The 112,002-nt window shown below is 71.3% G+C and carries 105 protein-coding genes, 1 tRNA gene and 3 pseudogenes (1 of these 109 only partly in view); 68 read left to right on the forward strand and 41 right to left on the reverse strand.

Features of this window, described 5'->3' with window-relative positions:
• The coding region (locus OKJ99_RS07915; protein WP_326015109.1) for an SDR family NAD(P)-dependent oxidoreductase at window positions 1–394 on the reverse strand (394 nt) is incomplete at its 3' end.
• Window positions 395–442: 48 nt separating this feature from the next.
• On the opposite strand from OKJ99_RS07915, the gene OKJ99_RS07920 reads away from it, so the two are divergent.
• The gene (locus OKJ99_RS07920; protein ID WP_326015110.1) at window positions 443–1,021 is read left to right on the forward strand and encodes a helix-turn-helix domain-containing protein; all 579 of its coding nucleotides are present in this window, start codon (window positions 443–445) and stop codon (window positions 1,019–1,021) included.
• Window positions 1,022–1,024: 3 nt separating this feature from the next.
• On the opposite strand, the gene OKJ99_RS07925 is transcribed toward OKJ99_RS07920, so the two are convergent.
• Window positions 1,025–2,059, reverse strand: a complete 1,035-nt coding sequence (locus tag OKJ99_RS07925) for an SMP-30/gluconolactonase/LRE family protein (RefSeq protein ID WP_326015111.1) — start codon at window positions 2,057–2,059, stop codon at window positions 1,025–1,027.
• A gap of 149 nt (window positions 2,060–2,208) precedes the next feature.
• The gene (locus OKJ99_RS07930; RefSeq protein WP_326015112.1) at window positions 2,209–3,291 is read right to left on the reverse strand and encodes an SDR family NAD(P)-dependent oxidoreductase; all 1,083 of its coding nucleotides are present in this window, start codon (window positions 3,289–3,291) and stop codon (window positions 2,209–2,211) included.
• 136 nt (window positions 3,292–3,427) lie between these two features.
• Between OKJ99_RS07930 and OKJ99_RS07935 the strand changes: the two genes are divergently transcribed.
• On the forward strand, window positions 3,428–5,230 hold the full coding sequence (locus tag OKJ99_RS07935) for a flavin-containing monooxygenase (RefSeq protein WP_326015113.1): 1,803 nt from the start codon (window positions 3,428–3,430) through the stop codon (window positions 5,228–5,230).
• A gap of 64 nt (window positions 5,231–5,294) precedes the next feature.
• Here OKJ99_RS07935 and OKJ99_RS43835 read toward each other — a convergent pair.
• Window positions 5,295–5,569, reverse strand: a pseudogene (locus OKJ99_RS43835) (hypothetical protein); the annotation flags it as partial.
• A 220-nt stretch (window positions 5,570–5,789) separates the two neighbouring features.
• Here OKJ99_RS43835 and OKJ99_RS07945 point away from each other — a divergent pair.
• Window positions 5,790–6,107: a CPCC family cysteine-rich protein gene (locus OKJ99_RS07945; protein ID WP_326015262.1), complete on the forward strand. Its 318-nt coding sequence runs from the start codon at window positions 5,790–5,792 to the stop codon at window positions 6,105–6,107.
• Between the two features lie 1,422 nt (window positions 6,108–7,529).
• On the opposite strand, the gene OKJ99_RS07950 is transcribed toward OKJ99_RS07945, so the two are convergent.
• Window positions 7,530–8,063: a DinB family protein gene (locus OKJ99_RS07950; RefSeq protein WP_326015114.1), complete on the reverse strand. Its 534-nt coding sequence runs from the start codon at window positions 8,061–8,063 to the stop codon at window positions 7,530–7,532.
• A 66-nt stretch (window positions 8,064–8,129) separates the two neighbouring features.
• Here OKJ99_RS07950 and OKJ99_RS07955 point away from each other — a divergent pair.
• Both OKJ99_RS07955 and OKJ99_RS07960 read left to right on the forward strand, forming a co-directional pair.
• Window positions 8,130–8,352, forward strand: a pseudogene (locus OKJ99_RS07955) (transposase family protein); the annotation flags it as partial.
• A 26-nt stretch (window positions 8,353–8,378) separates the two neighbouring features.
• The gene (locus OKJ99_RS07960; protein ID WP_326015274.1) at window positions 8,379–8,633 is read left to right on the forward strand and encodes a hypothetical protein; all 255 of its coding nucleotides are present in this window, start codon (window positions 8,379–8,381) and stop codon (window positions 8,631–8,633) included.
• A 75-nt stretch (window positions 8,634–8,708) separates the two neighbouring features.
• On the opposite strand, the gene OKJ99_RS07965 is transcribed toward OKJ99_RS07960, so the two are convergent.
• From OKJ99_RS07965 to OKJ99_RS07985, 5 genes are all read right to left on the reverse strand, one after another.
• Window positions 8,709–9,533, reverse strand: a complete 825-nt coding sequence (locus OKJ99_RS07965; protein WP_326015115.1) for an endonuclease/exonuclease/phosphatase family protein — start codon at window positions 9,531–9,533, stop codon at window positions 8,709–8,711.
• 59 nt (window positions 9,534–9,592) lie between these two features.
• Window positions 9,593–10,462 (reverse strand): PaaX family transcriptional regulator, encoded by an 870-nt coding sequence (locus OKJ99_RS07970; RefSeq protein ID WP_326015116.1) that lies wholly within the window; start codon window positions 10,460–10,462, stop codon window positions 9,593–9,595.
• 52 nt (window positions 10,463–10,514) lie between these two features.
• The gene (locus OKJ99_RS07975; protein WP_326015117.1) at window positions 10,515–11,906 is read right to left on the reverse strand and encodes an alpha/beta fold hydrolase; all 1,392 of its coding nucleotides are present in this window, start codon (window positions 11,904–11,906) and stop codon (window positions 10,515–10,517) included.
• Window positions 11,903–13,219, reverse strand: coding sequence for an MFS transporter (locus tag OKJ99_RS07980; protein ID WP_326015118.1), 1,317 nt, complete (start codon window positions 13,217–13,219; stop codon window positions 11,903–11,905). Before OKJ99_RS07980 ends, OKJ99_RS07975 begins: the two co-directional genes overlap by 4 nt.
• A 133-nt stretch (window positions 13,220–13,352) precedes the next feature.
• Window positions 13,353–13,805 (reverse strand): Lrp/AsnC family transcriptional regulator, encoded by a 453-nt coding sequence (locus tag OKJ99_RS07985; protein ID WP_266716607.1) that lies wholly within the window; start codon window positions 13,803–13,805, stop codon window positions 13,353–13,355.
• Between the two features lie 113 nt (window positions 13,806–13,918).
• On the opposite strand from OKJ99_RS07985, the gene OKJ99_RS07990 reads away from it, so the two are divergent.
• The 3 genes from OKJ99_RS07990 (at window position 13,919) to OKJ99_RS08000 (ending at window position 15,482) form a co-directional block, all read left to right on the forward strand.
• On the forward strand, window positions 13,919–14,533 hold the full coding sequence (locus OKJ99_RS07990) for a LysE family translocator (protein WP_326015119.1): 615 nt from the start codon (window positions 13,919–13,921) through the stop codon (window positions 14,531–14,533).
• A gap of 74 nt (window positions 14,534–14,607) precedes the next feature.
• Window positions 14,608–14,988 (forward strand): PaaI family thioesterase, encoded by a 381-nt coding sequence (locus OKJ99_RS07995; RefSeq protein ID WP_326015263.1) that lies wholly within the window; start codon window positions 14,608–14,610, stop codon window positions 14,986–14,988.
• Window positions 14,989–14,993: 5 nt separating this feature from the next.
• Complete coding sequence (locus OKJ99_RS08000; RefSeq protein ID WP_326015120.1) at window positions 14,994–15,482, forward strand: GNAT family N-acetyltransferase; 489 nt, start codon at window positions 14,994–14,996, stop codon at window positions 15,480–15,482.
• A 16-nt stretch (window positions 15,483–15,498) separates the two neighbouring features.
• Here the strand turns inward: OKJ99_RS08000 and OKJ99_RS08005 are convergent, their stop codons facing one another.
• Window positions 15,499–16,680 (reverse strand): acyl-CoA dehydrogenase family protein, encoded by a 1,182-nt coding sequence (locus OKJ99_RS08005; RefSeq protein ID WP_326015122.1) that lies wholly within the window; start codon window positions 16,678–16,680, stop codon window positions 15,499–15,501.
• Window positions 16,681–16,828: 148 nt separating this feature from the next.
• Between OKJ99_RS08005 and OKJ99_RS08010 the strand changes: the two genes are divergently transcribed.
• Window positions 16,829–18,034: a CaiB/BaiF CoA transferase family protein gene (locus OKJ99_RS08010; RefSeq protein ID WP_326015123.1), complete on the forward strand. Its 1,206-nt coding sequence runs from the start codon at window positions 16,829–16,831 to the stop codon at window positions 18,032–18,034.
• A gap of 57 nt (window positions 18,035–18,091) precedes the next feature.
• Window positions 18,092–18,763: a GntR family transcriptional regulator gene (locus tag OKJ99_RS08015; RefSeq protein ID WP_326015124.1), complete on the forward strand. Its 672-nt coding sequence runs from the start codon at window positions 18,092–18,094 to the stop codon at window positions 18,761–18,763.
• Window positions 18,764–18,872: 109 nt separating this feature from the next.
• Here OKJ99_RS08015 and OKJ99_RS08020 read toward each other — a convergent pair whose 3' ends face one another.
• The 6 genes from OKJ99_RS08020 to OKJ99_RS08045 form a co-directional block, all read right to left on the reverse strand.
• Window positions 18,873–20,153, reverse strand: coding sequence for a YeeE/YedE family protein (locus OKJ99_RS08020; protein WP_326015125.1), 1,281 nt, complete (start codon window positions 20,151–20,153; stop codon window positions 18,873–18,875).
• A gap of 316 nt (window positions 20,154–20,469) precedes the next feature.
• A complete protein-coding gene (locus tag OKJ99_RS08025; RefSeq protein WP_326015126.1) occupies window positions 20,470–21,555 on the reverse strand; it encodes an ABC transporter ATP-binding protein in 1,086 nt (361 codons plus the stop codon).
• Window positions 21,552–22,382, reverse strand: a complete 831-nt coding sequence (gene modB / locus OKJ99_RS08030; RefSeq protein ID WP_407700660.1) for a molybdate ABC transporter permease subunit — start codon at window positions 22,380–22,382, stop codon at window positions 21,552–21,554. Before modB ends, OKJ99_RS08025 begins: the two co-directional genes overlap by 4 nt.
• On the reverse strand, window positions 22,379–23,218 hold the full coding sequence (modA, locus tag OKJ99_RS08035) for a molybdate ABC transporter substrate-binding protein (protein WP_326015127.1): 840 nt from the start codon (window positions 23,216–23,218) through the stop codon (window positions 22,379–22,381). Before modA ends, modB begins: the two co-directional genes overlap by 4 nt.
• Window positions 23,219–23,390: 172 nt before the next feature.
• Window positions 23,391–23,786 (reverse strand): TOBE domain-containing protein, encoded by a 396-nt coding sequence (locus tag OKJ99_RS08040; protein ID WP_326015128.1) that lies wholly within the window; start codon window positions 23,784–23,786, stop codon window positions 23,391–23,393.
• A gap of 72 nt (window positions 23,787–23,858) precedes the next feature.
• Window positions 23,859–24,461, reverse strand: a complete 603-nt coding sequence (locus tag OKJ99_RS08045; RefSeq protein ID WP_326015266.1) for a TOPRIM nucleotidyl transferase/hydrolase domain-containing protein — start codon at window positions 24,459–24,461, stop codon at window positions 23,859–23,861.
• A gap of 232 nt (window positions 24,462–24,693) precedes the next feature.
• On the opposite strand from OKJ99_RS08045, the gene OKJ99_RS08050 reads away from it, so the two are divergent.
• On the forward strand, window positions 24,694–27,393 hold the full coding sequence (locus OKJ99_RS08050) for an ATP-binding protein (RefSeq protein WP_326015129.1): 2,700 nt from the start codon (window positions 24,694–24,696) through the stop codon (window positions 27,391–27,393).
• 111 nt (window positions 27,394–27,504) lie between these two features.
• On the opposite strand, the gene OKJ99_RS08055 is transcribed toward OKJ99_RS08050, so the two are convergent.
• Window positions 27,505–28,176, reverse strand: a complete 672-nt coding sequence (locus tag OKJ99_RS08055; RefSeq protein ID WP_326015130.1) for a GntR family transcriptional regulator — start codon at window positions 28,174–28,176, stop codon at window positions 27,505–27,507.
• 143 nt (window positions 28,177–28,319) lie between these two features.
• On the opposite strand from OKJ99_RS08055, the gene OKJ99_RS08060 reads away from it, so the two are divergent.
• The 11 genes from OKJ99_RS08060 (at window position 28,320) to OKJ99_RS08110 (ending at window position 40,651) form a co-directional block, all read left to right on the forward strand.
• Complete coding sequence (locus tag OKJ99_RS08060) at window positions 28,320–29,792, forward strand: malonyl-CoA decarboxylase domain-containing protein (protein ID WP_326015131.1); 1,473 nt, start codon at window positions 28,320–28,322, stop codon at window positions 29,790–29,792.
• Window positions 29,789–31,339: a malonate--CoA ligase gene (locus OKJ99_RS08065; protein WP_326015133.1), complete on the forward strand. Its 1,551-nt coding sequence runs from the start codon at window positions 29,789–29,791 to the stop codon at window positions 31,337–31,339. Before OKJ99_RS08060 ends, OKJ99_RS08065 begins: the two co-directional genes overlap by 4 nt.
• An 89-nt stretch (window positions 31,340–31,428) precedes the next feature.
• Complete coding sequence (gene madL, locus OKJ99_RS08070) at window positions 31,429–31,866, forward strand: malonate transporter subunit MadL (RefSeq protein WP_326015134.1); 438 nt, start codon at window positions 31,429–31,431, stop codon at window positions 31,864–31,866.
• Window position 31,867: 1 nt separating this feature from the next.
• A complete protein-coding gene (madM, locus tag OKJ99_RS08075) occupies window positions 31,868–32,632 on the forward strand; it encodes a malonate transporter subunit MadM (RefSeq protein WP_326015136.1) in 765 nt (254 codons plus the stop codon).
• Between the two features lie 106 nt (window positions 32,633–32,738).
• Window positions 32,739–34,013, forward strand: coding sequence for an SGNH/GDSL hydrolase family protein (locus OKJ99_RS08080; RefSeq protein WP_326015137.1), 1,275 nt, complete (start codon window positions 32,739–32,741; stop codon window positions 34,011–34,013).
• 94 nt (window positions 34,014–34,107) lie between these two features.
• The gene (locus tag OKJ99_RS08085; RefSeq protein ID WP_326015138.1) at window positions 34,108–34,680 is read left to right on the forward strand and encodes a TetR/AcrR family transcriptional regulator; all 573 of its coding nucleotides are present in this window, start codon (window positions 34,108–34,110) and stop codon (window positions 34,678–34,680) included.
• Window positions 34,681–34,739: 59 nt separating this feature from the next.
• Window positions 34,740–35,948, forward strand: a complete 1,209-nt coding sequence (locus OKJ99_RS08090) for a GDSL-type esterase/lipase family protein (protein ID WP_326015140.1) — start codon at window positions 34,740–34,742, stop codon at window positions 35,946–35,948.
• A 27-nt stretch (window positions 35,949–35,975) separates the two neighbouring features.
• Window positions 35,976–37,421, forward strand: a complete 1,446-nt coding sequence (locus OKJ99_RS08095) for a glyceraldehyde-3-phosphate dehydrogenase (RefSeq protein ID WP_326015141.1) — start codon at window positions 35,976–35,978, stop codon at window positions 37,419–37,421.
• Window positions 37,422–37,762: 341 nt separating this feature from the next.
• On the forward strand, window positions 37,763–38,701 hold the full coding sequence (locus OKJ99_RS08100; RefSeq protein ID WP_326015142.1) for a TauD/TfdA dioxygenase family protein: 939 nt from the start codon (window positions 37,763–37,765) through the stop codon (window positions 38,699–38,701).
• Window positions 38,702–38,831: 130 nt separating this feature from the next.
• The gene (locus OKJ99_RS08105; RefSeq protein WP_326015144.1) at window positions 38,832–40,004 is read left to right on the forward strand and encodes a sensor histidine kinase; all 1,173 of its coding nucleotides are present in this window, start codon (window positions 38,832–38,834) and stop codon (window positions 40,002–40,004) included.
• Window positions 40,001–40,651 (forward strand): response regulator transcription factor, encoded by a 651-nt coding sequence (locus OKJ99_RS08110; RefSeq protein WP_326015145.1) that lies wholly within the window; start codon window positions 40,001–40,003, stop codon window positions 40,649–40,651. Before OKJ99_RS08105 ends, OKJ99_RS08110 begins: the two co-directional genes overlap by 4 nt.
• Window positions 40,652–40,665: 14 nt before the next feature.
• Here the strand turns inward: OKJ99_RS08110 and OKJ99_RS08115 are convergent, their stop codons facing one another.
• Complete coding sequence (locus tag OKJ99_RS08115) at window positions 40,666–41,037, reverse strand: VOC family protein (RefSeq protein WP_326015146.1); 372 nt, start codon at window positions 41,035–41,037, stop codon at window positions 40,666–40,668.
• 172 nt (window positions 41,038–41,209) lie between these two features.
• Here OKJ99_RS08115 and OKJ99_RS08120 point away from each other — a divergent pair, with 172 nt between their 5' ends.
• Window positions 41,210–43,330 carry an MMPL family transporter gene (locus tag OKJ99_RS08120; protein ID WP_326015147.1) on the forward strand — a complete coding sequence of 707 codons (2,121 nt, stop codon included), beginning with the start codon at window positions 41,210–41,212 and terminating at the stop codon, window positions 43,328–43,330.
• Window positions 43,331–43,405: 75 nt separating this feature from the next.
• Here OKJ99_RS08120 and OKJ99_RS08125 read toward each other — a convergent pair whose 3' ends face one another.
• The 4 genes from OKJ99_RS08125 to OKJ99_RS08140 all read right to left on the reverse strand — a co-directional run bounded on the left by OKJ99_RS08125 (window position 43,406) and on the right by OKJ99_RS08140 (window position 46,799).
• On the reverse strand, window positions 43,406–43,894 hold the full coding sequence (locus OKJ99_RS08125) for a thioesterase family protein (protein WP_326015148.1): 489 nt from the start codon (window positions 43,892–43,894) through the stop codon (window positions 43,406–43,408).
• Window positions 43,891–44,871, reverse strand: coding sequence for a 3-hydroxyacyl-CoA dehydrogenase NAD-binding domain-containing protein (locus OKJ99_RS08130; RefSeq protein ID WP_326015150.1), 981 nt, complete (start codon window positions 44,869–44,871; stop codon window positions 43,891–43,893). Before OKJ99_RS08130 ends, OKJ99_RS08125 begins: the two co-directional genes overlap by 4 nt.
• Before the next feature lie 83 nt (window positions 44,872–44,954).
• A complete protein-coding gene (locus tag OKJ99_RS08135) occupies window positions 44,955–45,845 on the reverse strand; it encodes a BKACE family enzyme (RefSeq protein WP_326015152.1) in 891 nt (296 codons plus the stop codon).
• Window positions 45,846–45,950: 105 nt separating this feature from the next.
• Window positions 45,951–46,799, reverse strand: a complete 849-nt coding sequence (locus OKJ99_RS08140) for a TetR/AcrR family transcriptional regulator (protein WP_326015154.1) — start codon at window positions 46,797–46,799, stop codon at window positions 45,951–45,953.
• A gap of 264 nt (window positions 46,800–47,063) precedes the next feature.
• On the opposite strand from OKJ99_RS08140, the gene OKJ99_RS08145 reads away from it, so the two are divergent.
• The 8 genes from OKJ99_RS08145 (at window position 47,064) to OKJ99_RS08180 (ending at window position 55,621) form a co-directional block, all read left to right on the forward strand.
• Window positions 47,064–48,041, forward strand: coding sequence for an ABC transporter substrate-binding protein (locus OKJ99_RS08145; RefSeq protein WP_326015156.1), 978 nt, complete (start codon window positions 47,064–47,066; stop codon window positions 48,039–48,041).
• Entirely contained in the window at window positions 48,038–48,805 is a 768-nt protein-coding gene (locus OKJ99_RS08150; RefSeq protein ID WP_326015157.1) for an ABC transporter permease, read from the forward strand. Before OKJ99_RS08145 ends, OKJ99_RS08150 begins: the two co-directional genes overlap by 4 nt.
• Window positions 48,802–49,602 carry an ABC transporter permease gene (locus OKJ99_RS08155; protein ID WP_326015158.1) on the forward strand — a complete coding sequence of 267 codons (801 nt, stop codon included), beginning with the start codon at window positions 48,802–48,804 and terminating at the stop codon, window positions 49,600–49,602. Before OKJ99_RS08150 ends, OKJ99_RS08155 begins: the two co-directional genes overlap by 4 nt.
• Window positions 49,595–50,416, forward strand: a complete 822-nt coding sequence (locus OKJ99_RS08160) for an ABC transporter ATP-binding protein (protein WP_326015159.1) — start codon at window positions 49,595–49,597, stop codon at window positions 50,414–50,416. The genes OKJ99_RS08155 and OKJ99_RS08160 overlap by 8 nt, the downstream gene beginning before the upstream one ends.
• Before the next feature lie 69 nt (window positions 50,417–50,485).
• Window positions 50,486–52,240: a sensor histidine kinase gene (locus OKJ99_RS08165; protein WP_326015160.1), complete on the forward strand. Its 1,755-nt coding sequence runs from the start codon at window positions 50,486–50,488 to the stop codon at window positions 52,238–52,240.
• Entirely contained in the window at window positions 52,237–52,875 is a 639-nt protein-coding gene (locus tag OKJ99_RS08170; protein ID WP_326015267.1) for a response regulator transcription factor, read from the forward strand. Before OKJ99_RS08165 ends, OKJ99_RS08170 begins: the two co-directional genes overlap by 4 nt.
• 326 nt (window positions 52,876–53,201) lie before the next feature.
• Window positions 53,202–54,728 (forward strand): long-chain-fatty-acid--CoA ligase, encoded by a 1,527-nt coding sequence (locus OKJ99_RS08175; protein ID WP_326015161.1) that lies wholly within the window; start codon window positions 53,202–53,204, stop codon window positions 54,726–54,728.
• Window positions 54,729–54,856: 128 nt separating this feature from the next.
• Window positions 54,857–55,621 carry a sulfite exporter TauE/SafE family protein gene (locus tag OKJ99_RS08180; protein WP_326015162.1) on the forward strand — a complete coding sequence of 255 codons (765 nt, stop codon included), beginning with the start codon at window positions 54,857–54,859 and terminating at the stop codon, window positions 55,619–55,621.
• Between the two features lie 30 nt (window positions 55,622–55,651).
• On the opposite strand, the gene OKJ99_RS08185 is transcribed toward OKJ99_RS08180, so the two are convergent.
• A complete protein-coding gene (locus OKJ99_RS08185; RefSeq protein ID WP_326015163.1) occupies window positions 55,652–57,739 on the reverse strand; it encodes an MDR family MFS transporter in 2,088 nt (695 codons plus the stop codon).
• Window positions 57,740–57,989: 250 nt separating this feature from the next.
• Entirely contained in the window at window positions 57,990–58,478 is a 489-nt protein-coding gene (locus tag OKJ99_RS08190) for a DUF309 domain-containing protein (protein ID WP_326015164.1), read from the reverse strand.
• A gap of 127 nt (window positions 58,479–58,605) precedes the next feature.
• On the opposite strand from OKJ99_RS08190, the gene OKJ99_RS08195 reads away from it, so the two are divergent.
• Window positions 58,606–58,679 (forward strand) — tRNA-Pro (locus OKJ99_RS08195).
• A gap of 94 nt (window positions 58,680–58,773) precedes the next feature.
• Here OKJ99_RS08195 and OKJ99_RS08200 read toward each other — a convergent pair.
• Entirely contained in the window at window positions 58,774–59,490 is a 717-nt protein-coding gene (locus tag OKJ99_RS08200) for an alpha/beta fold hydrolase (protein ID WP_326015165.1), read from the reverse strand.
• Between the two features lie 404 nt (window positions 59,491–59,894).
• Between OKJ99_RS08200 and OKJ99_RS08205 the strand changes: the two genes are divergently transcribed.
• Entirely contained in the window at window positions 59,895–61,418 is a 1,524-nt protein-coding gene (locus tag OKJ99_RS08205; protein WP_326015166.1) for an amino acid permease, read from the forward strand.
• Between the two features lie 13 nt (window positions 61,419–61,431).
• Here OKJ99_RS08205 and OKJ99_RS08210 read toward each other — a convergent pair whose 3' ends face one another.
• Window positions 61,432–62,118 carry a TetR/AcrR family transcriptional regulator gene (locus tag OKJ99_RS08210; protein WP_326015167.1) on the reverse strand — a complete coding sequence of 229 codons (687 nt, stop codon included), beginning with the start codon at window positions 62,116–62,118 and terminating at the stop codon, window positions 61,432–61,434.
• Window positions 62,119–62,288: 170 nt separating this feature from the next.
• On the opposite strand from OKJ99_RS08210, the gene OKJ99_RS08215 reads away from it, so the two are divergent.
• From OKJ99_RS08215 to atzF, 4 genes are read left to right on the forward strand one after another with little or no spacing between them, the layout of a single operon-like run.
• A complete protein-coding gene (locus OKJ99_RS08215; protein WP_326015168.1) occupies window positions 62,289–63,143 on the forward strand; it encodes an urea amidolyase associated protein UAAP1 in 855 nt (284 codons plus the stop codon).
• The gene (locus OKJ99_RS08220; RefSeq protein ID WP_326015170.1) at window positions 63,140–63,793 is read left to right on the forward strand and encodes an urea amidolyase associated protein UAAP2; all 654 of its coding nucleotides are present in this window, start codon (window positions 63,140–63,142) and stop codon (window positions 63,791–63,793) included. The genes OKJ99_RS08215 and OKJ99_RS08220 overlap by 4 nt, the downstream gene beginning before the upstream one ends.
• Entirely contained in the window at window positions 63,790–67,380 is a 3,591-nt protein-coding gene (gene uca, locus OKJ99_RS08225; RefSeq protein ID WP_326015171.1) for an urea carboxylase, read from the forward strand. The genes OKJ99_RS08220 and uca overlap by 4 nt, the downstream gene beginning before the upstream one ends.
• Window positions 67,377–69,092: an allophanate hydrolase gene (gene atzF, locus OKJ99_RS08230; protein ID WP_326015172.1), complete on the forward strand. Its 1,716-nt coding sequence runs from the start codon at window positions 67,377–67,379 to the stop codon at window positions 69,090–69,092. The genes uca and atzF overlap by 4 nt, the downstream gene beginning before the upstream one ends.
• A gap of 19 nt (window positions 69,093–69,111) precedes the next feature.
• Here atzF and OKJ99_RS08235 read toward each other — a convergent pair whose 3' ends face one another.
• Window positions 69,112–70,056, reverse strand: coding sequence for an AraC family transcriptional regulator (locus OKJ99_RS08235; protein ID WP_326015173.1), 945 nt, complete (start codon window positions 70,054–70,056; stop codon window positions 69,112–69,114).
• Window positions 70,057–70,178: 122 nt separating this feature from the next.
• On the opposite strand from OKJ99_RS08235, the gene OKJ99_RS08240 reads away from it, so the two are divergent.
• Entirely contained in the window at window positions 70,179–71,168 is a 990-nt protein-coding gene (locus OKJ99_RS08240) for a zinc-dependent alcohol dehydrogenase family protein (protein WP_326015268.1), read from the forward strand.
• Window positions 71,169–71,184: 16 nt separating this feature from the next.
• On the opposite strand, the gene OKJ99_RS08245 is transcribed toward OKJ99_RS08240, so the two are convergent.
• Window positions 71,185–71,832 carry a TetR/AcrR family transcriptional regulator gene (locus OKJ99_RS08245; protein WP_326015174.1) on the reverse strand — a complete coding sequence of 216 codons (648 nt, stop codon included), beginning with the start codon at window positions 71,830–71,832 and terminating at the stop codon, window positions 71,185–71,187.
• 150 nt (window positions 71,833–71,982) lie between these two features.
• Between OKJ99_RS08245 and OKJ99_RS08250 the strand changes: the two genes are divergently transcribed.
• Entirely contained in the window at window positions 71,983–72,741 is a 759-nt protein-coding gene (locus OKJ99_RS08250) for an SDR family NAD(P)-dependent oxidoreductase (RefSeq protein ID WP_326015175.1), read from the forward strand.
• Between the two features lie 70 nt (window positions 72,742–72,811).
• Here the strand turns inward: OKJ99_RS08250 and OKJ99_RS08255 are convergent, their stop codons facing one another.
• The 3 genes from OKJ99_RS08255 to OKJ99_RS08265 all read right to left on the reverse strand — a co-directional run bounded on the left by OKJ99_RS08255 (window position 72,812) and on the right by OKJ99_RS08265 (window position 74,905).
• Window positions 72,812–73,333 (reverse strand): SRPBCC domain-containing protein, encoded by a 522-nt coding sequence (locus tag OKJ99_RS08255; RefSeq protein WP_326015176.1) that lies wholly within the window; start codon window positions 73,331–73,333, stop codon window positions 72,812–72,814.
• A gap of 69 nt (window positions 73,334–73,402) precedes the next feature.
• On the reverse strand, window positions 73,403–73,897 hold the full coding sequence (locus tag OKJ99_RS08260) for an SRPBCC domain-containing protein (protein WP_326015177.1): 495 nt from the start codon (window positions 73,895–73,897) through the stop codon (window positions 73,403–73,405).
• Between the two features lie 42 nt (window positions 73,898–73,939).
• The gene (locus OKJ99_RS08265; RefSeq protein ID WP_326015178.1) at window positions 73,940–74,905 is read right to left on the reverse strand and encodes an NAD-dependent epimerase/dehydratase family protein; all 966 of its coding nucleotides are present in this window, start codon (window positions 74,903–74,905) and stop codon (window positions 73,940–73,942) included.
• A 137-nt stretch (window positions 74,906–75,042) separates the two neighbouring features.
• Between OKJ99_RS08265 and OKJ99_RS08270 the strand changes: the two genes are divergently transcribed.
• A complete protein-coding gene (locus tag OKJ99_RS08270) occupies window positions 75,043–75,984 on the forward strand; it encodes a LysR family transcriptional regulator (protein ID WP_326015179.1) in 942 nt (313 codons plus the stop codon).
• A gap of 93 nt (window positions 75,985–76,077) precedes the next feature.
• Here OKJ99_RS08270 and OKJ99_RS08275 read toward each other — a convergent pair.
• Window positions 76,078–77,087, reverse strand: a pseudogene (locus tag OKJ99_RS08275) (NADP-dependent oxidoreductase).
• Window positions 77,088–77,198: 111 nt separating this feature from the next.
• Here OKJ99_RS08275 and OKJ99_RS08280 point away from each other — a divergent pair.
• Window positions 77,199–77,792 (forward strand): TetR/AcrR family transcriptional regulator, encoded by a 594-nt coding sequence (locus OKJ99_RS08280; protein ID WP_326015180.1) that lies wholly within the window; start codon window positions 77,199–77,201, stop codon window positions 77,790–77,792.
• 50 nt (window positions 77,793–77,842) lie between these two features.
• Here the strand turns inward: OKJ99_RS08280 and OKJ99_RS08285 are convergent, their stop codons facing one another.
• Window positions 77,843–78,232, reverse strand: coding sequence for an amidase family protein (locus OKJ99_RS08285; RefSeq protein WP_326015181.1), 390 nt, complete (start codon window positions 78,230–78,232; stop codon window positions 77,843–77,845).
• On the opposite strand from OKJ99_RS08285, the gene OKJ99_RS08290 reads away from it, so the two are divergent.
• The 6 genes from OKJ99_RS08290 to OKJ99_RS08315 all read left to right on the forward strand — a co-directional run bounded on the left by OKJ99_RS08290 (window position 78,225) and on the right by OKJ99_RS08315 (window position 82,919).
• Window positions 78,225–78,443, forward strand: a complete 219-nt coding sequence (locus OKJ99_RS08290; RefSeq protein WP_326015182.1) for a GNAT family N-acetyltransferase — start codon at window positions 78,225–78,227, stop codon at window positions 78,441–78,443. The genes OKJ99_RS08285 and OKJ99_RS08290 overlap by 8 nt on opposite strands.
• Before the next feature lie 184 nt (window positions 78,444–78,627).
• A complete protein-coding gene (locus tag OKJ99_RS08295) occupies window positions 78,628–79,209 on the forward strand; it encodes an NADPH-dependent F420 reductase (protein WP_326015183.1) in 582 nt (193 codons plus the stop codon).
• 109 nt (window positions 79,210–79,318) lie between these two features.
• Entirely contained in the window at window positions 79,319–79,507 is a 189-nt protein-coding gene (locus OKJ99_RS08300; protein ID WP_326015185.1) for a hypothetical protein, read from the forward strand.
• A gap of 252 nt (window positions 79,508–79,759) precedes the next feature.
• Window positions 79,760–80,629 carry a 4'-phosphopantetheinyl transferase family protein gene (locus OKJ99_RS08305; protein ID WP_326015186.1) on the forward strand — a complete coding sequence of 290 codons (870 nt, stop codon included), beginning with the start codon at window positions 79,760–79,762 and terminating at the stop codon, window positions 80,627–80,629.
• A 29-nt stretch (window positions 80,630–80,658) separates the two neighbouring features.
• Complete coding sequence (locus OKJ99_RS08310; protein WP_326015269.1) at window positions 80,659–81,567, forward strand: alpha/beta hydrolase family protein; 909 nt, start codon at window positions 80,659–80,661, stop codon at window positions 81,565–81,567.
• Window positions 81,567–82,919: an MFS transporter gene (locus OKJ99_RS08315; RefSeq protein WP_326015187.1), complete on the forward strand. Its 1,353-nt coding sequence runs from the start codon at window positions 81,567–81,569 to the stop codon at window positions 82,917–82,919. Before OKJ99_RS08310 ends, OKJ99_RS08315 begins: the two co-directional genes overlap by 1 nt.
• Here OKJ99_RS08315 and OKJ99_RS08320 read toward each other — a convergent pair.
• Genes OKJ99_RS08320 through OKJ99_RS08340 form a run of 5 tightly spaced genes read right to left on the reverse strand, consistent with a single transcriptional unit; the run spans window position 82,812 to window position 89,446 of the window.
• Window positions 82,812–84,239, reverse strand: a complete 1,428-nt coding sequence (locus tag OKJ99_RS08320) for a response regulator transcription factor (protein ID WP_326015188.1) — start codon at window positions 84,237–84,239, stop codon at window positions 82,812–82,814. The two genes, OKJ99_RS08315 and OKJ99_RS08320, sit on opposite strands and share 108 nt — an antisense overlap.
• 12 nt (window positions 84,240–84,251) lie before the next feature.
• Window positions 84,252–85,907: an ABC transporter ATP-binding protein gene (locus tag OKJ99_RS08325; RefSeq protein WP_326015189.1), complete on the reverse strand. Its 1,656-nt coding sequence runs from the start codon at window positions 85,905–85,907 to the stop codon at window positions 84,252–84,254.
• Window positions 85,904–86,818 (reverse strand): ABC transporter permease, encoded by a 915-nt coding sequence (locus OKJ99_RS08330; protein WP_456115182.1) that lies wholly within the window; start codon window positions 86,816–86,818, stop codon window positions 85,904–85,906. Before OKJ99_RS08330 ends, OKJ99_RS08325 begins: the two co-directional genes overlap by 4 nt.
• On the reverse strand, window positions 86,815–87,768 hold the full coding sequence (locus OKJ99_RS08335) for an ABC transporter permease (RefSeq protein WP_326015190.1): 954 nt from the start codon (window positions 87,766–87,768) through the stop codon (window positions 86,815–86,817). Before OKJ99_RS08335 ends, OKJ99_RS08330 begins: the two co-directional genes overlap by 4 nt.
• A 49-nt stretch (window positions 87,769–87,817) precedes the next feature.
• Window positions 87,818–89,446, reverse strand: a complete 1,629-nt coding sequence (locus OKJ99_RS08340) for an ABC transporter substrate-binding protein (RefSeq protein WP_326015191.1) — start codon at window positions 89,444–89,446, stop codon at window positions 87,818–87,820.
• 432 nt (window positions 89,447–89,878) lie between these two features.
• Between OKJ99_RS08340 and OKJ99_RS08345 the strand changes: the two genes are divergently transcribed.
• From OKJ99_RS08345 to OKJ99_RS08445, 21 genes are all read left to right on the forward strand, one after another.
• Window positions 89,879–90,364, forward strand: coding sequence for a nuclear transport factor 2 family protein (locus tag OKJ99_RS08345; protein ID WP_326015192.1), 486 nt, complete (start codon window positions 89,879–89,881; stop codon window positions 90,362–90,364).
• Between the two features lie 563 nt (window positions 90,365–90,927).
• On the forward strand, window positions 90,928–92,430 hold the full coding sequence (locus tag OKJ99_RS08350) for a LuxR C-terminal-related transcriptional regulator (RefSeq protein WP_326015193.1): 1,503 nt from the start codon (window positions 90,928–90,930) through the stop codon (window positions 92,428–92,430).
• A 234-nt stretch (window positions 92,431–92,664) separates the two neighbouring features.
• Window positions 92,665–93,201 carry a nuclear transport factor 2 family protein gene (locus tag OKJ99_RS08355; RefSeq protein WP_326015194.1) on the forward strand — a complete coding sequence of 179 codons (537 nt, stop codon included), beginning with the start codon at window positions 92,665–92,667 and terminating at the stop codon, window positions 93,199–93,201.
• 35 nt (window positions 93,202–93,236) lie between these two features.
• Window positions 93,237–93,662 (forward strand): hypothetical protein, encoded by a 426-nt coding sequence (locus OKJ99_RS08360; RefSeq protein WP_326015196.1) that lies wholly within the window; start codon window positions 93,237–93,239, stop codon window positions 93,660–93,662.
• 49 nt (window positions 93,663–93,711) lie between these two features.
• Window positions 93,712–94,893: an acyl-CoA dehydrogenase family protein gene (locus OKJ99_RS08365; protein WP_326015197.1), complete on the forward strand. Its 1,182-nt coding sequence runs from the start codon at window positions 93,712–93,714 to the stop codon at window positions 94,891–94,893.
• Between the two features lie 9 nt (window positions 94,894–94,902).
• The gene (locus OKJ99_RS08370; protein ID WP_326015198.1) at window positions 94,903–96,414 is read left to right on the forward strand and encodes an FAD-dependent monooxygenase; all 1,512 of its coding nucleotides are present in this window, start codon (window positions 94,903–94,905) and stop codon (window positions 96,412–96,414) included.
• A 46-nt stretch (window positions 96,415–96,460) separates the two neighbouring features.
• The gene (locus tag OKJ99_RS08375; protein ID WP_326015199.1) at window positions 96,461–96,784 is read left to right on the forward strand and encodes a TcmI family type II polyketide cyclase; all 324 of its coding nucleotides are present in this window, start codon (window positions 96,461–96,463) and stop codon (window positions 96,782–96,784) included.
• On the forward strand, window positions 96,784–98,076 hold the full coding sequence (locus tag OKJ99_RS08380; protein WP_326015200.1) for a beta-ketoacyl-[acyl-carrier-protein] synthase family protein: 1,293 nt from the start codon (window positions 96,784–96,786) through the stop codon (window positions 98,074–98,076). The genes OKJ99_RS08375 and OKJ99_RS08380 overlap by 1 nt, the downstream gene beginning before the upstream one ends.
• Window positions 98,073–99,314, forward strand: coding sequence for a ketosynthase chain-length factor (locus tag OKJ99_RS08385; RefSeq protein ID WP_326015201.1), 1,242 nt, complete (start codon window positions 98,073–98,075; stop codon window positions 99,312–99,314). The genes OKJ99_RS08380 and OKJ99_RS08385 overlap by 4 nt, the downstream gene beginning before the upstream one ends.
• 1 nt (window position 99,315) lies before the next feature.
• Window positions 99,316–99,582 carry an acyl carrier protein gene (locus tag OKJ99_RS08390; protein ID WP_326015202.1) on the forward strand — a complete coding sequence of 89 codons (267 nt, stop codon included), beginning with the start codon at window positions 99,316–99,318 and terminating at the stop codon, window positions 99,580–99,582.
• A 15-nt stretch (window positions 99,583–99,597) separates the two neighbouring features.
• Window positions 99,598–100,392: a 3-oxoacyl-ACP reductase FabG gene (gene fabG / locus OKJ99_RS08395; RefSeq protein ID WP_326015203.1), complete on the forward strand. Its 795-nt coding sequence runs from the start codon at window positions 99,598–99,600 to the stop codon at window positions 100,390–100,392.
• Window positions 100,393–100,433: 41 nt separating this feature from the next.
• A complete protein-coding gene (locus tag OKJ99_RS08400) occupies window positions 100,434–101,372 on the forward strand; it encodes an aromatase/cyclase (RefSeq protein WP_326015204.1) in 939 nt (312 codons plus the stop codon).
• Between the two features lie 3 nt (window positions 101,373–101,375).
• Complete coding sequence (locus tag OKJ99_RS08405; protein WP_326015205.1) at window positions 101,376–103,337, forward strand: SDR family oxidoreductase; 1,962 nt, start codon at window positions 101,376–101,378, stop codon at window positions 103,335–103,337.
• 42 nt (window positions 103,338–103,379) lie between these two features.
• Window positions 103,380–103,550, forward strand: coding sequence for a hypothetical protein (locus tag OKJ99_RS08410; RefSeq protein ID WP_326015206.1), 171 nt, complete (start codon window positions 103,380–103,382; stop codon window positions 103,548–103,550).
• 2 nt (window positions 103,551–103,552) lie between these two features.
• Window positions 103,553–104,563 carry an LLM class flavin-dependent oxidoreductase gene (locus tag OKJ99_RS08415; RefSeq protein WP_326015207.1) on the forward strand — a complete coding sequence of 337 codons (1,011 nt, stop codon included), beginning with the start codon at window positions 103,553–103,555 and terminating at the stop codon, window positions 104,561–104,563.
• Entirely contained in the window at window positions 104,556–105,764 is a 1,209-nt protein-coding gene (locus tag OKJ99_RS08420) for an MFS transporter (RefSeq protein WP_326015208.1), read from the forward strand. Before OKJ99_RS08415 ends, OKJ99_RS08420 begins: the two co-directional genes overlap by 8 nt.
• Window positions 105,761–106,378, forward strand: a complete 618-nt coding sequence (locus tag OKJ99_RS08425) for an NADPH-dependent FMN reductase (RefSeq protein WP_326015209.1) — start codon at window positions 105,761–105,763, stop codon at window positions 106,376–106,378. The genes OKJ99_RS08420 and OKJ99_RS08425 overlap by 4 nt, the downstream gene beginning before the upstream one ends.
• 39 nt (window positions 106,379–106,417) lie before the next feature.
• Complete coding sequence (locus OKJ99_RS08430) at window positions 106,418–107,314, forward strand: TIGR03621 family F420-dependent LLM class oxidoreductase (RefSeq protein WP_326015210.1); 897 nt, start codon at window positions 106,418–106,420, stop codon at window positions 107,312–107,314.
• 23 nt (window positions 107,315–107,337) lie between these two features.
• Entirely contained in the window at window positions 107,338–107,538 is a 201-nt protein-coding gene (locus OKJ99_RS08435; RefSeq protein WP_326015271.1) for a ferredoxin, read from the forward strand.
• Complete coding sequence (locus OKJ99_RS08440; protein ID WP_326015211.1) at window positions 107,535–108,785, forward strand: NAD(P)/FAD-dependent oxidoreductase; 1,251 nt, start codon at window positions 107,535–107,537, stop codon at window positions 108,783–108,785. The genes OKJ99_RS08435 and OKJ99_RS08440 overlap by 4 nt, the downstream gene beginning before the upstream one ends.
• Before the next feature lie 42 nt (window positions 108,786–108,827).
• A complete protein-coding gene (locus OKJ99_RS08445) occupies window positions 108,828–110,021 on the forward strand; it encodes a cytochrome P450 (protein WP_326015212.1) in 1,194 nt (397 codons plus the stop codon).
• Window positions 110,022–110,094: 73 nt separating this feature from the next.
• Here the strand turns inward: OKJ99_RS08445 and OKJ99_RS08450 are convergent, their stop codons facing one another.
• Both OKJ99_RS08450 and OKJ99_RS08455 read right to left on the reverse strand, forming a co-directional pair.
• Window positions 110,095–110,496, reverse strand: coding sequence for a helix-turn-helix domain-containing protein (locus tag OKJ99_RS08450; protein ID WP_326015213.1), 402 nt, complete (start codon window positions 110,494–110,496; stop codon window positions 110,095–110,097).
• Window positions 110,497–110,539: 43 nt separating this feature from the next.
• Window positions 110,540–112,002, reverse strand: partial view of an MDR family MFS transporter gene (locus tag OKJ99_RS08455; RefSeq protein ID WP_326015214.1) — the 3' portion only. It continues 13 nt past the right edge of the window; only the last 1,463 of its 1,476 coding nucleotides appear in the window; its start codon lies off the right edge, out of view; the stop codon is at window positions 110,540–110,542.

A 112,002-nucleotide genomic window follows, 5' to 3' on the forward strand; every position in this document is an offset into this window, starting at 1 on the left:
CGCCTTGCGATCGCACGCCCCAGACGCCGCGGCGCCGCCCTTCGGGCGACGACGGGAGTTTGACGACAGGCCCTAGCGCCACCCCCAGCAGGTCCACGGCGAGCACCGCCGCCGTCGGCGCCTGCACCGGGGACAGGCCCGCGGTGTGCGCGACCTGCGTGACCGGGCCGAGCGCCGCGGACCGCGCGGCGAGCGCCGCGACCGACGCCCGGTCCGAGACATCGACCCGCACCGGGGTGACCTCGTATCCGTCGGCCGTCAGCTCGTCGGCCGCCGCGGCCAGCAGCTCCCCGTCGAAATCCGCCACGACGAGCCGGGCCCCGGAGCCCTGACGTCGGGCGATCTCCCTTCCCATGCCGCCGACACCGATGACGACCACCACAGGCTTGGCCACGAACTTCCTCCTCGTAGATCGGGTATTGCACTGCATTACGCTGCCAACGTGACGAACCCCTCCGAGCCCGACCGGCCCCGCCCGGCCAACCAGGGCCGCCGTGTCGCCGCCCGCAACCGGGCGGCCCTGATCGGCGCCGCCCGTGAGGTCTTCGCCGAGCAGGGGCTGAACGCGCCGCTGTCCACGGTCGCGCGCCGGGCCGGCGTCGGGCAGGGGAGCCTGTACCGGCACTTCGCCGACCGGGTGGCCCTGGCCTCGGCGGTGCTCGACGAGAACGTACGGCAGATCGAGACGGCCGCCGCCGAGCCGGACGCCACCCTCACGTCCGTGCTCGGCGTCGTCACGTGGCACATCACCCGCTCCACCGCCTTCGTCGACCTGCTGCGCGTACGCGGCGGCGACGAGCAGGGCCGGGAGCTGTCGGCGCGGGTGCGCGGCGTGCTCGCCGGGTGCACGCCCGTCGGGCGCGGGCTCTCCGCCGACGAGCTGATGCTGGCCATCGCGATGGTCTCCGGCGCCGTCGCGGGCCCCACCCTCGCCGATCGCGAGCGGCTGGCGTTCGCGGCCTGGGGGCTGCTCGGCGTCGAGGTGGGCCCGCTGCGGTCCGTCGACCTCGCGGAGGACTGAGCGTCAGCCGCCGTTGGACAGGCGGATGCCCTTGGCCAGCGCGTCGAACTCGTAGACGTACCCGCCCTTCGGCCCGCTGACCGTCATGTACGCGGCCCGGCCGCCCGGCGTGATCGCGACATTGGTCGCCGACTGGAGGCCGTCGGCCTCCTTCGCGGGGACCTCCACCGTGCCGAGGCGTTCGCCGTACTTGCTGAAGACCGCCATGGCGGGACGGCCGTGCAGCGCCTGGTAGAGATTGCCCGCGGCGTCCACGGCGATCGAGTCCGTCTGCGCGACGCCCGCGTCGACGTGGATGGCCTCGTGCCGCGTGGTCACCGTGGTCTTCTCGGCGTCGAGCAGCAGGTACGAGACGGTGTCCTTGGCCAACTCGCTGATCCACAGGCCCTTCTGCCCGGGGTCGAACATCACGCCGTTGGGGTGCGCGAGCTTGTCGGCGAGGACGGTGGTCTTCTCGCCGTCGCGGTCGATGCGCACGATGCGGCCCTCGGCCTCGCCCGTCTTCATGCCGTGCAGATCGCTGACGTAGAGATTGCCGTCGTCGTCGAAGGCGATGTCGTCGGGGTTCATCGGGGAGCCGTCGATCTTGCCGGAGAAGAACGTCCGCCGGTCCGAGCCGTCCTGCGCGATGCTGATGATGTCGCCGGACTGATACTCCGTCAGATACACGCGGCCGTCGTGCGGGCTGATCTGCGCGGAGGTGTACGCGCCCGTCTTGTCGCTGTAGACACCCTTGTGGTCACCGGTCTTCACGTCGACGGAGATCACCTTGGGCTCGCCGGGCGGGGCGGTGACGTCCACGACGTACAGGTCACCGCCCTTGGTGAGCACCGGGCCCTCCAGCAGTGTCATGCCGGTGGCCTTGTGCGGGTCGGTGACGTGGGAGAGCTGGGTGGCGCGGATGGTGTGTCCCGCGCCGGAGGCGGGAGCGGCGGCGGGGCGCGCGTCCGAGGTGCCGGCCTTCTCGGTACCGCAGGCGGTGAGGGTGAGGAGGGCGAGGGCGGTGAGGGCGGTGAGGGTGTGGGTTCTGGTGGGCATGTGGGGTGCACCTTCCGTACGGAGATGGGGGCAGGTCCGGTTGCCTGGAGCCCCCGCGGCGATTGAGCGGGTCTTTCAAGCCCCTGCGGCGATTGAGCAGCGGGGTCCGGGGCAGAGCCCCGAGACCTCAGCCACGGTGGGGCGAGCGATCACGCCACCGACCAACCCCCGTCCGACGGCAGAACGACCCCGTTGAGGTTCACCGCATCCGCGCTGAGCAGGAACGTGACGGACGCCGCCAGCTCCTCCGCCATCGCGAGACCGGGTATCGCCACCCGCATCTTCGCGGTGCGCGCCGATCCGTAGGGCGCACCGGCCGGGACCTGAATCCCCGTGGCGACGGCGCCCGGCGCCACCGCGTTGACCTGAACTCCCGTGCCCGCGTACTGGTACGCCGAGGACTTCGTCAGCCCGACGAGGGCGTGCTTCGACGTCGTGTACGCGGCGCCGGCCGCCGAGCCGCGCAGCGCCGCCTCGGACACGATGTTCACGATCCGGCCGCCGCCCGCGGCGAGCATGCCCGGCACGACGGCGCGCATCAGGTACATGGGTCCGTCGACGTTGATGCGCATGACGCGCTGCCAGATCTTGTCGTCGACCTCGTGCACGGCGGCGTCGTCGTCCATCACGCCCGCGACGTTGGCCAGCGCGTGCACGCGCCCGCCCGCGGCGGCGAGCACGGTGTCGGCGGCCGTGGGCTCGGTGATGTCCGCGGTGACGGGCACGAGCGCGCCGCCCAACTCGGCCGCCACGTCGGCCAGTTTGTCGCCCGACACGTCCACGGCGACGACCCGGCCGCCCTCGCGCACGACCCGCGAGGCGACGGCCTTGCCGATGCCGGAGGCGGCGCCGGTGACCACGACGGTCTGTCCGGCGAAGCGGCCGGAGGTGATCCGCTCGGTCCACGGCTCGGGGGTGCCGATCTCGATGCCGGGCTCCGGGGCGGTGGCGGCGGGCGCGGCCGGGGGAGCGGTGGGCAGACCCTCGGGTATCTCACCGGTCTCGGCGGCGGTGACCAGTACGTCCACCAGCTCCGCGGGGAACTTGCCGCCGGACATCTTCACGAGCTGCTCCAGCGGCAGGCCGAGCGCGGGGGACAGTGCCTCCTCGCTCTGCCCCTGCGAGGCCAGCATGCCGCGCAGGATCTGCCCGGCGGCCGGGTCGGCGAGCCAATTGCGCAGCGGGGAGGCGGGGTTGAGGTTCGACATCGCGGGCCTTTCGCGTCGGGTCACGTCGGGATCGGGCCGCACCGGACCCCTACCGGACAGTGTTGTCCGGTTGTTGGGTTACGGTACCCGTGACGGTGCGGATGTCCCAGTGAGGGGCGCTCCCTCCGCCGCATGTCCCCCCACGAGAGGAAGCCGCCGCATGACCCTGCCGAAGTGCGCCACGCCCCCCACCCCGCAGGAGACGGCGGAGCTGCGTGAGCGCTACCGTGCCGAACGCGAGCGCCGCGTCCGCCCCGAAGGCGCGGCCCAATACCGGTCCACCACCGCCGATTTCGGCTACTTCGCCGCCGACCCGTACGCGGGCGAGGTCCCCGCGCGCGAGCCGCTGTGCGACGAGGTGGACGTCGCGATCGTCGGCGGCGGGTTCGGCGGGATCCTGGCGGGCGCGCGGATGCGGCAGCAGGGCCTGGAGAAGGTGCGGGTGATCGAGCAGGGCGGCGACTTCGGCGGCACCTGGTACTGGAACCGCTACCCCGGCATCCACTGCGACATCGAGTCGCACGTCTATCTGCCGATGCTGGACGAGACCGGTTACGTACCCGAGTGGAAGTACGCACCGGGCGACGAGATCCGGCGCCACGCGGTACGCATCGCCGAACGCTTCGACCTCTACGAAGACGCCCTCTTCTCGACCGCCGTCACCGCCCTGACCTGGGACGGCGACGCCCACCAGTGGCTGGTCACGACCGACCGCGGCGACGAGTTCCGCGCCACGTACGTCGTCACCGCCACCGGCACCCTCTCCGAGCCCAAACTGCCCGGCATCCCCGGCATCGAGGACTTCAAGGGCCACACCTTCCACACCTCGCGCTGGGACTACGGCTACACCGGCGGAGGCCCCGACGGCGGCATGACGGGCCTCGCCGACAAGCGCGTCGGCGTCGTGGGCACGGGCGCCACGGGCGTGCAGGCCATCCCGAAACTGGCCGAGGACGCCCGGCAGTTGTACGTCTTCCAGCGCACGCCTTCCGCCGTCGACGTGCGCGGGCAGCGACGCATGACCCCCCAGGACATCGGCGCGGACCGACCCGGCTGGGCGGGCGAACGCCGCGAGAACTTCCTTCGGATCGTGTCGGGCGAAGACGCGGACCGCGACCTGGTGGCCGACCGCTGGACGGAGTCAGCGGCCCTCCTCGAGAAGCTGCTTCCGAGCTTCCGCCGCGACGGCGAACCGGACTTCGAGGCCGCGTACGAGGCCGCCGACCACGCCACGATGAACCAGATCCGCGACCGCGTCGCCGCCGAGGTCACCGACCCGGCCACCGCCGAGGCCCTCAAGCCCTGGTACCGCTACGCCTGCAAGCGCCCGACGTTCTCCGACCTGTACCTGCCCGCCTTCAACCGCGAGAACGTCACGTTGGTGGACACCGCGGACACCCATGGCATCGAGCGCATGACGGAACGCGGTGTCGTCGTCGGTGGGGTCGAGTACGAGATCGACTGCCTGATCTTCGCGACCGGCTTCTCGGTCGGCGTCTCGGGCGTCACCTCCGGGAAGCTCCCGGTAACAGGCCGCAACGGCCTCCAACTCCTCTCCTCCCTCGCCGAGTTCGGCCCCCGAACCCTCCACGGCTTCACATCCACCGGCTTCCCCAACCTGATCCAGCTGGGCCCGATGCAGAACGCCTCCAGCGTCAACTTCAGCCACATCCTGGACGAGCAGGCCGCCCATGCGGCGGCCCTCGTGGCGGCCGCGGAGCGCGACGACGCGCTCCTGGAACCGACCCCAGAGGCGGTCGACGCCTGGCGCGCAACCTGCGCGGAAGACGCCCCCGACCACGAGTGGTTCCACGCCGAATGCACCCCCGGCTACTACAACCGCGAGGGCCGCGGCCGCCCCAACGGCCCACACGCCTACCCACACGGCGCGGTCGCCTTCCACGAACTGCTGCGGCGGTGGCGGGAGGAGAGGGTGGGGGAGGTGCTGCGGAAGAAGGGGTGACGGTGGTGGGCCCGGCCCTATGGCTCCAGGGTGTCCAGGTCCGCTCGGAAAATGAGGGGCCGTGTCAGGTGGCGTGGGCCGTCTCCGGGCCGTCGCGGGCGTGACCGGCGGCCCGGTACATGGCGCGGATGGCTTTCCGGGGCCGGATCTTGCTGGAGGGCATGAGGTGCGTGTAGACGCGGAGCGTGACCCCGGATCGCTGTGCCCGAGGCGCAAGCTCAGCGCCCTAATGTTCTCCACAGCGTCCAGGAGGACCGAGGCGTAGACGTGCCGTGGGGCGTGCAAAGCCCTCGCGGCCTTCCATACACGGGCGTTGAAGTCGTTGCTCCCCAGCGCCCCGTGTTTCGGGCGCCGCGCCGACGCACGCCCACAAGTGGGTTAGACCGGGATCATGAGTCGAGCACCCGACGCACCCCGGCCGCGGTCAAAGACGATGCTTCCTGCGGGGGATCGGCCGGCGCCGGGGAATGGGAGCTGGGGTTGAGTGGTGGGTTGGTCTTTGGGGGAGGCTGCCTGCTGCCGAGTCGCCGGTCAGAATGCACACATGCAGGAACCGTTCATGAACATCTATGGAGCTCGGGAGTCCGGGCCGTATCAGTGCCCTTGCTGCGGATACCTCACCTTGGGCGAGCGTGGAGGCTTCGAGATCTGCGACGTCTGCTTTTGGGAGGACGACGGGCAGGACCAACATGACGTCGATACAGTCCGGGGTGGACCGAATGGTTCGCTGAGCTTGAGGCAGGCGCAGGAGAACTACCGAACATTCGGAGCCTGCGACAGGCGAAGCCTAGGGAGCATCCGGGGTCCACGCCCTAATGAACACCCCGCAAGTGGCCAGTCATACGGCAAGGGGGCCCTCAAGGGCGCGTGGGACTAAAGACCCTTGGGCGGACAACTCAACTTGGTCGATAGGGCGCCTAGATCGACCTGATAAGGATGAGGCCAGGCCTCAAAATCAAACTCACCAACCGACCAGCGGGAACAGTCCCCGCACGATGAACACCCAACCGGTGAGCCGGACCGACTCGAACAAGAGCGGGTACAAGCCCAACACGACGAAGACCCAGCCAGTCAGCCGAACAGGTCCGCCGTAGCGTCGCTCCGCTGCTTCAGAAGGTGGCCCTAGCCCTGACTGGTAGAAGCAGCTTCGGAATCCCCGGTAGTCCCTGACAAGGGCCACCCCCAGCCCCACACACGGGATGGCGAAGGCAAGGGAGATAAGCCAGTCCACGCCCGCACGATAAGCGCTAGTCGATCGATAGATCCAGAGGAGCGTGCCCCCTCCGTGCCCCACAGGCGCAATCATGCCCGCTGAGCATCACGCCGAGCCCGGCGTATTTCCCTGACCGTGAGTGCCCCGGCCGCGACTGTCCCAAGGAGAGGAAGGACCGGAATCAGCACCCAAGTACCCCACGCAACGAAGCCTGTTTCCACAGGCTCATAGCTGCCCCACGGCTTCCGAACAGCTCGAACGACCTCCCCCTGATGACCTTCGTACTGGAGTTTCACTATGTGCGTCTTGGTGCCCACCTGAGGACCACTGCATACCGAGTGGCTCCCTGCACGCCCACCGCCTTCTTGATGGCACTCTGCGATCCGAACCTGAACAGCGTCGCCCAGCAAATCCAGCCGGGCGAGACCTGTGATCACAGTCCACGTCATCACCGCGGCGCCGATCAGGGTGAGCATGCTGTAGCCACCGATCGCGCGCCGCCGCCCCTTTGCCATAGGCACAGGATGCCGGGGGGCTTGATCCGCGCGGTAGCCATGTGCGCCACCCGGCAACAGGGCAAGGAAGGAACGCCTCCGGACCGTCCTGATCGCAAGTAACCTCAACCAGAGGTACGGTGACACTCATCGATCCGTGGGTCCGTTGAGCTTCTGGACCCTGATTGCGCCTGGCATGCTCGGTAACGAGCTGAGTCCCCACCAGGGTGGGGCCACGCCTGTAAACCGGTGGTGGAGACGAGATCCGAGCGAACGCTACTGGCTGGAGATCACTAACCGCGTCGATATCGGCGCAGATCTGCTCGCGCCGCAGGTCAACGATCGAGGCGGGGAGTACTGGTCATACGCGCTCGTACGTGAGGTGCGGCCAGGGGATCTCATCCTGCACTGGGGCATGAACCACGGACCCGGTGTCGTCGGCTACTCCCATGTACGGGGCGACCGTTCCCATCCATGATCACGTGGCGGAGTCGGGGCACGTACGGTAGGCAGGGGAATGCGTCGGGGCCTGAGCCTGCCTGGAAGGCGCAGCTAAGAGCTGTCCCGTAGTGCATCAACTGTCACAGACGGCTCACTCGCCGGTCTGGCCGTCGATGAGTTCGCGCGCGATGTCGAGGTGCCCGACGTGCCGGGCGTACTCCTGGAGCAGGTGAAAGAGGATCCGTCCGAGCGAGGGGGCTTGGGCGGGCGTCTTGAAGCGGCCCCCGAGGCGTGCCTTGTCGGTCAACGTGGCAGGCGCCGCCAGGGAGTTCGCCACGGTTACCTCCGCTTGGTAGGCGGCGATGAGCCGGGCGGTGGACGTGCCGGGTGCGACCGTCCACTCCTCGGCGTCTCCGCCGGGTGGATAGGCGATGACGTCCTGGGCTGCGAACCCCCAGCACATCCACCGGCGTTCGACCCAGCCAAGATGCTGTACCAGGCCGAGCGGCGACCAGCCGAGCGGTTCGACGGGCGTACGGAGCTGGTCGTCGGACAGTCCGTCGAGCTTTCGCATCAGTGCCTCGCGATACCACTCCAGGTAGCCGAGGAGCAGTTCACGGGCATCGGAGACGTCGACGGCCGGGCCATCGAGGAGCGCGGGGATCTGTTCCGGAGGCTGCTTCATCCCGCGAACGTAGCCGAACGTAGCGCGGGCGCGGAGCCGGCCGCACGGCACTGACATGATCTTGGTGTGGCTGGTGTGATCACGGCGGTCGATGCCCTCCGGGATAACCCCGTTCACCGGGCTGAGCCCCCGCAGCTTCGGCAAGCTGGTGACCGTGGCGCGCCGCAAGATCGCGGGAGAATCGCGGCGCGGACGGCAGTGGGGTCTGCCGTTGGAGGACCGCATTCTCCTGGTCGCGGCCTACTGGCGCACGAACTTGACGATGCGCCGGCTCGCCCCGCCGTTTGGCGCCGGCAGCCGGCTGCGGCCCTGGCGATGGCGATGGTGTTCAAGCTCGCCGAGTCGGCCCAGGCTCGCTGGCGCGCGATCACCGCACCTCACCTCGTCGACCTCGTCCGGTGGAACGGTCGGATCGACGACCTGATCGCAGCAGCCCACAGGAGCCCGGAGGGAGAGTTTCCCGCGGTGGTGCTGCACCGCGCGAGTGCCCAGGCCGCACTGCGCAAGGTGCTCGCCGGGGAAGCCCCGCCCTCGGCGACCTCACCGCGTGGGCCGAGGAGCTGCACATGAACGCCGGCCGGGCCGCCCCTGGGCCACCCGAAGCGGCTCAGCGACAACCAACGGCGACAAGCAGCAACAGATCAACTACCGCCCCTGCACCGGCTCCAGGTCCGCTCGGAACGAGTGGTGGTCCGAATACTCGCTGGGATGCACGCCATGGTCACGCGGGGCGAATCCGCGCAGGAAGATGTAGTCGAACTTGCTGTGCCAGTCGGTGGTCGTCTCGCAGGCGGCGCCGGGCGCCGGGTGGCACTCGGGGGACGCGTCCTTGGCCAGGGACCACATCGGGGCGAGTTCGGGCGCGTCCGGGACGGCGTTGAAGTCGCCCAGCACGATGGTGTGTTCGTGGCGGGCGACCGCCTTGGCGAAGACGGCGACCTGCCGCTCGCGGAACGACTCCTGCTGGCGTTGCGCGAGGTGGGTGTTGAAGACGCGCACCGGGCGGTCGCCCACTGTGGTCGTCACCGCCAGGTAGCCGCGGTCCTCGGAACCGCCGTCCGGATACTCGACGGTGACGGGGTCGGCCAGCGGCGCCGCCGAGAGGATCGCCTGGCCGTAGCCGCCCGCCCGCCACGGAAGTCCCCCGCAGCGGCCCCAGTTGCGCAGCACCGATCCGTACTCGACGTGGTAGGTCAGGCCGTAGAAGGTCTTCAGGTAGGCGCGGATTTCCTCGACGTCGCGGACGCATGCCTCTTGCAGGCCGATGACCTGTGGCGCGTACGTCGCGATGTCCGCCGCCCTGCCGAGGTTCTGGGCGCTGCCGCAGGGATTGCAGATGTTCCACGTCATGACGCGGTTCGGCACGATGTCCTGCGCGGCGCCGACCGGCAGCGGGAGGGGTTCTGAGACGAGTGCGCCGCTGGGCGTGCTCGGGCCGGTGAGGGCCAAGCAGACTGCGGCTACGGCCACTGCCGACCACCGTTTACCCCGTCCGGACACCGGCACCGCACCCCCTCAGCCTGATCCTGTCATCGCACCGTCGTCGTCTGGAGCAGTTCGCGGGCCATTTCCCGCGCGGGCGCCTCGGTTTGTTCCGCGATGCGGTGGAACGTCTCCTGGGCGGGGCGGGCCGGCCAGTCGTGCGGGAGGTGGCCGGCCGGCAGCCGGGGGTCGGCGCGGATGGTGTCCAGCCATTCGCTGACGAGTCGCAGTCGGGCGCCGAGCGGGTCGTCCGCGCCGACTCCGGGCCGTTCGCGCGGGCCCTCGCTCCACCGCTCGTCGAAGGCCCGGTAGCGGGCCGCGATGCTCTCCAGGTCCCAGGTGTCGCGGATCATCCCCTCGATGTCCGTGGCCACCCCCGCCGCCCCGTGGAAGACCTTCACGTACTCCGCCAGCCCGAGCTCCCCGACCACCTCCGACACGTCCACGTGACCCGGCGCGATCCACAACCCGCTGTAGAGCGTGCCGAATCCGGACCACACGAGCCGGGAGCGCAGCTCGTGGCGCCGGCGCTTCCAGGAGTCGGGCAGCGAGAAGGCGAGCAGCGTCCAGGTGCCGTCCCACTCGTCGTTGACCGCGCCCTGCTTCCAGATGCGGACCCGGCCGTCGTCCAGCACGTGCTTGGCCTGCTCGGTGAGCCCGAAGTGCATGCGGCGGCCCTCGCGCCGGCGGTGCAGCAGGCCCCGGTTGACCATCCGCGACAGCGTGGAGCGCACGGCCTGTTCACCCACGCCGACCCGGCCGAGCACCTCGATGATGCTGCCCGAGTACACGCACAGGTCCCCGTCCTCCGCCAGCACGTGGTTGCCGAAGAAGGCGAGCAGGAGCGACTGCGGGCGGGGTTGCGAGATGTCCGCCGCGTCACTGGTCGGGTCGTCGTCGATGCCGGTGTCCTTCACGGCGCCAAGACTACGGGCGCCCACCGACAACGCGGCGGGCGCCCGTTCCCGATCACCGGCCATCGGCGGGATGCGCGCGGTCGTACGGCCGGAGGTACTCGGTGGGGTGGTAGGTGGCGTAGCGCGCGGGGTCGGCGGGGTTCGCCTTCGCGGCGCGCGAGTTGAGGGAGGCCGCGTCCGCGCCGTGCCACGCCCCGGTCGCGATGCGGTCCTCCAGCGTGTGCAGGGCGGCGAGTTGTTCCGCCGCGCTGAACGTGCAGTGCCCGGCGTTGTCGGTGTAGGCCTGGCGCAGCCGGGAGGAGGAGCCCGCGGCGCTGACGGCGCGGCGCAGCGCGCTCTCGGTCTGCACGGGGACGAGTGGGTCGCCGGTGGTGTGCACGTCGAACTGCGGCTTGTCGAGCCTGCCGGTGAACGTGCTGGTGCGGCGCAGCGACGCCACCGCGTCCGGGTCCGCGGCGATGCGCGGCGCGCGGTCGAGGGCGGCGAGGTCGCCGCGCAGGGAGAGCCCGGCCTTGCGGTACAGCTCGCCGACCTCCTTGCTCACGGAGGACCGGGCGAGCAGCCGCGCGTAGTCGACGCCGGTGTTCCAGGAGGTGTTGCCGCCGGACCGCGCCTCGGAGTCCTGGCGCCGGTTGAAGGCCGCCACCTTCAGCAGGCCCTTGACGGCCGTGTACTGGTTGGCCTGTTGGGCGTCCCAGTCGTCCGGCGCGGGGCGGGCCTGCGACTCCTGGTTCCAGCCCGGGATGTTGTGCAGGGCGGCGGCGAGCGCGATCCGTGCGCGCCCTTCGGGGGAGGCCTGCGCCTTGTCGACCGCGGCGACCATGGTGTCCGCCGCGCGCGTGGCGGTCTCCTGGTCCGGCAGGTCGACCAGGGGGACGTCGGAATCCGGCGTGAGGAGCGCCTTGAGGGCGAAGACGGGGTCCAGCGTGTTGTTCCAGTTGGCGACGCCGCCGTGGACCAGGCCGCACAGGGAGAGCGAGCCGTCGATGCGCCCGGGGTGCCGCTCGGCGATCGCGGTGGTGACCATCCCGCCGTAACTGCGGCCCCAGGCGACGGTGCGCCGGGCGGCGCCGAACCGGTCCGTGAAGGCCGACAGGGTGGCGAGCTGGTCGTCGACCGCGCCCGGCATCGCCCAGCCCGTGGTGGCGTACGAGGAGCCGATCAGGGCGTAACCCTGCTTCAGTAGAAGGGACTTGGTGGCGTCGTCCGGTGCGACCTCGGCCGGGTTGGGCGCGCCGACGTCGTTGTATCCGTGACTGAACAGCAGGACCGTTCCGTTCCACGAACCGGGTACGTCCATCGCGTACGTGGCGCCGGAGGGCAGGCTGCCCTCGACGTGTCGGGGGTCCGGGGAGGCGGCGAGGGCCGGAGCAGGCAGCGCGGTGGCGACCAGCACGGCAGCGGCGGCGCAGGCGATACGTGTCCGGGAACCGGGTGTTCTCATGCGGAGGCCTCCTTGGTGAGGGCGGCGGGGGCTTCGGTGGTGTGCGTGAGCGCGCCCTTGCCGGTCTCGCGGACGAACCACAGGGAGAGCGCGGTGATCAGCGAACCGCCGCACAGCAGCAGGGCGATGGGCGTGCTGTCGCCGCTCCCCGCCACCAGGGCCCCGGCGATCATCGGGGAGAAGCCGGCGCCGATCAGGGTGGCGCCCTGGTAGCCGAGCGAGGCGCCGGTGTAGCGCACGCGCGTGCCGAACATTTCGCTGAACAGGGCGCCCAAGGGGCCGTACATCATGGACTGGGCGAAGCCGTGCCCCAGCACCACGGCGAGGATCAGCAGGCCGGGCGAGCGGGAGTCGACGAGCGCGAGGACGGGGAAGGCGAGCGTCGCCGAGACGAGGGCGCCGGCGAGGACGACCGGGCGGCGGCCGATCCGGTCGGAGAGCACCGAGGCGCACGGCAGCACGACCAGCGCGACCGACGAGGACACCGTCAGCGCGGTGAGTGCCTGCGAGCGCGCGTAGCCGATGTCGGTGGCGTAGGAGATGAGGTAGCTGGTCAGCAGGGACTGTGTGGTGAAGGCCCCGATGCCGACGCAGCACGCCAGCAGGACGGGGCGCGGGCGGCGCAGCACGTCGATGATCGGCAGCCGCGCCATGCCGCGGTCCTGCTTCACCTCGGCGAACAGCGGGCTCTCGACGACCTTCAGCCGTACGAAGAGTCCGACGCCGAGCAGCACCACGCTCAGCAGGAACGGCACCCGCCAGCCCCACGACATGAACTCTTCCTTGGGAAGTGTGACGACGAGGGCGACCACGGCGGCGGAGAGCAAGGAGCCGAGTGGCGCTCCCAGTTGCGTGAAACTGGACCACAGTCCGCGCCGCCGCGCTCCCGCGTGTTCGACCACCATGAGCGTGGCGCCGCCCCACTCGCCGCCGATGGCGAGGCCCTGCACGACGCGCAGCGTGATCAGCAGCAGCGGCGCCCAGACTCCTACGGTGTCGTACGTCGGCAGCAGCCCGATGAGGAAGCTGGCGCCGCCCATCAGGCCCATCGTGAGCAGCAGCATCGACTTGCGGCCGAGCCGGTCGCCGAAGTGCCCGAAGACGATGCCGCCGAGCGGGCGGGCGACGTATCCGGCGGCGAAGGTGCCGAACGCGGCGATGGTGCCGACGGCCGGGTCGGCGCCGGGGAAGAACAGCTCACCGAAGGCGACGGCGGCCACGGTCCCGTAGACGAGGAAGTCGTAGAACTCGACGGTGGTGCCGAGCAGCCCTGAGAGGGCAACTCGCCTTAGTTGCTTGGTGCGTTGGGGCATCGCGGACTCCCTTGGGCGGGGGAAGGGTGCCCGTGAATGTATGCGTGTTGGTTGCCGCGGTCAATAAAGTGCACAACATCAGGAGTGAGTGAGTCGGCGAGCCGGTGAGTCGCCGGCTCGGCGGGTCGGTGAGTCAGTCCGGCAGCGGCCGGTTCGCGACGACGTTCTTCATCACGAGCGTGGAGTTGAGGCGCTGCACCCCCGGAAGGCGCGCGAGCTGCTGGTCGTACAGCTGCTGAAAGGCGGTCAGGTCGGCGGCGGCCACCCGCAGCAGATAGTCCGGATCGCCGAACAGGCGCTGCGCCTGCAGCACATGGGGCACCGCCGCCACCGCCTCCTCGAACGACGCGACGGTGTCCCGGTCCTCCCAGCCCAGGGTGACGAAGACCAGCGCCTCGAAGTCCAGGCCGAGGGCCGACGGGTCGACGACGGCGCGGTAGCCGCGGATGGCCCCCGAGCGTTCGAGATCGCGCAGCCGGCGGTGGCAGGGCGAGACGCTCAGCTTCACGCGGGCGGCCAGCTCGGTGATGGTGAGGCGGCCGTCCATCTGCAGCTCGGTAAGAATTTTCCGGTCCATGGCATCCATGAAGAAGATTCTCCCTCAGGCGTGCCGGTATCGGGGTAAAGAAGGGAACACTTACGGGCAAATCCGGCCTAGCCTTCCTCGCGTACCACTGCACGTGAGAGGGATCGACACACATGGACACGACCACGCTGGCGGCATTTCTGGCCGTGGACCTTCTACTGGTGTTCACGCCGGGCGCGGACTGGGCCTACGCGATCGCGGCCGGACTGCGGGACCGCTCGGTCGTCCCGGCGGTCGCCGGGCTGATAACCGGCTACGTGGGATACACGCTGCTCGCCGTCGCGGGCCTGGCCGTGCTGGTGGCGAGTTCGGCGACCCTGCTCACGGTGCTGACCGTCGCAGGGGCCGGATACCTGGTCTGGCTCGGCTGCAACGTGCTGCGGCAGCCCGCCGTGCTGACCGCCGACGAGCAGCCCGTCGGCGCCTCCCGCCGCCAGGTCATGCTCAAGGGCATCGGCATCAGCGGCCTGAACCCCAAGGCACTGCTGCTGTACCTCTCCCTCTTCCCGCAGTTCATCCACCCGGCGACGGGCTGGCCGGTGGCCGTGCAGACCGGCGTCCTCGGCACCCTCCACATGACCGCCTGCGCCGTCGTCTACCTCGGTGTCGGCGTGCTCGCGCGCACCGTGCTGAAGACACGGCCTTCGGCGGCCCGGGCGGTGACACGGGTATCCGGGGTCATGATGATCGCGATCGGTGGTTTCCTGTTGGCGGAGCAGTTGTCGTAGACGAAGCCCGGGGAGAGTGTGTGAACGACGAGACGGTGGCCCGCGTCCGCAAGAGCTTCGAGCGCCAGGGGCTGATGGCCCACCTGGGCGCCGAGCTCACCGAGGTCGCCGAGGGCCGGGTGCGCATCGTGCTGCCGAGCAGGCCCGAACTCACCCAGCAGCACGGCTACTTCCACGCGGGCGCCACCAGCTCGATCGCCGACAGCGCAGGCGGCTACGCGGCGTACACGCTGTTCCCCGAGGACACCGAGGTGCTCACCGTCGAGTACAAGATCAACCTGCTCGCCCCGGCCGTCGGCGACCACCTGGAAGCCGTCGGCACCGTCCTGAAGCCGGGGCGCACCCTGACGGTGTGTCAACTGGAGGTGTTCGGCGTGCAGGGGGAGCGGCGCAAGCTGGTGGCGAACGGGCAGCAGACCCTGATCCGCGTGGACCGGCCGGCGACGGGCGCGTGAACGGGATGGCCACCATCACCACTGGCCGGCTGGCCATGCTGCCGCTGCGCGTCGAGCACGCCGAGGAGATGGCCGGTGTGCTCGACGACCCGGCCCTGCACACCTTCATCGGCGGCGCACCGGACACGGTCGAGGAACTGCGGGCGCGCTACCGGCGGATGCTCGCGGGCTCGCCCGACCCGGCCGTCACCTGGCTCAACTGGGTGGTCCAACTCCGGGGCGAGGAGTGCCTGGTGGGCACGGTGCAGGCGACCGTCCACGGGGGCCGCGTCGCGGAGATCGCGTGGGTCGTGGGTACGTCGGCGCAGGGGCGCGGGATCGCCACCGAGGCCGCGCGGGCGCTCGTCGCATGGCTCGGGGAGCAGGGCGTCGGGACGTTCGTCGCGCACATCCACCCCGAGCACCACGCCTCCGCCGCCGTCGCCACCGCCTGCGGGCTGACGCCCACGGACGAGTGGCACGACGGCGAAGTGACGTGGCGACTCACCGGCTGACGGAACGCGACGGAACTCAGCGGAAGGCCGCGAGCCCGGTCAGTGCCTTGCCGATGACCAGCGAGTGGACCTCGCTCGTACCCTCGTAGGTCAGCACCGACTCCAGGTTGTTGGCGTGCCGCATCACCGGGTATTCGAGGGTGATGCCGTTGGCGCCGAGGATGGTGCGGCACTCGCGGGCGATCTGGATGGCCTCGCGCACGTTGTTGAGCTTGCCGACGCTGATCTGCTCCGGCGTGCCGCGGCCCTCGTCCTTGAGCCGGCCGAGGCGCAGCGCGAGCAGCATGCCCTTGTCGAGTTCGAGGGCCATGTCGGCGAGCTTCTGCTGGGTGAGCTGGTACGAGGCCAGGGGGCGCTCGAAGACCGTACGGTCACCGGCGTAGGAGATCGCCGCCTCCAGGCAGTCGCGGGCCGCGCCGAGCGCGCCGAACACGATGCCGAAACGGGCCTCGTTGAGGCAGCCGAGCGGGCCGGAGAGGCCGCGCGCGTCCGGCAGCATGGCGTCGGCGGGCAGGCGTACGTCCTCCAGGACCAGCTCGCTGGTGACGCTGGCGCGCAGGGACAGCTTGCGCTTGATCTCCGGCGCGGAGAAGCCGGGGGTGTCGGTCGGCACGACGAACCCGCGCACGCCGTCCTCGGCGCGCGCCCAGACCACGGCGACGTCCGCCACCGAACCGTTCGTGATCCACATCTTGGCGCCGTTGAGGATCCAGTCCGAGCCGTCGCGCTTGGCGTTCGTGCGCATCGAGCCGGGGTCGGAGCCCGCGTCGGGCTCGGTGAGGCCGAAGCAGCCGATCTTCTCGCCCGCCGCCATGCCCGGCAGCCACTGCTGCTTCTGCTCCTCGGAGCCGTACTTCCAGATCGCGTACATCGCGAGCGAACCCTGCACGGAGACGAGGCTGCGCAGACCCGAGTCCACCGCCTCGAGCTCCATACAGGCGAGCCCGTACGAGACGGCGCTGGTGCCCGCGCAGCCGTAGCCCTCCAGGTGCATGCCGAGGACGCCGAGGCCGCCCAGCTCGCGGGCGAGCTCGCGCGCCGGGATGGCGCCGTTCTCGAACCACTCGGCCACCTTCGGGCGCAGCTCGCGCTCGCCCATGGTGCGCACGGTGTCGCGGATGGCGCGTTCCTCGTCGCTCAACATGCCGTCGATGTCGACAAGGTCAAAGGGGTGGAGGGGAGTTGAGGACGACGGCATCGCGGGCTCCTTGGCTGCTGACAGATGCGCGGGGTGGCGCTAGGGTGCGGACACGGATACGGATATCGGATTTTGGATCCAACTTCTTCAAGTCCTCGGATCGTAGCCGCACGCCCACCGCTTGCCAAGGTTCCACAAGGAGAGCCGTATGCCGGCCACAAGGCCCGCCGCCCAGGGAGCCCTTTCGGGGCTCGTCGTCGCCGACTTCGGCCGGGTCCTCGCGGCCCCGTACCTGACGATGCTCCTCGCCGACCTCGGCGCCGAGGTCATCAAGGTCGAGCGCCCGGTAGTCGGCGACGAGACCCGCTCCTGGGGCCCGCCCTTCGCCGATGGCGAGGCCACCTACTTCCTCGGCGTCAACCGCAACAAGCGCTCCGTCGCCCTCGACCTGACCGAGGAGCCCGGGCGCGAGGCCGCCCGTGCCATCGCCGCGCGCGCCGACGTCCTCGTCGAGAACTTCCGGCCCGGCACCATGGACAAACTAGGCCTCGGCTACGAGGAGTTGAGCGCGCTCAACCCCGGACTCGTGTACTGCTCGGTCACCGGATTCGGCACCGCGGAGGGCGCCGCGCTGCCCGGCTACGACCTGCTGGTGCAGGCCATGGGCGGACTCATGAGCGTCACCGGGGAGCCGGGCGGGCAGGGCACCAAGGCCGGTGTCGCGCTCGTCGACGTCATCACGGGAATGCACGCGGGGCTCGGTGTCATGGCGGCGCTGCGGCACCGCGAACGCACCGGCGAGGGGCAGAAGGTCGAGGTCTCCCTGCTCACCTCGCTGCTCTCCGCGCTCACCAACCAGGCCTCCGCCCATGTCGCTGGGGGAGTGGTGCCCCGCGCGATGGGCAACAAGCACCCGAGCATCGCCCCGTACGAGGTCCTCGACGCCAAGGACCGGCCGCTGGCGCTCGCCGTCGGCAACGACCGGCAATTCGGCGCGCTGTGCGCCGAGTTGGGCGTGCCCGCGCTCGCCGATGACCCGCGCTTCGCGAACAACACCGCGCGCGTGGCCCACCGGGAGGAACTCCTGGCCGAGCTCACCGAACGCCTTCGGGAGCGCGGGGCCGACGAGTGGTTCGAGACACTGACCGCCGTCGGTGTGCCCTGCGGCCCGATCAACGACCTCGGGGAGGCCTTCGCCTTCGCGGAACGGCTCGGCCTCGACCCCCGCGTACACATCGACGACCCGGACCGCGAGACACCTGCCGCGCAGGTCGCCAACCCCATCCGGCTGAGCGCCGCCCCCGCCGCGTACGTCACCGCTCCGCCGCGGCTCGGGGAGCACACCGAGCAGATCCTCGCCGAGCTGGGGCTTTCCGCCACGGACGGGACGGGCGATGTCGGTGGCGCTCCGTAGGATGGGCGCCGTTCACCACGTGCTGCCGACGCCCGGCAGAGAGGAAGAGGAGCCGCCATGACCACGCCCGCACCGAGGCGGCGGCCCCCCACGGCGCAGCAGTTCGTCCTGGAGGAGCTGCGCCGGGCCATCACCAGTGGGGAGATCAAGCCGGGCATGCCGATCCGGCAGGACGCCCTCGCCGAACAGCTCGGCGTGAGCCGGGTGCCGCTGCGCGAGGCGCTCAAGACGCTGGAGGGGGAGTCCCTCGTCGTCCACCACGCGCACCGCGGCTACTTCGTGGCCGAGCTGTCCCTGGCCGAGCTGCGCGAGGTGTACCGCATCCGGGAGATCCTGGAGGCCGAGGCCGTACGCGAGGCGATGCGCGGCGGCGGCGCCGTCCTGGGCGCCCTGGAGGAGGCCCAGGAAGAGGTGGAGGCGCAGGCCGCCGCGGCGGACGTCGCGGCGATGGCGGCCGCCAACCGCCGATTCCACTTCGTCCTCTTCGAGGCGTCCGGCATGCACCGCCTGGTGCGCCTCATCGCGACCCTGTGGGACGCCACCGACGCCTACCGCTCCCTCTACTACGCGGACTCGATCAGCCGCGAGCACGTCCTCGTAGAACACCGGGCGGTGCTCGACGCGCTGCGCGAGGGCCGCACGGAGGACGCCGTACGACTGCTCGACGGACACCGCGAGCATGCGGTGGCGGCGTTGGAGGGGCTGCTCGGCGAGGGGGCGGGCGCGTAGATCGTTACGGGCCGGATGAACGGCGACGGATGAACGGCGACGGATGAACGACAAGGGCCCGGGCGGTGCGCCGCCCGGGCCCTCGCCCCTGTTCACACCCTTACGCCAGTCAGCAGACGCTGTCCGACGGCTTCGGGTTGCCGAGGCCGAACACCGGGCGCAGGCGCAGGCCCGCCCACGTGCCGAGGATGGCGACGGCGCCCCAGATCCAGCCGTGCAGCGAACCGGAGACGATGCCCGCGAGGTACGCGCCGATGTTGCAGCCGCCCGCGAGGCGCGCGCCGATCCCCATCAGGATGCCGCCGAGGACCGCGGCGATCGCCGTACGGGCGGGGATGCCGCGGTGCAGCTTCCACACGCCGCCCGCCGCGGCGGCGACGGCCGCGCCGACCATGATGCCGATATCGGTGAGGCTGTTCTTGTCGGCGAGTACCGGGCCGGCCAACTGGGCGGAGTTGCCGGGCTGCTGCCAGAACGCCCACGTCTCGGGGGAGCCACCGAGCGCGCCCACCACCTTCGAGCCCCACAGCGAGAACGCGCTCGTCACGCCCCACGCGCCACCGGACACCAGCAGCACACCCGCGCCGAGCACCGCGAGCACCACGGCGCCCGCCGCCAGCGGCCAGGAGCCACGGACGGTACGGAGCAGCGCGCCCTTCGCCGACGGCGGGGCGCCGACCGGCGGGGGATTGCGGCGGGCCTGCACGGCGCGCGCGACGAACCAGATCGCGGCGAGCGCCACGATCGTGATCGCCCAGGAGCCGACCCAGCCGACGTGGTCGGACAGCAGGTACGGGTCGAGCGCAGGCAGATCGCCCCAGAGCCCGAACCGCCAGGCGGCGAGGGTGGAACCGACGATGAACCCGAAGAGCGTGAGCACGATCGAGCTCTGCCCCGAGCCGACGGCGAACAGGGTGCCGGAGGCGCAGGCGCCACCGAGCTGCATGCCGATCGCGAACAGGAACGAGCCCACGATGAGGCCGATGCCGATCGGCCCCGCGCTGGGCGCGGGCACCGAGCCGAACAGCCCGGTGCCGGTGCCGATGATCAGCGCGAAGAGCGTCGCCGTGGTGCCGAGCAGCAGGGTGTGCGCCCGAAGCCCGGTGCCGTTGCCGACGGCCACGAGTTGCCGCCACGCGGAGGTGAACCCGAACCGCGAGTGGAACAGGGCGAACCCGAGCCCGATCCCGAGCAGCAGCAGGACGCCCGGCTTCGCGCCGTGCTCCACGAACACATAGGCGTCGAGGACCGCGCCGATGACCCCGGCACCGACAAGCGGCCCCCACCGGGTGGGCGGCGCGGCCTCGGCGACCGGGGCGGGTGACGAGGTGGGGGACGGGGTGAGCAGGGCGGCGCGCGGCGGCGCCCCGACGGGTGGAGCGGTGGTCACGGCAGATCTCCGGCAGGTGGAGTGGGAACGCTCGGACAGGAGGAGCTGGCGTCAACGACGACAGAGCGCGTCGTCGACACTCCACGTCGTGGCCGCGAAGAGCGCGAGAGCCAGGTGACGAGCGGGTCCGAACATGTGCGCCACTTTAGGCTCCGCCGGGGGATCGGTGGAAGGTGTCTCATATTTCGGGCGCGCGGTCTCGCGTGGTGGCTCGTGGCCTGTAGCCCGTAGCCCGTGGCTCGGGTTGCGGGGCTCTGCCCCGGACCCCGCGCCTCAATCGCCGGCGGGGCTGGAGTGGCTGGAGCGGCTGAAGTGGCTACGCCGGATACGCATGCGTCTGCGTCGCCTTCACCGTCGCCCACACCGCGACGCCGGGGTGCAGCCCCAGTTCCGCCGCCGCCACCGTCGTGAGGTCCGCGGCCAGCGGAAGCTCGCCGGAGAGGGCCGCGCGGATCTGGTCCCCGTGCGTCTCCATGCCGCTCACCTCGCAGCGCCACAGGTTGCGCGCGCTGGACCCGGTGGGCCGCTCGCGGTGCAGCGTCACCGCGCTGGGCGGGAACGCCACGAAGACCGGCCCGGTCAGGTCCTCCGTGGTCGTGATCGCGGGACCGTCGTCCGCGATGTGGACGGTGTGTCCATCGGCGTTGCCCCGGTACAGGTTCAGCCCCACGAGCTGCGCGATGTAGTCCGTGCGCGGGCGGCGCGCGACGTCCGAAGGGGCGCCCTCCTGGACGACGTGGCCGTGCTCGATGACGACGAGCCGGTCGGCCAGCACCATCGCGTCCAGCGGATCGTGCGTGACCAGCACCGCCACGGCCTCGAACTCGGCCAAGTGGCGGCGGAGTTGGGCCCGCACGTCCAGGCGGGTGCGGGCGTCGAGCGCGGCGAGCGGTTCGTCGAGGAGCAGCAGCCGCGGCCGGGTGGCGAGCGCGCGGGCGAGCGCGACGCGCTGGGCCTGGCCACCGGAGAGTCGGCGCGGCTTCGCCCCGGCGTGCTCCGTGAGCCCCATCCGGTCGAGCCAGGCCTGCGCCTGCGTACGGGCCTCGGCCTTCGTGGCGCCCTGGCAGCGCGGACCGAACGCCACATTGTCCAGGGCGCTCAGATGCGGGAACAGCAGGTAGTCCTGGAACACCACACCCACAGGACGTGACTCCGGCGGCGTGCCGTCGAGGCCCGCGCCGTCGAGCCGGAGATGCCCGCCGTCGAGCGGCGTCAGTCCTGCCAGCGCGCGCAGCGCGGTGGTCTTCCCGGCCCCGTTCGGGCCGAGCAGCGCGACGACGTCGCCGGGGTTCGCGGCCAGGGCGACATCGAGCCGGAAGGTGCCGCGGTCCACGACGAGCCGCGCGTCGAGTCCGGCCCCCGCCACATCCTCGGGCGCCACCGTCTTCTGGAGGTCGGTCATGACGCGGTCATCCAGCGGTCGCGGAGGCCTGCCAGGACCGTGATCGACACGGCGAGCAGCACCAGGCTGAGGGAGATCGCCGCGGCCGGGTCGCTCTGCATGGCGAGGTACACGGCGAGCGGCATGGTCTGGGTGCGGCCGGGGAAGTTGCCCGCGAAGGTGATCGTCGCGCCGAACTCGCCGAGCGCGCGCGCCCACGCGAGCACCGCGCCGGCCGCGATACCGGGCGCGATCAGCGGCAGCGTCACCCGCCGGAACGCGGTGAACCGGGAGGCGCCGAGCGTCGTGGCGGCCTCCTCGTAGCGCGGGTCGGCCGCGCGCAGCGTGCCCTCGACGCTGATCACGAGGAACGGCATCGCCACGAACGCCTCGGCGATCACGACACCCGTCGTGGTGAACGGCAGCGTGATCCCGAACCAGGAGTCCAGATACTGCCCGACGACACCGTTCCTGCCGAGCGCCGTGAGCAGCGCGACGCCGCCCACCACGGGCGGCAGCACCAGCGGCAGTGTCACCAGGGCCCGTACGAGACCGCGCCCCGGGAACTCGGTGCGCGCGAGCAGCCACGCCAGCGGCACCCCGAGCATCAGGCTCACCAGCGTCGCCAACGTGGCGCACACCAGCGACAGTTGGAGCGCCTGCCACACCTCGGGACTGGTCAGCTGCTCGGGCAGCTGCGCCCACGGGGCCCGTACGAGCAGTGCCACCAGCGGCACCACCAGGAACGCCAGGCCCACGAGCGCGGGCACGAGCAGCGGCAGCGGAGGGACGCGGCCACGGCGGCGCCGAGCCCCGCCCTCCACGGTGTCCTCGGCCGCTACGGTCACGGCTTCAGGAACCCGGCGTCGGTCAGCGCCTTCTGTCCGTCGGCGGACGTGACCAGCTCGATGAACGCCTTGGCCGCCTCGGCGTTGGGCGCCTTCTTCAGCGGGGCGATCGGGTAGTCGTTGATGGCGTCCTTGGACTCGGGGAACTCCACGCCCTCCACCTTGTCACCCGCCGCGTGCACGTCGGTCTTGTACACGACCGCCGCGTCCGCCTCCTTCAGCTCCACCTTCGTCAGGGCGCTCTTGACGTCCTGCTCGTACGAGACCGGGGTGAGCTTCAGCTTGCTCGCGGTGAGTGCCGTCTGCGCGGCGGCGCCGCACGGCACCTCCTTTGCGCACAGCACGACCTTCTGGCCGGGCTTCGTGAGGTCCTTCAGGGACGACACCTTGTGCGGGTTGCCGGGGAGGGTGGCGATCTCCAGCTGGTTGCGGACGAAGGTGCTCGGCTTGCCCTCGGCGTCACCTGCGTCGGTCACCGTCTTCATCGTCTTGGGGCTCGCGGCCGCGAACACATCGGCCGGGGCGCCCCCGGTGATGCCCGCGGCGAGGCTGTCGCTGCCGCCGAAGTTGAAGGTGACCTTGGTGCCGGGGTGCTCCTTCTCGAACTGCTTGCCCAGCTTCTCGAAGCTCTCCTTGAGGGAGGCGGCGGCGAACACGTTCACGGTCCCGGACAGCTTCTTGCCGTTGGACGAGGAACCGGAGGAGTCCGCGTCGGACGCACCGGAACCGGAGTCGGACGACCCGCAGGCGCTCAAGGTCAGCAGCGCCGCGGCCCCCACGCCGGTCGCCTGCAGCATGCGGCGGGTCGTGGTCCTGCGCGCGGAACGGGTTGTCACGGTTCAGCTCCCCTGCTGTGTCCTGGAACGCTTACGGCGACCATACTGCCGCATCTGCCAGGGGTAAGTCGCCTGTGGGTTCGCATGATCCCGGTAGGTGGACGGTGCAGGCATGCATGTGCGTTCCTACGTGAGTTCCTATGTGCGTTCCTATGTGCACCCGATGGTGCGCTCACGCACGGTCGATATGGACATTCGTCGACTTCACGCGGGCCGTGGCCTCCATGCCGACCTCCAGGCCCAGCTCCTCCACCGCCTCCCGCGTAAGCAGCGAGACGAGCCGGTGCGGCCCCGCCTGGATCTCCACCTGGGCGGCGACGTCGCCGAGCTTCACGGCGGTGACGATGCCGGGGAAGGCGTTGCGCACGGAGGTGTACGAGGGGTGGTCGTCGGCGTCGTCCCCCGCGGCCAGTTCCACGGAGAACGCGGCGAGATCCTCGCCCTGGACGACCCGGTGCCCGCTCGCGTCGCGGTGTGTGACGATCCGCCCGGCGTCCGCCCACCGCCGCGCGGTGTCGGGGCTGACGCCGAGCAGCCGTGCGGCCTGGCCGATTGTGTAGGACTGCATGCGGACAAGCTACCTCCGGCCACCGCGCGAAGATCGTCCGGCGCACCTGCCGAGAACGTCGCGGTGCGCCGCCTACAGCCGCGCGAACAGCTCCTCAAGAGGCGCGGGCACGCACCCGGCGTCACAGGCCGCCTCGGTCAGCAGCCGCCCGTAACGGATCTTGCGGCCCGCCTTGGTACCGAGGAACCGCCACAGGAGACGGTGCGTGGTCCTGTCCTGCTGGGCGGGCTGGCGGGCGAAGGTCTGCCAGGGATGCCACTCGCCGGCTTCCCGGATCAGCTCCTCGACCCGTACGACGCCGAGCGCGCGGATGAACTCGTCCTCCAGGTCCGCGACACACACGAAGACGCTGTCCTCGCCCTGCCCCAGCGCCCGGTCGTAGAACCGCCGCTCGCGCTCGTCGCACAGTCCGGTGAGCCGCAGCCCGAGCCCCGCCGCCCCGAGCAGCCGTGCGTAGCGCCCGACATTCATCGCGCCGCCCATGGACACGACGCACACGCCCTCGGCCGCGAGGTCACGCCCGCGCCGCCCGGCGAGCGCGTCAACCGCCGCGACATCGCTGAGCCCTTCCAGGAGGACGGCGCTGCGGACGCGAAGGCGCCCGGCCAACTCGCGCGCCGGTTCACCGGGTCCACCCGCGGCCCACTCGGTGACCGCGTCGTGAAACGCCCGCATGCCTGCCGTGTCCGTCGTCTCCGTCACGTGCTCAATCCTCTGATGGAAGGGCCGGGAGCCCAACCGAGTATCACGGCGAGGAGGAAACTCGGTCGAACCGCTCCCGCGCGGCACCGCGCCAGTACTAGCCTCGAAGTCCCTTCAAAACGCCCACGCGTGCCGTGGGCACATTCCGCGGGTCGTTTCTACGGGCACGTACCGCGGCCCCTGTACGGCAACCCCAGGGACCGGCATGGACGCCACACCTCCAGGACCCCGTCTCCTCGAGCGTGACCTCGAAACGGCCGCGGCGACACGGGCGTTGGACGCGCTGTGCGGTTCGCGGCGCACCGGTGGTGTCGTCGTCTACCGGGGTGAGGCGGGCGTCGGGAAGACCGCGCTGCTCACCCGGATCGCGGACGCCGCCCGCACGCGCTGCACCGTGCACGTGGCGCGGTCCGGCGAGTCCACCACGCATCAGCCCTTCCACCTGGTGCGGCATCTGCTCGGCCCCGCGCTCGGCTCCGCCACTCCGCGGGCCGCGTACGGTCCTGCCCTCGACGTCGCGGGGCCCGCCCTGGGGCTGACCGCGCCCGGCGCCCGCCCCGCCGACCCGCAGGGTGTCCGCGACGCGCTCGACACGCTCCTCGCCGAACTGGCCCGCGAGCGGATCGCCGCCCAGGACGGCCCCGGGCCCCTCGTGCTGCTCGCCGATGACGCCCACTGGGCCGACGGCGAGAGCCTCACCTGGCTCGCCTCGCTCGCGCCGCGCCTCGCCGCACTGCCGGTGCTGCTCGTCGTCGCGCACCGCCCCGAAGAACTCGCTGACGCCTCGCGCGAGGCCGCCGGAAATCTCGCCGCGCTCGCCCGCTCCGCCCGCCTGCACGTCACCCTCCAGTCCCTCACCCAGGAGGCCACCGGCGACCTGGTGCGGGGCGTGCTCGGCGACCGGGCCGACGACGTGTTCTGCCGCGAGGTGTGGGCGGTGACCACCGGGAACCCGTACGAAGCCGTCGAGTTGCTCGCCAAGTGCAGCGCACGCGGCCTCGCCCCGACGCAGGACGCCGCGCCGGTGCTGCGCGCCTTCGGCACCACGGCGCGCGGCGGCGGCATCGTGGCCCGGCTCGGCGAACTCGACCCGGACTGCAACCGGTTGGCGTGGGCCGCGGCCGTCCTCGGCACCGACATCACGTTCGCCTCGGCGGCCCGACTCGCGGGCCTGCCGCCGGAGCGGGCCACCCGGTGCGTGGAACTGCTGCGCGAGGCCCGCATCCTGGCACCCGACGGAGGGCCGGGCGGCCCCCGACCGGCCGCCTTCGGAGAGGTACTCGACCCGTCCGAGCCGCTCGACTTCCAGCACCCCCTCGTCGGCACCGCCGTCTACCGCAGCGTCCCGCCCGCCACCCGCACCGCCCTGCACGGGCAGGCCGCCTGGTCGCTGACCCGGCGCGGCCACGGACCCGCCGCGATCTCCCGGCACCTCCTGGAGGTGCACCCCGACGACGACCACGAGGCGGTCCGCCTGCTGCGCGCTGCCGCCGCCGAGCACCTCGCCGTCGGCGCGCCCGAAGCGGCCCGCCGCTGCCTGGAGCGCGCCCTGCGCGAACCGCCGTCCGTCGTCGACCGCGCCCAGGTCCTCTACGAACTCGGCTGTGCCTGCCTGCTCTCCTCGCCCGCCACCACCGTCGAGCACCTGCGCGCCGCCCTCCAACTGCCCGGCCTCACCGAGCAGTTGCGCATCGACGCGACCCTGCGCCTCGCCCAGGCCCTCGCCCACGGCAACCAGATGCGGGACGCCGCGCGCTGCGTCGCGGACACCGCCGCCGTCACCCCGGCCGGCACCCAGCAACTACGGCTGCTGGCCGCCCGTTTCATGTACGAGTCGTTCCTCGCCGAGGAGGACGACGGGCTCACGCGGTCCGAGCAGCTCGTCCTGCTCGCCGACGCGCTGCCCGGCGCCGACAACGCCGAGCGCGCCCTGCTGACCCTGCGCGCCTTCGACGCGATGCTGCGCGGCGAGCCCGCCGACCACGTGGCGGACCTGTGCGACCGGGTCCTCGTCGACGGACGGCTCGCTCCCGGACTCGGCTGGACCGACACCGAATGGGGCTTCGAGATCCCCGCCCTGCTCGGCATCACGCTCGCCTACATCGACCGACTGCACGACGCGGAGGGCCTGTTCACCGACGCGCTGCGCACCTTCGAGCTCGGCGGCTGGAGCGGCGCCCACCTGGCGTTCGCGCACATCCTGTGCGGAGCCGTCGAGCGCAGGCGCGGCCGCCTCGTGGAGGCCGAGGCGTATCTGCGCGAAGGGCTGCGGCTCGCCGAACGCGTCGGCGGCCGGGTCACCGTCCAGTGGGACGCGCTCTGCCTGCTGATCGACACACTGCTCGCCCGCGGCCACGTCGACGAGGCCCACCGGCTCGCCGACGACCACGGGTTCTGCGCGCCCTACCCGGACGCGCTGATCCTTCCCGACGCCCGCTCGGTACGCGGCCGCCTGCTCCTCGCGCTCGGCCGCGCCAAGGAGGCCAGGGCCGAACTGGAGAGCACGGCCGCCTCCACGACGATCCGCGGCCGCTACAACGTGCAGTGGGCGCCCTGGGCCTACGACCTCGCGGACCTGATCGCCGAGGAGGACCCGGTGCGCGCCGCCACGCTGCTCGCCGACGCGCGCCACTGGGCCGGCGTGATCGGCACCCGCAGCGCCGTCGGTGAGTCCCTGCGCCGCGCGGCCGCTTCGGCACCACCGCAGCGGGCGCGTGCCCTGCTCACGGAGGCGGTGCGCAAGCTCGCCGACTCCCCGGCGGCGTACGAGGAGGCGGCCGCCCGCCTCGACCTCGCCGAGGCAACGACCGACCCCGACCAGGCCCGCCGCGCCCTCACCCTCGCGGAGACCTGCGGAGCGGACGGCTTGGCGGAGAGGGCGCGGACGCTGCTGGGGGCCGTTTAGGCCCTTGCGGCGTGGGATCGGTGCCGGTCAATCAAGCCCCTGCGGCGATTGAGCAGCGGGGTCCGGGGCAGAGCCCCGTGACGTAGGCGGCATCCACCCGCACCCGACCGGTCACCCCGCCGCCGACTCCGTCAGATGCCGCCACGTCCGCACCAGCTGACTGAACTCCTTCACCTGCACAAGGACATGCTCACGCGCCGCGTCCTCCGCCCGGTCCGCCGCCCCCGCGGCAATCGCGTCGGCGATCGCCCGATGCTCCGCGAGGGAGCGCCGCATCCGGTCCGGCACCCTCAACTGCAGCCGCCGGTACGGCTGGAGGGCGCGCTTGAGCGCGTGGGCCTGCTGGCGCAGATACTCGTTGCCGCACGAGTCGTAGACGATCGCGTGGAAGCGGGCGTTGGCGTAGTAGTAGGGGTCGGCGTCGCCCGCGTGCGCGTGCTGCTCGCACTCCCGCAGCGCGTCCTCCAGCTCGGCGAGCGCCTCGCGCTCGATGCGCCGCGCCGAGAGCCGGGCCGCCATCCCCTCCAGCTCCGCCATGACCTCGAAGCGCTCGGCCAGCTCGGACACGCTCAGCTCGGTGACGTACGTGCCCTGCTTGGGGCGGATCTGTACGAGGCCGGACCGCTCAAGGGCCTGCAGCGCCTCGCGCACCGGCGTGCGCGAGCAGCCGAACTCGCGCTCCAGCTCCGCCGGGTCAAGGCGTTCGCCCGGCCGGTACCGGCCGTCCACCACCGCGTTCTCCAGGGCGTCGCGCACGCGCCTGGCCTCAGGGACTCGAGCCATCTCCACCTCCTCCGACTGCCCAGATTATCCGCCTGCTCAGGGGGTGGCGTCGGCCACTCCTGTGATCTACGGTGCGGTTGTTATATACATCATGGCCCACGATGCATATCAAGGCTCGGGGCGAGACGTGGGGAGGAGCGCGGATGGGCCGGCGTGACGAGCGGCACGACGAACGGCATGGCGAACAGCACGACGAAGACCCCCGGGAACGCCACGACGGCTGGCTGCTGACCGACCTGTACCAGGCCCTCGGAAGGCTCGGCGAGCGAGCAGGGGGCGGCGCCGGCCGCCCGGCGGCCGACGCCCCGCTCGACCAGCTGCTCGCGGCCTGCGAAGTCCTGATGAGCGACGTCGGCGAGGCCTCCATGCGCGCCGTCGCGGCCCGCGCCCTCGACGCGTACGACGCGCTCGACGACGCCGGCAGGCTCACCTTCTTCGCCCACATCACCAAGACCTACGACGCCGACGCCGACCAGGTCCGCGCCGCCTACCGCCGCTGGGAGGAGGCCCGCGCCGCCGGCTCCCAGGGAGAGGCGGAGCTCGTCGGGCTCTTCGACGTCGTCGAACCCGCCCGCCAGCAGCTCCTGCGCCGCATGAACCACGCGCCCGACGCCACCCTCGCCCTGGTCCACATGCGCGCCGACCTGCGCCGCCTGCTGCCCGCCCACCCCGAACTGCGGCCCCTGGACCACGACTTCCACCACTTGCTCACGTCCTGGTTCAACCGCGGTTTCCTGCGCATGCAGGAGGTCACCGTGGACTCGCCGCCCGCGCTGCACCGGCATCTGCTGCGCGGCGAGCAGGTGCACCCGATGGCGTCCGAGGCCGAACTGCGGCGCCGCATCGAGCCCGAGGACCGCCGCGTCTACGCCTTCTTCCACCCGGCCACCGGCGACGTACCCCTGATCTTCGTAGAGGTCGCCCTCGTCCGCGGGCTGCCCGACAGCATCGCCCCGCTGCTCGACCCCGGCCCCGCGCTCAGCCCCGCGCACGCGGACACCGCGGCGCTCTACTCCATCAACAACGCGCTCGACGGCCTCGCCGGAGTCTCCTTCGGCAGCTTCCTCATCAAGCAGGTCATCGAGCAGGTCGGCGAAGAGCTCCCGCACCTGACGCGGTTCGCGACGCTGTCGCCCATTCCCGGCTTCCGTGCGTGGCTGGAGGGGCGGGCCGAGCGTGAGCCCGAACTCCGGGAACTGGCAGCGGAGTTGGGTGACCCGGTGGTCGCGGCCGGTGACGCCGCGCGCATCCGCCCCCGCCTCCTCCCGGTCCTCGCCCGCTACATCACCGGCGAACGGCGCCCCGACGGCCGCCCCCTCGACCCCGTCGCCCGCTTCCACCTCGGCAACGGCGCCGCCGCCTGGCAGCTCGACTGGCCCGCCAATGCCTCGCCCGACGCCTGGCGCCAGTCCTACGGCGCGATGATCAACTACCGCTACGAACCGGACCAGTTGGAGCGCCGCCACGAGGACTTCGTGCGCCGCGGGTCCGTCGCGGTCGGCGGACCCCTCAAGGAAGACTTCCCGCCGAACGACTTCCCGCCGAACGACCTCTCGCAGCACGAGGCCCCGTACGCCCAGACCTCGGTAGGAAAGAAGAAAGGAACCACCCGATGAGCACTCAGCCGAGCCCCTCGACGGCCTCGACGGCACCCTTCCGGACCATTCACCGGTCCTTCGTCGAGCAGACGGAACTCCGCCCGGACAAGGCGCTCTTCGAGCTGCCCGACGGGCGGTCCGTGACCTACCGAGAGACCGCTGACCTCGTGCGGCGCATCGCGGCGCGCCTCGTGGCCGACGGCGTCACCCCCGGCGACCGCGTCGCCATGCAGGTCGACAAGTCGGTCGAGGCCATCGCCCTCTACCTGGCGACGCTGCGGATCGGCGGCGTGTTCCTGCCGCTCAACACCGCCTACACCGGCGCCGAGATCGACTACTTCATCGGCGACGCCGAGCCGCGCGTCCTCGTCTGCCCGCCGCAGCGCCGCGCCGACCACGCCCACCGCGAGGGCCCGGACCTCGTCGTCGAGACCCTCGGTACCGCGGGCGACGGCAGCCTCCTCGAAGGCGAGACCCACCACGACGACGTGTACGAGGCCGCGGCGGGCGACCCGGCGGCCATCCTCTACACCTCCGGCACCACCGGCCGCTCCAAGGGCGCCATCCTCACGCACGAGAACCTTGCCTCCAACTGCGAGGCCCTGCTCGGCTCCTGGCGGTTCACGTCCGACGACCGGCTGATCCACGCCCTGCCGATCTTCCACGTCCACGGCCTCTTCGTCGCCGCCAACATGGTCCTCGCCTCGGGTGCCTCCATGTTCTACCTGCCGAAGTTCGACGCCGACGCGATCGCGGAGCTGCTGCCGCGCGCCACCGTGCTCATGGGCGTGCCCACCTTCTACACGCGCCTGCTCAAGCACGAGAAGGTCACCCCGCAGACGTGTGCCTCCATGCGCCTGTTCGTCTCCGGCTCCGCGCCGCTGCTCGCCAGCGACCACGAGGCGTTCGAGGCCCGCACGGGACACGCCATCCTGGAGCGCTACGGCATGACCGAGACCGGCATGAACACCACCAACCCGTATGAGGGCGGGCCCCGCAAGCCCGGCACCGTCGGCAAGGCGCTGCCCGGCACCGAGATCCGCGTGGTGGACGACGAGACCGGAAAGCCGCTGCCCGACGGAGAGGTCGGCAGCGTCGAGGTCCGCGGCCCCAACGTCTTCGCCGGCTACTGGCGGATGCCCGAGAAGACCGCCGCCGAGTTCCGCGAGGACGGCTTCTTCATCACCGGCGACCTCGGCCTCATCGACGAGGACGGCTACCTCTGCATCTCCGGGCGCGGCAAGGACCTGATCATCTCGGGCGGCTACAACGTCTACCCCAAGGAGATCGAGACGCTCCTCGACGCCCACCCCACGGTCCTCGAATCCGCCGTGATCGGCGTCCCGCACCCGGACTTCGGCGAGACGGCCGTCGCCGTCGTCGTCGCCGCACCGGGCCAGGAGCCGAACGAGCGCGACCTCATCGACTCCATCACCACCGACCTCGCCCGTTTCAAGCACCCGCGCGCCGTACGCGTCGTGGAGGCACTGCCCCGCAACGTCATGGGCAAGGTCCAGAAGGCCGAACTGCGCAAGACCTACGCGGACTTGTTCACCACCTCCTGACCTGCCGCTCCCTCTCGGCGCTCCCCGTTTCTCCAACCCCCGCACGTTCTTGCTCACTTGTTTCCCGGTCTCTCAATGTGGAGAAGACGATGGTCCTCTATGGAGTGGCAGCGCTGGCGGTGTGCATGCTCACGGGCACGCTCGTCGGTGAATACCTGGGCGGGGCGCTCGGCGTCGACGCCAATGTCGGCGGCGTCGGCTTCGCCATGATCATGCTTGTGTTCGCGACCCACTGGCTGCGCCAGAAGGGGAAGTTCCCCGAGGCCAGCGAGCAGGGCGTGCTCTTCTGGAGCGCGATGTACATCCCCATCGTCATCGCGATGGCGTCGACGCAGAACGTGTACAAGGCCGTCACCGGCGGCCCCATGGCCCTGCTGGCCGGACTCGTCGCACTCGTCGCCGGGTTCGCACTGGTGCCGGTGATCGCGCGGATCGGAGGGCGCGGGGAGCCGCTCCCGCCCTTGTCCGAGGTGGAGACAGCGGCCCAGTCCGAGGCGGAGCCCGCCACCGAGAAGCAGGCGGTCTGACATGGATACGTTCGTCTCCGTCTGCAAGGACAACGGCCTCATAGTCGCCTTCGCCCTCGTCGGCACGCTCATGCTGGTCTCGGCATGGCTGTCCAAGAAGCTGACCCGAGGGCGGCTGCAGGGCTCCGCCATCGCCATCGTGCTCGGCCTCGCGCTCGCCTACTGGGGCGGCTCGGCGACCGGGGGAGACGCGGGGGTCGCCGACATCGCCGCGCTCTCCGGGATGAGCCTGATGGGCGGGGCGATGCTCCGCGACTTCGCCATCGTCTCCACCGCCTACGGCGTGGACCTGAAGGAGCTCAAGGGGGCGGGGGCCGCAGGCGCCCTGTCGATCCTGCTGGGCGTCGTCGTCTCCTTCGTCGGAGGGGCGCTCATCGCCGCGCTGTTCGGCTACCGGGACGCGGCCTCGCTCGCGACCATCGGCGCGGGCGCGGCCACGTACATCGTGGGTCCCGTCACGGGCACCGCGGTGGGCGCGAGCTCGGACGTGATCGCGCTGTCGGTCGCCGCCGGTCTGGTCAAGTCCGTGGTGGTGATGGTGGGTACGCCGCTGGCCGCGCGCCTGATCGGCCTGAACAACGCCAAGTCGGCGATGGCCTTCGGCGGCCTGCTCGGCACCACGTCCGGCGTGGCCGGCGGCCTCGCGGCCACCGACAAGCGACTCGTCCCCTACGGGGCGATGACGGCGACCTTCTACACGGGGGTCGGCTGCCTCCTCGGCCCCTCGCTCTTCTACGTGTCCCTGAGGGCGCTCGTCGGCGGATGACTGGAAACCGGGAAGGGGCCCGCGCCGGGCCCCTTCCGCATCCGCCTCCGCGTTCGTAGCACAGCACCATCCACACTCCCGTTCATCGGAAGCAAAGGTTGTGCACATGCCTCGAATTCGTACGATCACGACCGTCGCGGCCGCCGTTCTCGCCCTCGCGGGCGGCGGTCTGGCCGGGGCCCCGCACCCGGCCGAGGCCAGACCCGGGCAGGGTGGCGGCAGCGCCTGGTTCACCTCCTGGGCGCAGTCCCAGCAGGACGCGGCGACGGGTCCCCTGCGCGACCAGTCCGTCCGCACCGTCACCCATCTCAGCCAGGGCGGGGACGGCGTCCGTGTGCGCATCCAGAACACCTTCGGCACGGCGCCGCTGGAGATCGGCGGCGCCTCCGTCGGCCTGAGCGGCGACGGGGCGTCCATCAAGGGGGACACCCACCCCGTCCGCTTCGACGGGAAGACCCGTGTCACCGTTCCCGCGGGCGGCGAGGTGTGGAGCGACGCCGGGGACCTCAGGACGGCCGCCCAGGACGACGTGGCCGTCTCCGTCGCGGTCAAGGGCCCGGCCACCGCAGGTCAGCACCGCACCGCGCTGCGCACCAACTACCTCACGCCCGAGGGCACCGGCGACCACACCGCGGACACCAGCGGCGCCGCGTACACCAAGACCGTCGACGCCACGTACCTGGTCAGCGCGGTCGATGTGCGCAACCCGCGCCTCAAGGGCACCTCGGTCGCCTACGGAAGCTCGGTCGTCGACGGCGTCGGCAGCACCAACTGCGGCCCCGGCTGCACCGAGACCGGCACCAACCGCCGCTGGACCGACGACCTTGCGCGCCGCGTGCACACCGAACTCCCGCCCACCGAACAGGTCGCGATCGCCAACGCCGGGATCAGCGGCACGACGAGCGCGGCCGACTGCCCCGGCACCCCGTCGAACGTCCAGGGCCTCGACGCGGCGAGCCGTCTCAAGCGCGACGTGCTCGCCCTGCACGGCGTCACCTCGGTCCTCTACTACTACGGCACCAACGACCTCGCCTTCGGCTGCGACGGCGAGCAGATCCTGGCCAGCTACAAGAAGGTCTTCAAGGAACTCAGCGACGCCGGGATCAACGTGTACGTCACGCCGATCACACCCCGCCCCGGCTACACCGACCAGAACAACCTGGACCGCCACACGGTCAACCTCTTTACGAAGAAGGCGAGTTCGTGTGCCGGAACCTGCGACGGCGTCATGGACTTCGACGAGGTCCTGAAGGACCCGCTGCACCCCAACAGCATCGAGCCCTCGTACGGCAACGGGGACGGCGTCCACGCGAACATCGCCGGGCAGCAGGCGATCGCCGACTCGATCTCGCTGCGGATGCTTACCGCCGGGCTCCGGTAAGCGAAGGGTGATGCTCATTTGCCTATAAGTATTAGGCAAGTGCAGAATGGTCTTCGGTAACAGTGATGGGGGCTGAGCGAGAGGACGTACGGTCATGGCGCGTGCCGGATTGACCGCGGAGCGGCTGGCCCGGGCCGGTGCCGAGCTCGCGGACGAGGTCGGCTTCGAGCAGGTGACCGTCTCGGCCCTCGCCCGGCGGTTCGACGTCAAGGTCGCGAGCCTGTACTCCCACCTCAAGAACTCCCACGACCTGAAGACGCGGATCGCCCTGATCGGCCTGCAAGAGCTGGCCGACCGGGCCGCGGACGCCCTCGCGGGACGGTCCGGCAAGGACGCGCTCACCGCCCTCGCCAACGTCTACCGCGACTACGCCCGCGAACATCCGGGCCGCTACGCCGCCGCCCAGTACCGGCTCGACCCGGAGACGGCGGCGGCCAGCGCGGGCGTGCGGCACGCGCAGATGACGCGGGCCGTGCTGCGCGGCTACGACCTCACCGAACCCGACCAGACCCACGCCGTCCGGCTCCTGGGCAGCGTCTTCCACGGCTACGTCAGCCTCGAACTGGCCGGCGGCTTCAGCCACAGCGCACCCGACTCGGCCGAGAGCTGGGCGCGGAGCCTGGACGCGCTCGACGCACTGCTTCGCAACTGGCCCGCCCAGACGTGAGCCCGCGCCCCCCGCTCCCGTGAGTCATCCACACTCTTGATCAACAGATTGACGCCACAGTGAACAGCACGAACACCCCGAACTCCGTCCACACATTGACCACCACACCGCTGACGGACGACCTCGTCCACGGCGCGATCGACATCGAGCGCACCGCCCGCGGCCTCCTCCCGCACCGCCTCCCCGCCTGGGCCCGCGCCCAGAACACGGACGGCCAGCTGGCCATGGCCGAGTCGCAGCCCTCCGGTGTCCGCCTCGCCTTCCGCACCACCGCCACCGTCGTCGAACTCGACACGGTGCCGACCAAGCGCGTCTACGTAGGCGTGCCCTCGCGCCCCGACGGCCTGTACGACCTGCTCGTGGACGGGCGGCTCGCAGGGCAGGGGAGTGTGGCCGGCGGCGACATCCTCACCATCGACATGAGCGCGGGCACCTACGAGCACGAGGAGGCCGGGCAGCCGGGAACGCTCCGGTTCGACGGCCTGCCGGAAGGCACCAAGACCGTCGAGATCTGGCTGCCGCACAACGAGACCACCGAGCTTGTCGCCCTGCGCACGGACGCGCCCGTGGAGCCCACCGCGCCCCTCGGAGCGTCCGGCCGCAAGGTGTGGCTGCACCACGGCAGCTCCATCAGCCACGGCTCCGACGCCGCGAGCCCGACCACGACCTGGCCCGCGCTCGCCGCGTCCCTCGGCGGCGTCGACCTGATCAACCTGGGGTTCGGCGGCGGCGCCCTGCTCGACCCGTTCACCGCGCGCACGCTGCGCGACACCCCGGCCGACATGATCAGCGTCAAGATGGGGATCAACCTCGCCAATGCCGACCTGATGCGCATGCGGGCCTTCACCCCCGCCGTGCACGGCTTCCTCGACACCATCCGCGAGGGGCACCCGGCCACCCCGCTCCTCGTCGTCTCGCCGATCCTGTGCCCGATCCACGAGAAGACGCCGGGGCCCGGTGCCCCCGACTTCAGCACGCTCGCGAGCGGACAGCTGCGCTTCATGGCGATGGGCGACCCGGCCGAGCGCGCCCAGGGCAAGCTCACCCTCGAATCCATCCGCGAGGAGCTGGCCCGCATCGTCGCCCAGCGCGCGGCCGACGACCCGCACCTGCACTACCTCGACGGCCGCGAACTGTACGGCGAGGCGGACCACGAGGAGCTCCCGCTGCCGGACGCGCTGCACCCCGATGCCACCGCCCACCGCCGCATCGGTGAGCGCTTCGCGGACCTGGGGATCGGCGCCCTGGGCGGGCCGGTTAGCATATGAGCGCCGCCTAGCTCGAAAGAGACGCACGTGACTGTCAATGACGACTCGTTCACCAACTGGAAGCACCGTGAGGAGACCGCGGAGGCAATGATCCCGATCATCGGGAAGCTGCACCGCGAGCGGGACGTGAACGTCCTGCTGCACAGCCGCTCCTTGGTGAACAAGTCGGTGGTCAGCCTGCTCAAGGCCCACCGATTCGCCCGCCAGATCGCCGGCGAGGAGCTCTCGGTCACCGAGACGATGCCCTTCCTGAAGGCCCTCGCCGCCCTCGACCTCGGGCCCTCCCAGATCGACCTCGGCATCCTCGCCATGTCGTACAAGTCCGACGACCGGGGCTTGAGCGTCGAGGAGTTCACCGCCGAGGCCGTCGCCGGCGCGACCGGCGCCCTGAAGCTGGAGCGCGGTGAGGGGCGCGACGTCGTCCTCTACGGCTTCGGCCGCATCGGCCGCCTCGTCGCCCGCCTGCTCATCGAGAAGGCCGGGTCCGGCAACGGCCTGCGCCTGCGTGCCATCGTCGTGCGCGGCGGCGGCGAGCAGGATCTCGTGAAGCGGGCCTCGCTGCTGCGCCGTGACTCGATCCACGGTCAGTTCCAGGGCACGATCACCGTTGACGAGGCGAACAGCACGATCAACGCCAACGGCAACGCGATCAAGGTGATCTACGCCAACGACCCGTCCGAGATCGACTACACGGCGTACGGCATCAAGGACGCCATCCTGATCGACAACACCGGCAAGTGGCGCGACCGCGCGGGCCTCTCCGAGCACCTGCGCCCCGGTATCGACAAGGTCGTCCTCACCGCGCCCGGCAAGGGCGACGTGCCGAACATCGTGCACGGCGTCAACCACGACATGATCAAGCCGGACGAGCGGATCCTGTCCTGCGCCTCCTGCACCACGAACGCGATCGTGCCGCCGCTCAAGGCGATGGCCGACGAGTACGGGGTGGAGCGCGGTCACGTGGAGACCGTCCACTCGTTCACGAACGACCAGAACCTGCTGGACAACTACCACAAGGCCGACCGTCGAGGCCGCTCCGCGCCGCTCAACATGGTCATCACGGAGACCGGCGCCGCCTCCGCCGTCGCGAAGGCCCTGCCGGACCTCAAGGCGCCGATCACCGGCTCCTCGATCCGCGTCCCCGTCCCGGACGTCTCGATCGCGATCCTCAGCCTGCGGCTCGGCCGCGAGACCACCCGCGAAGAGGTCCTGGACCACCTGCGCGACGTCTCGCTGAGCTCGCCGCTGCGCCGCCAGATCGACTTCACGGACTCGCCCGACGCGGTCTCCAGCGACTTCCTCGGCTCCCGGCACGCCTCGATCGTCGACGCGGGCGCGACCAAGGTCGACGGCGACAACGCGATCCTCTACCTCTGGTACGACAACGAGTTCGGCTACTCGTGCCAGGTGATCCGCGTCGTCCAGCACGTCTCCGGCGTCGAGTACCCGACGTTCCCGGCGCCCACCGCCTGACGCACAACGCTCACTCACGGTGCGCCGCCCTCCCCTCACGGGAGGGCGGCGCACCGGGCTTGACCTGGCGATACGTCAGGGCGCAGGATGAGGGTCATGTTCACCTATCGCGCCCACGCATTCGGATCGGCCGCCGCGCCGGACCGATGTGGATGCGCGCGCAGCGGCTTGTAGCGGACGTCCGAAGTCCCTCGCCGCTTTTTCCCGTACGTCCGGAAGTCCTGTAGCCCCGTGTTCCTGTAGAGGCCCTGCCTCACGCTCACGGGCCTTCGGCTTCGCACGTACGGATCACCGCGCATTCCTCGCGTTCCCTTGCCACCGTGTGTCTGTGGAGAGCCCTCATGACTGTGACCGAATTCCCGCCTGCCCAGCCCCTGCGCCCCGCCCACATCCCCGCCGACGGCCTCTACGAGGGGCGCCGCGTGCTGCGCCGCACCCCCGACGGCTGGCAGGACCGCCCCTACGAGCTGTTCGAGCTCGTCCCGCAGGGTGCCACCATCGGCGCCGAGATCCGCGGCCTCGACCTGAGCAAGCCGCTCTCCGCGGAGCTGCGCGAGGAGCTGAACCGGGCGCTGCTCGAATGGAAGGTCCTCTTCTTCCGCGGACAGCACCTCAGCAGCGAGCGGCAGCGTGAATTCGCCTCCAACTGGGGTGAGTTGGAGACCAATCCGCTCCTGGAGCGCGGCGACAGCGAGGACGTCGTCCGCTTCGACAAGGGTGCGGGCGGCGTCCCCAGCTACGAGAACGTCTGGCACACCGATGTCACCTTCCGCGAACGCCCCGCCCTGGGCGCCGTGTTGCAGCTGCGCGAGGTCCCGCCCTTCGGCGGCGACACCATGTGGGCCGACATGGCGGCCGCGTACGACAACCTGTCCGACGAGGTGAAGGCGCGCATCGAGGGCGCCGAGGCCGAGCACGACTTCCTGCCCGGCTTCCGCCGCTTCTACGGTCCCGAACGGCTCGCCCAGTGGCAGGAGTTGTTCCCGCCGGTCACTCACCCGGTCGTGCGCCGCCACCCCGAGACCGGGCGGCGCATGCTCTTCGTGAACACTTCCTTCACCACCCGGATCCTCGGCATGGAGCGCGCCGAGAGCGACCGGTTGCTGCGCCTGCTGTACCAGCAGGCCCATGTGCCGGAGTTCCAGGTGCGGTTCCACTGGCAGCCGGGCGACATCGCGTTCTGGGACAACCGCGCCACCCAGCACTACGCGGTGGCCGACTACGGCGACGCCCGCCGGGTCGCGGAGCGCGTCGCGATCGCGGGGGACCGCCCCTTCTAGGAAGCCGGTGCCGGCGGCCCGAAATCCCTCTCCCCGGCGAGGTGTTGGGCGGGCCGCCCCTCGATACTGGCCCCCGCAGAGGGCACTGTGGAGACTCTGCGCAGGGACCAGGCCCACGAGGAGCCGCACCATGCGTCTGCCGCGCCGCACCAGCCCGTACCTCGTCGACGGGGCGCTGGCCGCCCTCGTCCTGTTCGCCGTGTCCCTGCAGTTCCTGTTCCCCGACGAGGACGGTGATCCGCTGTCCTGGCAGGGCTTCCTGCTCGGTGCGGGCACGGCGGTGCCGCTGATCTGGCGGCGCCGCGCACCGATCCTGTGCGCGATCGTGATCTCCTGCGTCACCCCGGCCATGGCGGTCTACCACGCGCCGCCGCCCGACGTCGTGTACGGCGGACTCGTCCTGCTCTACACGCTCGCCGCGTACGTGGAGCCGGTGCCGCGCCGCGTCATGCTCGTCGGCTGGGTGATCGGCGCGTCGGCGACGATGTCCTTGAAGGAGCACGCCGCACCCTTCGAGTACGCCTTCCACCTGCTCAGCCTCCTGAGCGCCTACGGTTTCGGGGTCCTCGCCCGCACCCAGCGCGCGTACACCGCCGCCCTGGAGGAGCGTGCCCGCGCCCTGGAGCGCGAGCGGGAGATCGACCGGGCCCGCGCGGTCACCAGTGAACGCGCCCGGATCGCGCGGGACATGCACGACGTGGTCGGCCACGCGGTGAGCCTGATGGTCGTCCAGGCCGAGGCGGGCCCCGTCGTGGTGCGCAGCAACCCCGCGCGCGCCGAAGCGGCGTTCGACGCGATCGCGGGCGCCGGACGCGAGGCCATGCAGCAACTCCGGCTGATCCTGGGCGTGTTGACGGACGCCGGTAACGGCAGGGGCGGACTCGCGGCTCCCGTTCCCGGCCTCGCCCGCCTCCCGGACCTGATCCGCCAGGTGTCCGGAACGACCGAGGTGACCGTCACCCTGCGCACTACGGGCCACCCCCGCCCCATCGGTGCCGAAACGGAGACCGCCGCGTACCGCATCGTCCAGGAAGCCCTGACCAACACCGTCAAGCACGCGTACGCTGCCCGAGCGGACGTACAACTCGACTGGGGGGACACGGAGTTGGCGATCACCGTGACGGATGACGGAACCGGCTCAGGCCCGCCCGGGGCCGGTGGCGGGCGCGGACTCGTCGGCATCGAGGAGCGCGCCGCGGCCTGCGGCGGCAGCGCGCACAGCGGCCCAGGGCCGCACGGCGGATTCCGGGTCACCGCCCGACTGCCGGCCGCGCGCCGCCCCGCGGCCGAACGCGCGCCATGAGCATCCGCGTCGTCGTGGCCGACGACCAGGAGCTGGTGCGCAGCGGCTTCACCATGATCCTCGACGCGCAGCCCGACATCGAGGTGGTCGCCGAGGCGTCCGACGGCGCCGAGGCCGTCACCGCGGTGCGCCGCCACGCCCCGGACGTCCTCCTCCTCGACATCCGCATGCCGCACATGGACGGCATCGAGGCCGCGCGCCGCGTCTGCGAACAGTCCAGCTGCCGCGTCGTCATGCTGACGACGTTCGACCTCGACGAGTACGTCTACGAGGCGCTGTACGCGGGCGCGTCCGGATTCCTCCTCAAGGACGTCCGCCGCGACGACCTCGTGCACGCGGTCCGCGTCGTCGCCGCGGGCGACTCCCTCCTCGCCCCGTCCGTGACCCGCCGCCTCGTCGCCGACATCACACGGCGCCGGCCCAAGTCCCCCGAACCGCCCGCGCTTTCGTCCCTCACCGCCCGCGAGACCGAGACCCTGCGCCACCTCGCCCGCGGCCTCACCAACGCGGAGATCGCCGCGACCCTCCACGTCAGCGAACACACGGTCAAGACCCACGTCAGCAACGTCCTGAGCAAACTGCACCTGCGCGACCGGGTGCAGGCGGTCATCTGCGCGTACGAGTCGGGTCTCGTGGCGCCGGGCTAGCGGACCGCGAACGCTCAGCCGATCAACGTCCGCTTCGGGCGCACCACACAGAACTCGTTCCCCTCCGGGTCGGCCAGTACCGTCCACGACTCGGCGCCGGTCTGTCCCACGTCCGCTCTGCGCGCGCCGAGCCCGAGGAGGCGGTCGATCTCGGCGGTCCGGTCCTCCGCGGCGCAGGTCAGGTCGAGGTGGAGGCGGTTCTTGACCGCCTTGCGGTCCGACACGGGCATGAAGCAGATCCCGACCGGCGCGTTCACGTCCGGGCCGATCACCACCTCGCGTTCCTGCTCCGACAGGATGCGCCAACGCAGCGCACCGGCCCAGAACCGGGCCAGGGCGGGCAGGTCGTGGGCGTCGATGACGATGTGGTGCAGCGAGACAGGCATGCCGGCCAGTGTGCCGTGGGCGCCCGCGGCCTGTCCTCACTCGCGCGACCCATGCCGGGCGCCCCGTCTCCCTCCCGAGCGCGAGCCGCGAACCGCCCGCCCCGGCGATCCGCCGCACCCCCGTGCGCGAGCACGCTGACGGTGACCCATCGGAACCCTCCGAGGAGGCGCCGTGCTCAGCGCACTCGCCCGGGCGGCGACCCGCCGCCCCCGTACCGTGATCCTCACCTGGCTCGCCCTGATCGTGCTCGGTTTCGGGCTCGGCACCGGCGTCTTCGGCCGGCTCTCCGACTCGGTCCCCGACGTACCGGGCGCCGAGTCCGACCGCACCGCCGAACTCCTCGACGACATCGACCCGCGCGGCGAGTCCCTCAGCGCCGTCGTCGAGGCACCCCGTGTCGCCGACCCCGCACTGCGCACCCGCGTCGAGCAGGCCGTCACGGACCTGCGCCGCGTCCCCGGCGTCACCGCCGTCCCCGACCCGTACGCCACCGAGGGCCTGGCCTCCGGCGACGGCCGCGCGCTCATCGTGCCGGTCACCCTCAAGGGCGGCCTCGACGACGACGCGGAGGACGCGACCGTCGACGCCGTCGCCGACCGGGTCAAGGAGATCGACGGCGCCGACGTGCACGTCAGCGGCGGCCCGCTGCTCGGCCGCCAGCTCGGCGAACGGGCCCAGGAGGACGTCCAGCGCGCCGAGTTGATATCCCTGCCCATCGTGCTCGGACTGCTCCTGCTGATCTTCGGCGGGCTGCGCGCGGCCGGACTGCCGCTGCTCGTGGCGGTGAGCGGCGTGGCGGGCGCGTTCCTCGCCCTGTTCGCCTTCAGCCAGGTCACCGAGATCTCCGTGTACGTGATCCAGGTGACGACCATGCTCGGCCTCGGCCTGGCGGTGGACTACGCGCTGCTGATGGTGATGCGGTTCCGGGAGGAACGCCGGACGAGCGCGGACGTCACCGACGCCGTGCACCGCACCGTCGAACGCGCGGGCCGCACCATTCTCTTCTCCGGCCTCACCGTCGCCGTCAGCCTCAGCGGACTGCTCGTCTTCCCGAGCCCGTTCCTGCGCAGCATGGGCCTGGCCGTGGCCGCCGTCGTGGTCGTCGACATGCTCGCCGCGCTGACCCTGCTGCCCGCGCTGCTCACCCGGTTCGGCGCGCGCATCGCCCCGTCCAAGCCCCGCGCGCCCGGCGCGGAGGGCCGCGTCTTCGCCCGTCTGGCCCGGTTCGCGGGCCGCCGCCCCATCGCGGTGACGACGGTGAGCGTCCTCGCCCTGCTCACGCTCGCGCTGCCGGTCTCCAACCTGCGGATCGACATCGGTGACGCCCGCCAACTCCCCGCCTCCACCGAGGCGCGACAGCTCTACGACACCGTAAACGCGCACTACCCGGCGGGCGTCGGCGTCGACCCGGTCGTCGTCGTGGCACGCCCCGGCACGGACCCGGCCTTCGAGGCCCGCGTGAAGGCCCTGGACGGCGTCGCGTCGTCCGAGACACAGACCCTCGACGACGGCACCCGCGTCCTGCGCGTCACCCCGGCCGGCTCGATCGACGGCGCCACCGCAACTCAACTCGTGGAACAGGTACGGGAGTTGCGCGGGGACAACCCGGTGACCGTGGCCGGCGTCGCCGCCCGGCTCGTCGACTTCCGCCAGATGCTCGCCGACCGCGCCCCCTGGGCCGCGCTCACCGTCCTCGCCGGGATCCTGGCCCTGCTCTTCGCGTTCACCGGCTCGCTCCTGATCCCGCTGCGCACGGTCCTCACCACGCTGCTCAGCCTGGGCGCCGCGCTCGGCGTCGTGGTCCTCGTCTTCCAGGACGGGCACGCCGCGTCCTGGCTCGGCGGAGAGGGCCTCGGCGCACTGAGCCTGACCGCGCCGCCGCTCATCGTCGCCATCGCCTTCGGGCTCGCCATGGACTACGAACTGTTCATCCTTGCCCGGATGCGCGAGGCGTGGCGCGCGACGGGGGACGCGCAGGAAGCGGTGGTGGCCGGGCTGAGGCGCTCGGGCCGCGTCGTGAGCTGCGCGGCGCTGCTCCTCGCCGTCGTCTTCGGCGCCTTCATGACGGGCGGCTTCGCCCCCATCCTGGAGATCGGCCTGGGCCTCACCCTGGCGGTCGTGATCGACGCGACGATCGTACGGATGCTGCTCGTACCGGCGACGATGACGCTCATGGGCAAGCGCGCGTGGTGGGCGCCGCGAGCGCTGCGAAGGGTGCACGAACGCTTCGGCGTACGGGACGAAGAGGCCCCGACGGAAGACACGGAAGACATGGTGACGCCGCGTCAGTAGTGACGACACGCGGAACGGAAGAGGACCCCGGACGCGTGGTCCGGGGTCCTCTTACGTCGGACGGTGGGTCTGCCGTCAGACGACGGCGATCGACCGGCCCGCCCACTCAGGGGCGGGCTCCGTCAGCTCGGTGAAGCGGTCGCGGACCGCGGCCGGGAACTCGGCCGCCCTGCCCGCCTGCTGGTCGACGTGGATCGCGAGCAGCTCGGTGGTCGCCACCGGAGCCGCGTCCGGGGCGGGCTCACCCGCCTCGTCGTCCACCACGAACATCTCGTGCGTGAAGCGCGCCTTCTTCGACGCCGCGCCCAACACCCGCGTACGGATGGCGAGATGGGCGTGCTCGGGGACGTCACGCAGATAGCGGATGTGCGACTCGACCGTGTAGAGCGAGCAGTGGGTGGACTCGCGGTACGTCGAGTCCAGGCCCGTCTCGATCATCATGGCGTCGGTGGCGTGACCGAAGGCGAGCACGTAGAACGCCTCGCTCATGTGACCGTTGTAGTCGATCCACTCGGGACGGACGGTGCGGTGCAGAAGGGGCAGTGTGGTGGTTGCGGTACTCATCGCGGGTCCGCCTTCCCGTTACCGTTCTTGTTCAACCGGCCTGTGGCACGGAGCACATCGATGACGCCCTGGTCGCGCTCGGCGACGAGCTCGGCGATGGAACGGCCGTCGGCCGCGACGTCGCAGCCCGCGACCACGGAGTCGTACAGCTGCTTGTCGAGCTCCGGGGCCTCAAGACGCGTCCACGGCGACTTCAGGGACGGGCCGAAGTGGTCGAGCATGTGCGCCATGCCGCCCTCGCCGCCCGCGAGCGCGAACGTCAGCATCGGGCCCATGAACGCCCAGCGCAGGCCGGGGCCCTCGGTGATCGAGTCGTCGATCTCCTTCACCGTCGCCTCACCGTTGGCGATCATGTGCAGCGCCTCGCGCCACAGGGCCTCCTGGAGGCGGTTGGCGATGAAGCCGGGCACCTCGCGGTCCATGGTGATGACCGACTTGCCCGCGACCTCGTAGAAGCGGGAGGCCCAGGCGGTGGCGTCGGCGTCGGTCTGCTCGCCGCCGACGACCTCGACGAGCGGGATCAGGTACGGCGGGTTGAACGGGTGGCCGACGACCAGGCGCGCGGGGGTCGCGGCCGTGGTCTGCATGTCGGTCATCGGGTAGCCGGAGGTCGACGAGGCGATGACGACGCCGGCGGGGGCGGCGGCGTCGAGCCGGGACAGCAGGTCGCGCTTGAGGTCGAGGTCCTCGGGGGCGCTCTCCTGCACGAACTCGGCGTCGGCGACGGCCTCTTCGAGCGTCGGGACGACCGTGAGCCGGTCCCGCGAGGCGCCGTCGGCGAGGCCCATCTCGGTGAGGGCGGGCCAGGCGGCGTCGACCAGGCGGCGCAGCTTCTGCTCGGCGTCGGGGGCGGGGTCCCAGGCCTTCACGTCGTAGCCGCGGGCGAGGAAGTGGGCGACCCAGCCGCCGCCGATGACGCCGGCTCCGACGCAGGCGACCCGGCGGACGCCTTCGGGAGCGGTGAGGGGGGAGGTCATGAGGGTGGTGTTGCCTTCCGGTGGTGCGGGTGCGGGTGCGGGTGCGGGTGCGTGTGCTTGTGCGGGTGCTTGTGCGCGGGGATTCAGGAGCGCGGCTTGAGGCCGAGCAGCGCGCGGGCCTCGTCCGGCGTCGCGACGCGCGAGCCGAGGGACTCCGTGATGGTCACGGCGCGCTCGACGAGCTGGGCGTTGGTCGCCTTGTTGCCCTTGCCGAGGTAGAGGTTGTCCTCCAGGCCGACGCGGGCGTGCCCGCCGAGCAGGATCGACTGCGCCACCCACGGCATCTGCATGCGGCCGAGCGCGAAGCTGGCGAACTGGGCGCCCTCGGGCAGCATGTTGACCATCGACTGGAGCACGCCCGGGTCGGCCGGGGCGCCCCACGGGATGCCCATGCACAGCTGGAACACGGTCGGGTCGTCGAGCAGGCCCTCCGCGAGGAGCTGCTTGGCGAACCACAGCTGGCCGGTGTCGAAGATCTCCAGCTCGGGCCGCACGCCCAGCTCCTGGATGCGCTTGGCGCCCTGGCGCAGCATGTCGGGCGTCGACACGTACAGGTTCGAGCCGTCGCCGAAGTTCAGCGAGCCGCAGTCGACGGTGCAGATGTCGGGCAGCAGCTCCTCGACGTGCGGCAGCCGGTCGAGGCCGCTGACGAGGTCGGTGCCGGGCAGGTGCTTCGTCGGGTTGTCCGGGTCGATGACCAGGTCGCCGCCCATGCCGGCGGTCAGGTTGATGACGACGTCGGTGCCGGTCTCCTTGATCCGCTCGACGACCTCGCGGTACAGCTTCGTGTCGCGCGAGGGGTCACCGGTCTCGGGGTCCCGTACGTGAATGTGCACGACGGCAGCGCCCGCGTCGGCCGCCTCGACGGCGTTCTTGGCGATCTGCTCGGGGGTGACGGGCACGTGCGGGCTCCGCCGCACGGTGTCACCGGCACCGGTGAGAGCGGCGGTGATGATGACGTTTTCAGTGGGCATAGGGGGACCTCCCATGTGTCTGGCCGCCTGCGGCGGGTGTGCAAATCAAGCCCCGCTGTTGGACGGGAGCCAGCGGGGTCCGGGGCAGCGCCCCGAGTCGTGCGGCTACGGCGCCGCAATGGTGCAGTCGACGTAGGAAACCAGCGCAGCGTGCATCGCATCCGCGGCCGAGCCGAACGACTCCCGGCTCACCGAAAGGACCTGCGTGGCAAGCCCGTCGATGAGCGCGGTCAGCGCGAACGCCGCGGCCGACGGTTCGACGGAGGACCGGAACACGCCCTGATCCACGCCACGACGGAGGACATCCGCCACGGTCTCCCGCCACTGCCGGTAGTACTCGGTGTGCAGCCGCCCCACCGTCGTGGAGCGCGCCGCCTCGGCCCACAGGTCGAGCCACACCTTCCACTGCCGCCGTTGCTGCTCGGTGCGCGGCGTCTGCAGCTCGATGAGCTGGCGCAGCTCCGCCGCCGCGTCGTCCGCCTCCGCGAGGTGGGTGGCGCGGCGCGCGGTGTCCTCGTCCATGCACCAGCGCACCGCGGCCTCCAGGAGGTCCGCGCGGCCGGGGAAGTGGTAGTGGATCGCGGCGGTGCTGGTGGCGCAGGCGCGGGCGATGTCGGAGACCCGCACCGCGTGGAACCCGTGCTCGGCGACCAGCCGGACCGTCTCCTGGACGATCTGCAGCGGCCGACCGCCCGCCACGGGCGCGGGCGCCTCGATCTCGGCCTCCAGGGGCCGCGCGCCGAGCAGCCAGCCCGGGTCGACGCGCGCCTCGTCGGCGATCCGCGCCAGCTCGGCCACCGTGAACCGGCGGGTGCCGCTCAGGGAGCGGGAGAGCTTCGACGGATCCATGACGATGCGGCGCGCGAACTCGCGCTGGCTGACACCGGCCGCCGTGATGACCTCACGGACGCGGGCGGCGGTGTCGGCAGGGTTTGCCTCGTTGCTGGATTCCACGGGGCCCGACCCTAACCGTGTGTTGAGAAGAACACAACACCGATGCCCGCCAATCCCGGAAAGTACTGGCCATTGAGCCTCTGACTTTCTCATCAGTCACCATCGCAACACGCGGCTCGGTGCCGGCCGGTCGCGCGGGCGGCGCGGCCCGCACCCGGGACTCAGCTGTGAGTCGTGTCAACACCCTTGCCTGTAAAGGGAGTTGGCCCCATAGTGCGGGCTCTACGTTGCCGCTGAGCACCAGGGCTCCCAGGGGGGATACCCATGCGTTGCACGCGCCGCACACTCACCGCTGTCACCACCGTGCTGCTGCTGGCCGCCACCGCTGCCTGCGGCTCCGGCTCCGACAGCCCGAAGTCCGGATCCGTCAAAGACAGTGGCACCACGAAGCTCAAGATCGGCATCATCCCGATCGTCGACGTCGCACCCCTGTATCTCGGGCAGAAGAAGGGCTTCTACAAGGAGCAGGGCCTCAGTCTGTCCATGACCATGGCGCAGGGCGGCGCGGCGATCGTGCCGGGCGTGGTCAGCGGCCAGTTCCAGTTCGGCTTCTCGAACTCCACCTCGCTGATGGTCGCCCAGTCCAAGGGCGTCCCCGTCAAGGTCGTCACCAACGGCGTCGGCTCGACGGGAAGGGAGGGTGCCGACTTCGGCGCCGTGGTCGTGAACAAGGACAGCCCGATCAAGTCCGCCAAGGACCTTGAGGGCAAGAAGGTCGCCGTCAATACGCTCAAGAACATCAACGACACCACGGTCCGGGAGTCGGTCCGCAAGGACGGCGGCGACCCCTCCAAGGTGAGGTTCGTCGAGCTCGCCTTCGACCAGATGCCCGCCGCGCTCGACAAGGGGCAGGTCGACGCGGCCCAGGTCGTGGAGCCGGCCACCGCAACCGTCAAGGCGCGGGGCGGCCGCGTGATCGCCTCCAACTACGTCGACACGGCGCGCAAGTTGACCGTCGCGATGTACTTCTCGTCGACTCAATACGTGGATCAACACCCGGACATCGTCAAGAAGTTCAACGCCGCCACCCAGCAGTCCCTCACCTACGCCAACGCGCATCCCGAGGAGGCCCGGGACATCGTCCGCACCTACACGAAGATCCCGCAGGCGACCCTGGACAAGGTGACGCTTCCGGCCTGGCCCGCGCAGTGGAACCGCCCCTCGCTCGACACCCTCGCCAAGCTGGGCGAGCAGGACGGCCTGTTCGCGAAGACCCCCGACCTCGACACGCTGCTGCCGTGATCCCCGCGGTGCCCGGGCTCCTCGGGCTGCTCGTGTGCGCGGCGCTGTGGGAGGCGGTGCCGCGCCTCGGCCTGGTCGACCCCGACTTCCTGCCGCCCTTCACGACGACCCTGAACGCCCTGCGCGGCGAGCTCGCGGACGCCGCCTTCTGGGCCGCGCTCGGCGACACCCTCACCGGCTGGGCGCTCGGCCTCGCCCTCGCCACCGCGGGCGGCGTCCTCGCGGGCCTCGTCATCGCCACGGTCCCGTACCTGCGTGAACTCACCGCGTCCACCATCGAGTTCCTGCGCCCCATCCCCTCCGTGGCGCTCATCCCGCTCGCGATCCTGCTCTACGGCACGGAGCTGCGCTCGGTCCTGCTGCTCGTCGTCTACGCCGCGTTCTGGCAAGTCCTGGTGCAGGTGCTGTACGGGGTGCAGGACGTGGACCCGGTCGCCGACGACACGGCGCGCGCCTTCGGCCTCGGCACGTGGGCGCGCGTGCGGCACGTCGTGTGGCCCACCGCCCTGCCGTACGTGATGACGGGCGTACGGCTGGCCGCCGCGGTCGCGCTGATCCTCGCCATCACCGTCGAACTCGTCATCGGTGCACCGGGCCTGGGACACCGGATCAATGTTGCGCAGAGTTCACAGGCCGTCCCGGACATGTACGCATTGATCCTTGTGACCGGCTGCCTCGGCGTATTGATCAACACTGGAGCGCGGTTCGTGGAGCGCCGCGCCCTGTCCTGGCACCAGTCCGTACGGGCGGAGACCCCGGCGTGAGCCGCACACTCCGCGCCCTGCGCGCCGCCGCACTCGCCGTGGCCCTGCCCTGCGTCCTGGTCGCCATCTGGTGGTTCGCCTCCGACACCAGCACCAGCTTCTACGCGCCGCCCCTGCGCACGATCCTGTCCCGCTTCGACGACACCTGGACCGCGGACCGCCTCCGGGACGACGTCCTGCCCAGCGTGGCGCGCCTGCTCGCCGGCTACGCGGCCGCGGGCATCGCCGGAGTGGCCTTCGGCGTGGTCATCGGCTCCTCGCGCCGCGCCCGCGCCGTGTGCGAGCCCGCCCTGGAGTTCCTGCGCGCGGTGCCGCCACCCGTCCTGGTTCCGGTCATCATGCTGTTCGCGGGCATCGGCGACACGATGAAGATCGCCGTGATCGCCTCGGGCTGCGTCTGGCCTGTGCTGCTGAACACGGCCGCGGGCGTACGCGCCGTGGACCAGGTCGCCGCCGAGACGGCCCGCTCGTACGGGATCGGGGGAGCGGCCCGGCTGCGCCACCTGGTGCTCCCCGCCGCGAGCCCGCAGATCTTCGCGGGCCTGCGCCAGGCCCTGTCCATCGGCGTCATCCTCATGGTCATCAGCGAGATGTACGCCTCCAGCAGCGGCCTCGGCTTCGCCGTCGTGGAGTTCCAGCGCTCCTTCGCCGTGCCGGAGATGTGGACAGGCATCCTCGTCCTCGGCCTGCTCGGGGTGGTGCTCGCGCTGCTGTTCCGGCTCGTCGAACGGCGGGCGCTCGGCTGGTACCACGGATCGCGCGGGGCGCGGCGGAAGGCGGGAGACGGCGGTGCTTGAGGTCACGGGACTGCGCAAGCTCTACGAGGGCTCGGGCCGGCAGGTGGAGGCGCTGCGCGACCTGACGTTCCGCCTGGAGGCCGGCGAGCTGGTGTGCGTCGTCGGCCCCTCCGGCTGCGGCAAGACGACGCTCCTGAAGTGCGTCGCCGGGCTGCTGCGGCCGACCGAAGGATCGGTCGCCCTGGACGGCACACCGGTGACGGGCCCGCGCCCCGGCCTCGCCGTCGTCTTCCAGGAGTACGGGCGCAGCCTCTTCCCGTGGATGCGGGTCGCCGAGAACGTCGAACTCCCGCTCAGGCAACGTCAATCGATCCCCAAGGCGGCCCGCCGGGCGCGCGTGGCCGAGTCCCTCGAAGCGGTCGGCCTCGCGGGCGTCCACCGCGCCTACCCGTGGGAGCTGTCCGGCGGCATGCAGCAACGCGTCGCCATCGCCCGCGCGTTGGCGTACGAGCCGGAGGTGCTCCTGATGGACGAGCCCTTCGCGGCCGTCGACGCCCAGACCCGCGCCGACCTGGAGGACCTGGTGCGCGGCCTGTGGCGGGAGCGCGGCATGACGGTCCTGTTCATCACGCACGACATCGACGAGGCCGTGTACCTGGGGGAGCGGGTGCTGGTCCTGAGCGCGTCGCCGACGGTCGTGCTCGACGACGTGCCGATCCAACTGCCCGTGCGGCGCGACCAGTTGACGACGCGGGCGGACGCGCGGTTCACGGGCCTGCGCAGCCGGGTCCTCGAACTGGTCCGGCAGGGCGGCGGCGCGGGCGCGGGCGCGGGCGACGAGCCTGACGGGCGGGTGGCAAAGGATATGCGGTAACCCGCGGTTACCGTCAGGCGGGTGCGACCGATTTCCCCGGCCCACCCCCGGATGCCTTACCGTGTGGCCGTGGACAGTCAGGGTGAGCGGGCGGTTCGGCTGCGCCTGACCGGGGCCGTGGCCCTCGCCGCAGTATCGGGTGGGGCGGGCGCGTGGGCGTACGCGCGCAGCGGCGCGTCCGCGGGCGATCTCGTACGGGACCTCGCGGTGGGCTGGGCGTATGTGGTCGCCGGCGTCGTCGCCTGGCGGCGCAGGCCCGCCAACCACACCGGGCGCCTGATGGTGCTCGAAGGCGTCACCTGGTTCTTCGGCAACCTCCAGGGCACCGCGGTGCCCGCGCTCTTCGCCTTCGGCGCCTGGTGGGAGGCGCTGAACATGGCGGTCCTCCTGCACCTCATCCTGTCGTTCCCCGAGGGCCGCCTCACCACCGTTCTCACCCGCCGCCTGGTCCAGGTCACGTACGGGCTCGTCGCCGTCGGCGGATTCGTGCGCACGCTCCTGTTCGACCCGGCGGCCGAGACCGGGGCGACGTACCTGGACTGCCGGGAGTGCGGCCCGAACCTGCTGCACGTGCCCGCCTGGGACAGCCTCTTCGGCCCGTTCGACGCCGCCTACCACGCGTCGGGCTGGGTGATCTCGATCGTCGCCGCCGTCGCGATCGTGCAGCGCTGGCGGCACGCGTCGGCCGCCCGCAGGCGTGCCCTGCTGCCCGCCTGGATCGGCATCGGCGTCGCCACCGTGTTCCTCATGTGGGACATGCTGTTCTACGTAGTGCCGTGGTTCGGCGGCGTCGGCTCGCTCGCCGAACAGGCCGTCTACGTGATGTCCGACCTCGCCCAGGTCGCCGTCCCCTTCGCCTTCCTCGCGGGACTGCTGCGCATGCGCCTGCAGCGCGCCGAGGTCAGCGGGCTCGTCATCGACATCGGCACCGACTCCGATCCGGCGCGGCTGCGCGAGGCGCTCGTCCGCGTCCTCGGCGACCCGACGCTGCGGCTCGGCCTGTGGGACGAGGAGCGCGGCCGGCACGTCGACGGGTCGGGCCGCGAGGTCGCCGCGGACGGGGCGGGGCGGACCCCGGTCGCCGCCGCCGACGGCCGCCCGCTCGCCCTGCTCCACCACGACCCGGCCCTCGCCGAGGACCCCGAACTCCTGCAGTCCGTGGCGGCCGCCCTGCGCCTCGCCCTGGAGAACGTCTGGCTGCGCACGCGCGCGAAGGACGTCGCCACCCGCATCGTGGCAGCCGCCGACGCCGAGCGCGGCCGCCTGGAGCGCGATCTGCACGACGGCGCGCAGACCCGCCTCGTCTTCGCCCTGATGTCCGTACGCCGCGTGCAGAAGGGCCTCGTGGACCACCCCGACGCGACGCTGCGCGAGGCCGCCGACGAGGCGGAGACCAGCGTGCGGCACGCCATCGATGAACTGCGCGGCATCGCCCACGGCATCCACCCCGCCGTCCTCACCCGCGACGGACTCGCCGCCGCGCTGAGCGAGCTGGCCGAGGAGGCCGCCGTACCGGTCGTCGTCGCGGCCGAGTCCCGCCGCTACGACCCGCTCGTCGAGTCCACCGCGTACTTCACCGTCTGCGAGGCCCTCACCAACGCGGCCAAGCACGCGGAGGCGCGGGCCGTCAGCGTCTCGGCCCGCCACCACGAAGGACGGCTCGTGGTGGAGACCGTGGACGACGGCGTCGGCGGCGTCGACCTCGCGCGCGGCACCGGCCTGCGCGGCCTCGCCGACCGGCTCGCCGCCGTCGACGGCGTACTGCACATCCACAGCCCCGCCGGGGGCGGAACCAGAATCAGGGCGGAGCTGCCGTGCGGGTGATCGTCGCCGAGGACTCGGCGCTCCTTCGGCTGGGGATCGTACGGCTGCTGACCGACGAGGGCATCGAGGTGGCCGCCGAGTGCGGCGACACCGCGCCGCTGCTCGCCCTGGTCGCCGAGCACACCCCGGACGCGGTGCTGCTCGACATCCGTATGCCGCCCACCCATACCGACGAGGGCCTGGTCGCGGCGGCGGCCGTGCGCGCGGCGTACCCCGACACCGGCGTGCTGCTGCTGTCCCAGTACGTGGAGACGACCGCGAGCGTGCGGGCGCTCGCCCAGCGGCCCGAGGGTTTCGGCTACCTCCTCAAGGAGCGCGTCGCCGACGCCGAGGAGCTGAGCGGGGCGCTGAAGCGGGTGGCCGCGGGGGAGACCGTCGTCGACCCGCTGGTGGTCGCCCGCCTCATGGAAACGCCGCGTCGGCCGGGCCCGCTCGACGAGCTCACAGGACGCGAGCGCGACGTGCTCGCGCTGATGGCCGAGGGGCGCTCCAACGAAGCCATCGCGCGGAAGCTGGTCATCGGCGGCAAGACGGTCGAGACCCATGTCCGCAACATCTTCGCCAAGCTGAGCCTGGAGTCGGACCCCACCGAGCACCGCCGCGTGATGGCGGTGCTGCGCTTCCTGCGCGGCTGAACCGCGCTCGCCACCCTTGGGTGGAAGAAATTCCGGCTACCCGCTCCGTCGGACGACGCGCCACCCCCGTAGCCCCCGTGCTCCCCCGTACGTCGTCCGCGGAGCGGTGCCGGACCTCCACAGTAGGCGGGCCGACCGGGGGAGACATCAGGGCCAGCCCTGAGATCCGGAAGTGACCCAGGGCACATGTTCGCGGGCGCGCTCCAGGCGTAGAGTCCCCCCCCCGGAGGACAAAACTAGCGTCGCTAATTTTATCGCTGTGGAGCCCTCCCGACCTGGTCCACCGCCGAACCAGCGGACAGTAGTACGGAACGGAGCGCTACCCGATGGCCACCCTCTCGCTCGCCGCGATCCTCGCCGACAACGCCCGCCGGCACCCCGACAAGACAGCCCTCGTCGCGGGCGAACTGCGCAGCACCTTCGCCGAGTTGTGGCTCCAGGTCCGCAAGCAGGCCGCCGCCCTCGCCGACCTCGGCGTCCGCCCCGGCGACAAGATCGCCCTCATGGCGCCCAACACCGCCGAGTTCCCGCGCGCCTACTACGCGGCCATCGCGGCGGGCGCCACCGTCGTCCCCGTCCATCTGCTGCTGTCGGCGCCCGAGGTCGAGCACGTGCTCAAGGACAGCGGCTCGACGCTCCTGCTGTGCCACCCGGCGCAGGCCAAGACGGGCGAGGCGGCCGCCGGTGCCGTCGGCATCCGGACCGTCGCCCTCGGCGCCGACGGCGAGCTGGAGAAGCTCACGCACGACGCCGAACCCATCGCCACGTACGCCACCCGCGACGCCGACGACGCGGCCGTCGTCTTCTACACGAGCGGCACCACCGGCGTCCCCAAGGGCGCCGTGCTCAGCCACCTCAACCTCGTCATGAACGCGACCGTCGACGCCTTCGACTGCAACGAGTACAGCCCCGACGACATCGTCCTCGGCGCCCTGCCGCTCTTCCACGCCTTCGGCCAGACCGCCTCCATGAACGCCGTGTGGCGCGCGGGCAAGACGCTCGTCCTGATGCCGCGCTTCGACGCCGCCAAGGCCGTCGAACTGATGGTCCGCGAGCACGTCACCGTCTTCCAGGGTGTGCCCACCATGTACGTGCACCTGCTCTCGGCGGCTTCGCAGGCGGTCGGGCACGGGGCCGAACTGCCGCGCCTGCGCGTCGCGGTGTCCGGCGGCGCCTCGCTGCCCGTCGCGGTCCTCGAACGCTTCCAGGAGCTCTTCGGCGCCCCCGTCCACGAGGGCTACGGGCTGAGCGAGACCTCGCCCGTCGCCGCCGTCAACCAGCCCTGGTACGGCGCCAAGGCGGGCACCATCGGCCACTCCATCTGGGGCGTCGACGTCGAGGTCGCCCGCGCCGAACTCGACGACCGCATCGAACTCCTTCCCACCGGCGAACTCGGCGAGATCGTCGTCCGCGGCCACTGCGTCTTCTCCGGCTACCTCGGCCGCCCCGAGCAGACCGCGGAGGCCCTCGTCGACGGCTGGTTCCGCACCGGCGACCTCGGCACCAAGGACGAGGACGGCTACCTGCGGATCGTCGACCGCAAGAAGGACGTCATCATCCGCGGCGGCTACAACGTCTACCCGCGCGAGGTCGAGGAGGTGCTGATGCGCCACCCCGGCATCGACCACGTCGCCGTCATCGGCCTGCCCGACGAAGTGCACGGCGAGGAGGTCTGCGCCGTCGTCGTCCTCAAGCCGGACGCCGCGCTCGACGCCGCCGAACTCACCGCGTGGTCCAAGGAGAACCTGGGCAAGCACAAGTACCCGCGCCGCGTGGAGTTCACCGACCAGCTGCCGCTCGGCCCGAGCATGAAGGTCCTCAAGCGCGAGCTGCGCGAGACGTACGCGGGTTGAGGCGTACGGGAATTGGGGCGCCGTGACCGCGGTCCCACGGTCCGCCGGACCCGGTGAAACGTAACCCGTATCACCATGCGGCGCCCCTGACGCCGGACAGGTAGTTGCGTCTAGCATCTGTCCTCGCGATGCACGACATATTCGGGATATCCCCCTGGGAGTTCTCTGCCCTGGCCGCCGCGGCCATGGTGGTGGGGTTCTCCAAGACCGCTGTCAGCGGCGCCAATACGGTCAGCCTCGCGGTCTTCGCCGCGATCCTGCCCGCGCGCGCCTCCACCGGAGTGCTGCTCCCCATCCTGATCTGCGGCGACATCCTCGCCGTGCTCACCTACCGGCGGCACGCCCACTGGCCCACGCTGTGGCGCCTGTTCCCCGCCGTCGGCGCGGGCGTGGTCCTCGGCACCGTCTTCCTCGGCTTCGCGGGGGACGGGGCGGTGCGGATGTCGATCGGCGTGATCCTGCTCGTCATGGCGGGAGTGACCCTCTGGCGCCGCAAACAGGCGGCCGCCGCCGACGCCGAGCCGACGCCGACCCGCGCGGCCCGCGTCAAGGCGGGCTCCTACGGCGTGCTCGGCGGCTTCACCACCATGGTCGCCAACGCGGGCGGCCCCGTGATGTCCATGTACCTGCTGTCGGCGGGCTTCAAGAAGCTCGGCTTCCTGGGCACCTCCGCGTGGTTCTTCCTCATCGTGAACTCCGCGAAGGTGCCGTTCAGTGTGGGCCTGGGCCTCATCGACGGCCGCTCACTGCTCCTGGACGCCGCGCTCGCCGTCTTCGTCGTGCCGGGCGCCATCATCGGCAGAGCCTGCGTGAACCGAATCAACCAACGGCTCTTCGAGCAACTCGTCATCGCGGCAACGGTCCTCGGCGGCCTCCAGCTCCTGCTGAACTGACGCCTGAAGAGCGTCGGTCCTGCACCGGCCCTACAGGGGGACCAGCGCACGCTCCGAACCCGACTGGCTCGTCAGCCCCTGCGCCATGTCCTCGGCCAGCAGCCGCTTCGCGATCGAGTCGACCGCGACGCGCAGCTCCGCGTCCGCGGGGCGGCCGACATCGGCCTCGACCTTCTCGCTCAGCCAGTCGCCCCAGGCGCTGTTGATGACCTCCGACTCCCGGTGGCCCGCCTCGGTGTGCGAGAAGTACGAGCCCGTACGCGTCAGATAGCCCTCGTCGACCATCCGCTGGAACACCGGCACCAGCACCTCCGGCGGCACCCTGCGGCGCGCCGCGATCATCCCGAGGCTCGCGTGCCCGACCATCCGCGTGAAGAAGTCCACCTGCATCACGGCCCACGCGCCCGCGACATCGAGCCGGGTCTCGGATCTCTCCAGGATCTGCCGCGCGGTGTTGAGGTTCGTCTCCTTCACCAGGTTCGCCACGGCCCGCTCCAGCACATGCGACGAATCGCCCGACGACGGCTGCGCGAAGCCCTCGCCCATGTCCGCGGAGCCCGCGCGCGCGGTGTCGCGCAACTCCACCTGCTTGAGGAACAGCGCCACCAGGAACCCGATGACCGCCACCGGCACCGTGCACAGGAACACCGTGTGCAGCGAATCCGCGTACCCGTTGACGATCGGCTCGCGCGCCGCTTCCGGCAGGCTGTGCAGGCCCTGCGGGCTCTGTGCGGCCTTGGCGAGGGCTTCCGGCGAGATCCCGGTCCCGGCCCGCGCCGCCTCCGCCACGCCCTGCTTCAGGTTCGGCTCCAGGCTGTTGGCGTAGATCGTGCCGAACACGGCGGTGCCGAACGAGCTGCCCAGCGTGCGGAAGAACGTGACACCGGAGGTCGCGGTGCCCAACTCTGAGTACTCCACGGTGTTCTGCACGGCGATCGTCAACACCTGCATGCACAGACCGATGCCGAGCCCCAGCACGAACATGTAGACGGACTCGAGCCACGTACTGGTCTCACTGTCCATCAGGGACAGCAGATACAGGCCGAGCGCCATCACCAGGGCGCCCACGATCGGGAAGATCCGGTACTGCCCGGTCTTGCTGACCACGTTGCCGGAGAAGATGGACGCGATCAACAGACCGATCACCATGGGCAACGTGCGTACACCCGAGATGGTGGCCGAGTCCCCGTCCACGTACTGCAGATACGTCGGCAGGAACGTCATAGCGCCGAGCATCGCGAAGCCCACGATGAAGCTGAGGATCGAGCAGACCGTGAACACCGGGTTGCGGAACAGATGCATCGGCAGCATCGGTTCCTTGGCCCGCGTCTCCACCCAGCAGAACAGCCCGAGCGCGACGATGCCGCCGACGAAGAGCCCGATGATGACGCCCGAACCCCACGCGTACTCGTTGCCGCCCCAACTGGTCCCGAGAATCAGGGCGCTCGCCCCGACCGCGACGAGCGCGATGCCGATGTAGTCGATGATCGGTTTCGCCGCCGACTTCACCACCGGGATCGTCCGGGCCGCCGCGATGACGACGACGATCGCGATCGGTACGTTGACGTAGAACGCCCAGCGCCACGTCAGGTGGTCCGTGAACAGCCCGCCGAGCAGCGGCCCGATGACGGTCGAGACACCGAACACGGCGCCGATGGCACCCTGGTACTTGCCACGCTCGCGCAGCGGAATGACATCCGCGATGAGCGCCATCGCCGTCACCATCAGACCGCCGGCGCCGATGCCCTGAAGCGCCCGCCAGGCGATGAGGAACGACATGTTCGTGGACAGGCCGCACAGGAACGAGCCGGTGATGAAGATGATCGCCGAGAGCTGGAAGACGATCTTGCGCCCGAACATGTCGCCGAACTTGCCGACGAGGACCGTGGCGACGGTCTCCGCGAGCAGATAGGCCGTCACGACCCACGACATGTGCGCCGCGCCGCCCAGGTCCGAGACGATCGTGGGAAGCGCCGTGCCGACGATCGTCTGGTCGAGGGCGGCCAGCAGCATGCCGAGCATGATCGTCCCGAAGACGACATTGCGACGGCGTCTGTCGAGGACCGGTGGAGCCGTCTCGGCGGCCGGCGGCGGGGCAGCTTCTTCGGTGGTCGTCACTCTCGCAGCGTCACATCGGGGTCCGGGCGGCGCATGCGGGTGGGGGCCGGACCGGTGACGTGCGCTTTTCGCGTCGGACGGGGATGTGCGCGCCGTGGTGGGGCGGGCGGGGATGTGTGCGAGCCGTGGGGCGAGGAGCGCGTGCCCCCGGGCGGACGGTCGCGTGCGCGCCCGAGGTGGGCGGGGGAGTGCGTGCCCGGCGCCCGGGGCGGACGGGGCGTGCGCGCCGGGCGCTCCGCGTCAGCTCAGGTCAGCTCAGCCGCGGCGCGACGGAGGCGGCATCAACCGGTTCGCCGGCCCGCTCCACCTCATCGGCGAGCCCCTGCGCCCACCGCACCAGCGCCGCCGTGTCCAGCCCGGCCGGTGCGACGCCCTGCCACGCCGCGATGCCCTCCGCGCCCCGGCGCAGCAGCCGGGCGCCCCCGGTTGCGTTGCCCCGCGCCGCGTGCGTCAGCCCGACGGCGGTCTGCGCGAGGGCCCGCCACAACCCGCGCTCGCCCTCCGGCCCGGACTTCCACGCGTCCTCGAACACCTCGTGCGCGTGGAACGGCTGCCCGGCATCCAGCAACGCCTGCGCCTCCGCGACACTCTGCGCGGCCGTCCGCACGACCCCCTCCGGCTGCCGCTCGACACCGGGCGTGCCATAGGGGAGCGGCCGACCGAGCCCGTCACGGGGCCGGGCATTGCGCGCCCGTCCCTCCTGGTCACGGTCCCGTTCACCGTCGCGCGAAGTACTCATGCCCCGATTCTCGCGCAACCGCCCGCGGGCCCGCAGTTCCGGTTTCAAACCACCCCTGAGCTTGGGGTATTGTTCTTCTTGTCGCCGCCGACGGACCGGAAAACACCGGGCCGGGGGCAGTGGACATCGGGACGTGGCGCAGCTTGGTAGCGCACTTGACTGGGGGTCAAGGGGTCGCAGGTTCAAATCCTGTCGTCCCGACAGTTCGAGCGATCGAATGTCGCAGGTGAAGGGCCGTTTTCGAACGGCCCTTTTGCTGTTTCCGATTCCGTTCCCAGGGCTCCCACAGTGGCTGTCAGGCGCTGGCTGTGGTTCCTGTTGCCGCGCGTGCGATGAGCGCGGCGACCTCGCCGGGGCGGGAGACGTACAGGGCGTGGCTGCCGCCGGTCTCGGTCACCGTGGCTCCGGCCCGTTCGGCCATGGCGCGTTGGGCGGCGGGCGGGATCATCCGGTCGTCGCCGGCGACGAGATAGTGGCTCGGCTTGGCCCGCCAGGCCGGACTGGTGACGGTGCCGGCCAGGGCGTCGAGCCCCCACGGGACCTGGGAGTCGGCGAGGAAACGCGCGTCGGCCTCGGGCAGGTCCCCGGCGAAGGATGCCGCGAACTTGTCCCGGTCCAGGAAGAGGAAACCGCCGACGGGCGGCAGGATCGGCGGGACGGGCGCGCCGGGCGGTGGATCGGCGATCAGCGTGTTGACCGACTCGTCCTTGTCGGGCGCGAACGCGGCGACGTAGACGAGCGCCGACACCGCGGCGTGATTGCCTGCCTCGGTGATCACGGCGCCGCCGTAGGAGTGCCCGACCAGCACGGCAGGCCCTTCGAGTCCGTCCAGCGCCTGGTGGACGGTGGCGACATCCCCCTGCAGGGATTCGGTGGCGTTCTGCACGACGGTGACGCGGTAGCCGTCCGCACGGAGCAGGTCGTACACCCCGCGCCAGCCGGAACCGTCGACGAACCCGCCGTGCACCAGCACGACATCCCGGACCGCGCGCGTGGGGGATGTTGCGTCCATGAAGGGTCAGCTCCCTCGGTCGGTGAACGAGGCCCGTGGCGAGCAGGAGTCCGTCGCGGGCCGGGTACCCACACGATGCGCGAAAAGCCGGAGAGTGTGACCAGGCCGATGCGGCGTACATCCTGTACGCGTTGTGCGCACCCCGACCGTGTGAACTGCCGTACATGGATGGGGCGTTGGCGTGGGTCGTTGGCGTGGGTCGTTGATGTGGGGCCTGAGGAGCCGTCACTTCATCGGTTGCGCCGATGCGCAGGCGCTGCACAGTGCCGCGGACCGTCGGGGAGAAGACTCGCTTACGGCGACGACACCGCTGGGACACCAGGGGGAAACGGGCCGTCCCTAATTTCTGTCGCTTGACAGGAAATCCGTCTCGCGGCAACTCGCCCATGCGACAGGGGACCGCCATGACCGTGACCACCGACCCAGCCCGGCCCGCGCCCTCCGGGGCAGACGGCACGGGCGACGGCTCGCTCGCCGAGTTCGGCTACCACCAGGAGCTGCGGCGCCGGATGGGGCGCTACGCCTCGTTCGCCGCCGGCTTCTCCTTCATCTCCGTACTGACCACGGTCTTCCAGTTCTTCGCCCTCGGCTACTCCTTCGGCGGCCCGCTGTTCTTCTGGACCTGGCCCGCCGTCCTCGTCGGCCAACTGCTGGTCGCCGCCTGCTTCGCCGAACTCGCCGCACGGCTGCCCATCGCGGGAGCCGTCTACCAGTGGTCGAGCAGGCTGGGCAGCCCGGCCTTCGGCTGGTACGCGGGCTGGATCATGGTGATCGGCCGGATCGTGGTGGTGGCGGCCGCGGCGCTCGCGCTGCAGGTCGTCCTGCCCGCCGTCTGGTCCGGCTTCCAAGTCGTGGGCGGCGACCCGTCACCGACCACGACGAGCGGAGCCGCCAACGCCGCCCTGCTGGGCGTGGTGCTGCTGGCCCTCACCACGCTGCTCAACGTCCTGGACAACCGGCTGTTGTCGGCCGTCAACACGGTCGGTGTCAGCGCCGAGATCGCCGGAGTCGCCCTGATCGTCGTGCTCCTCGTCACGCACGCGGAACGCGACCCCGGCATCACCCTGCACACCGGAGGTGCGGGCGGCACGATCGCGGCGCTGTTGGTGGGCTCGTTCACCGCCGCCTACGTCCTCATCGGCTTCGAGAGCGCGAGCGAGATGAGCGAGGAGACCGTCAACCCCCGGCGCACCGCCCCGCGTACGACGCTCACCGCGCTCACCACCTCCGGCGTCTGCGGCGGGCTGCTGCTGCTCGGCGGTCTGCTCGCCGCGCCCAGCCTCACCGACGGGCGCCTCGCGAGCGAGGGCCTCAGCTACGTGCTGACCAGCACCCTCGGCGACGGCATCGGCAAGGTCCTGCTCGCCGACGTGGCGCTGGCCATCTGCGCGGCGACCCTGGCGATCCAGACGTCGGCGACCCGCATGCTGTACTCCATGGCGCGCGACGGCGTCCTGCCGTGCTCGGCGCGGCTCGCGCGGGTGCCGCGAAGGACCGGGATGCCCGGCACGGCCGCGGCGGTGGTCGGTGTCTGCGCGGGGCTGCTGCTCCTGCTCAACCTCGCCTCCCCGCAGGCCTTTCTCGCCATCGGCACCACCTGCATCGCGATGGTGTACCTGGCGTACGCGATGGTGACCGGGCCGATGCTGCTGCGGCGGCTGCGGGGCCAGTGGCCGCCTGCCGGGGGTGAGCGCGACGAACTCGGCGGGCGGCTGTTCTCCCTCGGCCGCTGGGGGCTGCCCGTCAACGTACTCGCGGTCGGCTACGGGGTGTTGATGACGGTCAACCTGTCCTGGCCGCGCGCCGGGGTGTACGACCCGGAGGGCGGGCACTGGTACTTCCAGTGGTTCACGGTGCTGTTCCTCGGTGTCACCGTCGTGTCGGGCGCGCTCTACCGGTGGCACCGCCGCAGGGTGTCCGCCGCCTGATCCGGTCGGACGGTCAGACACCGGCCGCGAGGAGGCTCCGCCCCTCGCGGCCGAAGCGTGCCAGGGAGCGCTGCGGCACACCCGCCACCCGTAGCGCCGCGTCGGCCGTTGCCGCCGCCAGGGTCCTCGCGTCACGGTCGGGGGCGGCCCGCCTGATGAGGATCACGCTCTCGGTGAGGCCGAAGATCAGGTCCGTACGCATCGTCAGGCCCGCGGTGTCGAGCGGTGTGCCCGGCTCGGTGGCGGCCAGCAACTGCCCGTAGACACCCTTGAGTTCGGCCCGGACGTGGTGGAAGGCGGCGAAGCGCTCCGTCTGCACCTCGGGCAGCAGATACAGCGCCCCGAGGTTGTGCGGGCCGCCGCACAGCAACTCCACGTCGGACAGGCACAGGGCCCACAACCGTGCCTCCGCGGACGCCTGCGTACGGGACATCAGCTCGCGCGCCACCTCAAGGGAAGGGCGGACGGTCCCTTCAAGGAGCGCCGCGAGGATCGCCTCCTTGCCGTCGAAGTAGTGGTACAGGGAGGCCTGACGCAGACCGGCCCGCTCCGCGACCGCTCGGGTGGAGGTCGCGGTGTAGCCGTGGACGGTGAACAACTCCGCGGCCGAGCCCAGGACTTCGTCGCGCGGTTCCAGGTCGCCGGCGTGACGCCCCTGGGCGCGCGGGCGGCCGACTCTTCTGCTGGTGCGGGCGGTCACCCTTCGATCCTCGCACAGGCACCGACCCCCACTTCCGGCAGAGCTCCGGGTGAGTTTCAGGTAACTGAGCGGAAATGCGGGGGCAATGGCCTCGACCCGGCCGCCGCCTAATTTCTGTCACTCGACAGAAATCCACTCGACAGACATCAGCCCGAGCCGGAAGGTGAGCGATGACGACAGAGCCAGTGGCGGAGCCGGCCACAGCGACGGCGTACGGCGCCCGCGACCACGCCCGCGCCCAGGCGGGCACCGAGGTCGACACCATGCCCGTGCTGCCCGCGAGCAGTTGGCCGACGCCACCCGAGGGCGTGGCCGCCGGGGACATCGTGTGGGCCGAGACCGTGGCGGGCGGCAACTACACCCACAAAGTCCTCGCCCGCGGCACCGAGTTGAGGCTGACCGACCTCACCGGCGACGCCTGCGCGCACGTACTGCTGTACAACGCGGACCGGCCCTGGGAGCGGCTCAACACGGCCGACACCGCCAAGGTGCTCTGGAACGCCTACCTCGGCGCGGGGCACCTGCTCCTGTCCGACCAGGGCCGGGTGCTCGCCTCCCTCGTCGAGGACACCTCCGGGCGGCACGACGCCCTCACCGGCACCTCCGCCCTCGCGCGCAACACCGCGCGCTACGGGGACGGCGCCGCGGGGTCCGCCTCCCCGGCAGGGCGGGAACTGTTCAAGCTCGCCGCACTCAAGAACGGCCTGGGCCCCCGGGACATCCCGCCGTCCGTCTCCTTCTTCCAGGGCGTGCGGATCGCCGAGGACGGCAGCACCGGGTTCACCGGCTCGGCCGGCCCCGGCACGTCGGTCACGCTGCGCGCCGAGCAGCCGCTGACCGTGCTGATCGCCAACGTCCCGCACCCGCTGGACCCGCGCCCCGCCTACACCTGCACGGCCCTTCAGGTCCTCGCGCACCGGGCCCGCCCGACCGCCCCCGGCGACGCGCTGTGGGACGCCACCCCCGAGGGCCGCCGCGCCTTCCTCAACACCGCCGAGTACCTGACCGCAAGGGGGATCGCATGACCACCACCCTCAGCCGATACGCCGCGGGCCGCGTCGTCCGCGACGAGACCGTCCCCGCGCGCGCCGGCTTCTCCGCCCACCTGCGGGCCGGCCAGTTGCTGACCATCACGGACCTGCACGGCAACCAGGCCGCGGACTTCCTCGTCTACGACGCCCACGACACCGGTGTGCGCTACAGCGCCCCCGACACCATCCAGGCCCAGGGCAACATCTTCCTGACCACCGGCTCGGTGCTGCTCTCCGGCGAACACACCCCGCTGATGACCGTGGTCGAGGACACGTGCGGGCGGCACGACACCGTCGGCGGCGCCTGCTCGAAGGAGTCCAACACCCTGCGCTACGGACACCACACCTTCTCGCAGCACGCCTGCGTGGAGAACTTCCTCGCCGAGGGGAGCAGGCACGGCCTCGGCAAACGCGACCTGGTCTCCAACATCAACTGGTACATGAACGTGCCGGTCGAGCAGGACGGCACCCTGGGCATCGTCGACGGCATTTCGGCCCCGGGCCTGCGGGTCGTCCTGCGCGCCGAGACCGACGTCCTGGTGCTGCTGTCCAACTGCCCGCAGATCAACAACCCCTGCAACGGCTTCGACCCGACCGCCCTTCAGGTGACCATCACCGATCCGGACGGGGGCCCGGCCGCATGACGTTCGACACCCTGCTGGTCGCCAACCGCGGCGAGATCGCGGCGCGCATCATCCGCACCGCCCGCCGCCTCGGCCTGCGCACCGTCGCCGTGTACTCCGATCCGGACCGCGGCGCCGCGCACGTACGGCTGGCCGACGACGCCGTCCGGCTCGGCCCCGCGCCCGCCAAGGAGTCCTACCTCGACGCCGACCTGATCCTGAAGGCCGCCGCCGACACCGGCGCCGGAGCGATCCACCCCGGCTACGGCTTCCTGTCCGAGGACGCCGACTTCGCGCGCCGCTGCGCCGACGCGGGCGTCGTCTTCGTCGGACCCACCCCCGAGCAACTGGACCTCTTCGGCGCCAAGCACACCGCCCGCGCCGCCGCGCAGGCGGCAGGAGTTCCGCTCGCCCCCGGCACCGGACTGCTGCCGGACGCGGACGCGGCGCTCACGGCGGCCGAGGAGATCGGCTACCCGGTGATGCTCAAGGCGACCGGCGGCGGGGGCGGCATCGGCATGCAAGCCTGCCACGGGCCCGACCAACTCGCGGACGCCTGGGATCGGGTGCAGCGCGTGGCCGCCGCCTCCTTCTCCTCGACCGGCGTCTTCCTGGAGCGCCTGGTGAAGCGGGCCCGCCACGTCGAGGTGCAGGTCTTCGGCGACGGTGCGGGCAAGGTCGTCACCTTCGGCGACCGTGACTGCTCACTTCAGCGCCGCAACCAGAAGGTCCTGGAGGAGGCCCCGGCCCCCGGCCTGCCGTCGGATGTTCGACGGCAACTGGCGGATTCAGCGCGGGAGTTGTGCGCCTCAGTGGGCTACCGCTCCGCCGGCACCGTCGAGTTCGTGTACGACGCCGCGCGCGAGGAGGCGTACTTCCTGGAGGTCAACACCCGTCTCCAGGTCGAGCACCCGGTCACCGAGGAGATCTACGGCGTCGACCTCGTGGAGTGGATGCTGCGCCTGGCGCAGGGCGAGACCTCCGTCGTCCGTGAACCTCGGGCCCCCCAAGGCCACGCCGTCGAGGCGCGCCTGTACGCCGAGGACCCCTCGCGCGAGCACCGCCCCAGCGCCGGCCTGCTGACCCGCGTCGCGTTCCCCGAGGGCGTCCGCGTGGACACCTGGGTGGAGACCGGCACCGAGGTCACCACCTCCTACGACCCCATGCTGGCGAAAGTCGTCGCGTACGGCGCCGACCGCGCCGCGGCGCTCGACCGGCTGGACGCGGCCCTCCGGGCGACCCGTATCGACGGCATCGAGACCAATCTCGGCCTGGTGCGCGCCGCCCTCCGGGACACCGACGTGCGCGCCGCCGTCCATTCCACCGCCTCACTCGCCGAGATCACCGACCCGACGCCGCGCGTCGAGGTCGTCCGGCCCGGCACCCTGACCACCGTGCAGGACTGGCCAGGACGTACCGGCCACTGGCAGGTCGGCGTCCCCCCGTCCGGGCCCATGGACGACCTGAGCTTCCGGCTCGGCAACACCGCTCTCGGCAACGACGAGGGCGACCCGGGCCTGGAGTGCACCCTCGAAGGGCCCCAACTGAAGTTCACCCACCCGACGACGGTCTGCGTCACCGGCGCTCCCGCACACGTCACGCTCGACGGCACCACCGTGCCGCAGTGGGAACCGGTCACCGTCGGCGCGGGCCAGACCCTCACCGTGGCGGCCCCCGACGCCCAGGGCTTGCGTACCTACGTGCTGTTCGCGGGCGGTCTGGACGTACCGGAGTTCCTGGGCAGCGCCGCCACCTTCACGCTCGGCCGGTTCGGCGGGCACGGCGGTCGCGCGCTGCGCGCGGGCGACGTCCTGCACGGCGGCGAGGAACGTCACGAGACCTCCGTCGTCCCGGCCGGCCGGCGCCCCGACTTCGTGAGCGAGTGGCACATCGGCGCGGTCGAAGGCCCGCACGCGGCCCCCGAGTTCTTCACCGAGGAAGACATCCGCGACTTCTACGCCGCGGACTGGAAGGTGCACTTCAACTCGGCGCGCACCGGCGTGCGCCTGGTCGGCCCCAAGCCGCGCTGGGCGCGCACGGACGGCGGCGAGGCGGGCCTGCACCCGTCCAACATCCACGACACGCCGTACTCGGTCGGCGCCGTCGACTACACCGGTGACATGCCCGTGCTGCTCGGCCCCGACGGTCCCTCCCTCGGCGGCTTCGTGTGCCCGGCGACGGTGCCCACCGGGCAGCGCTGGAAGCTCGGCCAGCTCCGGCCCGGTGACACGGCCCGCTTCGTCCCGGTCACCCCGGACGGCGCCGCCGCACTGCGGGCCGAACCGGCCGCGGCCCCGCGCGCCGACCGCGAGGCCGTCGTCGACGGCGGTGTCCTCGCCCGCCTGGAGGAGACCGCGGGCCGGCCCGCGGTCACGTACCGGCGCAGCGGCGACGACAACCTCCTCGTGGAGTACGGGCCGATGCAGCTTGACCTCGGCCTGCGGATGCGCGTCCACGCCCTGGCCCAGGCGCTGGCCGCGCAGGACCTGGCCGGCATCACCGACCTGACCCCGGGCATCCGCTCGCTACAGATCCAGACGGATCCCGACGCGCTGCCGCAGGACAAGCTCCTGGAGTTCGTGCTGCGCCTGGAGGCCCAACTCCCGGCCACCGACGAGCTGGTGGTGCCCAGCCGGACCGTGCACCTGCCGCTGTCCTGGGACGACCCGGCGACCCGTGAGGCCATCGCCCGCTACATGGCGGGCGTGCGCGACGACGCCCCGTGGTGCCCCTGGAACATCGAGTTCATCCGCCGCGCCAACGGCCTGGACACCGTCGAGGACGTGTACCGCACCGTCTTCGACGCCGAGTACCTGGTGCTCGGCCTCGGCGACGTGTACCTGGGCGCGCCGGTCGCCACCCCGCTGGACCCCAGGCACCGGCTGGTCACCACCAAGTACAACCCGGCCCGCACCTGGACCGCGGAGAACTCGGTCGGCATCGGCGGCGCGTACCTGTGCGTCTACGGCATGGAGGGCCCCGGCGGCTACCAGTTCGTCGGTCGGACGACACAGGTGTGGTCCCCGTGGCAGCAGCGCGGCGCGTTCGAGCCGGGCAAGCCATGGCTGCTGCGCTTCTTCGACCGGATCACGTGGTACCCGGTCGAGGCGGACGAACTCCTTGAGCTGCGCGCGGACATCGGCGCCGGCCGGTTCGTGCCGAAGACGGAGGAGGGCACCTTCTCGCTCGCCGAGTACCGCCGCTTCCTCGACGACAACGCCGAGTCGATCGCCGCGTTCCGGGACCGGCAGAGCGCGGCGTTCGGCGCCGAGCGGAACGCCTGGGAGGCGGCGGGGGAGTTCGCCCGCGCCGAGGCGGCCGCCGAGGTCGCCCCGCCGGTCGCCGACATCGAGATCCCCGAGGGCGGGTGCCTGGTCGAGGCCGAGTTCACCGCCTGCGTCTGGCAGGTCAACGTAGCGGCGGGAGACCGGGTGACGGCAGGACAGCAACTGCTCGCGCTGGAGGCGATGAAGATGGAGTCCCCGGTCCTCGCCCCCGCCGAAGGCATCGTCGCGGAGGTCCTGGCCGCGCCGGGCAGCCAGATCGAGGCGGGCACCGCGCTCGTCGTCCTCGCCCCTGTCGAGACCACGGAGGTGGCCGCGCCATGAACCATACGACGGACCGTACGGCGAACGCGGTGGAGCGGGTGCGGGCCGCGTACGCACGCATCGCTCAGGTGGACCGCCCCGAGGTGTGGATCGGCCTGCGCCCACAGGCCGAGACCGAGGCCGACGCCGCCGCGGTCGACGCGAGGGCGGCAGCAGGAGAGCAACTGCCGCTGGCCGGTGCGGTGTTCGCGGTCAAGGGCAACATCGACGTGGCCGGACTGCCGACGACCGCCGGCTGCCCCTCCTACGCGTACCGGCCACAGGACGACGCCCCGGTGGTGGCCCGTCTGAAGGCGGCCGGCGCCGTCGTCCTCGGCACCACGAACCTCGACCAGTTCGCCACCGGCCTTGTCGGCACCCGCAGCCCCTACGGGGCGGTCCGCGGCGCCGTCGACCCGGCGTACGTCTCCGGCGGATCCTCGTCCGGCTCGGCGGTCGCGGTCGCCCTCGGCGTCGCCGACTTCGCGCTCGGCACGGACACCGCGGGCTCCGGCCGCGTCCCGGCCGCCTTCAACGGCATCGTCGGCCTCAAACCCACCATCGGCCTTGTCCCCACCGAAGGCATCGTCCCGGCCTGCGCCTCGCTCGACTGCGTGACCGTCTTCGCCCGTACGCTCCCGGAGGCCGAGCGGGCGCTCTCGTTCATGGCGGCACCACCGGGGCGCGAACTTCCGGCCCAGGCCCAGCGGCAGCCGGGCCCGTGGCGGATCGCCGTCCCCGAGCGCGCCCAGCTCGGCGAGCTGGACGCGGGCTGGGCCGAGGCGTTCGAGGCGGCCGCACGACGGCTCGCCGACGCGGGCGCCGAACTGCTGCCCGTCGACCTCGCACCGTTCACCGAGGCAGCGGCGATGCTGTACGAGGGCGCGTTCGTCGCCGAGCGCTACGCGGCCGTCGGAGCCTTCGTCGACGCGCACGCCGGCTCGGCGGACCTCGACCCGACCGTCGCCGGGATCATCTCCCGGGCCCGGCACGCCCCCGCCCACCAGCTCTACGCGGACCGGCAGAAGCTGGCATCGCTGCGCGCCCGCGCCCTCGACTCCCTCGGTGACGCCGACGCGCTGCTCCTGCCGACGACGCCGGGACACCCGACCCTCGCGGAGGTCGCGGCCGACCAGCTGGGCGCCAACGCGAGGCTCGGCCGGTTCACCAACTCCACGAACCTGTTCGACCTGGCGGCGGTCGCCGTACCCGCGGCCGAGGTGAACGGGCGGCCCTTCGGCGTCATGCTGATCGGCCCCGCGTTCACGGACGAACGGCTCGCCCGCATCGCCCACCCGCTCACCTCCCCGCCGCAGCAACTCGCGGTGGTCGGCGCGCACTTGTCCGGACAGCCGCTCAACGGACAGCTGCTCGCCCTCGGCGGCCGGCTCGTCCGCACGACCACGACCGCACCCACGTACCGCCTGTACGCGCTGGACACGACACCCCCGAAGCCGGGCCTGGTGCGTTCCGGTGAGGGTGGCGCTCCGATCGAGACCGAGGTGTGGCAGCTGCCGGCCGAGGGACTCGGTGCGCTCCTCGGGCAGCTGCCCCGCCCCATGGTGCTCGGCAGTGTGGAACTCGCGGACGGGAGCGCGGTGCCCGGCTTCCTCTGCGCACCCGAAGCACTCAACGGGGCCCGGGAGATCACCTCATCCGGTGGCTGGCGCGCCGCACTCCCTCTCCTCGAACGGAAGGAGACGGCCGGCGCGGGGGCCTTGCTGCGGGACTGAGGGCATTCCACGCCCCGGCTCAGTCGGGCATCGCGGCCCGCGGCAGGATCTTCGGTTCCGTCCGTGTTCGCCAGGTCCCGGGGGAGACGCCTTCTCTCTTGGCGAAGGCGCGGCTCAGCGAGGTTCCGGTGTCGTAGCCGACTTGGACGGCGATCTCCTGAATGCTCAGAGGTGTGTCGCGGAGCAGGAGTTTCACTCGGTGCATGCGCCATGCCGTGAGGTGGCCCAGGGGAGTGTCTCCCGTCTTCTCCTTGAACAGGGCGGCGAACGCCGAACGAGACATTCCTGCCCTGTCGGCAAGTTCCTTGACGGTCCACGGGTGGGACAGGTTCGCGTGCAACTCCCGGATGGCGGACGCCAGATGGGGATCGCGCAGCGCGGCGATCCAGCTGACGGTGCCGCTCCTGACATCCGCGCAACAGGTGCGCAGTGCCTGGACGAAGAGAACGTCGGACAGACGGCTCATGATGAAGCCACTACCGAGGCCGGCCGTCGAGTTCTCTCGGGCAATGAGGTCGAAGGTGGTGCGCAGCAGCTGACTGGAGGTGTCGTCCAGGTTCAGCCTGAACAGGGGCGGCAGAAGCGCGAAGAGGGGCTCGGCCGCCACCGCGTCGAAGGCGAATCGCGTGGACACGATTCGGGTCAGCTCGCCCTCGCCGCCGGCTCTCGCCGAGTGGTCCGACCCCTGGAAGGTGAGGCCGTCGCAATCGATGACCTCGCGGCCCGGAGCGTCCTGGAGCGTGAATCCCACACCGGCGCGAACCAGGATGCAGTCGTTCTTCTCCAGCAGCTGTGGTTGGTCCAGTGGGTCCGCTACCAGTTGGCACGAGCCGCCGGCGATCAGCACCAGCCGGGCGAGGTGTCGCGGGGGAAACGAGATGCCCCACGGGGCATGGGCGTCCACGCGCACATACCGGGCGTCCTCGATCTTCATCGTGGCGAGGAGGTCGTCGACCGGGTCCATCCGACCTCCTGGACGATCTGCACTAAATGGCAGACCCCAAGATACAACGCGTCCAGCTCTGGCTTCTTAACCTGCTTGAGGATCACTTGAGGATCACTGAACGAAGGCTGGAAAGGCCGGAGATGCGCTCTTTTCATATACAAGCGGGTGTAGGCCTGACGGCTTCGACCGAGCACCCGACGCCGCGTCCGTCGGCGGGCCAGGTGCTCGTACGCGTGATGGCCACTTCCGTGAACGCGCGCGATCGCCTCATCGTCGCAGGCACGTACGCCGTCCCCGTGCCACCAGGACGCATCCCGCTCTCCGACGGTGCGGGCGTCGTGGAGGCCGTCGGAGAGGGGGTCACGCGGTTCCGGGTCGGTGACAGGGTCGTGGGTACCTTCCATCCGGACTGGGTGCACGGCCCGTTCCCGGGGTGGGGCGAGTTGCGGGGCACGCAGCGTGACGGATGGCTGGCGCAGTACCTGGCCATTGACGAACAGAGCCTGGTCGCGATGCCGGACCAGCTGTCCTTCGAGGAGGCGGCTACGTTGCCGTGCGCCGCTCTCACCGCGTGGTCGGCGGTGCGCGGGGTGGGCCCGGGCGACACGCTGCTGGTCCAGGGCTCGGGGAACGTGTCACTCTTCGCGCTGCAATTCGGCCGCTTGCAGGGCGCACGCGTGCTGGCCACGACGTCCAGCGCCGAGAAGGCCCGCCGCCTCAGCGCCCTCGGCGCGTCCGATGTCGTCGACTACACAAGTACACGGGAGTGGGGCGCCCGGGTGCACGCGCTGACGGACGGTGGCGCCGACCGCATCGTCGAAATCGGCGGCGGCGCCGAAACCGTTGCCCAGTCCGTGGAGGCCCTTGCCTACGGAGGGCAGATCGCCCTCGTCGGCAACCTCGCGTCGGGCGGCGGCATGGAACTGACGCGCTTCTTTCAGCGCGCGGCGACGCTCAGATCCGTCAGTGTCGGCAGTCGAAGCGACTTCGAGCTGATGAACAGGGACATCGCCCGATACCGCCTGCAACCGGTCATCGAACGCGTCTTCCCGTTCGAAGAGGCTCCGGAGGCGTTCGCCTACGTGGAGAAGGGGGACCACATCGGAAAGGTCGTCATCAGCCACGGCTGAAGCGGTGGCGGAGCCCTCAGGAGCGCTGCGGGTCGCCGGCGGTGCGGCTGTAGCGGGCGAGCATCGTCGTGACCGCCTCCTCGACGGCGTGCCCGACGTCGGCAGGTGCGGGGCTCCAGTCGGCGAGCAGCATGCGCGGCCACAGGACGTAGTTGGCGATCATTCCGAGGAACTGGTTGGTGGCGCTCTCCGCGTCCGGTACCACCGCGGTGCCCGCGGCGTGCTCGGCCTCCAGGTAGTGCTGGACGGAGATGAAGTAGGGCAGCTTGCCCAGCTCGAACTGAGCCCGTCCCAGTTCCGGGAAGCGCGGCAGTTCGGCGATGACGATGCGGAAAAGGGCCGCCATCGCGGGCCGGCCGATCAGGTCGGCGTACTGGCGGCCGATCGCGCTCAGGCCGGCGCGCAGGTCACCGGGGTGCGTCGCGGGCGCCGCCGGGTCCGGCCCGCCCTTCCAGTACTCGGTGACGATGGCTTCGAAGAGCGCCGCCTTGGTGGGGAACTGCTTGAACAGCGTGGACTTCGAGACGGCCGCTTCCTGCGCGATCTTCGCCAGCGAGGTCCCGTCATAGCCCCGTTCCAGGAACAGTTTCGTGGCCGCTGCGGTGATCGCCTCTCGCTTGCGCTGAGCGAGTTGTTGATGGTGCGCGGAGAGTCCTGCGGTCATGGGCTCAGTATGACCCATCACGAGGCGAGTCACTTGACTCGCCACTGTGCGGATGCTTACGTGGGGAGGGAGGCGAGTCGAACGACTCGCCTCCCTGTCGGCGGGGGCACTCCCGCCGGTGTCGTTCCGTTCCCGCATGGAGAAGCACTCATGGAGTCACGAAAGATTGCATTGGTGACCGGCGGCAATCGCGGTCTTGGCCGGGCCACGGCCCAGTCGCTGGCCCGGCACGGGCTGTGCGTTATCGTCACCCACCGCGGCGACGCGCAGGAGGCCGAGGAGACGGTCAAGAGCATTCAGGACACCGGCGCCACGGCCGCCGCACTGCGTCTCGACATCAGCGACGTGGCCTCCTTTCCCGCCTTCGTCTCCCACCTGGCCGCGCAGCTGGAGCGCTGGGGCGCGACCCGGCTGGACGTCCTGGTCAACAATGCCGGGATCGGGCTGTTCGGACCGCTGGAAGCGGTCACGTTCGACGACTACGACGCGGTGATGGGCACCAACGTGCGCGGCACGTTCTTCCTCATCCAGGCGCTTGCGCCCGTGCTGGCCGACGGGGGGCGGATCATCAACGTCTCGTCCTCCCTCAGTCGCCACACCAGTGCCGGCACCTCGGTGTACGCGGCCTCCAAAGCGGCGGTCGAGGTCCTCAGCCGGACCTTGGCCCTGGAGCTGGGGGCGCGCAAGATCCGCGTCAACGCCATCGCGCCGGGACCGACCGCCACCGACTTCAACGGCGGCGCCATGCGGGACGACGCGCAGATGCGCGAGGGCTTGGGCGCGCAGACCGCGCTCGGCCGCGTCGGCGAACCGCAGGAGATCGCCGACGCCATCGCCGCGCTCGCCTCCGAGGACCTGCGATGGGTCACCGCCCAGCGACTCGAAGTGTCCGGCGGCGCCCTGTTGTAGCGACCCCGCCCACACCCACCACTGCGCCGGCCGGTGCGCGCGCCGAGCGTCAGCATGGCCTGAGATGCGCTCAAGGCGCCGGCTTTGCCGCTTCCGCTTCCGTCTCCGCTTCCGCCTCTGCGGCACGGGCGAGGCGCTCGACCCAGTCCTGGTGATAGCGGTAGAGCGCACCAGGATGCTTACGCCCGAGTTCCTCGACGAAGAAGGAGCCCTGCTGTGTTTCCTCGGTCAATACGTGGCAGCCATTGTCCGTGGGCGTGATGACCCAGCCGTGGTAAGCGCTCGAATCCGTTTCGTCGCCGTCGACTGTCGTCGCCCACGAGAGCCTGGTGAATGGCTCGTACTCCGTCACATCGAGCGTCATGGGGAATCCCACCGTCACTCGGCTGAAGTGGGTCCCGAGAGCCAGTTCCGACCCGCCGGTCAAGATCTTGACGCGATCTTCGGGAGGGAAGTAGTTCGACCAGTTCTCGGCGTCGACGAGCAGCTTCCACACCACTTCAGGCGGCGCCTTCACGTCAATATCATTGAGCGCGTAGAGAGCAGAGATCTTCGGGTCGTACCGTTCCGGCCAATTCACTTTGTCGTACATCGGCGATGTTCCTTTCAGGGTGTTCTGGTGAGAGCGCAGAGCGCAGAGCGCATCAATGGGCCTCGCGAGTCAACCGGCTTGGCTCTCGCGCTCGGTGGCCACCTTGGCGAGCGCCGCGAGAAGATCCTCGTGCGTCCGCCAGAAGACTTCAGGATCCTGCTTCGCCAATTCGATCCAGAGCGGTCCCCGCATCGTCTCCTCGGTCCAGAGGTGACTGCCGTTCGGCGTGGGTGTGATGATCCAGGCGTGGTAAGCAGTGGATGCCTCAGATGCCGTGGGGTAACCGCCCCACGCGATACGCGTCTCAGGCTGGAACTCCTGCACGGACGCGAAGACGTCCTGGCCGGCCAGGTTGGTTTCGAATCGAGTTCCGAGTCGCAGCGACTCATGGCCGTCAAGTAGCTGGACATGCCCGACGCCTGGATAGAAGGTGGGCCAGGTTCGAGGGTCCACGAGCAGGGACCAGATTGTTTCCGGAGAGGCTTCGACCTCCAGCTCGTTGGTGAAATGGATGGGGGAGCGACTGGGGGCCATGGCCTCCGGCCAATTTATTGCCTCAAACATGGAAATCTCCAGGTGTTGGACCGCTTCCTCGCGGTCGTGTGTTCACGAAGTCGAAGATGCGGTCGGACTGCTCATGGGAATCCGGCCGACGGCCGCCGAGTTCCTGACGGCGTCCAGACCGGCGGCGTGCTCGACAACGGGCTTGTATCCGAGCTCGGCCACGGCCTTGTCCGTCCGCAGGGTGCACTGCTGCCCGAGGAACCATCGAGCGGGAACGGGGACCTGGTCGGCCGCGGTCGCCGCGTCCATGTCGGGGATCGGGGTGTCGACGCCATAGATCTCGAACTGGGTCTCCAGGAACTCCCGGAGGGTGACGCGGTGTTGGTCAGTGATGAAGTAGGCCTGACCCGGCCGGCCGCGCTGCCATCCGAGCACGAGTCCCTTGACGGCGTTCTCGACGAATGTGACGTCGGTGGTGTGCCGACCCCCGTCGATCCAGGCGAACTGTCCCGCCTTCGCCGCCGCGGCCAGTCCCTCGACGAGAAAGCTGTCGGGACCCCAGACGAACCGCGGGCGAATCGACACCGTGGCGAAGCCCGGGGCGTTGGCGTCGAGCACGATCTTCTCGGCCACGGCCTTCACGGCGCTGTAGGCGGCTTCCGAGTCGGGCCGCAGCGGCGCGGTCTCGTCGACGTCCACGAGCGGGGCACCGGCGAGAAGCGCGGCTTCGCTCCCGCAGTGGACGAAACGCGGAACCTGCGCGTAGCGGGCGGCATCGACGGCTGCCTGGGTGCCGCGAACCGTCACCAGCTCCTGGCGCTCACGATCGGCGGTGACATCCGTCTCGGCGGCGAGGTGGAACACCACATCACTGCCTGTCAGTTCGTTCCGCCACGTGAGCGGGTCGGTCAACTCGCCCCGTACGGGCTCCGCGCCCAGCGCCGAGACCTTCGCGGCCGATGCCTCGCTTCGAACCAGAACACCCACCGAGTGCCCGGCGCCGAGGAGCCGACGTACCAGCACCTGGCCGATGAACCCGGAACCGCCGGTAACGAATGCCTTAGCCATGAATCTCTCCTTCGCTCTGTGTGCGAGCCCCTTCGCCGGTCCTGGGCGAGAAGGTCTCGTGGGCTAGAGCAACCAGGGATCCTGACGGCTTCCCTCAATGACAGTCATGCTTCGAGGGTCTGCGATAAAATTTATGGATGGCTTCTCTGCGGGCACTGGAGTGCCTTGTCGCCGTCGCGGACACCGGGTCGATCACGCAGGCCGCGCAGCTGCTGCACTCGTCGCAACCCGCTGTCTCTCATCAGCTTGCTTCGCTGGAACGCGAGACCCGGACAGTCCTGCTGCGCCGCGAGCCGCGTGGGGTCAAGCTCACGTCTGCGGGGCGCGCCGCCGTCGCGGATGCCAGACGAGCGATCGAAGCGGCCGCTTCCGCGGTGCGTTCGGCGCGTGCGGCGGGTCAAGCGGCGGGCGGTGTCCTGCGGTTGGTCTGTGCGCAGAGCCTGACGGTTCCGCTGCTCGCGGCTGTCATCCGTCAGTGGCATCGCCGCTATCCGGAGGTCGCGATCACGCTGCGCGAGTCCACGGCGATGGACGAGGCACTCGGCCTCGTCGACTCCGACGAAGTCGATGTGGCGGTGTTGACCGCTCCCTCGGCCGGCCGGTTCACGGTCACCGCCCTCGCGGAGGAGGAGATCGTGTTGGCGGCCCCGGCCGACCATCCGCTGGCCCGGCAGTCGCACGTACGCCTTGAGGATCTTGAAGGCGCGCCGCTCGTTCACTTCGCACCGGACAACGGCCTCGGTGCCTGGCTCGACCAGTCCTTCGCGCGTGCGGGCGTCCACCCGGAGACGGTGATGAGGACATCGGTGACCGCGACGGCGCCGCAACTCGCGGCTGCCGGACTGGGAATCGCCGTGTGTCCCGTGAGCGCGGTCAGCCACGGCTTTCCGGGAGCGGTGCGATCGTTCTCTCCGCGCTGGGTCAGGCAACTGGTGGCGGTGACATCCACGGAACCGGACCCGCTCGTCGCACGTTTCATCGGCGACCTGCGCAGCCACGGCATGAGCGTGCCTCGCGATGTACGGACCCAGCTCGCACGGAACGACCCTCCGGACGACACACCACGCCCGCCCTCCTGAACCCGGCGCGGACGGGACCAACTGCGGCTGAGCGGCGGTGACTACGGTCTGAGCCGGAGCAGTCTCTTGTGATCCGCCGACCGCGCCCCCGTCCTAGGCGACCGTGAGCACGATCTTGCCGCGGATGTGCCCCCGCGCGGCGCGTTCGTGTGCGGCTCGGGCATCGGCGAGTGTGAACGTGCTGTCGATTGCGGTGCGGACCGTGCCCGCGTCGAGCAGGCGGCCCAGTTCGGCGAGCTGCGTGCCGTTCGAGCGGACCTGGGCGACCGAGACCGTGACGTCGAGCTTCGCGGTTTCTTCTGCGTCGAAGTCCCCGGGAAATACGGGGAATTGGGCGCCACCGCGCTTGAGTGTGCGCAGGAAGCGATTGCTGTGGGGGCCGCCGACGGTGTCCAGAACGAGGTCGACGTCGTGTGCAAGTTCCTCGGGACGGCTCTTGGTGTAGTCGATGAACCGGTCGGCGCCGAGACCCTTCAGGAACGATTCATGGGCGCCGGATGCCACCGCGATGACCTGCGCGCCCTGCCATTCGCGAGCTGCAGCGCGAAGTGCCCGACGCCGCCCGCCGCGCCGTTGATGAGCACGGTCGTGTTGGCGTCGAGTGGCACCGGGCGGTGCTTCGTCGGCTGGAAGGGCGAAGGGCGATCGTGGCCGACCTCGATCAGGTACTGCCACGCGGTGAGGCCGACCATGGGTGCACCGGCGGCGTGCACGTGGTCGATGCCGGCCGGTTTGCGTGCGAGGTCCGACGCGGGGGCGGCGACGTATTCGGCGTATGCGCTGCCGTTGAAGCTGGGAAAGCGCAGGAGGCCGAAGACTTCGTCGCCCACGGCGAGGCCGTGCACGTCCGCGGCGACGGCTTTGACGACGCCCGACACGTCCGTCCCCGGAATCACCGGCAGGCTGACCGTCGAGTCCGGCTCTCCGGGCATCGTGGTCAGCCCGCCGCGCAGGTACCAGTCCGGAGGATTGACGCCGATGGCGTGCACGCGGACGAGCACCTCACCCGGCCCGGGATCAGGGATCTGAACCTCGTCGTAACGCAGAACTTCGGGGCCGCCGTGCTCATGGAGCCGGACCGCCCGCATCGTGTGTGTCGACATCTTCTTCCCCTGCCCGGGTTGCGGGATACGCTTATTCGGATCAGTGACCCACATAAATGAACCACTGATCCGAATATATGGACCACTGATCCGGATAGTCAAGAGGGGCACATGCGGGCCGACGCCAGGAAGAACCGTGACCAGTTGCTCGCCGTAGCGGGCGCCGCCATCGCCGAGCAAGGCGTCGACGTGTCACTGCGCGACATCGCACGCAGGGCGGACGTCGGCCTCGCCACGCTGCTGCGGCACTTCCCGACCCGCGAGGCGCTGCTCGATGCCCTGCTGCGCACGAGCTTCGACGAGTTGACGGCAAAGGCGGACGAGCTGGAGAGGGTGAGCGAACCTAAAGCCGCGCTCGTCTCGTGGCTGCGCGACTGTGTCGCGTGGACGACCGAGTACCGGGGCGTGACCGTGCTGATGGCAGCGGCCATCGAGGACAGCGAATCCGCGCTCCACGCCTCGTGTGTCACCCTGCGCGCGGCCGGCGCGCGGCTCCTCACACGCGCCCAGGCCGCCGGCGCGGCCCGGACCGACCTTGACGGCACCGATCTGTTCGCGCTGGTGGCTGCGCTCGCCTGGCTCGGCGACCAGCCCTCGCTCGCGCCCCGCGCCGACCACCTCTTCGAAGTGGTCGCGAGCGCAATCCTGACCAATACGGAGAGCGGCAGTGCTGAAGCAGAACGCCGCCCTGCGAGTCATCGCTGAATTGGTCGCGCGCGCGGAGCGGCGAACGCGGCCGCGCCCCTTCGTGCTTGTCAGATCGTGGGGTGCCGGCCGCGGACCGGGCTGAGCGACTCCAACAGCGAGGCGATGTGCAGGATCGTCGACTCGGAGTGCCAGTTCGCTGCCAGCTGCACACCGATCGGCATGCCGTCGCTGCTGGTGCCGAACCGCATGGACAGCGCCGGGAGTCCGGTCAGGTTGAACGGAATGGTCGCTGTCTGGATGTGGGCGGCCTTCACCGTCCGGCCGTTGATGGTGAACCGGGAGAGCCCGTGCTCGTGGGCAGGGATGGGCAGGGCGGGGAGCAGGAGGACGTCGTACTGCTGGAAGTACTCGGCGAATGCGTCACGGAGGCGTTCGACGCCCTGTTCGGCCTGGATGTAGTCGTCGATGGACGTGTCGGGGCTTGCGAGTATGTACACGCGGGGGCGAGGCATCGGCCGCCGGCTCATCGCCGCGGCGATCGACCGAGTCCGGGAGCTCGGTGGGACACGGCTGTTCCTCGGCACAAACACCAAGCTGGCCCCCGCCATCCACCTGTACGAGGAGGCGGGGTTCGTCAGGATCACCCGCGACCGTCTTCCTGTGGCCGACTATTACGCCCGGGCCGACGTCCTCATGGAACTGATGTGAACTCCAGCCGGTGCGCCGCGGGCGCACCGGCACCGTAGTGACCGCGGGCTCTCGACCGTTCTGGCATGCGGTTGATCGCGGACGCGCAGGCACGCCGTGTTTGGGGATCCCTCCGACGTCTCGGCTGCCGCCTGCGCGTTGTTGGTCAACCCGTACGTCACCGACAAGACCTTCCACGTCGACGGTGGAGCGCGCGCTGGTCCTGCACGGCGCCAACACCGTCGAGGTCATCGGCCGTGACGCTGCCAAAGCCGCGAACGTGGCCGACGCGCTCGGCCGCGGCGCCACAGCGGGAACGGTCGGCGCGGTCCCGGCCGGAGACATCGTGATCCTCGCCGTGCCCTACGACAGCGCCGTGCCGCTCGTCAGCCTGTACGGGGACGCACTGGCCGGCAAGGTCATCGTCGACATCACGAACCCCTTCAACCCCAGTGCCACGGGAGTTGCCACCCCTGACGGCACCTCCGCCGCACAGGAGATCGCCAAGGCTGCCCCAGCGAGCGCTCACGTCGTCAAGGCGTTCAACACCGTCTTCGGCCACGTCCTGGCCCAGGGGCACCCGCTGGATGCGCTCATTGCCGGTGACGACGCGCAGGCCAAGGCGAGCACGTCAGCGTTCATCGAGAGCATCGGACTGCGCCCGATGGACACCGGCGACCTGACGATGGCGCAGTGGCTGGAGGGAGCGGGCGTGCTGATGATGGGGCTGGGGCGCCACGGCGTGGGGAACTACAACTTCTCCCTCGGCGTCACCAGCGCCGACTGAGCGTCTTCGCGCCCGCCGGCCTGCGCGCCCGCCGCCCATGAGGTCAGCGGGCCGGCGGTCTTGCGGCTGATGCGGACATGGCGGCATCGGATTCGGGAAGCCGATCCTCATGGCGGAGGAAGCATGGCGCGGAGCCCGGCAGGAACATCCGGCGAACACGTGCGAGTACGCCCGTGAACTGTGGCGGACAGCCCATGTGTTGATCGAGGAAAGCCATCGGCTGCTTGACGAGAACTATCAGCTCAGGCGTGAACGTGCCCGGATTTCCAAGGGCGATTGGGCCTGCGGCGACAGGTGATGCTCCGGACCGTGAGGCGGTCGGCTCCGAAGGGTGCCTGAATTGACGTTCCCCTGACACTGCTTGACGTGGCCCGAACCTTTCTGACCCGCGCCTGTATCTGCGCGTGAGGATTTCCACCGGGCGGTGTTGAAGGGCCGGCCCGCGGACCTGGAGGCTTGGGGTGGGTCCGGTACTGCGCCGGTTCCCGTCAGTCCGTGATGCCTTGAGTCCGTGGGGATCGCGTCCGGTGGCGGTCGGGGGAGGGGCACTGTGCGCGAACTGCTCGGCGGCCATCGGCAGGCACCTCCTGACCCACCTCCCGCGACGGCTCTCCTGTCCCTCGGCCTCCGTGAGACGCACATCTGGACTCTGCGCGTCCCCGGCCCCGGGCAGGAGCCGCCGAGCCACGTCCTGGCGGAACTCGACCGGCGCGAACGGCACCGCGCCTCCGGATTCCTGCGTCCCCGCGACCGGCTCCGCTACGTCGCCGCTCATGTCGTGCTGCGCCGCGTACTGGCGCTCTATCTGGGTCTGGAGCCGGGGGCCGTCCGGTTCGGCCGGGCCGACTGCCCGCGCTGCCGCGGGCCGCATGGGCGGCCGGAGGTGCGGGACGCCGAGGGCGCGCCCCACTTCTCGCTGTCGCACAGCGGGGATCTGGCGATGGTGGCCGTGGCGAGGGAGCCGGTCGGTGTCGATGTCCAGACCGTTCCGTCGCTGGAGACCATGGAGCTGTGCGGGCATCGACTGCACCCGCAGGAGTGGGCCGAGATGTCCGAACTCCCGGCGGGTGAAAGGGCGTTGGCCTTCGCCCGCGTGTGGGCCCGTAAGGAGGCGTACCTGAAAGGGCTCGGATTCGGCCTGGCCCGCAGGCTCGACGCCGACTATCTCGGCGGCCGTGGACGCCTGGCCGGAGCGGTGGGCGAATGGCTCGTGCGCGATCTGGGGGAAGCCGGGGAAGGCGCTGCTGCCCGGGACGCCGTCGCGGCCGTCGCTGTCCGCACGCGCCACGACCACCGGGTCACGCAACGAACGGTTCCCGTGCGAGCGGTCTACGGATCCGACGCCGAAGGGGCGGACTTGATGGCAGCGACGGCGCCGTTCCGGTCGGTGGACTTCGGCACTTCCGAGTGGTCGGCGTGAGGCGGGGGACGGGCGTGCGCGAAACCACCATGGCCGGGACGGCGTCCCGCGGCGTACGGGCCGTCACGCTCGACTCCGCGGACGGCCCGCTGTCCGCGCTCCTGGCCGAACCGTCCGGCGGGCCCCCGCGGGCCGCGGTCGTCGCCCTGCACGGCGGCGGCATGCGGGCCGGATACTTCGACAGCACGGCCCACCCCGATCTGTCCCTGCTCACCCTCGGGGCCCGCCTGGGCTACACCGTCCTCGCCCTCGACCGGCCCGGCTACGGGCGCTCCGCAGAGCGCTTCCCGGACGGCAGGAGCCTCGACGAGCAGGCGGTGTCGGTCCGTTCGGCGATCGCGGCCTTCGCCGCCGAGCGCGCCACCGGGGCGGGCGTGCTGCTGCTCGGGCACTCCTACGGCGGCAAACTCGCCCTGAGCGTCGTCGCCGCGCCCGCCCCGGATCCCGTGCTCGCCGTGGACGTGTCGGGGTGCGGGCGCCGTCCGGCCGCCGACCTGAACGACTCGGCGGGCGGTACTCGCGGGCTGCGCGGACGACACCTCAACTGGGGCCCCTCGCGGCTGTATCCGCCCGGCGCCGTCGGATCCAGCGCGCGCATCGTGACACCCATGCCGCCCCGGGAGGTGGAAGGCGTGGCGGACTGGGAGCGGCGCAGCGAGGAACTGCTGCCCCGGATCCGGGTGCCGGTGCGGCTGACCTTCGCCGAGTACGAGGCGTGGTGGCGGCACACCGACGAGGACCTGGCCGATCTCCGGGAGCGGCTGGCCGGCGCGCCCCGCGTCGTCCTGGACCGGCTGCCGGGAGCCGGTCACAACATCAGCCTCGGCCTGGCCGCCCGCACGTACCACCTGCGCGCCCTCGCCTTCCTGGAGGAATCGCTCCGCATGAGGGAACTCTCAGGACCGTCCGTCGGTGCCGCTCCGGGCTCCGCGTCGTGATGTCGACCGCTGCCCGGGCGGTGGCCTCCCTGCGGTCCTCCCGCAACTTCCGGCTCTTCGTCATCGGCCAGATCGTGTCGGTCGCGGGCACCTGGATGATGGTCGTCTCCCAGGACTGGCTCGTCCTCGGCATGACCGACGACTCCAGTACCGCCCTCGGTACGGTGACCGCGCTCCAGTTCGCGCCCGTGCTGCTGCTCACGTTGCACGGCGGCCGGCTCGCCGACCGGTTCGACAAACGCCGGCTGCTGATGGCCGCGAACCTGGCATCGGGCGCTCTGGCCCTGACCCTTGCCGTGCTGGTGCTCACGGGCTCGGCCCGATTGTGGAGCGTGTACGGGTTCGCCTTCGCCCTCGGTCTGGTGAACGCTGTGGAGATCCCGACCCGGATGTCCTTCGTGGGCGAACTGGTCGGCCCCGAACTCCTGCCGAACGCCTCGGCGTTGAGCGCCGCCTATTTCAACGTCGCCCGGATCGTGGGCCCCGCCGGAGCGGGACTGCTCATCAGCGTCGTCGGCACGGGCTGGGTGATGCTCCTGAACGGCCTCAGCTATCTGGCGACGGTGGTGGCGCTGCGGCTGATGGACCCGGCCCGGATACGGCGCACCGCGCGCGGGCCGGACAAGTCGGGGGTCCGCGACGGACTGCGGTACGTGACGCGCCGCCCCGGTCTCCTCGTACCGCTGGCGCTGGTCGCGGCGGTGGCGGTGTTCGGCATGAACTTCCAGCTCACGCTGCCGCTCCTGGCGAAGACCGTGTTCCACGCCGATGCCTCGTCCTTCGGCCTGGTCACCGCGGCCTTCGCCGCCGGCTCCCTGGCGGCGGCGTTCTCGGGGACACTGCGGCGCGGACGGCCCTCGCAGCGACTGGTGATCGGATCGGCGGCGGTGTTCGGAGCGGCGGAGGCGGCGACCGGCTGGGCACCCACCTATCCGGCCGCCATCGCCCTGCTGTTCCTCACCGGATTCGCCACCACCCACTTCGCCCAGGCCGCCAACCACCGCATCCAGTTGGGCAGTGACCCTCGCTACCGGGGACGCGTCCTTGGCCTCTACACACTCATCCTGCAAGGCTCGACGCCGGTGGGCGCCCTGCTGGTGGCACGGCTCAGCGAACAGGCGGGGGCGCGCTCCGGGTTCCTCGCCGGGGGACTGCTGTCCCTGGGAGCGGCAGGGGTGGCGGCGGTGTGCGCGGCGGTACGGGGCAGTGCGAAGGCCGAGTCCCTCGACCCCGCACGTGATTGCTCAGGCCTCGCCGAACCTGAACCCCACCCCCCGCACGGTGACGATGAGCCCCGGCAGACCGATCTTGGACCGGACCGCGCTGACATGCGTGTCGAGCGTGCGCCCTGAGCCGGGCCTTGAGCCGGGCCCGGAGCCGGGTCCTGAGCCGGGACAGCCCGCCCCCGCGCCCCAGATGTCGGCGATGAGCCGCGCCCGCGCGTGCACCGTCCGCGGCTCCGACGCCAGCCGGTGCAGCAGCTCGAACTCCTTGCGCGTCAACCGGACCGCCCGGTCGGCGAAGCGCACGCCCCCGGTCGTCGTGTCCAGCCGTAGCCGCCCCCGGCGCAGCGCGGAACCGCGCGGACGCGGGCGATCGGACCGGGCCCGGCGCAGCACGGCCTCGGCGCGGGCCAACAGCTCCCGCGGATCGTCCTGGTGGGCGACGCAGTCGTCGGCGCCCGCCCGCAGGAACAGGATCCGGTCGAGCGTCCGGCCGGGCGCGGTGATCGCGATGACGGGCATGTCACCCACGGCCCGTACCCTCCGGCACACCTCGACGCCGTCCATGTCCGGCAACTGGGCGTTCACCAGCAGCAGATCGAACGCCTCGTGCACGGCCAGCGCCTCGGCCCCGGTGCCACAGGCGCGGGCGTGACAGCCGTGCCGGCGCAACTGCGAGACCAGAGCCGTGCGCGTGTCGGCGTCGGACACGGCGACCAGTACGCCGCGCGGCGGTGACGTCCGGGGACGTGCGGCAGCCGCGGCGCCGGTGGGTTCGAGGGCGAGCTGGAACCCGACGCCTCGCGCGGAGCGGATCCACTCGCCGTGCCCCAACTTACGTCGCAGCGAACTGACATGGGTGTCGAGCGTGCGCGAGGCCCGCACTCCGACACCCTCGTCCAGCCTCCAGACCTCCCGCATGAGGTGCTGCCGGCCGACCACCGAACCGGCGTGCCGGGCCAGACCGTGCAGCAGGTCGAACTCCTTGCGGGTGAGCGCCACCGGAGCCCCGGACACACGTACCTCGCGGGCCCCGGTGTCGATGTGCAACGGGCCCAGTGTCATGGGGCCGACGGCAGGGAGCGGGCCCGCGCCGGGGCCGGACCTGCGGGCCAACGCCTCGATACGGGCGAGGAGTTCCTGGAACGTACAGGGCTTGTCGAGGCAGTCGTCGGCTCCCGCGCGCAGCGCCAGGACCCGCTCGATGCCGGTCGCCGCGTCGGTGAGGGCGATGACCGGGACCCGTGTGGTCTCCCGGATCCGGCGGCACACCTCCAGGCCGTCCAGGTCCGGGAGCCGCAGGTCGAGCAGGACCAGGTCCGCCTGCCGGCAGGCCGTGACGGCGGCGTGCCCGGTGCCGACGACGACGGTCCGGTGCCCGTTGCGCCGCAGATCGCCCACCGGCGACCAGCCCGCCGCCCGGGTGTCCTCGGCCACCAGGATGCGCACGTCGGTCTCCTCTCACGGGGTCCGGGCGCGGCCCGGCACGGCGTCCAGCAGGGCACGGGTGTACGGATGGGAGGGCGCGGCGAACACGTCCCCGGTCGGCCCCGACTCGACCAGCCGGCCCGAGCGCAGTACGGCGACGCGATGGGCGATCCGGCGCACCACGGCGAGGTCGTGCGAGACGAACAGGTATGCCACACCGGTCTCCCCTTGGAGCGTGGTGAGCAGGTCGAGGATCTGCGCCTGCACCGCGACGTCCAGCGCCGACACCGGTTCGTCGCAGATCACCAGCTCGGGGGAGAGGGCCAGTGCGCGGGCGATCGCCACGCGCTGGCGCTGCCCGCCCGAGAGCTCGGCGGGCCGACGTGCCCCTGCGTCGGAAGGCAGGGCGACGCGGTCCAGCAGGTCGCGGACCCGGCCCGCCCTGGACGCGCGGTCGCCCACCCGGAAGGCGCGCAGCGGTTCGGCCACGATGTCGGCGATGTCCTGGCGCGGGTCCAGGGAGGCGTACGGATTCTGGTGGATCAGCTGGATGCGCCGGCGAAGCGCGCGCAGCCTGCCGCCGGTGGCCTCGGTGACATCGTCGCCGTCCACCCGGATCCGGCCGGCGGTCGGCGCGAGCAGGCGCAGGATCAGCCGGGCCGTCGTCGTCTTGCCGGAGCCCGATTCGCCGACCAGCGCCAGGGTCTCGCCGCGGCGCAGCGTCAGTGCGACGTCGTCGACGGCGCGGACGGTGCGCGGCCCGGTGCCGGAGCGGGGCAGCGGGAAGTCCTTGGTGAGGTGCTCGACCTCCAGCAGCGGCGTCACATCGTCGGCGGCGGGCGACACCGGCTTCAGGGCGGGTCGGACGTCCCACCGGGGTGTGGCGTCGAGAAGGCGGCGCGTGCGGGCGGCGGCCGGTGCGGTCAGGATCTGCGCGGTCGGGCCCTGTTCGACGATCCGTCCGTCCGCCATGACCGCGATCCGGTCGGCCCGGTCGGCGGCGACGCCGAGATCGTGCGTGACGAGCAGCACCGCGGTCCCGGTGTCCCTGGCCAAGAACTGAAAGTGGTCGAGAATGCCCTGCTGCACGGTGACATCGAGGGCGCTGGTGGGCTCGTCGGCGACGATCAGACGTGGGCCCGCCGCCATCGCGATCGCGATGAGGACACGCTGCCGCATCCCGCCCGACAGCTCATGAGGATGGCGTCGGGCCTGCGTGCGCGCATCGGGCAGCCCGACGAGATCGAGCAGCTCGACGGCCCGTTCGCGCGCGTCACTCCGGGACGCGAGACGGTGGATGCGCAGCACCTCGGCGACCTGCGTCCCCACGCGCCGCACCGGATTGAGGGAGACGGCCGGATCCTGCGGGACCAGGCCGATCTGAGCGCCGCGCAACGCCCGCAGCTCCCGATCCACCAGGCCGGTCAGCTCACGCCCGCCGAACGTGACCCGTCCGGCGTCGACCCGGCCGCCGGGCGGCAGCAGCCCGGTGATCGCGTGCGCCGTACTGCTCTTGCCCGACCCGGACTCGCCGACGAGCGCGACGATCTCCCCGGCCGCGATGTCGAGATCCACGCCCCGCGCGGCTTCCACCCGGCCGGCGCGACTCCGGTAGGAGACCGTCAGACCGCGCACCGACAGCAGGGCCGAGTCCGTCCGCACGCCGTCGCTCTCGCGCACCGTGGTCATCGGCTCTCCTCCCATTCGCCGCCCAGCGCACGGGAGATGCGATGGGTGGACAGGACGAACGCGGCGACGACGAGACCGGCGATCGTCGACATCCACCACGCGTCGGACAGATAGTCACGGCCGTCGGCGATGAGGGTGCCCCACTCGGGCGCGGGCGGCGGCGCTCCGTAGCCGAGGAAGCTCAGCGACGCCACGGACAGGACGGCCGTGCCGAGGTCGAGAACGGCCAGGACCAGTACGGGCCCGGCAGCGTTCCGCACCACGTGGCGGGCCAGGACGGAGTACCACCGCGCCCCGCCGAGGCGGGCCGCCTCCACGTACTCGGCGTGCCGCACCCGCAGCACCTCCGCGCGCGTGACCCGGGCGAACCCGGCCACACCGGCCACCCCGACCGCCAGCGCCACCGGCACTGTGCCCCGGCCGAGCGCCGTCACCACGGCGAGTGAGAGGAACAGGCCGGGCACGGCGAGGAGTACGTCGACGATCCGCATCAGCACGCTCTCGACCGGCCCTCCGACGAATCCGGCGACGAGCCCGAGCCCGCCGCCCACGACGAACGCGACGGCCACGGCGACCAGCGTCGCGCGCAGCGAGACCCGCGCACCGTGTACCACCCGCGCGAAGAGGTCACGGCCCAGCTCGTCGGTGCCGAACCAGTGCGTGGCGCTGGGCGGTTGGAGTATCTCCGCGGGTGCGCCGCGCAATGGATCACGGCCGGTGAACACCTCGGGCCAGAACGCGGCGACCACCAGCGCCACCACCACGAGCAGGGCCAGTACGAGCCCCGGGCGGCGCACCAGGAAACGCAGCAGACGCAGGCCGCCGGCGCCGTGCCCGCGCCCAGCGAGGGGGAGCGGCGGCGCGAGGTCCCGTTGCTCCCGCGCGCTCACCGCCTCGGTGTCCGGACTCACGCGGGGCTCCTTCGTACGGAGACGGCGATGCGCCGGTCCAGCAGCGGATACACCAGGTCGACCAGGAGATTGACGAGCACGAAGACCAGCGCGCCGAACACCACGACGCCCTGCACCACCGGCACGTCCTGGACGGTGACGGCGTCCGTGGTGACACGGCCCAGACCGTGCCGCGAGAAGACGTTCTCGACGACGACGGCGTTGGCCGTCAGCTGCCCCGCGAGCACCCCGACCACCGTGAGCGCGGGAAGCGACGCGTTGCGCAGCGCGTGATGGAACTGCACGCGGGCCCGCCCCGCGCCCTTGGCCCGCGCGGTGTGCACGTACGACGTGCCGAGCTCGGTGAGCAGGCTCTTGGAGAGCACCTGCGCCACGAGCACCGCCGCGGGAAGCGCCAGGGTGACGGAGGGCAGCACGAGCCCGGCCGGACTGTCGTCGCCGAACGCGGGGAACAGGGGGACCCGGAACGCGAACAGCTGGACGAGCATCAGGCCGACCCAGAACGAGGGCAGGCTGATGCCCACGGCGGGCACCGAGAGCAGCAGATTGCGCAGCCGGCGTCGCCGTACGGGTGTCGCGGCCAGGGCGAGCCCGCCGCCGAGCAGTGCCGCCAACGGCAGGGCCACACACGTCAGTTGGAGGGTCGGGGGCAGTGCGTCCGCGAGGATGCCCGTCACCGGCCGGCCGGTCGCGAGGGAGTCGCCGAAGTCACCGTGCAGCGCACGGCCGAGCGAACTCGCGTACCGGACCAGGACCGGCTCGTCGAAGCCGTACCGCGCCCGCAGTTCGTCGAGCCGCCGCTGATCCACGGGTCCGGAGTTCGACCCGGTCCCCGCCATCGCGGCGACCGGGTCGCCGGGCAGCAGGTCCAGCAGGAAGAAGGTCAGCGTGTACGCCCCCCACAGCACGCCGGCCGTCTGGGCCAGACGCCAGGCCACGTACCGTCTCATCTCGCTCTCCCCATGTTCCGTACGATCCCGATCCCGCCCGGCCGGTGCCTCAGCGCTTCCATGTGTCGTGCAGCTGTACGCCGCCCGAGGCGCCGATGGTCAGTCCGTGCACCTGGCGTGAGGTGCCGATCAGCGTTTCCTGGTCGGCGATGGGTACGACGTACGCCTGACGGACAATCAACTTCTGTGCCTGCGACACGAAGCCGTCGCGCTTCTCGGGGGCGAGGGTGGTTGCCTGCCGGTCCAGCAGGGAGTCGAGCCCGGCGCCGTCCGGGAGGCGGTAGGAGTTCACGAGACGCGTGGAGTAGAGGGTGCGCAGGCTGTCGGGGTCGGCCCGGGTGAGGTCACCGCCCCACAGGGCGTCGTACTTCCCGGCCCGTATGGTCTGCGGGAACTGCGGTACCTGGAGCTGCCGGACGGTCAGCTCGATGCCGACGTCCTTCAGCTGCTGCTGCACCAGTTCGAGAGCGGTGCGCTGGGCCCCGGCCGTGCTGAACGACACCACGGTCAGGCTCAGCCGATGCCCGCCCTTGCGGCGGATGCCGTCGCCGCCCTCGCGCCAACCCGCGTCCTGAAGCAGGGACTTCGCCCGTGCCGGGTCGAAGTCGAGATCGGCTGCCAGGTTCGCGTGGCCCGGCGTCGTACGGGACAGCACACTCGTCGCGGGCCGGGTGCCGGAGGGGAAGACCGCGGCGGTGATCTCCTTACGGTTGACCGCGACCTGCGCCGCCTGCCGCACGCGGACGTCACGGGTGAGCGGGCGGCCGTTGTTGAAGCCCAGGTTGAGCACCACGCCCGGGTTGGCGCGCCGTACGACCGCCGATCCCGAACGGCGCAGGGCCACCTCGTCCTGGCGGCGGATGCCGCCGATCACATCGGCCTGCCCGGAGCCCAGGCTCCCGGTGCGCACCCCCGGTTCGGCGACGACGTCGAACGTCACGGTGTCGAGGTACGCCGCGCCCTTCTTCGTCCATCGCGCCGGCCCCCAGTCGTACGTGGCGCGCTTCTTCAGGACGAGGGACTGGTTGGGGCGGTAGCGCGAGACCGTGAACGGGCCCGAGCCGTGCACACCGTCGGTGCATCGCCGCTGAGGGGTGCGGGCGGCATCGGCCGGTGACACCAGGCCGAGCGCCGCCGTCGAAGTGGCCTGAAGGAACTGGGCGTTGGGCCGGTCGAAGGTGACCTTGACGGTGTGCCGGTCGACGACCTCGGTCCGGCGGTAGCCGGCCAGATGGCCCTGGGCCAGGATGGCGAGGCCGCCGAGCTCGGGTATCGCGTCGAAGTTCTTCTTCACCGCGGCCGCGTCCACCGGAACCCCGTCGCTGAACGTGGCGCCGGGGCGCAGCCGAAAGGTGAAAGTCCGCGCGTCGTCGCTCACCTGCCAACTCCGGGCGAGCCAGGGGACGATACGGCCGGAGGACGGGTCCTGGTCGGTGAGTGAGTCGACCGTCTGCCGCAGCGCGTACAGCGTGTCGCTGCTGCCGACCTGCTGCGGGTCCAGGCACCCGGCGTCGGTGCCCACGGCGAAGGCCAGATTCCCGCCCGAGCGCGGGGGACCGGCGTCGTCCTTCTGGCCGCCGGACGCGGCGCCGCCACAGGCGCCGACGGAGAACAGGGTCGTCAGGGTCAGGGCGGGCAGCCAGAACATCCGGGCAGGCCGGGATCGCAACGTCTTCACGGGCGCAACTCCATGCGGGAGGGGCACTGCGCCGACAGGGCGGCAGCGCGAGGGAGATGTGGAGTACGGGAGTCGTCACCGCGGGGGAGTGGCCGCCGGGACGAGAGTTGGTGGCTCGGTCAGCCGGCGGGACACGCCGCGCAGCCGACGCGCGCCAGATCGATGTGACGCCGCGCGAAGAAGAGGCGGGCCGCTACGGGCAGATCCGAGAGGGCGGGGAAACACGACTTCCGCATGGTGAATGAACCTCCTGCCTGCGGATGCCGGACCGCCGAATGCCGGGAACCATACAGATGTCCCGGGAACGCGGTCAATAGCGCCCTGCGTGAATATGCGCACGCGGCAATTCCCCAAGAGTTCACCGGCGGCCGGACGTTGGGCGTCGCCGTGGCATCATGAGCGAGAACTCACCGCACCTCCGAAAGGAAAGAAGTGACGTCATCGAACGACGATCTCCTCGCCACCCTCGCCGCGGAACGGGAGATTTACCGGACCTTCTACAAGTTCTTCCGGCTGGTGGACACCAACCGGTACGAGCAGCTGGTCGAGTGCTTCACGAAGGACGCGCTGATCGAGTACGACGTGATGCCGGGACCGGTCCAGCGGTTCCACGGACGTGACGAGTTCACGGCCTTCATGTCACGGAGCCTGCCGTGGAAGCGGGAACCGACCGTCGCCCACGTACTGGGCCAGACCATCGTCGAGTGGACGGACGGCAAGCCGCACGTGCAGGCCTATGCCACCGTCTGGCACTGGAGTGCGACCCGCACCGCCGACGGTCGCCACCGGCCCGCCGACTGGACCGTGGTGGGCCTGGTGGAGGACGACTTCGAGCAGGAGGACGGCCGCTGGCTGATCAGCCGCCGCCATGTCGCGCCGGTCGCCGGACTCGTCGCGGCGGGGAGGGGGCCGATGTAGCGACGCACCGGTGCCGCCGCGGTGCGGCGCACTGGTCTGCCGTCACCTGTCACCTATGTATCCGAATGACCGTCACCCGTGTCCACGCACACGTAAAGACGGTGTTCCTGAATGCCTGTTACCTATGTATCCGAATACCGGGCCGCCTTGCCGCGATAACTGTCACCGATGTTCCCGGAACATTCCACGGGTGGCCTGCGCAATTCACGGACGGCGGCGGCTGTTCGGACGCGACCGGATCCCGGTTGTGGCAATCTTCACGTTTCAACAGTGCGGCGCGGTCTCGGGCGGCGCTTTTCGGACAGTGTCCACGGAGACCGCCCCGGCTCTTGTCTGCGGGCGACCGTTTTGCGGCGGCAGAAATGAGCCGCACCGGTCGGTCGGCCATTTCACACGGCAGCAATGTCGGGAGTGTACGGTCGGCACGAAGCATTCCGGCCCCGCCCCACAGGGGCACGGCCAGGCTCGCGGACAACGACGACCGCCCCCAGCCGCCGCACCTCCGGGCACCGGGCTGTCTCCTCCAACGCACCGCGCGCCACGCCGACGTATCGAACGCGCCCGTGAAGGCGCGTCCGGCGCCGGTGCTCGCCCTCCCCCACACCGGATCGTTCGTTCAACTCCCGGTCACCGAGCAGGTGGTGACGTCCGTCCGGGCGTGGCCGAGGGCCCGCACGCAGGAGTACCTGCGGCACGAGAACGGACTCCACAAGCCAGGCCAGGGGGAATTGATGATGAAGACGACCGCGAGCGTGAGGCCCAGCGCGGCGACCCGAACCGCTGCGGCCCCGGCCGCAGCACGTGGCGGGACGCGGGGCGGCGCGGGTCTGTTCCGCGAGGGTTCGGCGATCTACATACCCGGCCGGTTCGACGCGGCCGACGCCGAGCGAATACCTCCCGACGAAGTGTGCCTGTCCCTGCACAGTCTGGAACTCGCCCACCTCGGCGTCCGCAGGGCCACCGTGCACGAGCAGGTCGAGGGCATCCTCGGGGAGAAGGATCGACGCGGCCACGCGTACTGCATGTGGCTCGCGATCCTCACGCTCCTCTACACCGGGGACCTCCCCTCCGCCCACGAGGAGTGCCGCCAACTGGCCCGCGACCCGCGGTGGTTGGGATCACCCCAGCACCAGGTCATGCTCACGCTGCTGCGCGCCCGGATCAGCCTGCTCGCAGGGGACGGCGTCAAGGCGGCGGGGCTGCTCGCCGACGCCCTCGGCCAGGGCATGCCGGAATCCGTCTCCCGGCTGGCCGCCGCCTGGCTCGTCGAGGCGCAGGTCCTGACCGGCCGCCTCGACGACGCCCATCGGACCCTGCTCCAGCAGGAGCTCGCGGGCCGGCTGGCCCCGGACATGCCCGACGTCGTCCATGTCCTCGCGGCCCGTGGCTCGCTGCACATGGCGACCGGCCACTTCCAGCACGCGCTGGACGACTTCACCGCGTGCGGCCGGCTGCTCGTCACATGGAACGTCGCCAACCCCGCCGTCATCCCCTGGCGTTCACGCGCCGTCTTCGCGGCGCTCGGCACCGGACGCCACGATCTCGCGGCAGCCCTCGCCGACGACGAACTCACCGCCGCCCGCACCTGGGGTTCGCCCCGAGGTATCGGCCTCGCCCTGCACGCCGTCGCGGCGGCCCGCGGCGACGGACCCGCCGTGGCACTCCTGGAGGAGGCGGTGGATCTGCTCGATCTCGCCCACGCCCGCGGCGAGTTGATCCACGCCCTGCACGACCTCGCCGCCCTGCACGGCGAGCGCGGCGACCCGGCCGCGGGGCGCGGCAGGCTGGAGAGCGCCGCCGCGGTGGCCCGCGAGAGCCGCAACGGCCTGTGGCTCGACCGCATCACAGCCTCGCTCGACCGGCAGGACGTCCCCCTGCTGACGAGCCAGGAGCTGCGCATCAGCCAGCTGGCACGGTCGGGATACAGCAACCGGGAGATCGCCGAGACACTGTTCCTCGCCGTCCGCACCGTCGAGTTCCATCTGTCCAGCGTTTACCGCAAGCTCGCGATCTCCGGCCGCAGGGAACTGCATTCCGCCCTCGGGTCGGCCCATTCGGGGCAATAACAGCCGCCCTGACCCGAGCCGTCCCGAACGCGCCGCGCCGCTCACCCGAACACCGGGTGAGCGGCGCTTTTCCGTTTCGCGAACGCCCGCCCGCAGTGAACCCGCAAAGCACCCTGTGGTCGAACCGTAGACTCTTCCGGCGCCCCTTGTGAGGCACCGGTACCGACTGCGAAGGTCGAATGGCCGGACAGCCTTCCCGATGACCGAACCGTCGACCGAGGGGTCCATTCGTCCATGCCGCAGTACACGAGAAACGCAGAAAATCCGGAAGACGCGCAACTCGCCGACCTCGTGAAGTCGCTCGGTGAGCGGGTCCGGGTTCTGGAGGATATTCAGGAACTCAACCGACTGCGTGCCGAGTTGCCGCGCCGCATCAACGACGAACAGTGGGACCGGGTCGCGGACCTGTTCGCACAGGACTCCCACCTCGATTACGCGCACCTCGGCCAGGCCACGGGAAAGGCCGCGATCCACGCCTACTTCAGCGCGCTGCCGGGCCTCATCCAGCAGGACAGGCCCGAATCCCGGCTGCTGGTCAAGCAGTTCCTGCACGCCCACGACGTGCAGGTGCACGGGGACCGGGCCACCGGAGTCAGCTTCTTCGAGGAGCGGGTCGTCTTCGACGACGACAGCGCCATGGTGGCCGGCAAGTTCACCGACACCTATGTGCGCGAGAACGGTACATGGCTCTTCTCCCGCATCGAACTGACCCTCTACTGGGTCCTTCCCCACCCCGCGGGCCTTTCCGCGCAAGACGGTGCAGCCGCGTAAATCGTCCACCATCGAGTGAGGCAGGCAGAGTTCCCATGCTCCAGCAGAACACGACGAAGCGTCTCGGCTATTGGCTGCTCCATCTGCACCGGCTTTTCGACGAGGCGACCGCGCACGCGCTCACCGAGGAAGAGCTGAACCGAAGGCAATGGCAGGTGCTGCATGCCATCAGCATCGGACTTCCCACGGTTTCCGCAATCGACAGCGCCTTCGCTCCGTTCCTGGCCATCGACGGCGAAGAGACCTATCAGCCCGTGGTCGACGATTTCATCGGACGCGGCTGGGCCGCGGCCACCGGCGAACAGATCGCCCTTACCGACAGCGGGCACTTCGCGCACGAGCGGGCCGAAAAGCTCGTGAACGCACATGCCGCGAGGTCCCTGGTCGGCATAACCGAAGCCGAATTCCTCGCCGCCAATGACGTACTGGCCCGGATCGCCGCCAATCTCGAGCGCGAGTGACGGAGCGCCGGGTGCCCGAGACCGCGACAAGCCACCGCCGGAGGATCTGATGCCGCACCGCACCGCCCCGAGTCGCGCCGAACTCGTCGATGCCGCCGCCAAGTTGGTGCCCCTGCTGCGCTCGCGCGCCCTGTGGATCGACGAGCACCGGCGGCTGCCGGACGACGTCATCGAGGCGATCGAGGACTCCGGGCTGCTGAAGATGCAGGTGCCGGCGCAGTACGGCGGATACGAGTCGGACATCCGCGCCTACGTAGACGTACTCGCCGAGGTGGCCAGGGGCAACAGCTCCGTCGCCTTCTGCCTCTCCGTGTACGCCTCGCTCGGCTGGATGACCGGACTGTGGCCGGACGAGGCGCTCGACGAGGTGTACACCGACCCCCAGGTGCGGGTGAGCGGCACCACGGCGCCCACCGGAACCGCCCGCCGCACCGAGGGCGGCTATGTCCTCAACGGCAGCTGGAGCTTCAACAGCGGCGTCCTGCACAGCCAGTGGAAGATCAACGTCGCGATGCCCGAGGACACCACGGGGCCCGCGATCCCGCTCTTCTGCCTCGTCCCCGTCTCCGACCTGCGGATCAAGGACGACTGGTACACCACGGGGCTGCGCGGCTCCGGCAGTGTCACCACCGTGGCCGAGGACGTCTTCGTCCCGGAACACCGGGTCATCACCGGCGCCGACTTCTACCAGAGCGGCGGCAGGTCCCTGGCCAACGCCGCCAAGCCCGCCTACGGCGTCCCGGTCCTCGTCACCACGAACGCCATCCAGGTCGGCCAGCTCCTCGGCGCCGCCAGGTACGCACTGTCCGCGTTCCTCGAACGGCTCCCCGGCCGCCCGATGACGTACACCGACTACCCGAGCCAGCGCGAGGCCCCGCTCACCCACCTCCAGGTCGGCGAGGCCGCCCTGCTCATCGAGGACGCCGAGAACCGCGCCCATCGCTTCGCCGACCTGATCGCGGGCAAGACCGAGCGCGGCGAGTCGTGGAGCACCGACGAGCGGGTCGCCTCCCGGGTGCAGATCGGCTGGATCGCCCAGCAGTGCAAGAAGGCCGTCGACATCCTCGCGCAGGCCAGCGGCGGCTCCTCGATCCACCAGGACGTGCCCATCACCCGGATCCAGCGGGACCTGCACGCCGCCACCCTGCACGCCATGATCACGCCCGGCGTCAACGTGGAGCTCTACGGCCGGTCCCTGTGCGGCCTGGAACCCAACTCGGCCTACCTCTAGGGGGATCGCATGAACCGTACGGATGACCAGGACACCTCTGTCATCGTCGTCGGCGCAGGCCCCGCCGGACTCATGCTGGCCGGTGAACTCCGGCTCGCCGGCGTCGACGTCATCGTGCTCGAACGCCTGGAACGGCCCACCGGCCAGTCCCGCGGCATCGGCTTCACCGTCCGCACCATGGAGATCTTCGACCAGCGGGGACTGCTGCCCCGGTTCGGCGGCATCGAGACCAGCACCGCCGGGCACTTCGGCGGTCTGCCGCTCGACCTCACGATCCTCGGTGCCGCGCACGAGGCCGCCCGCACCGTCCCGCAGTCCCGCACCGAGGCCGTACTCGAAGCCTGGGCACGCGAGTTGGGCGCGGACATCCGCCGGGGCCAGGAGGTCACCGGCCTCACCGAGGACGCCGACGGGGTGAGCGTCACCGTCAAGGACGCCGACCGTGCCCTGCGCGGACGCTACGTCGTCGGCTGCGACGGAGGCCGCAGCACGGTCCGCAAACTCACCGGCTTCGACTTCCCCGGCACGCCCGCGACGACCGAGCTGTTCGTCGCCGACCTGCGCGGAGTGGACCTCGCACCGAAGATGACCGCGGACCCGTCGGCCGGCGGCCTCGTCATGGTGGCGCAACTGCCCGACGGGATCACCCGGATCATCGCCGCCGAGCGCGGCGCGCCCCCGGTGCGGCGTACGGGGCCGCCGGAGTTCAGTGAGGTCGCTGACGTCTTCAAGCGCCTCACCGACGTCGACATCTCCGCCGCACGGCCCGTCTGGCTCAGCGCCTTCACCGATGCCGCCCGGCAGGCCACCGAGTACCGACGCGGCCGGGTGCTGCTCTCCGGCGACGCCGCCCACATCCACCTCCCGGCCGGCGGGCAGGGCATGAACACCTCGCTGCAGGACTCCGTCAACCTGGGCTGGAAACTCGCCGCGGTGGTCCGCGGCACCGCCCCCGGGACACTCCTGGACACCTACCACGAGGAGCGCCACGAGGTCGGCCGCCGACTGCTCGCCAACACCCGCGCCCAGAGCCTGTTGATCCTCGGTGGCGACGACGTGGCACCGCTGCGTGACGTGCTCGGTTCCCTCCTCGACATCGACGAGGTGGCCCGCCGGCTCGCCGAACGGGCCAGCGGCCTCGACATCCGCTACGACGTCGGCGGCGGACGGCACCCGCTGCTCGGCGCCCGGCTGCCCGAACTCGCCCTGCACGACGGGCGCCGGGCCACCACCTCCACCGAACTGCTGCGCCGGGGACGCGGGTTGCTTCTCGACCTCGACGACAGCGCCGGGCTGCGCCGCCGCGCCCGGCCCTGGAACCACCTCATCGACGTGGTGACAGCCACTGCGCGCGGCCTCCCGGAGTCCGGCCCGCCGACCGGGACCACGGGCGTGCTCGTGCGCCCCGACGGACATGTCGCGTGGGCCGCACCCGGCAGCCACCACGACCTGCCCATGACGCTGACCCGCTGGTTCGGCCCCGGCCGTCCGGCCCTGTCAGCACGAGCGCCCGCCGCATGAGCGCACGCCGCATGAGCCCCCGCCGCACAAGCGACCAAGGAGAACCATGCACAGCACTCTGATCGTGGCCCGGATGACCCCGGCCTCCGCCGAGAACGTCGCCGAGCTCTTCGGCGCCTTCGATCACACCGACATGCCCGCCCGGATGGGCACCCGCCGCCGCCAGCTCTTCGCCTACCGCGGCCTCTACTTCCACCTTCAGGACTTCGACGAGGACGACGGCGCGGGACGCATAGAGGACGCCAAGACCGATCCGCGGTTCACCGCGATCAGCCAGGACCTCAAGCCGTACATCGAGGCGTACGACCCGGCGACCTGGCGCTCACCCGCCGACGCCATGGCACATCGCTTCTACGAGTGGGGCGCGTGATGGGGAACGTCATGGGCAGCGCGGGCGAGCGACGGGTCGTCATCACCGGAGTGGGCGTGAGCGCACCGGGGGGCGTCGGGGCCAAGGCATTCTGGGACCTGCTCACCGACGGCCGCACCGCGACCCGCCGCATCTCCACCTTCGACCCCTCGCCGTTCCGTTCGCAGGTGGCCGCCGAGGTCGACTTCGACCCCGAACTGGCCGGCCTGACACCGCAGGAGATCCGGCGGATGGACCGGGCAGCGCAGTTCGCCGTGGTGACCGCGCGGGAGGCGGTGACCGACAGCGGCCTCGCCTTCGAAGCCCTGGACCCCCGCCGCACCGGCGTCACCATCGGCAGCGCGGTCGGCGCCACGATGGGCCTCGACCAGGAGTACCGGACCGTCAGCGACGACGGCCGCCTGGAACTCGTCGACCACACCTACGCGGTGCCGCACCTCTACAACTTCATGGTGCCGAGCTCCTTCGCGACCGAGGTGGCCTGGGCGGTCGGTGCCGAAGGCCCCGCCACCGTCGTCTCGACGGGCTGCACCTCCGGCCTCGACGCGATCGGCTACGCCGCCGACCTGGTGCGCGAGGGCACCGCCGACGTCATGATCGCGGGCGCGTCCGACGCGCCGATCTCCCCGATCACCGTCGCCTGCTTCGACGCGATCAAGGCGACGACCCCGCGCAACGACGACCCGGAACACGCCTCCCGCCCCTTCGACGCGAGCCGCAACGGCTTCGTCCTGGGCGAGGGCGCCGCCGTGTTCGTCCTGGAGGAGCTGAACAGCGCCCGATCCCGCGGTGCCCGCGTCTACGCCGAGGTGGCTGGCTACGCGACCCGCTCCAACGCCTTCCACATGACGGGCCTGCGCCCCGACGGCAAGGAGATGGCGGAAGCGATCCGGGTCGCGCTCGACGAGGCCCGGATGAACCCGACCGACATCGACTACATCAACGCCCACGGCTCGGGCACCAAGCAGAACGACCGGCACGAGACGGCCGCCTTCAAGCGCAGCCTGGGCGATCACGCGTACCGCACCCCGGTCAGCTCCATCAAGTCGATGGTGGGGCACTCCCTCGGCGCCATCGGGTCCATCGAGGTGGCCGCCTCCGCGCTCGCCATGGTCCACGACGTCGTACCGCCGACCGCGAACCTGCACACGCCCGACCCCGAGTGCGATCTGGACTACGTGCCGCTGACGGCCCGCGACCAGCTCACCGACGCGGTCCTCTCGGTCGGCAGCGGGTTCGGCGGATTCCAGAGCGCGATCGTGCTCGCCGACCCCGAGCGGGAGCAGCGATGACGCGACGCACACTCGTCACCGGGCTCGGCGTGCTCGCGCCGACCGGCCTGGGCGTCGAGGAGTACTGGGCGGCGACCCTCGCAGGACGCGGCGCCATCGGCCCGGTGACCCGGTTCGACGCGTCCGGATACCCGGCGCGCCTGGCAGGCGAGATCAGCGGCTTCGACGCCGCCGAACATCTGCCGGGCCGACTGCTGCCGCAGACCGACCGGATGACCCGGCTCTCCCTCGTCGGCGCCGACTGGGCGTTCGCGGACGCGGGCGTGATCCCGGCCGAGCTGCCCGACTACGACGTCGGTGTCATCACGGCGAGCCACTCGGGCGGCTTCGAGTTCGGACAGAACGAACTGCGGGCGCTGTGGAGCCAGGGCGGCCAGTACGTCAGCGCCTACCAGTCGTTCGCCTGGTTCTACGCCGTCAACAGCGGCCAGATATCGATCCGCGGCGGACTGCGCGGGCCGAGCAGCGTGGTGGTCAGCGATCAGGCCGGCGGTCTCGACGCCGTCGCCCAGGCCCGCCGGCAGATCCGCAAGGGCACCCGCATGGTGATCTCCGGCGCCGTCGACGCCTCCATCTGCCCCTGGGGCTGGGTGGCACAGCTGACCAGCGGACGCCTGAACACCGGCGACGACCCCGAGCGCGCCTACCTCCCCTTCGACGACCGCGCCGCCGGACACGTACCCGGAGAGGGCGGAGCGCTCCTCGTCCTGGAGAACGCCGACGACGCCCGGGAGCGCGGCGCCGCACACATCTACGGAGAGATCGCGGGCTACGCCTCCACCATGGACCCCCGGCCCGGCAGCGACCGCGATCCCGCCCTGCAGAGCGCCATCGAACTGGCCCTCGCCGACGCCGACCTGACGCCCGACGACATCGACGTGGTCTTCGCCGACGCCGCCGCGGTTCCGGATCTCGACCGGACCGAGGCCGAGGCGATCACCAAGGTGTTCGGTGTGCGCGGCGTGCCGGTGACCGCGCCGAAGACGACGACGGGCCGCCTGTACTCGGGGGCCGCCCCGCTCGACCTCGCCGCCGCACTGCTCTCCCTGCGCGACGGCGTCATCCCGCCCACCACAGGAACCGTGCTCTCCGCGGCGTACGACATCGACCTGGTGACCGGCGCCCCACGCCCCGCCGCGCCGCGCACGGCCCTCGTCCTCGCCCGCGGCCACGGAGGCTTCAACTCCGCGATGGTCGTGCGCGCCGCCGAACCCTCAACTCCCGTACGAAAGGCCTGACATGTCAGCCAGCGCATTCACCCTGAACGACCTCAGGACCGTCCTTCTGGAGGCCGCGGGAACCGACGAGAACGTCGACCTCGCGGGCGACATCCTCGACAGCGACTTCGAGCAGCTCGGCTACGAGTCGCTGGCGCTCCTGGAGACCGCAGGACGCATCGAGCGCACCCACGGGATCAGCCTCGACGAGGAGGCGCTGGCCGAGGCCAGCACGCCGCGCCGGCTCATCGACCTCGTCAACAGCCACCTGACCGCCGCGACCGCCTGACCCGGAGGACGAGCCATGTCGGACAACCATGACAAGGCGGCGCGCGTCGCCCTCGTCACCGGCGCCACCAGCGGTATCGGCCTGGCCGCCGCCCGGCTCCTGGCCGAACAGGGCCACCGGGTCTTCCTCTGCGCCCGCGACGCGCAGTCGGTCGCGGACACGGTCAAGTCCCTCCAGAACGAGGGCCTCGACGTCGACGGCGCCACCGGCGACGTCCGCTCCAAGGAGCAGGTCGAGGGGATCGTGCGGGCCGCCGTCGCCCGGTTCGGGCCGCTCGACGTCCTGGTCAACAACGCGGGCCGCTCCGGCGGCGGTGTCACGGCGGACATCGAGGACGAGCTCTGGGAGGACGTCATCGCGACCAACCTCACCAGCGTCTTCCTCGTCACCCGCGCCGCCCTGAACACCGGCGGCATGCGCGGCAAGGACCGCGGCCGGATCATCAACATCGCGTCCACCGCGGGCAAGCAGGGTGTCGTGCTCGGCGCCCCCTACTCGGCCTCCAAGCACGGAGTCGTCGGCTTCACCAAGGCGCTGGGCAACGAACTCGCGCCGACCGGCATCACCGTCAACGCGGTCTGCCCCGGCTACGTCGAGACACCCATGGCCCAGCGCGTGCGCCAGGGCTACGCGGCCGCCTACGACACCTCCGAGGACGCGATCCGCACCAAGTTCCAGGCGAAGATCCCGCTCGGCCGCTACTCGACGCCCGAGGAGGTCGCGGGACTCGTCGGCTATCTCGCCTCCGACACCGCCGCCTCCATCACCTCGCAGGCCCTCAACGTCTGCGGCGGCCTCGGCAACTTCTGAGCCCACCACCGAAGTCACCGACCGCTGAAGGGAATTCACCCATGACCGTCCGTGAGGTCGAACACGGCATCACCGTGCACGCCCCGGCCACCGACGTGTACCGGCTGCTCGCCGAGGTGGAGAACTGGCCGCGTCTCTTCCCGCCGAACGTTCACGTCGAGTACCTGGAGCGGGAGGCCCACCATGAACGCATCCGGATCTGGGCCACCGCCAACGGCGAGGCGAAGAACTGGACCTCGCTGCGCGAACTCGACCCCGAGGCACTGCGCATCACGTTCCGCCAGGAGGTCTCCGCACCGCCCGTCGCGGAGATGAGCGGCACCTGGATCGCCGAACCCCAGGGCCCGGACGAGACCCGGCTCCGGCTCCTGCACACCTACCGCGCCATCGACGACGACCCCGACGGGCTGACCTGGATCGACCAGGCCGTCGACCGCAACAGCCGCGAGGAACTCCCCGGTCTCAAAGAAGGCCTCGAACAGGCCGCGGCGCAGGCCGAGTTGACCCTGTCGTTCGTCGACTCGGTCCGTGTCGAGGGCTCCGCGAAGGACCTGTACGACTTCGTGAACGAGGCCGACCGATGGACCGAGCGGCTGCCGCACGTGAGCGAGGTCCGGCTCACCGAGGACACTCCCGGACTCCAGGTCCTGCGCATGGACACCAAGGCCGTCGACGGCAGCACCCACACCACGGAGTCCGTACGGGTCTGCTTCCCCCACCAGAAGATCGCGTACAAGCAGACGACGCTGCCGGCGCTCATGGCCCTGCACACCGGGTACTGGGAGTTCCGCACGGACGACGACGGCGGCGTCACCGCCGACTCCCAGCACACCGTCGTACTCAACCCCGACAACATCACCAAGGTCCTCGGTCCGGACGCCGGGGTGCCCGACGCACGGGACTTCGTCCGCAAGGCACTGGGCGCCAACAGCCGGGCCACCCTGGAGCACGCCAAGAGTTACGCGGAAGCGCGGCGCTGACCCATGGCCGACGACACAGTGGTGATCGTCGGCGCCGGTCCTGTCGGGCTGCTCCTCGCGGGGGACCTGCGCACCCACGGCGTGCCGACGGTCGTCGTGGAGCGGCTCACCGAGCCGATGACCGAGTCCAGGGCCTCCACCCTGCACACCCGCACCATGGAACTGCTGGAGCGGCGCGGCGTCCTGGCACGGCTCGGCGAGCTGCCGGGCGGCGGCCCCGGCCACTTCGGCGGCATGCCGCTCGACCTCACGGCGGCCGACCCCGGCCACCCGTACGCCGGACAGTGGAAATGCCCGCAGACCCGCCTTGAGGCGGTACTCCAGGAACGGGCCACAGAACTGGGCGCCGTCGTCCGGCGCGGCCTGCGCCTCGTCGCCCTGCGCGACACCGGGGGCCGCATGACCGTCGAGGCGGTCGGTGCCGACGGCCGCCGGGAGAGCCTCACCTGCTCCCACGTCATCGGCTGCGACGGCGGCGACAGCACCGTACGCCGGCTGGGGGGCTTCGACTTCGCCGGAACGGACGCCCGACGCGAGATGCTCAGGGCCGACGTCGAAGGCCTGCACATCCCGGACCGCCGCTTCGAACGCCACTCCCGCGGCCTCGCCACCGCCCACCGCTGGCCGGACGGCAGCACCCGCGTGATGGTGCACATCTTCGGCACCGCGCCCCGCCGGCGCACAGGACCGCCCGCATTCGACGAGATCACAGCCGCCTGGGCCGAGGTGACGGGCGAGGACATCGGCCACGGACGGCCGACGTGGCTCAACGCCTTCGACGACACACGCCGCCAGGCGACCCGCTACCGCAAGGGCCGGGTCCTGCTCGCCGGGGACGCCGCCCACGTACAGATGCCCGTCGGCGGACAGGCCCTCAACCTCGGCCTCCAGGACGCCGCCGAACTCGGTGTCCGGCTCGCCGCACACCTGGCCGACCCGCACGACCGAGGTGCCCTCGACACCTACGACCAGCTCCGTAGGACGGCGGGCGCCCGCACCCTCACCGACATCCAGGCCCAGTCGTTCCTGCTGCTCGGCGGCGCCGAGGTGGATCCGCTGCGCGAACTCGTCGGCGAACTCCTCCGGTTGGCGCCCGTACGCCACCGCCTGGCCCGGTCCATCAGCGGCCTGGCCGCGCCCGCCGACGCCACCACGAGCACCGACCCCGACACACGGACAACCGAGAGGACGCACACCATGAGCAGGCTCACCGACAAGACGGCACTGGTGACAGGGTCGAGCCGGGGCATCGGCCGGGCCATCGCCAGGCGCCTCGCCGACGAGGGCGCCCTCGTCGCCGTCCACTACTCCACCGGCGAGGACGCCGCCCGCCACACCGTCGAGCTGATCGAACGCGACGGCGGCCGCGCCTTCACGGTCCGCGCCGAACTCGGCGTGCCCGGCGACGTGCACGAACTCTTCCTCGGCGTGGAGCAGGGGCTGAAGGAGCGGACCGGCGAAACCGCACTCGACATCCTGGTCAACAACGCGGGCATCACCACCCCGGCAGGCGTGCAGCCCGAGGACGTCACAGCAGAGGACCTCGACCGGCTCTTCGCGGTGAACGCCCAGGCCCCCTTCCTCATCGTCCAGCGCGCCCTGGGACTGCTGCGGGAGAACGGCCGCATCATCAACATCTCCTCGGGCCTCACCCGGTTCGCCAGCCCCGACCAGGCCGCCTACGCCATGACCAAGGCGGCCGTCGAGCAGATCTCCCTGCACTTCGCACGGCACCTCGCACCCCGGGGCATCACCGTGAACAGCGTCGCGCCCGGCATCACCAACAACGGCAGCGCGCTCTTCGACATCCCCGAGGCCGTCGAGCAGATGGCACAGTTCTCCGCCTTCAAGCGCGTCGGCGAGGCCGTCGACGTGGCGGACGTCGTGACCTTCCTCGCCTCGCCCGACGCCCGCTGGGTCACCGGGGCGTTCATCGACGCGAGCGGCGGCACCCTGCTGGGCTGACCGCCCCGCAGCCCGCCCACCCGACAAGGAGCGTGACCGCCCATGACACCCGCCCGCGTCCCCTGGCCGCCGCCCCCGTCCCGCCCCGCCGCGCACGCGGCAGGGGAACCGGACGAGACCGGAGACCTGCGCGCGCTCGTCGCCCGCGTGTTCGCCACCGTGCCCGACCACCACGGCGCCCGCCCGAGCCGCGCCACCCGAACGGAGACCTGAGGATGGACGTCGGACTTCTCTTCGACCTGCGCAACCCCGCCCAGTGGCACCGCCCGTGGGCCGACCACTACGCCCGCTCCCTGGAGTACTGCGAGGAGGCGGACCGGCGCGGCGCCGGCGGCATCTGGTTCACCGAGCACCACCTGTTCGACGACGGCTACCTGCCGCAGCCCCTGACCTTCGCCGCCGCGGCCGCGGCCCGGACCCGCCATGTACGCATCGGCACCTCGGTGCTCCTGCCGAACCTCCATCACCCCGCCCGGATCGCCGAGGACGCCGCCGTCGTCGACCTCATCAGCGGCGGCCGCCTCGAACTCGGCGTCGGCGCCGGCTACCGCGTACCCGAATACGACCTGTACGGCGCGGACTTCGACCGGCGCATCGGCCAGGTCGGCGACAACGTGCGCGAGATACGGCGGCTCTGGGACGAGGGCGGCGTCACCCCGGGCCCCCTCCAGTCGCCCGTACCCCTGTGGGGCGGGTTCTACGGCCCACGAGGCGCACGCCTCGCCGGGCGCCTCGGCATCGGACTGCTGCACATCTCCCACGAGATGTACGGCCACTACCGCGAAGGCCTCGCCGAAGGCGGACACGACCCGGAGTCGGCACGGGTGTCGGATCTGCTCCCCATCATCCTGGCCGACGACCCCGAGGCCGCCTGGCCACGGGTCGCACCCCATGTCGCCCACCAGATGAACAGCTACATGCAGGGCTCCGTCGAGGGCACCGACCTGCCGCGCCCGCCCCTGCTCAGCGCGGACGAGTTCCCGCAGCGGCCGAACGAGGACGGCTCCTTCTCGCTCCTGGAGATCCTCACGCCCGAGGCCGCCGCGGCCCGGATCGTCGAGCGGACCAAGGGACTTCCCGTACGCCACCTGATCTTCTGGGCGAGCGTCGCGGGCATGCCCGACGACCTCGTCGTACGCAACATCGAGCTGATCAGCGAACGGCTGCCCGTCCTGCTCGCCGAACATCTCGGTACGGAGCCCGCCGGAGTGCGGACCGGTGGCTGAGACCCTCGCCACCCCGGCGCGCGAGGACCGCGGGGGCCGGATGCTGTTCGTCCTGTCCGGGAACATGGTCCTCGACGCCATCGAGGTGTCCGTGGTGCTCGTCGCCCTGCCGTCGATCGCCACCGACCTGCGGCTGTCCATCTGGACGGTGCAGTGGCTGATGACCGGCTTCGCGCTCGGCTTCGCGGCGTTCCTGCTCATCGGCCCGCGGCTCACGGCCCGATGGGGGCTGCGCCGCTGCTATCTCGTCGCGCTGCTCGTCTTCGCGCTGGCGTCGGTGGCCGGCGGGCTCAGCGACACACTCTGGCTGCTCATCGCCTCGCGCGTCGTCAAGGGCGGCTGCGCCGCGCTCACCGCACCGGCGGGCCTTACCCTGATCGGCGCCACCTTCCCCGAAGGCCCGCGCCTGCGCCGGGCGGTGTCCGTGTACTCACTGTTCGGCGCCTGCGGGTTCACACTCGGCCTGCTGCTGTCCGGAGTACTGACGCCGCTGAGCTGGCGCTTGACCTTCCTGTTCCCGGCGCCGGTCGCGCTGGTCCTGCTGGTGTGGGGCCTACGGGTGATCCCGAGCGCCGGCGGCCGGAGCGCGCGGCGGTCGGCCCGGGCTTTCGTGGGACATCGCGCGCTGCTCCGCTCCGCGCTCGTCGCGGCCAGTCTCAACGGCACGTACGCCAGTCTGCTGCTGCTCATCACGTTCCGCGTCACCGACCAATTCGGCTGGGAATCATGGCAGTTGGCTCTCGCTCTGTTGCCGGCCTGTGTGCCGCTCGCGGTGTCGGCCGCGTTCGGGGGACGGCTGAGCGCGCGGCTCGGCACCCGAGGGCCCATCGCGGCGGGCGCCGCCGCCGCGTTCGCCGGACAGCTGCTGCTCCTGCTGCGGCCCACGAGCGGGCCCTACGCGACCGTGCTGCTGCCGACGCTCCTGCTGGTCGGCGCCGCGTTCGTGCTCGCCTTTGCAGCGCTCAACCTGCAGGCGACGCAAGGCCTTTCACCGCAGGAGCGCGGCTCGGCCGTGCCGCTCTACCAGACGGGCGTCCAGCTCGGCGGCATCGTGCTGCTGCCCCTGGTCGCCGCCCTGCTCACCCACGGCGACGGCCCGCGCCCCGCCCTGCTCGTGATCGCGCTGGCCGGGGCCGCGGGACTGGCCGTCGCCCTCACCGGTCCCCGCAGCCCTTCCATCCCAGGGAGCCAACCGACATGACCGAGCACCCGTCGACCCCGACTCCGCCCACCGGGCCATTGCACGTGGCGGTCATCGTCGGCAGCGTCCGCGCCGGCCGCTTCGGCCCCACCGTCGCCCACTGGTTCGCCGAGCAGGCCGCCCAACGCGACGACGTGGCCGTCGAATCGATCGACCTGATCGACTACCCGCTGCCGATGGAACTGGCCACGCCCGGCGACGCGCCGGACGAAGCCACCGGCCGGCTCCGCGACGACCTGGCCGAACGCCTCGGCAGGGCCGACGCGTTCGTCGTCGTCACCCCCGAGTACAACAACACGATCCCCGCCGCGCTGAAGAACGCCATCGACTGGATCTTCGACGAATGGGCGGCCAAGCCCGTCGGCTTCGTCTCCTACGGCGGAATGAGCGGTGGCCTGTGGGCCGTCGCCCATCTGCGCCATGTCTTCACCGAACTCCACGCCGTGCCGCTGCGCGAGTCGCTCATCTTCCACCAGGCCTGGAACAAGTTCGACGGCGGCCGCCCCCGGGACGCCGAGGAGAGCGAGGTCGCCGCGAAGACCATGCTGAGCCGGCTCGTCTGGTGGGCCGACGCCCTGCGCACCGCCCGCGCCCTGCGCCCCTATCAGCGCTGACACCTCCGGGTTCGGCGCATCCGACAGAAGGGTTCCCCCGTGACCAGCCTGCACAACCGGCCCCTGCGCTTCGGCCTCGGCGTGTTCACCCCCCGCACACGGGCGGACTGGGTGGCCAAGGCACGCCAGGCGGAGAGCCTCGGCTTCGACGTCGTGTCGGTCTCCGACCACCTCGGCATGCCCGCCCCCATGACGACCCTCGCGCTCGCCGCCGAGGCCACCGAACGGATCCGGGTCGGCACGCTCGTCCTCAACACGCAGTTCTACAACCCCACCGTCCTCGCCCGGGACATCGCGACCGTCGACCACTACACGGGCGGCCGCGTGGAGATAGGCCTCGGAGCGGGCTACGACAAGGCGCAGTTCGACGCGGCGGGCCTGCCCTGGTCGGCGCCGCGCGAACGCGTCGACCACCTGGAGCGCACCGTCGAGGAGCTGCGCCGCATCCTGGGCGGGCCCGGCCGCGCGGGGCTGACCCCGCCACCGGACCAGCCGCACGGACCGCCGCTGATGATCGCCGGTCGGGGCCGCCGAGTGCTTCGCCTGGCCGCCGAGCACGCCGACATCATCGGGTTCACCGGTACCGTTCCCGTACGCGACGGCGAAGGGCTGCGGCTCGGCGGACTCGACGAGATCACCCGGCAGGTCGACGAGGTGCGCGCGCTGCTCGGCGACCGCGCCCGCGACGTCGAACTCAACGTTCCGATCCACCGCGTGCTGCCGTCGGGGCCGCTCGGCGACGTCACCGACGTGTGGCAGAACAACCTCGACCTCGACGCCGCCGAACTCGCCCAACTCCCGTCGATCCTCATCGGCTCGCCCCGCGACTGCGCCGACCAGCTCCGCGAGCGCGGCGAACGGTTCGGGTTGACCTACTTCAGTGTGCTCGAACCCGAGATGGAGGCGTTCGCCAAGGTCATCGAGGAGCTCCGATGAACTCGCCGAACGAGCCCGGGACGCTGCGCATCAGCACCGAGGAGGACCGCTGCGTCGCCGCGGGACACTGCGTCGTGGCGGCCCCCGAGGTCTTCGACCAGCGGGAGGACGACGGCGTCGTCGTCCTCCTCGACCCACGGCCCCCGGCCGGTGTCCGGGCAGCCGTCGAGGAGGCGGCGCTGCTGTGCCCGGCTGCCGCCATCCGCCTCGTGAGCGGGACGTGAGCGTGGCGGACGTGGCGGAGTCGGAGGGGGCGGAGTCTGAAGGGGCGGCGGGCGCCGACGTGGTGATCGTCGGAGCTTCTGTGGGCGGTCTCACGGTGGCGCAGGCGCTGCGGCGGCGCGGCTTCCGCGGCTCGCTCGCGCTGATCGGCGACGAGCGCGAACTGCCCTACGACCGGCCGCCGTTGTCGAAGGAAGTGCTCTCCGGCCAGTGGCCGCCGGCCCGCACCCGGCTGCGCGAGCGCCCCGAACTCGACGGCCTGGACCTCGACCTGCGCCTCGGACAGCCGGCCGTCGCCCTCGACGCGGCACGGCGCCGCATCACCCTGCGCGACGGCGAAGCCCTGCGCTACGGCCGGCTCGTCGTGGCGACCGGGGCGCACGCCCGTCGCCTCCCCGGCCAGGCCGAACTCGCCGGTGTGCACACCCTGCGGACCCTGGACGACAGCGCCCGGCTCCGCGACGACCTGCGTACCGCCCGACGGACGGTCGTCGTGGGTGCCGGAGTGCTGGGCTGCGAGATCGCCGCGACGGTCCGGGGCCTCGGCCGGCCCGTGACGCTGCTCGAACCCGCCCCACACCCCATGGAACGGCTGCTCGGGCCCACGATCGGTGCTGAGCTCGCCCGGCTGCACACCGAGCACGGTGTCCGCATGCTGACGTCGACACCGGTGGCGGGCCTGGTCGGAGCCGACGGCCGGGTCACCGGGGTGCGCACGGCCTCCGGTGAAGTGGTGCCGGGTGACGTGGTCGTGGTCGCCGTCGGTGCCCGCCCCGCCACGGACTGGCTGGCCGGCAGCGGTCTCACCGTGGACGACGGGCTGGTCTGCGACGACCGGTGCCGTGCGGCGGACGGGGTGTACGGGGTCGGTGACGTCGCCCGGTTCGGCGCCTCGGGCGCCGCCGAGCGCGGCGTACGCCTGGAGAACCGTACGAACGCGACCGAGCAGGCGATGTTCGTGGCCGCGGACATCCTCGGCGCCGTCGCCCGCTACCGGCCCGTGCCGTACTTCTGGTCCGACCAGTACCGGGTCCGCATCCAGGTCTACGGGACCGTGCCCGCGCGGTCCTCGATCCGGATCGTGGAAGGCACGCTCGACAGCCGCCGGTTCGTCGCCCATGCCGAGACGGCGGGGCGGCTCGTCGGTGTCATCGGCTGGAACTCCCCGGGCCGCCTCCGAACGGCCCGCGGGCTGCTCCACGAGGCCGTGGGGCCCGAGCCGGCCGCGCCGCTGTCCGGCCAAGCCTGAACCCGCAGATCCGCATGTCCCGCAACCCAGAGGAGGCCCGCCATGACGGGTTCCGTACCCCTGCCCAACAACCGGCGCCCCGCAGGCTGCCCGTTCCGGCCCGACGCGGAACTGGAACGCGTACGCGAGGACCCGGAGATTCCCCGGGTACCGGTGAGCAATCCCCAACTCGGCGCGTTCGACGCGGTGTTGGTGACCCGGGCGGCCGACGCCCGCCAGGTCCTGTCCGACCCCCGGTACGAGGCCGGCTTCGCCTTCGACCGCACCGGCCCGCGCACCGTGATGAACCAGCCCGGGATCCTGCTCAACTACGACGGGGAGGAGCACGCCCGCTACCGGCGGATGCTCACCGGCGCGTTCACCGTCAAGCGGGTCAGGTCCCTCACGCCCGCCATCACGCGCATCATCGAGGCCCAGCTCGACCACCTGGAGCAGGCCGGCCGCGGCGCCGACCTGATCGAGGCGTTCGCAGGACCGGTCCCGCTGCTCGTCATCTGCGAACTGCTCGGTATCCCGCTGGAGGACCGCGACGACATCCAGCGCCGCAGCGCCACCGGCACCGATGTCGCCAACACCCTGGACGACCAACTGGAGAACTTCGCGGCCATGGCCGCCTACATGGGCGACCTGATCCGTCGGCAGCGCGAGCGGCCCGGTGACGACATCCTCGGCGACCTGATCCGCAAGCATGGTGGTGTGCTCAGCGACGACGAACTGATCGGCATGGGCAACAGCATCCTCGTCGCGGGCCACGAGACCGTGTCCAGCATGATCGGCATGAGTACCCTCGCGCTGCTGCGCGACCCCGAGCAACTGGCGGTCGTCCGCGACGACGAGAAGGCGGCGCCGGACGCCGTCGAGGAACTGCTGCGGCTGCTGTCCGTGGCGCCGCCGTTGGTGCGTCAGGCCGACACCGACCTGGACCTCGGCGGGCAGCCGGTCAAGGCGGGCGAGCGGGTCGTCCTGTCGACACTGGCCGCCAACCACGGAAAGGACCTGGTGCCCGACGGCCCCGACCGGCTCGACGTCCGGCGGGATCCGGTGGCGCATCTCGCGTTCGGTTACGGCGCCCACCAGTGCATCGGCCAGCAACTGGCGCGCCTGGAACTGCAGATCGCCCTCCCGGCCCTGCTGCGTCGCCTGCCCGGGCTCCGTCTCGACGTGGACTTCGAGGCCGTCGAATACCGGGAGGACGCCTTGGTGTTCGGTGTGAACAGGCTGCCGGTGACCTGGTAGCGGCTGCCGGGTGCAACGCAGCGGGTGGGCCCACCGATCGTTCCGGTGGGCCCACCCGCTGCTTCGGCCGGTATCAGGCCCGTACGCACTCCTGCGCGCTGCCCGCGGCGCTTCCCGCGGGCTCCCGGACGGCGGTCGGCGGACCGCCCCGGCGCAGGATCGCGTGCACCGTCGACACGGCCGGCACGGGCGAGACGCCCCGCCGCACCAGTTCGCCCCGGATGCGACGGGCGCCCCAACCGGGGTGTGCGTCGCGGATCCGCATGATGAGCTGCTCCGTCGAACGCGCGGTCCGCAGCGGGGAGTTCAGCGGGCGGCGCGAGCGCGGGGCGAGACCGTCCGGGCCCAGGGCGCGGAACCGGTCACGGTAGACGTAGAAGGTCTTGCGGGAGATTCCGTTGCGCCGACAGACCTCCGCGACGGACAGCCGGTCGCGTTCCGGTGCGAGGAGGATGTCGATCCACGGCTCGGACAAAGGGGATCACCTTCCATGACGGGCTGTCCTGACACACCACCGCTCACCTGGCGGACTGTTCGCCGCCGACCTGGGCGGCGGCCGGGGGGACCTCAGCGTCGTCCGGTCCTTCGGGGGGCGTGGGCGGGTGAGTGGCCTTCCCCGGGATGAAGAAGGCCGCAACGATCATGACGGCCAGCGCCGCGATGACGGCCACGTACGCGTGCTGGAATCCGGCGACGGGGCGGTCCACTCCGGCGTTCTGCATGAGCAGGGCCACCAGGGCGATACCGAGTGACGCCCCGAGCTGATTGAGCATGTACAGCACGGAACTGCCCTGTGGGACGAGTGCGGGCGGCAGCGTCCGGTAGACGGAGCCGATGACCGGCGCTCCGGCGGAACCCGTGCCGATACCGAGTGTGAACGCGGCCAGCAGCGGCCAGAACTGGCTGGTGTCGGCGTCGAACCGGGAGAACGCCAGCGAGCTGAGGAGCGCGATCACCGCGCCGGTCAGGGCGAGATTGCGCGAGCCCCAGCGGTCGGACAGCCGGCCCGCCAGCGGCATCACCAGCGCGGATCCGACGCCGAACGGGGCGAGCCGAAGACCGGCCTCGAACACGCCGGTGCCGCGGACCTGTTGGTAGTAGAGCGGGATCACGAAAATGCTGGCGAACGTGGCGATGCCCAGGATGGCCGCCGCGACGACACTCGCGGTGAAGCTGCCGCGCTTGAACAGCCGCAGGTCGATCAGCGGTGGTGTCTCGCGCTTGCGCAGTGCGTGCACCGCGTAGCCGGCCAGGAGCACGACGGCGGCGGCCAGCGGCAGCAGCACCTGCCAGGTGGTGAACGTGCCGCGGAGCGCGACCTCCGACAGGGCGAGTACGCCGACGGCGACACCCGGGCCGATGAGTGCGACCCCGACCACGTCGAGCTTGCCCACGGAGGCCTGCTCACCGGGGGAGTCGGCGGGCAGATTGCGGCGGGCGAGCAGGAACGCGACGATCACGATCGGCACGTTCACGAAGAACATCCAGCGCCACTCGAGGCCCTGGAGGATGACACCGCCGACGATCGGGCCGAGGACGGGGCCGGTCGAGCTGACGATGCCCATCACACCCATCACCCGGCCGATCCGGGTCGGCCCCGCGGCGCGCGCCAGCAGGGTGAGCATCAGCGGATCGAGGAGTCCGGCGCCGAAGCCCTGCAGGACACGGAAGGCGATGAGGCTCCCGATGTCCCAGGCGAGCCCCGAGGCGACGGAGCCGACCATGAACAGCACCAGTCCTGACAGCCACAGCTTCTTGCCGCCGACCTTGTCGACCGCCCAGGCCGTGACGGGGATCGTCACGGTCAGTGCCAGCAGATAGCCGGTGGAGACCCAGCCGGTCGTACTGATCGAGGCGTCGAACTTGGTGGACAGGGTGTCCACCGCGACGGCGGTCATGGAGCTGTCGAGGATGCCCATGATCCCGCCGATGAGGATCACACCGATCGTCCGGCGCAAGGCCGGATCGAGCTTGTCTTCCA

Source organism: Streptomyces endophyticus, from assembly GCF_035798155.1.
Taxonomy (GTDB): domain Bacteria; phylum Actinomycetota; class Actinomycetes; order Streptomycetales; family Streptomycetaceae; genus Streptomyces; species Streptomyces endophyticus.

What these genes read in the sequence shown, in the direction of transcription:
- OKJ99_RS07925 (WP_326015111.1), bottom strand. Translation starts at nt 2,059, where the DNA reads ATGCCCACCAGAACCCACACCCTCACCGCCCTCACCGCCCTCGCCCTC.
- OKJ99_RS07935 (WP_326015113.1), top strand. Translation starts at nt 3,428, where the DNA reads ATGACCCTGCCGAAGTGCGCCACGCCCCCCACCCCGCAGGAGACGGCG.
- OKJ99_RS07945 (WP_326015262.1), top strand. Translation starts at nt 5,790, where the DNA reads ATGAACATCTATGGAGCTCGGGAGTCCGGGCCGTATCAGTGCCCTTGC.
- OKJ99_RS07950 (WP_326015114.1), bottom strand. Translation starts at nt 8,063, where the DNA reads ATGAAGCAGCCTCCGGAACAGATCCCCGCGCTCCTCGATGGCCCGGCC.
- OKJ99_RS07960 (WP_326015274.1), top strand. Translation starts at nt 8,379, where the DNA reads ATGGCGATGGTGTTCAAGCTCGCCGAGTCGGCCCAGGCTCGCTGGCGC.
- OKJ99_RS07975 (WP_326015117.1), bottom strand. Translation starts at nt 11,906, where the DNA reads ATGAGAACACCCGGTTCCCGGACACGTATCGCCTGCGCCGCCGCTGCC.
- OKJ99_RS07980 (WP_326015118.1), bottom strand. Translation starts at nt 13,219, where the DNA reads ATGCCCCAACGCACCAAGCAACTAAGGCGAGTTGCCCTCTCAGGGCTG.
- OKJ99_RS07985 (WP_266716607.1), bottom strand. Translation starts at nt 13,805, where the DNA reads ATGGATGCCATGGACCGGAAAATTCTTACCGAGCTGCAGATGGACGGC.
- OKJ99_RS07990 (WP_326015119.1), top strand. Translation starts at nt 13,919, where the DNA reads ATGGACACGACCACGCTGGCGGCATTTCTGGCCGTGGACCTTCTACTG.
- OKJ99_RS07995 (WP_326015263.1), top strand. Translation starts at nt 14,608, where the DNA reads ATGGCCCACCTGGGCGCCGAGCTCACCGAGGTCGCCGAGGGCCGGGTG.
- OKJ99_RS08000 (WP_326015120.1), top strand. Translation starts at nt 14,994, where the DNA reads ATGGCCACCATCACCACTGGCCGGCTGGCCATGCTGCCGCTGCGCGTC.
- OKJ99_RS08005 (WP_326015122.1), bottom strand. Translation starts at nt 16,680, where the DNA reads ATGCCGTCGTCCTCAACTCCCCTCCACCCCTTTGACCTTGTCGACATC.
- OKJ99_RS08010 (WP_326015123.1), top strand. Translation starts at nt 16,829, where the DNA reads ATGCCGGCCACAAGGCCCGCCGCCCAGGGAGCCCTTTCGGGGCTCGTC.
- OKJ99_RS08015 (WP_326015124.1), top strand. Translation starts at nt 18,092, where the DNA reads ATGACCACGCCCGCACCGAGGCGGCGGCCCCCCACGGCGCAGCAGTTC.
- OKJ99_RS08025 (WP_326015126.1), bottom strand. Translation starts at nt 21,555, where the DNA reads ATGACCGACCTCCAGAAGACGGTGGCGCCCGAGGATGTGGCGGGGGCC.
- OKJ99_RS08040 (WP_326015128.1), bottom strand. Translation starts at nt 23,786, where the DNA reads ATGCAGTCCTACACAATCGGCCAGGCCGCACGGCTGCTCGGCGTCAGC.
- OKJ99_RS08045 (WP_326015266.1), bottom strand. Translation starts at nt 24,461, where the DNA reads ATGCGGGCGTTTCACGACGCGGTCACCGAGTGGGCCGCGGGTGGACCC.
- OKJ99_RS08050 (WP_326015129.1), top strand. Translation starts at nt 24,694, where the DNA reads ATGGACGCCACACCTCCAGGACCCCGTCTCCTCGAGCGTGACCTCGAA.
- OKJ99_RS08055 (WP_326015130.1), bottom strand. Translation starts at nt 28,176, where the DNA reads ATGGCTCGAGTCCCTGAGGCCAGGCGCGTGCGCGACGCCCTGGAGAAC.
- OKJ99_RS08060 (WP_326015131.1), top strand. Translation starts at nt 28,320, where the DNA reads ATGGGCCGGCGTGACGAGCGGCACGACGAACGGCATGGCGAACAGCAC.
- OKJ99_RS08065 (WP_326015133.1), top strand. Translation starts at nt 29,789, where the DNA reads ATGAGCACTCAGCCGAGCCCCTCGACGGCCTCGACGGCACCCTTCCGG.
- madL (WP_326015134.1), top strand. Translation starts at nt 31,429, where the DNA reads ATGGTCCTCTATGGAGTGGCAGCGCTGGCGGTGTGCATGCTCACGGGC.
- madM (WP_326015136.1), top strand. Translation starts at nt 31,868, where the DNA reads ATGGATACGTTCGTCTCCGTCTGCAAGGACAACGGCCTCATAGTCGCC.
- OKJ99_RS08080 (WP_326015137.1), top strand. Translation starts at nt 32,739, where the DNA reads ATGCCTCGAATTCGTACGATCACGACCGTCGCGGCCGCCGTTCTCGCC.
- OKJ99_RS08085 (WP_326015138.1), top strand. Translation starts at nt 34,108, where the DNA reads ATGGCGCGTGCCGGATTGACCGCGGAGCGGCTGGCCCGGGCCGGTGCC.
- OKJ99_RS08100 (WP_326015142.1), top strand. Translation starts at nt 37,763, where the DNA reads ATGACTGTGACCGAATTCCCGCCTGCCCAGCCCCTGCGCCCCGCCCAC.
- OKJ99_RS08105 (WP_326015144.1), top strand. Translation starts at nt 38,832, where the DNA reads ATGCGTCTGCCGCGCCGCACCAGCCCGTACCTCGTCGACGGGGCGCTG.
- OKJ99_RS08110 (WP_326015145.1), top strand. Translation starts at nt 40,001, where the DNA reads ATGAGCATCCGCGTCGTCGTGGCCGACGACCAGGAGCTGGTGCGCAGC.
- OKJ99_RS08115 (WP_326015146.1), bottom strand. Translation starts at nt 41,037, where the DNA reads ATGCCTGTCTCGCTGCACCACATCGTCATCGACGCCCACGACCTGCCC.
- OKJ99_RS08125 (WP_326015148.1), bottom strand. Translation starts at nt 43,894, where the DNA reads ATGAGTACCGCAACCACCACACTGCCCCTTCTGCACCGCACCGTCCGT.
- OKJ99_RS08130 (WP_326015150.1), bottom strand. Translation starts at nt 44,871, where the DNA reads ATGACCTCCCCCCTCACCGCTCCCGAAGGCGTCCGCCGGGTCGCCTGC.
- OKJ99_RS08135 (WP_326015152.1), bottom strand. Translation starts at nt 45,845, where the DNA reads ATGCCCACTGAAAACGTCATCATCACCGCCGCTCTCACCGGTGCCGGT.
- OKJ99_RS08145 (WP_326015156.1), top strand. Translation starts at nt 47,064, where the DNA reads ATGCGTTGCACGCGCCGCACACTCACCGCTGTCACCACCGTGCTGCTG.
- OKJ99_RS08175 (WP_326015161.1), top strand. Translation starts at nt 53,202, where the DNA reads ATGGCCACCCTCTCGCTCGCCGCGATCCTCGCCGACAACGCCCGCCGG.
- OKJ99_RS08180 (WP_326015162.1), top strand. Translation starts at nt 54,857, where the DNA reads ATGCACGACATATTCGGGATATCCCCCTGGGAGTTCTCTGCCCTGGCC.
- OKJ99_RS08190 (WP_326015164.1), bottom strand. Translation starts at nt 58,478, where the DNA reads ATGAGTACTTCGCGCGACGGTGAACGGGACCGTGACCAGGAGGGACGG.
- OKJ99_RS08200 (WP_326015165.1), bottom strand. Translation starts at nt 59,490, where the DNA reads ATGGACGCAACATCCCCCACGCGCGCGGTCCGGGATGTCGTGCTGGTG.
- OKJ99_RS08205 (WP_326015166.1), top strand. Translation starts at nt 59,895, where the DNA reads ATGACCGTGACCACCGACCCAGCCCGGCCCGCGCCCTCCGGGGCAGAC.
- OKJ99_RS08215 (WP_326015168.1), top strand. Translation starts at nt 62,289, where the DNA reads ATGACGACAGAGCCAGTGGCGGAGCCGGCCACAGCGACGGCGTACGGC.
- OKJ99_RS08220 (WP_326015170.1), top strand. Translation starts at nt 63,140, where the DNA reads ATGACCACCACCCTCAGCCGATACGCCGCGGGCCGCGTCGTCCGCGAC.
- uca (WP_326015171.1), top strand. Translation starts at nt 63,790, where the DNA reads ATGACGTTCGACACCCTGCTGGTCGCCAACCGCGGCGAGATCGCGGCG.
- atzF (WP_326015172.1), top strand. Translation starts at nt 67,377, where the DNA reads ATGAACCATACGACGGACCGTACGGCGAACGCGGTGGAGCGGGTGCGG.
- OKJ99_RS08235 (WP_326015173.1), bottom strand. Translation starts at nt 70,056, where the DNA reads ATGGACCCGGTCGACGACCTCCTCGCCACGATGAAGATCGAGGACGCC.
- OKJ99_RS08240 (WP_326015268.1), top strand. Translation starts at nt 70,179, where the DNA reads ATGCGCTCTTTTCATATACAAGCGGGTGTAGGCCTGACGGCTTCGACC.
- OKJ99_RS08245 (WP_326015174.1), bottom strand. Translation starts at nt 71,832, where the DNA reads ATGACCGCAGGACTCTCCGCGCACCATCAACAACTCGCTCAGCGCAAG.
- OKJ99_RS08250 (WP_326015175.1), top strand. Translation starts at nt 71,983, where the DNA reads ATGGAGTCACGAAAGATTGCATTGGTGACCGGCGGCAATCGCGGTCTT.
- OKJ99_RS08255 (WP_326015176.1), bottom strand. Translation starts at nt 73,333, where the DNA reads ATGTACGACAAAGTGAATTGGCCGGAACGGTACGACCCGAAGATCTCT.
- OKJ99_RS08260 (WP_326015177.1), bottom strand. Translation starts at nt 73,897, where the DNA reads ATGTTTGAGGCAATAAATTGGCCGGAGGCCATGGCCCCCAGTCGCTCC.
- OKJ99_RS08265 (WP_326015178.1), bottom strand. Translation starts at nt 74,905, where the DNA reads ATGGCTAAGGCATTCGTTACCGGCGGTTCCGGGTTCATCGGCCAGGTG.
- OKJ99_RS08270 (WP_326015179.1), top strand. Translation starts at nt 75,043, where the DNA reads ATGGCTTCTCTGCGGGCACTGGAGTGCCTTGTCGCCGTCGCGGACACC.
- OKJ99_RS08280 (WP_326015180.1), top strand. Translation starts at nt 77,199, where the DNA reads ATGCGGGCCGACGCCAGGAAGAACCGTGACCAGTTGCTCGCCGTAGCG.
- OKJ99_RS08290 (WP_326015182.1), top strand. Translation starts at nt 78,225, where the DNA reads ATGTACACGCGGGGGCGAGGCATCGGCCGCCGGCTCATCGCCGCGGCG.
- OKJ99_RS08300 (WP_326015185.1), top strand. Translation starts at nt 79,319, where the DNA reads ATGGCGGAGGAAGCATGGCGCGGAGCCCGGCAGGAACATCCGGCGAAC.
- OKJ99_RS08310 (WP_326015269.1), top strand. Translation starts at nt 80,659, where the DNA reads ATGGCCGGGACGGCGTCCCGCGGCGTACGGGCCGTCACGCTCGACTCC.
- OKJ99_RS08315 (WP_326015187.1), top strand. Translation starts at nt 81,567, where the DNA reads ATGTCGACCGCTGCCCGGGCGGTGGCCTCCCTGCGGTCCTCCCGCAAC.
- OKJ99_RS08325 (WP_326015189.1), bottom strand. Translation starts at nt 85,907, where the DNA reads ATGACCACGGTGCGCGAGAGCGACGGCGTGCGGACGGACTCGGCCCTG.
- OKJ99_RS08335 (WP_326015190.1), bottom strand. Translation starts at nt 87,768, where the DNA reads ATGAGACGGTACGTGGCCTGGCGTCTGGCCCAGACGGCCGGCGTGCTG.
- OKJ99_RS08355 (WP_326015194.1), top strand. Translation starts at nt 92,665, where the DNA reads ATGCCGCAGTACACGAGAAACGCAGAAAATCCGGAAGACGCGCAACTC.
- OKJ99_RS08360 (WP_326015196.1), top strand. Translation starts at nt 93,237, where the DNA reads ATGCTCCAGCAGAACACGACGAAGCGTCTCGGCTATTGGCTGCTCCAT.
- OKJ99_RS08365 (WP_326015197.1), top strand. Translation starts at nt 93,712, where the DNA reads ATGCCGCACCGCACCGCCCCGAGTCGCGCCGAACTCGTCGATGCCGCC.
- OKJ99_RS08370 (WP_326015198.1), top strand. Translation starts at nt 94,903, where the DNA reads ATGAACCGTACGGATGACCAGGACACCTCTGTCATCGTCGTCGGCGCA.
- OKJ99_RS08375 (WP_326015199.1), top strand. Translation starts at nt 96,461, where the DNA reads ATGCACAGCACTCTGATCGTGGCCCGGATGACCCCGGCCTCCGCCGAG.
- OKJ99_RS08380 (WP_326015200.1), top strand. Translation starts at nt 96,784, where the DNA reads ATGGGGAACGTCATGGGCAGCGCGGGCGAGCGACGGGTCGTCATCACC.
- OKJ99_RS08385 (WP_326015201.1), top strand. Translation starts at nt 98,073, where the DNA reads ATGACGCGACGCACACTCGTCACCGGGCTCGGCGTGCTCGCGCCGACC.
- OKJ99_RS08390 (WP_326015202.1), top strand. Translation starts at nt 99,316, where the DNA reads ATGTCAGCCAGCGCATTCACCCTGAACGACCTCAGGACCGTCCTTCTG.
- fabG (WP_326015203.1), top strand. Translation starts at nt 99,598, where the DNA reads ATGTCGGACAACCATGACAAGGCGGCGCGCGTCGCCCTCGTCACCGGC.
- OKJ99_RS08400 (WP_326015204.1), top strand. Translation starts at nt 100,434, where the DNA reads ATGACCGTCCGTGAGGTCGAACACGGCATCACCGTGCACGCCCCGGCC.
- OKJ99_RS08405 (WP_326015205.1), top strand. Translation starts at nt 101,376, where the DNA reads ATGGCCGACGACACAGTGGTGATCGTCGGCGCCGGTCCTGTCGGGCTG.
- OKJ99_RS08410 (WP_326015206.1), top strand. Translation starts at nt 103,380, where the DNA reads ATGACACCCGCCCGCGTCCCCTGGCCGCCGCCCCCGTCCCGCCCCGCC.
- OKJ99_RS08415 (WP_326015207.1), top strand. Translation starts at nt 103,553, where the DNA reads ATGGACGTCGGACTTCTCTTCGACCTGCGCAACCCCGCCCAGTGGCAC.
- OKJ99_RS08425 (WP_326015209.1), top strand. Translation starts at nt 105,761, where the DNA reads ATGACCGAGCACCCGTCGACCCCGACTCCGCCCACCGGGCCATTGCAC.
- OKJ99_RS08445 (WP_326015212.1), top strand. Translation starts at nt 108,828, where the DNA reads ATGACGGGTTCCGTACCCCTGCCCAACAACCGGCGCCCCGCAGGCTGC.